Source organism: Arthrobacter castelli DSM 16402, assembly GCF_000430705.1.
Classification (GTDB): Bacteria; Actinomycetota; Actinomycetes; order Actinomycetales; family Micrococcaceae; genus Arthrobacter_C; species Arthrobacter_C castelli.
Map to the genome: position 1 here is coordinate 3922 of NZ_KE387201.1, position 103817 is coordinate 107738.

A 103817-nucleotide genomic window follows, 5' to 3' on the forward strand; every position below is an offset into this window, starting at 1 on the left:
GTCATAAAAATAGTCAACCATCGAGCACCGACAGTTTTAGAAGAATCAGGCCCGAAAAAATAGCAAGCAGATAACGAAACAATAACGAAGGTGGGATTGAGGCCAAGGCGACCAGGGCGGCCAGGGCATCCAAGGCGGCCGTGGCAGCCCAGGCGGCCGTAGCGCCCAGGCGGCCGTAGCGCCCAGGCGGCCACCAATCGCGCGTCGGCAGGAACGCCACAGACAATGCAGCCGTGGCCGAGCCGTTTCGTCAGCCGACCGGATTTCGTCGCTCTCTGGTCTGGCCGGGGTCTCGCGGACACTTCCGCCTCATGGAGACCGTGGCGGGCCGCCGCGCGGCGGGCCCCGTGCCGGCTCGCTGTCCTCGGCCACGTTCTTGAGCCCGTCCAGCATCCACTGCCAGTTCTGCGAGAACTGCTCCGCCTGCTCCCGATTCTCACACCCGTCCTGAGTGAGCGAGACGACTGTGCCGGCGCCGGCAGGAGACAGCTCGTAGTGAAGGGTGTGGTAGTTCTCGGGTACGTCCTCAGCGCCGGTCAGGGGACTGTAGTGGGTGACCTCCAGGAGGCGCCCCGGCTCGGCAGTGAGCACGTGGCCCTTGTCCTGATAGGGCTTACCGTCCCACTCCCCCGACCAGGTGATTGAGCTGCCTGGCTGCCAATCGCTTTCAACACGCGAGCCCATCATGTAGCGGGCGACTTGATCAGGGTCGGTCATCGCTGCCCATACCCGCTCCGGCGGTGCGTTCACCTCTGCACGGGCGGTGGCTTCGAAACCCGCCATTGCGCCTCCTCGAGCGCGGGATAGCCCCGTAACTGTGAGACAGACCCTAGCACCGCCTCTGTCCCCGCGTGAACCCGCTGCTCCGGTGGGGAGTGGTGGGCAGGGGCGGTGCGTGTCCGACCGACTGGTTGGATGGCGTAGCCAGCGCAGCGCGTTTCAGCCCGACCTCGACTGGACCACACTCGGTGGTAACGCCGAGACTCGAAGGGCGAACAAGATGGAGGTACACCGTGAAAGGACGGACGTTGCAGGACGTGGCCCGCGAGGTGGCCGAGCAATTGCCAGCATCGACGAGGGGGCATCCCTTCGGGCCTGAGTACGAGGTCTTCAAGGTCAAGGGCAAAGTCTTCATGCTGCTGACCGAGGTCCCCGGCGATCCCATCGTGGTCCTCAAGGCCGACCCGGAGGAATCCGAAGCGTTACGCCAGTCGCACGACGACATCACGCCCGGCTACCACATGAACAAGAAGCACTGGATCACGCTCGAACCCGGGGAGACCGTCGACAGGAGCATGGTCCGGGAGCTGGTGAGCGAGTCGTACCGGCTCGTTGTCACCGGGCTGCCCCAGGCAGAGCAACCCGTTGACCCCGACAGCTTCGGAAAGGCGAATGGGGTGGCCGGGTGACGCTCTCCGGCGAACCGCTGGAGCCGATTATCCCGCGGCCCGGCGCAGCGTCTGTTCGGCGTGCCGCAGGAGGGGGCCGTCGACCATCCGGCCCCGGAATTCGAAGACGCCGCCTTCGGTCTTGGCCGCTTCCAACACCTCGCGCGCATACGCCACCTCATCCTCGGTGGGCAGGAACGCTTCCCGGATGACCGGCACCTGCGAGGGGTGAATGCAGGCGGTTGCGGCAAAGCCGGAGGCCACGGCGTCCTGTGCCTCGGCGGCGAGCCCGTCCAGGTCACCGATGTTGATGTAGACCGCGTCGATTGCGGCCTTGCCGTACGCACCGGCGGCCAGCAGGACCGAGGACCGGGCGTGCGAGGCGACGGACCGGTAGCGGCCGTCGTCGTGCCGGCTGCCGGTTCCGCCCAGCGAGGCGACCAGGTCCTCGGCGCCCCACATCAGGGCCACTGCATTAGGCTCAGCGGCTATGTCGGCGGCATGGACGACGCCGGCGGCCGTCTCGCACAGCGCCAGCACGTCGTAGGCAGGCAGTTGGCGCATGTGCTGGACGGATTCGGTCTTGGCCAGCATCACGGTGCCATAATCCGTCCGGGTCAGGGCCTTCAGGTCACGGTCGAAGTCGTTGGTGTCGACCGGGTTGACCCGCACAACGGTGCGTTCCGGGTCGAGCGGCGTGTCGATCATCGCCTCGCGCGCGGTCACCTTGTCGGCCGGGGCCACCGCATCTTCCAAGTCGATAATGACGGCGTCGGCCCGCTCGGCGGCCTTGGCATAGCGCTCGGGCCGGTCGGCCGGGCAGAACAGCAGGGACGGGCCCATCAGGAAGGTCACGAGCTCTCCTGGTCTCCACGCGTTCGCTGGCGCTCACTTGGTCGACCACCGGCGTGGGCATCCTTGGTCCACATCAGCACGGACCGGGTAGCCACTGCGACTACGTCGCCGTGCTGATTGTGGGCGGTATGTTCCATTGTCACGATCCCATGCCCCGGGCGAGACGACGAGAGCCGCTTGTCGGTAACGACAGTCTGGGAGTACATCGTGTCACCGTGGTACAGCGGGTTCGGGAACTTCACATCCTTGAACCCGAGATTCGCCACGATGGTGCCCTGGGTCAACTGGGCGACACCGGCACCCACCAGCGTGGCAAGGGTGAACATGGAATTCATCAGTCGCTCGCCGAAGGGCTGTTGTTCGGCCCAGGCCGCGTCCAGATGCAGCGACTGGGTGTTCATGGTCGCCGTCGTGAACAGCACGTTGTCTGTTTCTGTCACGGTCCGCCCCGGGCGGTGTTCATACACCGCGTCCAAGTCGAATTCCTCGTAGTACAGCCCACGCTGGGTAATGCGGCGCCGTTCGGTCACTGTGCCGCAACCGCCGAGACATCCAGCTTGGCACCGGTGGCCGAGACCACCTCGTCCACGCTCACCCCGGGTGCAGTCTCGGCCAGCACCAGGCCGTCTTCGGTGATGTCAATAACGGCCAGGTCGGTGATGATCCGGTTGACGCACCCCTTGCCGGTCAGCGGCAGCGTGCATTCCTCCAGGATCTTCGGGCCGCCGTCGCGGTTCACGTGTTCCATCATGATGAGCACGCGTTCGGCGCCGTGCACCAAGTCCATGGCGCCGCCCATGCCCTTGACCATCTTGCCCGGAATCATCCAGTTGGCCAGGTCGCCATTGGCGGCGACCTCCATCGCGCCGAGCACCGCGACATTGACGTGCCGGCCGCGGATCATTCCGAACGAGGCGGCGGAGTCGAAGAGCGCCGCGCCGGGGTTGAGCGTGACGGTCTCCTTGCCCGCGTTGATCAGGTCCGGATCCAGCTCGTCTTCGGTGGGATAGGGGCCGACGCCGAGGATTCCGTTTTCCGAATGCAGCACCACTTCGATGCCGGACGGGATGAAATTGGGAATCAGCGTCGGCATCCCGATGCCCAGATTGACGTATTGTCCGTTCTCCAGCTCCCGGGCCACCCGGGCTGCCAGTTCGTTGCGGGTCAGGCTCATGCCGTCGCTCCTGTCTGTACGCTCCGGGCCGCTTGCTCTTCCTTGCTCGCCGACACCGTCCGCTTCTCGATCCGCTTCTCCACGTCCGGCGTCACCACGATGCGCTGGACAAAGATGCCGGGAGTGTGGATCTCGGCCGGATCGAGTTCACCTGGTTCAACCAGCTCTTCGACCTCGGCGATGGTGATCTTCCCGGCCATCGCACACGGCGGATTAAAGTTCATTGCCGTGGCGTGATAGACGAGGTTGCCGTGACGATCGCCCTTGGCAGCGTGCACCAAGGCAAAGTCCGGGGTGACCGAGTGCTCCATGATGTAGTGCCGGCCGTCGAATTCCCGTCTTTCCTTGGGCTCGGAGGCCTTGGCCACTCCCCCGTCGCCGTCGTACCGCTGCGGCAGCCCGCCGTCGCCAATCTGCGTGCCGTAACCGGCGGGCGTGTAGAAGGCCGGAATGCCGGCACCGCCGGCGCGCAGCTTCTCGGACAGGGTCCCCTGCGGGGTCAGCTCCACTTCCAGCTCCCCATTGAGGAACTGCCGGGCGAATTCCTTGTTCTCGCCCACGTAGGAACTGATGGTCCGGCGGATGCGGCCGTCCTTGAGCAGCACGCCCAGGCCCCAGTCGTCCACGCCGCAGTTGTTGCTGATCGTTTCCAAATTGCCGGTTCCCTGATCGTGCAGGGCGTCAATCAACGCGACGGGGATGCCGCACAGTCCGAAGCCCCCGACGGCCAGCGACGCCCCGTCCGCGATGTCAGCCACCGCTTCTGCCGCATTCGCGACCACTTTGTCGATCAATGTTCCTCCTCGTCGAGTTGATGCTGCACCCGTGCGCTATATTACAGACCCATGTCCCGGGCAATCAGCATCAACTGGACTTCCGTGGTCCCTTCGCCGACTTCCAGGATCTTCGAATCGCGGTAGTGCCGCGCCACCCGGAACTCGTTGATGAAACCATAGCCACCGAAAATCTGGGTGGCGTCGCGGGAGTTGTCCATGGCTGCATCCGAACCAACCATTTTGGCGATCGAGGCCTCGGTCTTGAAGGGTTTACCGGCCAGCATCCTGGAGGCGGCGTCGTAGTAGGCCAGCCGGGCGGTGTGCGCGCGGGACTGCATCCGGGCAATCTTGAACGAAATCGACTGGAATTCGCCGATGGTCTGGCCGAAGGCCTTCCGCTCCTTGGCGTAGCGCAGTGCTTCGTCGACGCAGCCTTGGGCCGCCCCGACAGCCATGGCGGCCACCGCAATGCGCCCCTCGTCGAGGATCTGCACGAAGTTAGCGTAGCCGCGGCCGCGCTCCCCCAGCAGGTTCTCCTCAGGAACCCGTACGTCTTTCAGGGTCAGCGGGTGGGTGTCCGATGCGTTCCAGCCGACCTTGTTGTAGGGCTTCTCCGCCGTGAAACCGGGGGTGTCAGTGGGGACCAGGAAGGTGGAGATTTCCTTCTTCACCGTCCCGTCGTCGCGCGTGGTGGTGTCAGTGACGGCGGTGACCGTGACGAGTTTGGTGATGTCGGTGCCGGAGTTGGTGATGAACTCCTTGGTCCCGTTGATCACCCACTCGCCGTTCTCCAGCTTCGCGGTGGTCTTGGTGCCCGAGGCGTCCGAACCGGCTTCCGATTCGGTCAGGCCGAAGGAGGCCAAGGACTGTCCGCTGGCCAGCTCGGGAAGCCAGCGCTTCTTCTGCTCTTCGGTGCCGAACCGGTAGACCGGCATCGCGCCGAGCGAGACTCCCGCCTCCAGGGTGATGGCCAGCGACTGGTCCACCCGGGCGATCTGCTCGATGGCCAGGCACAGCGCGAAATAGTCGCCGCCCATGCCCCCATATTCTTCTTCGAAGGGCAGGCCGAACAGGCCCATTTCCGCCATCTGCGCCACGACGTCGTACGGGAAGCTGTGTTCCTCGTCGTGCTTGGCCGATACCGGTGCAATCACCTCGTCGGCGAATTCGCGGACGGTGTCGACGAGGTCCTGATAGTCCTCGCTGAGGGCAAAGTCGGGCATGGTTACGCTCCTTCGGTTTCGATACTGGCAACCACCTGGTCCGCCTTGACCAGGTCGCCGGTCTTGACGTTGATGGTGACGGTGCCGTCGACCATCGCCGTCAATTGGTGCTCCATTTTCATTGCTTCCACGGTCAGGAGCGTCTGGCCGGCGGCCACGGTGTCACCATTGGTCGCGCTCACCCCGATCACCGTTCCCGGCATCGGGGATCTGACTTCGGGGTGGGCAGGGCCGTCTTGGGCGCTGATTTTCGCCAGTTCTTCGGCCAACTGTTCTTCCCGGGTGCGCACGCCGATCTCGCAGCTGAAACCGGCCTCTGCGATGAAGAGCCGGTTGCCCTGCTGTGCCATGTGCAGCTGCGAGGTGATGCCGTTATAGGAAATCGCCACGGCACCCGGCACAGCATGGTTGGCATGCAGTGCGGCGTCAGCCGGTTCTGAACCGTCGACGACGACGGTGGCCGCCGTGGGTGGTCCGCTCACCTGCACTTCGACGGACTCCGTGGCCGAAACGGCGAGGCTGAAACGGGTCGGACGCCATTGTCCGATCCGCCAGCCGCTTGGTTGCGCCCACGGTGAGTGCGCTTCAGCTCCGCGGAACCGATGTGCACCCCCATACCGTTGCGCCTGGATGAAGAGCGCCGCTGCCGCCAGCAGCCGCTCGTCGATGCGCCGGAACTGCAGCTGGCCCAGTTTGCGCTCGATCATGGTGGTGTCGAGCCGGCCGGCCTGCACATCGTCGTCGTTGATCAGCAGCCGCAGGTACTCAATATTGGTCTGCAGTCCCATCACGGTGGTCTCGGCGAGCGCCGTATCGAGCCTGGCCAGTGCCTGCGCCCGGTCGTGCCCGGCGGCGATCACCTTGGACAGCATCGGGTCGTAGTCGGCGCCCACGTCCAGGCCCTCCAGCAGGGAGCTGTCGACCCGCACTCCTTCGCCTGCCGGTTCGTTCAGCGACAGCACCGAGCCTGTGGTCGGCAGAAACCCCCGTTCGGGGTTCTCGGCATAGACCCGGGCTTCGATGGCGTGGCCGGTCAGCTGCACATCTTCCTGCTTGACGGTCAGTTCCGCTCCGGCCGCAATCCGCACTTGCCATTCCACCAGGTCCATCCCGGTGACCATTTCGGTGACGGGGTGTTCGACCTGCAGCCGGGTGTTCATCTCCATGAAGAAGAACTCGTCCGGCGATGCGTCGGAGACCAGGAATTCGACGGTGCCGGCTCCGGAGTAGTCGACGCTGCGGGCCGCGTTGCAGGCGGCCTCGCCGATCCGGGCCCGGGTGGCGGCATCAAGCAGCGGGGATGGCGCTTCCTCGATGACCTTCTGGTGCCGACGCTGCAGCGAGCATTCGCGTTCGCCGAGATGGATGACGTTGCCGTGGTGATCGGCCAGCACCTGCACTTCGATGTGCCGCGGCTGGCGGACCAGCCGTTCCAGGAACAACGTGTCGTCGCCGAAGGCCGCGGCGGCCACCCGGCGGGCGGTGGTCAGGGTCTCCGGCAATCCGCCTGCCTCTTCCACGACGTGCATGCCCTTGCCCCCGCCGCCGGCGGAGGGCTTGATGAGCAGCGGGAAGCCGACGTTTTGTGCCGCCTCGACCAGCTGTTCGTCGGTCAGCGACGGCTCGGTGATGCCCGGAACCACAGGAACATCATTGGCGCTGACGTGGTTCTTGGAGCGGATCTTGTCGCCCATCACGTTCAGCGCGTGGACGCTGGGGCCGATGAAGACGATACCGGCGTCGGACAGTGCCCGGGCGAAGGCCTGGTTCTCGCTCAGGAAGCCGTACCCGGGGTGCACCGCTTCGGCTCCGCTGATCTTGACGGCGTTGAGGATGGCGTCGATATTCAGGTAGCTGTGCTGCGGTGCGGCCGGGCCGATCTCGACGGCGGTGTCGGCCAGTGACACGTGCTTGGCGCCGGCGTCGGCCGCGCTGTAGACGGCGACCGAGTGGATCCCCATGGACCGCAGGGTGCGAATAATGCGGCAGGCGATTTCGCCGCGGTTGGCGACCAGCACTGTCGAAAAAGTGCGCTGGTCGTGGGCTGACCGGGCGGTATGGCCGGCGGTCTCAGTTACTGTCATGGTTCCCATCACATCCGGAAGAGGCCGAAGGCCGTGTCGTTCATCGGGGCGTTGGCGCAGACGTCGAGAGCCAGTCCCAGCACCGTGCGGGTATCTGCCGGGTCGATGACGCCGTCGTCCCACAGTCTGGCGGTGGAGTAGTACGGGTTGCCCTGCGACTCGTACTGGTCGCGGATCGGCGCCTTGAAGGATTCCTCGTCCTCGGCCGACCACTCCTGTCCGCGGCCTTCGATCTGTTCACGGCGTACTGTGGCCAGCACCGAGGAGGCCTGTTGCCCTCCCATCACTGAGATCCGGCTGGCGGGCCAGGTGAAGAGGAAGCGCGGAGAGTAGGCACGCCCGCACATCGAATAGTTGCCGGCGCCGAAGGATCCGCCGATGATGACGGTCAGCTTGGGCACCCGGGTGCTGGCGACAGCGGTGACCATTTTGGCGCCGTTCTTGGCGATGCCGCCGGCTTCGTAGTCGCGGCCGACCATGAAGCCGGAGATGTTCTGCAGGAACACCAGCGGAATGCCGCGCTGGTCGCAGAGCTCGATGAAGTGGGCTCCCTTGAGCGCGGATTCGCTGAACAGCACCCCGTTGTTGGCCACGATACCCACCGGATGCCCATGGATTCGCCCGAACCCGGTCACCAGGGTTGTCCCGTACCCGGACTTGAATTCGTGGAATTCGCTGCCGTCGACCACGCGGGCAATGACCTCATGGACGTCGTACTGCCCCTGCACGTCGGTGGGCACGGCACCGTACATTTCGGCGACGTCGGCCTCGGGGGCGCGGCTGTCGAGCACGTCCCAGGGAGCATCGGGCGGTGCGGGAAGGGTTGCCACAATATCGCGGACGACCTGCAGCGCGTGCTGGTCGTTCTCGGCCAGATGATCGGTGACACCCGAGACGTGGGAGTGCACCTCGCCGCCGCCGAGGTCTTCGGCGCTGACCACCTCGCCGATGGCCGCCTTCACCAGCGGGGGCCCGCCGAGGAAGATGGTGCCCTGGTTGCGCACGATGACCGTTTCATCGCTCATCGCCGGCACGTACGCGCCGCCGGCGGTGCAGGAGCCCATCACCGAGGCGATCTGCGGAATTTTCGCCGCCGACAGGTTGGCCTGGTTGTAGAAGATCCGGCCGAAATGCTCCTTGTCCGGAAACACCTCGTCCTGTTTGGGCAGGAAGGCGCCACCGGAGTCCACCAGGTAGACGCAGGGCAGCTTGTTGTCGAAGGCGATCTCCTGGGCCCGCAGGTGCTTCTTCACCGTCATCGGGTAGTAGGTGCCGCCCTTGACCGTGGCGTCGTTGGAGATCACCAGCACGTGGCGGCCGTGGACCAGCCCGATGCCGGCGATCAGCCCTGCGCCGGGGCACTCGTCGTCGTACATCCCGTTGGCCGCCAGGGCGCCGATTTCCAGAAACGGGCTGCCGTCGTCGAGTAATTGGTCAATGCGCTCGCGGGGCAGCAGTTTGCCGCGGTCGATATGGCGCTGCCGGGACCGTTCCGGCCCGCCTTTCGCCGCCTCGGCCAGGCGTTGCCGCAGCTCGTCAGCCAGCGCCGTTTGTGCCTGGTGGTTCTGCGCATACGTGGTGCTGGAAGAATCCACCCGGCTGGTCAAAGTCTCCATCGACGCTTTCTCTCCATGACTGTCGTAGCCGGCAAAACTGCCTATGCTGTAAAAGTTAGATCCCGCTAACTGAATTTAGGTTAGTATCTATTAACCGGCTTGTCCACAGCACATTGTGGCAGGCTTCACAGGAGGTGCGGTATGAGCGTTGACCAGACAGCCGACGATTCGCTGCTGACAGTGCGCGGCCGGGCCAAGGCATCCCGGCGGCGCGCGCTGCTGGCGGCCGCCGCGGACCTCTTCGCCGCCCGGGGCTTCAACGGAGTTTCGATCGAGGATCTGGGTGCCGCGGCCGGCGTCAGTGGACCGGCCGTCTACCGCCACTTCACGGGCAAGCACGCTGTGCTGGCATCGCTGCTGGTCGGCGTGAGCCAGGACCTGTACGACGGCGGGCAGGCAGTCGTTGCCGCGGCAAAAGACGACCAGGCAGCCTTACGTGGGCTGATCGAATTCCAGGTCGATTTCGCGCTCACCCATGCCGACGTCATCCGGGTCCAGGACCGGGAGCTGGAGACACTCTCCGACGACGCGGGCCACCATGTCCGCACCCTGCAGCGGCAATACGTGGAAGCCTGGGTCGACGTACTCGCGAGGGTGCAGCCGGACACTGGCCGGGAACTGCTGCGCATGCGCGCCCACGCGGCCTTCGGCCTGATTAACTCCACCCCCCACTCCAACCATCGCGGGCGCACCACGAAGGATGTGGATGCACTGCGGGGCATCCTGGAGCAAATGGCCTGGGCGGCGCTGAACTGCTGACCCCGGGACCGTTTGATAGCTCCCTTATTGCCCGGGTTTCCAACTGTCGTTTAACCATAAAGGTGCTGCCGGCCCGGCCGGCAGCCAGTGCTTCGCGCAGACCAGGATGGTTCTTGTTCCTGCCGGTGGTTCCGCGACCCACATATATCCGCTTGGGGTTGATCCCCAACGCTTCCAGTGCATCTATTTGGGCGGTAATGTCCTGCTCATCGGTGGAGCAACGGCAATTAGCCAATTGGTAATTCGGACATGCCAAGCATGTGTCTCATATAAGGCCCGCGGGATTCTATACGGGACACCTCTTACGGGACGATCTCCGGGCTGCAACTACCGTTGTAGCCCGGAGATGAGGTTGTTGAGTCCTGCTTTGATTCGGTCGCGGCTCATCTGATCGTGGTGGCGTTGGTGAGTGTAGAGGCCGGCGGCGAGTGGAGCCAAGAGCGCGTCGGCGAGGTAGGTGGCGTCTGCCTCGGGTCGGGCCTGTGCGATCAAATCTCTGAGGTGTCGGTGGTGTACGGCGTAGGGGCCGCTGCGATATCGGCGCGGAGAGGGCATCATCGCCTCGGCGGGGGCCATGAGGGAGCCGTACTCTTCGAGGACGTCGGCATAGGAATGCAGGAAAGCACGGATGCGTTCGACCGGGTCAGCCCCCGGACCAAGTGGCGGAGGGCCAGCGGTGATGGCTCGCTGCAACTGGTGCTCGCGTTGGTTCATCATCGCCTCAACGAGACCGCCGTGGTCACCGAAGCGCCGGTAGACAGTGCCCACACCCACACCTGCAACCCGAGCAACTTCATTCATCGTCAGCGAATCGACCCCACGCGACGAGACCAGGTCCTGTGCGGCGGACAGGATCCTGGCTCTGTTCCGCGCGGCGTCTGCACGCTCATGCGCCTTCTCGGACCGCGCTTCGAGTGATGAGTCCGCCTGCAGCTGGTCCATGACATCTCCCTTTCATCGCCGGCCCCTTGCAGCATCTTATCCGATCAACCTTGACAACCGGATAGCGATCCGATTCCATATTATAAACGGATAGTTATCCGGTAGTTCCGATTTTGGGAGGTAGGCATGTTCGATGTTGGTTTAGTGTTGGTGCGCGCTCCGGTCGGGGCGTTGTTGGTCGGTCATGGTGTGCAGAAGCTGTCGCGGCGCCTCGGAGGCCCTGTCCGAACCGGGGAGGCGTTCGAGGCGATGGGGTATCGGCGGGGGCCGGCGATGGCGGTGCTGGCCGGTGTCACTGAGATCGCCGCCGGTGTGGGGTTGGCGGCCGGTGCGGCCACGCCCTTGGCCGCGGCCGGTGCCGTTGGTGTCATGACGAATGCGGCCGCCACCGCACACCGACACCGCGGGCTGTGGGCCGATAACGGAGGGTTCGAATACCCGCTTGTAGTAGCGACCGTGGCATCCGGCATCGCCATCCATGGACCCGGTGCCGTTTCGGTCGATGCCGCTTCCGGGTTGGAGCGCTCTGGCCTTGGCTGGGGAGGCGCATCAATGAGCATGGGCTTGGGCGGTGCCTTGGCGCTATTGGCTGCCGCGTACCGGCCATCGGATACCCGAGATCCGGATGCAGATCAAACGGTCGGCAATGGTGTGGCCCATGGCTAAGAGCACGGTCCGGTCGTATCCTCGGCGACAGGGTCGGTCATGGCTGGTGCTGGGGCTGTTGTGCCTGGCCCAGTTCATGGTGATCCTGGATACCACCATCGTGAACGTGGCACTGCCATCGATCCGCTCCGACCTCGGCTTCGAGTCCGGGGCCGGGTTGCAGTACGTGATCTCGCTGTATGCGCTAACTTTTGGCGGCTGCCTGATCTTGGCCGGGCGGGCCGCCGACTTGTTCGGGCGCCGCCGCATCTTCGTAACTGGGCTGGTCGTCTTCGCATTATCTTCCATAGTCTGCGGACTCGCGCCGACGCCATCGGCGTTGCTGATTGCCCGGATGGTGCAGGGGCTGGGTAGCGCTATGACGTCCGCGGCTGCCTTGGCGCTATTGCTTGCCACGTTCCAAGAGGGACCGGATCGAAACCGTGCTCTCGGGGCGTGGGGCGCGGTCGGCGGCGCGGCCGGTGCGTGCGGACTTGTCCTCGGCGGCTTGCTGACGGCAGTGGCCTGGCCGTGGGTGTTCTTCATCAACGTCCCGGTCGCAATCATCGCCGCGATCGGATCGGTCCGGCTGCTGCCGGGTCCGGTTAGTCATACGCAGGCCCGTCGACTGGATCTGCCCGGGGCCGGCGCGGTCACGGCCGGACTTGGCCTGTTGATCCTCGGCCTTACCCGGATCGACCGCAACGGGTTCACCGCCGTCACCGTCACGTCACTGGCCGGCTCGCTTGTGCTGCTGGCCGTCTTTGTGTGGATCGAACGACAGGCCTCAGATCCATTGGTCCGATTCAGTCTGTTCCGCACCCCCGGAGTGGCTGGAGCGAACCTCGTGCTCGTTATCGTGACCGCGATCGTCGCCTCAAACCTGTTCTTCACAACACTGTACGTCCAACGGATCATAGGCTACGATCCGGTGTTGACGGGGCTGGCCTTCCTGCCGAACAGTCTGCTCGTGGTACTCGGCTCCACCGGCGCATCGCATCTTCTGGGGCGCGCCAGTGCACGCGCCATACTCACCACCGGCCTGACTATCCTGGCCGCAGGTTCATTACTGCTGTCGCTGATTCCCACCAAGCACCCCAGCTACATGACCGATGTACTGCCCGGATTCGCCCTGACCGGGCTGGGACTCGGACTCGCCATCGTAGCCACCACCACCGCCGCGACTCGCGGCATCAACCACCACGATCAAGGACTGGCCTCCGGGCTGGTCAACACCGCCCAACAAGTCGGATTCGCCGTCGGCATCGCAGCCATCGTCGCAGTCGCCACCGCCGTCACCAACACCGCCAGCGGCCAAACCACCGAACGGCTCATCACCGGCTACACTGCCGGATACCTCACCGGCGCCGCCCTCGCCGCCCTCGCAGCGCTAATCACACTAGTGACCCTACCCGGCCGCGAACCACACAAAGTTCCCAACAACCACTCCTGACAGTCCACCTCGATAGACCATCCCGCTGCGGGCCGGTGTCCATGCATTGTTCAGCGGCAGGTCTCTCGACGGATTCCTTGACATAGACCATCGTGGTGTTACCGTTTATATGAGATAACCAGTAACCCGTAGGGAGAGATGATGGTTGAGTGGACGTTGCCTGAGCGGTGGGATGCAGGAGACGGAGAAGTCCATTGGGGCGCATTCGGGGAAGGTCCCGCGATGGTCCTCCTCCATGGCACGCCGTTCTCGTCGTTCATCTGGAGGGACATCGTCCCCGTGCTCGCTCGCGATCACACGGTATATGTTTGGGACATGCTCGGCTTCGGCGCATCCGGCAAGGACTCTCTGGATGTGAGTCTTCGACGGCAGGCGACGATCTTTGTCGATCTTCTCCAGCACTGGGGCATCGAAACCCCTCGCGTGGTCGCCCATGATGTGGGAGGAGTGGTCGCATTGCGTACCACGCTGCTGCACGAGATGACATTCCGTTCGCTCACGCTCATCGATGCGGCCAGCGTGACAGGGTGGGGTTCGGGCGGATTCTTCCAGGCCGTGCACGCGCATCCGGGTGCTTTCAGCGAGCTGCCCGATTGGGCGAGCGACGCCCTAGTCGACGCCAAGATCCGGTCGGGAAGCCACATGGGGCTGCGGGCGGACGCACGGCAGGCCTATGTTGATCAATGGGCGACACCAGAGGCCAGGCTAGCGTTCTACCGGCAGTATGCGCAGGGCGGCGAAGAGCACACCGGGGAGTTGCAGGACCTGTTGGGGTCGCTGACCGTTCCACTGCATGTTATCTGGGGTGCTCAGGACCGGTGGCTCGACCTGGACTACGCGCGTCGTCTCGTGGAGGCGCTTCCCCGGCAGACAAGGTTCTCGGTGATCGAAGGTGCCGGACATATGGTGCCGGAGGATCAACCCGGGGCGCTACTCCAACTGCTGAGCGAATGACCGCGTTCTCCTCCGGTGCTCCCGAGGAACTGCGAGTCATCGAGGACTTCTGCAACACCGCGATCCTGCTTCATGACATCGATGAGCTGCGGACCGTGCCCGACGCTCGCGACTGGCTCAACCGGGCCGGATGGGATCCGATTGCGAGCGACCGAGAGCTGTCCCGCCTGCGTGACGAGCGGGAGACGATCCGCACCTTCCTCGTCGACCGGTCCGATCCGAGCGCCCGCCATAGTCTGAATGAGCTGGGGCAACGGCATTGGGCCGGTGCACGCGTGGATGACGATGGCTGGCTGGCCCTCGTTCCTGCCGCTGGCTCGATCTCACCAGCCGGCTCAGCCGTCGAAGCCCTCTTGCTCAACGGCCTGACCGCATCGGGGCGGCGGCTCAAAGCCTGCGCATCGGACACGTGCCGGTACGTGTTCTACGACGCTTCGCGACCTCGCACGCGAGTCTGGTGCGATATGAAAGTCTGCGGGGCCAGAAGCAAGATGCGCGACTACCGGATCCGGCTCGATTCATAATGGACTAACCGCCGACCTTAGCCAAGATTCCCGTCGCCGGAACGGGTCTCCAGTGAAGGATCGGTTTACGGGCCGGCACCCCGTTACCGATCGGAGCTCGACTCAAAGTGCGCGAGCAGCATCCGCAGGGAAAGATCCACGTGCTGACCTTGCCATGCTGCGATATATCCCTCCCGTGGTGTGCCGGCGTCCCCAGACCCCGGTCCATTTGAAGGCTGAGGAATTGTGTCAGCATCCTTCCATCGGTAGTGAACAAATCTAAAGGGAAGCCTTACGGGTAAGACAGCCCCAGGGCGCTCTGTCGTCGTCTGCACGAGGTCGTGAGTGGTTCGATTCCGCGCATAGCGCAGACCCTCGAGAAGTTGGGCTTTGCTCTCAAGGACTCCTTCTCGTGGTCGACCTGCAATATCATCGAGGCAGGCCGCCCAGAACAGAGCCTCACCGACGGCCCCAAATCGCAATGCTTCCTCTGAGACCTGGAGTTCCCCTGACAGGGCTGTTGCTCGTTCCCATCGATCTACAGCCATCCTTAGCGCTTCAAAACACAGATGCCGTTCTGAGGTTGGGTTAGCAGTATTCACGTTCTCAGACTAGAACGCGACGACGTAGAGACAATGCCTGGCCGTTCCTGAGCGGGCAGCGTGGCGGCGCGCCCCGTATGCCGATGGCGAAGTGGGACACCTCGTAGGATGGCACGGTGAAACCAAACGACACCGAACGCTTGCGCTTTCGCGCTATGGCCGCGGACGACCTCGACAAGATAGCTGCTCTGCTTGGTGATCCCGTCGTGATGACCTACTATCCTGAACCCAAGACGAGGGATCACGCTCGTGCATGGATCGACTGGAATCAGCAAAACTATGCACAACACGGGCATGGCCTCTGGATGGTGGAAACACACAATGGTGGTTTCCTCGGGGATTGTGGGCTGACTTGGCAGGAGGTAAACGGCCGGCCGATGCCGGAAGTTGGCTATCACATGCGAGCCGATGTGCAGGGGCATGGCTACGCGACGGAGGCGGCAGCGGCGTGCCGGGACTTCGCGCGAGAATCGCTGGGAGTAACCGAACTTGTTGCGATCACTCATCCGGAAAACGTCGCGTCCCAAAGGGTAGCGGAGAAGATCGGCATGCGATTCATCGAAGATGACCATGGAGGCGCATTCCCTGTTCGAACCGTCCTCGGAATGACCTTCCCGACGACTCATTAGCCGATCCGCAACCGGGGTGCTGTCTCCGGGTAGTCTCCCCTATATGGCGTACAAGATCGTTGATCCGGCGACGGTGGCCACGGGGCCGGGCCTCCATCCCGCCGCGAGCCCGTTCGACAAGCGTGTAAGCGAAGCCCTCGGCATCAGCGCTTTCGAGGTCTACAAGGTCGAGTTGCCGCCGGAAGCCGAAACCGTGCGTCACGATCACCTCGACGACGGAGTCGAGGATCTTTACTTCATCGTCTCCGGCGATGGCTGGGCGTTCGTTGACGACGAACCCGTCCCGCTTCAGCCAGGGCTCTTCGTAGGAGTAACCGTCGAGTCAGCGCGGCAACTTCGAGCGGGCAGCGGCGGGCTAAGCTTCGTCGCGATTTGCGGCAAACCGCACTGAGCGGATGGTGCAGCTTCAATCACGCGAGCTACGGAGTCGACTCCGCTTCCGGTCGCCATCGGTGGCTGACACACGTCAAGGCACTGTTCGGTGCGTACGGTTGTCATTCGGTTGCGTCGACGTGGCTGGAGTTCCTTCGAAGGCTGGTCCGGGTCGGCTGCATGGGTGTGAGACGCTGCAAGGGTGGATCAACGTACCGCGATCGTGGTCGGAGGAGGAATTGCCGGTCTAGCCGCCGCTGCCGGCCTGGTGCGGGCCGGTTGGCGGGTCACCGTCCTAGAGCAACGCCAGGATCATGTGGAAGTGGGCGCCGGCCTGGCAATCACCCGCAATGGCATGGCGGCACTGGAGGGCATCTGCGCCGGTACGACGGTGCATGCGGCGGGGTACCAGGCCTTTGTTGCCGGCACCCGGAACTATCGCGGCCGCTGGCTGCTGAGGATCCCCGATACCCGCGGCGACCCTGACTCGATGAACTGGGTCTGCGGGGTGCACCGCCGACGGCTGCACCAAGCGTTGGCAACCGCGGCGGGAGAAGCCGAACTGCTGACGGGGGCGCAAGTTCGCGCCGTCGAGGCCGGCGACCCCGCGGGCGCGGCGGCGCGAGTCACCTGGCGTAAGGACGGGAGCGAGCACGCCGCCTGGGCCGATCTCGTGGTGGCCGCAGACGGCATCGGCAGCACCGTCCGCACCCAGCTGTTTCCGGACTGCCGGCTTGCCTACAGCGGCAAGACCAGCTGGCGCGCAGTTATCAGCGCCACCAATGACGTGGACGAACGCTTCACCATCACCTGGGGACCGGGCACCGAGTTCGGCGCCGTGCGGATCAGTCACCGGGAGGTCTACTGGTACGGCTACTTCCACTATCCTGCCGACACCGCGATCCACGACGAGCTCGCAGCCGCGCGCCGGCACTTCGCCCGCTGGCCCCTCGACGTCCAGCGCGTCGTCGGTGCAACGGAACCCGAACAGCTCATACGGCAAGACGTGTACCACCTGACTGTCCCGCTCCCTACCTACACACACGGACGGGTCGTGGTCATTGGCGACGCGGCGCACGCCATGCTACCCACGATGGGCCAAGGCGCCAACACCGCGCTAGAGGACGCCGTCTGCGTTGGTCGCATGATCGCCGCACCTGTCCACGTCGGCGCTGACCTGAGCGACGCCATGGCCCGCTTCGACCAGGCCCGCCGGCCACGTACACAGGCAATCGCCCAGCGCTCACGACTAACCGAGCGGGTCGGCGCCGACCTCCGAACGCGCTGGTCACAAGCCTTACGCGATGCCGCCATGCGGATAATGCCGCCAGCGGCGACCGCCAAAGCCGGCAGCCAGGTGCTGCGATGGCGCCCACCCCCAAACCCACACTGACACCGACCGAACTACTGCCGGATCTGCCCAGCGGAGTGTCCGCTGAGCCATCCCTCAGCGGGCACCATCTATGACTACCTGGGTGGGCTAACGTCCTGGACTCCGAGGTAGTGGGCCAGCGCGAACTCGACCTCTGCAAGTTGATCCCGGATGAGGTAGTCGACGGGGTCACCGACGACGTAATCCACGTCGATCGAGCGGATCTGGTCGACCAGCATGCGCGTCAATCGACCAGCGACTTCGAGCTCGGGACGATGGACGGATGAGCCGGCCGAGGTGGACGTAGGAACCACGGTGACAACAGACAGTGGCGAGTCCGACGGGGATAGGACCAGACCTAATCGCTTGCCGCCCTGCTTGTGGCTCCGCGGGCGACCAAGGTCGACCCGGTACACGGCCCCGCGGATCACCAGGCCTCTGGCTCCGTGTTAACGTCCTCGCCCTTTAGTGCATCAGCGTCTGCGCGGAACTCAGCCAGCCAGCGTTCGTGATCCAGCAGCCGTAGCGCGCGGCGGAGCGTGTCCGAGGTACTCTCGCCGGGCTGCCCGGCCTCGCGCAGGATGCGCTCGTCGTCCGGCGTCGGACGGAAACCGATCGATGTAGACATGGCACCCATCTTAGCCACGTTTGACAAATGTTGAACACCGGTAGCCCACATGAGCCCGTCAGCGAATCGGCACCTGAGACGTATCGGCCCCTGGGAAGGGCTGCTTGGAGGTCATGCTGACATTGGCCAACTTCGCTGTCATAGGTTCTTCGCGAGCTCAGCTGCCGCGGCGATCTCGTCGGATACCGCATCTTTCTCCGATTCGGTTAGGTCAAGGCTTTGGAGTTCTGAGAGGACTTCGTTGGCGCGGCGGGTCTGGCCGTTCCGAATCAGCAGTTCCGCGAGGTATGAAAGGACGGGTGCACACTCGACCGGTCGGGCGTCAGCATGTCGGTGAAGACCAGTTTCAAGGACAGAGATGGCGGTAGCAGTATCCCCACGAGCATCGCCTTGACGCGCCGCATTCAACATGACCCGCTTGAAGACACCTGTCGCTTCGTCCTGCTCGTCATTACTTGAACTGATGCGAATCCAGTTCCCACCCGGGTCGATAACGCTGAACCCACCCGCAGTTCCTTGCTTCCGACGCGGGCGAGTGATCCGGGGGATCCCAGCCACCGGCAGCTTCCCGAAACGCTCCTTCAAGCCTGCAGCGAATTCGTCGAAAAGGCGTCCGGTATCGGACGTCAAGAGGATAATGCTCCCGAGCGAGTCCTCCGGCTCGAAGGCAGCGACAGACGCGAAATGAATGTCGATATCGCCCCGCTGTAAACACAGGTAGGGGTTCGGCCGTTCTTGCCGGAACGTCACCACAAAACCAAGCGCCTCGTAGAACGGGAGGACGTCGTCAAGGTTGCGGCACGTCAAAATCGGGATCGTTCGTTCACTCATTGAGACAACGTACCAACCCGGACACTCGCCCCCGGAAGCGGATCCCTGAACGAGGCATTGGCCGCGCTCCTATCCTCGGTTTCCCACCTCGCGCTAAAGTTCCGGTATGGATCGCTGTGGGGAATGCGGCTTCGAGTATGACTTGCCCAACGCGCCGAATGCCCCTGCGTTGATCACGAAGGGCGCCGCCGAGTTCGACGCCATTCTCCAGGACAGTGGCACCGATATGCGGAGCAGGCGAGAGCCCACTCAATGGTCCCCGCTGGAATACGGCTGCCATGTCCGCGACATGCTACTGGTGCAACGCGAGAGAGTGCTTGCCGCCCGCCGCCGACACCGACCGTCCTTCGACCCGATGGGCCGCGACGAACGCGTGGACCACGATGGCTATGCAGAGCAGCAACCGGTTGACGTAGCCGGCCAGCTCACGATGGCAGCGCAGCTGTTCGTTAACGTCCTCACGCGGCTCAGTCCTGAGGACTGGGACCGACGGGTCGTGTACAACTACCCACGGCAAGCTCAACGGTCACTGCGCTGGGTCGCCATACACACCGTGCACGAGGTCAACCACCATCTGCTCGACGTCCGACGTCAGTTGGCCTGACGATGAGCCCCGCTGCGGCCGCGCCGAAAAATTGAACGTCTCTGCGCTGACACAAGCAGCCGTTGCTGCTGAGCTGGAACGCCATGCAACCGACGCCTGGCTCTCCAGTCTGCCCCGTCGTCAACGCACCGTTTCGCATGAGAGCGCCCTTGATGCCCTCGATGCCGCGCGGGCCGAGATGGAGGCGCGTGCCTGAGCCCGTCGAGAACGTCGTCGTCGACGCTTCCGTTCTCGTGAACCTGCTGGCAGCAGCTTGGGATCTTCGGGACAAAGTACGCCTTGTCGACGCCCTCTATGTCACTCTGGCCACACGTCTGGACGCACCGCTGCTGACCACAGACCTCCGGCTCGCCCGTGTGTGCACAGTTGCAGAGCCGATCACCACTGCCCGGTAAGCTGTCCGGCCTCGCCCGGGCCGGCGCTGTCCCCGGCTTGGCAACGATGGCGCCAGCATCGTCGGGGCTGGCGGACTTGGCGCTCAGGGACGAATGGAGTGCATGGGTGAAACACCGGCACGATGGACCCGGGCCACTGTCTATCCCGACATGTGGGCGGATCCGGCGGACGATCCACGCAACAGCGAAGGGGTCAGCCCGGACGGCGAACTTGAGACGCTGCAGGACTACCTGACGAGCTATCGCTTCACCCTTCGGATGAAATGTGAAGGGCTCGATGCCGAACAGCTGGCCCGTCGGTCGGTTCCGCCGTCGACGATGTCGCTGCTCGGCCTGATCAGGCACCTCGCCGAGGTGGAACGGGACTGGCGTAACTGGATCAGTGGTGCCGACTCGGTGCCGAAGCTGTACGGCCCCGGAGACGCGGACTTCGACGGAGCCGTCGCGGGGCAGGACGAAGTGGACGCGGCGTACGCTGATCTGGCACGCGAGCAGGCCTCGACCGACGACGCATTGGCCGGGCACGACCTGGGTGAGCGCCTCGGACAGGCCGGGATCGCTGTCCGGGAACTGAACGTGCACAGGGCCGAGGAGTATGCCCGCCACTGCGGGCACGCCGACCTGTTGCGCGAGTGTATTGACGGCCGGGTGGGCCAGTAGCGAAGCAGCCGAGGGACAGAAACTCCCGGGATCCTCCAGAAGCCGCTACACCATGGTCAGCACCATGCCCGGCTCGGCGAGGATGGCGCCGACGTCGGCCAGGAACTTCGAGCCCTGCTCGCCGTCGACCAGCCGGTGGTCGAACGACAGGCTCAGCGTCATCATCTGCCGCAACGCGATTTCGCCCTGGTACTCCCAGGGCTGCTTCCGGACCGCCCCCATGGCCAGGATCGCAGCCTCGCCCGGATTGAGGATGGGCGTACCGGCGTCGATACCGAAGACGCCGATATTGGTAATGGAGATGGTGCCGCCCGAGAGGTTCTCCGGGCTCGTCTTCCCGGCCCGGGCGGTTTCCGTCAGGTCGGTCAGGGCGGTGGACAGCCCGGTCAGGCTCAGCTGTTCGGCGTCCTTGATGTTCGGAACCACCAGTCCCCGCGGGGTGGCCGCCGCGATGCCCAGGTTGACGTAGTTCATCTGAACGATCTCGCCGTTTTCTTCATCCCATCGTGAATTCAGCGACGGGTTGCGGGCCAGGGCGACCATCAGTGCCTTCGACACAATGGTCAGCGGGGTCAACCGGTATCCGGCGAAGGCGGAAGAATCCTTCAGCTTTGCCAGCAGTTCCATAGTCGGGGTGACGTCGACGGTGAGGAACTCGGAGACATGCGGAGCGGTGAATGCGCTCCTCACCATGGCAGCGGCGGTGTGCTTGCGGACGCCCTTAATCGGGATCCGCACCTCGCGCTCGGCAGTTCCGGAGCGCGGGGCCTGCGCGCCGGGCGTTTCCGGCGCAGCTGCGGTGTCAGCGAAGGCCTGCACATCGGCCCGGGTAATCAGCCTGTCCCGGCCGGTTCCGGTGACCCGAGTCAGGTCCACGCCCAGGTCCTTGGCCATTTTGCGCACCGGCGGGGTGGAGCGGGGACGTTCCGCGGGCTTGGATGCGGCTGAGTTCGACGACGCTGCGGCCGGCGCAGCCTGGGCCGGCGACGCAGCGGCCGGTGTTGCCTCCGCCGGGTCTTCGGGGGCGGACTCAGGTGTGGGCTTGGTGGCGGACTCAGGCGTCGGCTCAGCCGTGGCCTGAGGTGCGACTCCGGCGGACCCGGCGCCACCGCCGTTCCCGGAACGACGACGCCGCTTGGGACGGCCATCGCTCTCCGCGGCGGGGCCGTACCCGACCAGCACGGACTGGCGCTCGGGCTTGGCTTCGGGCGTCCCGCCTTCGCTATCCGCACCGCTGCCGGCAGCTGTGCCGTCGCCGGAGTCATCGGCGCCTGCCTCGGCCGGGACGTCGAAGCTGACAATGGGGGCACCCACCTGCACGGTTGCCCCCGCGGCCTCGTGCAGGGCCGTGACTTTGCCGGCGAATGGCGAGGGCAGGTCGACCACTGCCTTGGCGGTCTCCACTTCAGCAATCACCTGGTTCAGTTCGACGGTGTCCCCCACCGCAATCTGCCACTTGACGATTTCCGACTCGGTCAGCCCTTCGCCCAGGTCCGGAAGCTTGAAGTCCTTAATCATGGGGTTCAGCCCTCCCGGCCGCTCAACGAATTGTGCCTGTCCATCACGCGGTCGACGGCGTCGAGCATTCGGTCGAGATCCGGAAGGTGGTGATCTTCGAGCTCGGCGGCCGGATACGGCACGTCAAAGCCGGTCACGCGCTCCGGGGCAGCTTCCAGGTAGTAGAAGCAGCGCCGGGTGATGCTGGCGGCTATCTCGGCGCCGATGCCGCCAAACTGCGATGCCTCGTGGGTGACGACCAGCCGGCCGGTCTTGCGGACGGAGGCCTCCACGGTGGCGAAGTCGATCGGCGACAGCGACCGCAGGTCGATCACTTCCACCGAGACGCCCTCGTCCGAGGCGGCGATGGCGGCGTCCCGGGCGGTGGCCACCAGCGGGCCATAGGTGACAAGGGTGACGTCGTCGCCGGCGGCCACGATGGCGGCACTGTCTATCGAGGGGGTCTGGCCGGTGATTTCCTCATCGACCTCGCCCTTGGTCCAGTAGCGACGCTTGGGCTCGAAGAACATCACCGGGTCGTCGCAGGCAACGGCCTGGCGGATCATGGTGTGGGCATCCTGCGGATTGGAACAGCTGACCACCCGCAGGCCGGCGGTGTGCGCAAAGTAAGCCTCGGGCGATTCGGAGTGGTGTTCGACCGCGCCGATGCCGCCGCCGAAGGGAACCCGGATGGTCAGCGGCATCTTCACCGCGCCGCCGGTGCGGTAGTGCAGCTTCGCCACTTGGGTGATGATCTGGTCGAAGCCGGGGTAGATGAATCCGTCGAACTGGATTTCGCACACCGGCCGGTAGCCACGGTAGGCCAGTCCGACGGCGGTGCCGATAATGCCGGCCTCGGCCAGCGGAGTGTCCATCACCCGGTGCGCGCCAAAGTCTTTCTGCAGCCCATCGGTCACCCGGAAGACACCGCCGAGCGTGCCGATGTCCTCGCCCATCAGCAGCACCTTGGGATCGTCCTCCAGGGCCCTGCGGAGCCCACTGTTGATGGCCCGCGACAATGTCATCGACGACATTATTGCCCTCCTTCGAATGTCTGCAGGTACTGCACGTACTCGTCCTTCTGCCGCTCAAGCCACGACGTCGGCTCGGAGTAGACATGGTCGAAGACGCTGAGTGGCTCCGGGGGTTCAAGTCCCAGGCAGCCTTCGCGGACCTTGGCGGCCACGTCATCGGCCGTGGCGTTGACCCGACCGGTGAACTCATCGGTGAGGAGGCCCCGGCTCTGCAAGTATGCCTCCAACCGGCTGATTGGATCCTTCGCCTGCCAGCCTTCGCGCTCCAGCACGTCGACGTACCGGGACGGATCGTCGGACGTGGTATGCGGCCCCATCCGGTAGGTGACCGCTTCGATATAGGTGGGTCCGTTGCCGCTGCGGGCCCGGTCCAGGGCAATGCGAGTGGCAGCCATCACGGCCAGGACATCGTTGCCATCGACCCGCATGCTTGGGATGCCGAAGCCCGGCGCGCGCGAGGCGATCGGAGCCCGCGCCTGCAGCCCCACCGGTTCGGAGATGGCCCATTGGTTGTTCTGGCAGAAGAAAATCACCGGGGCCTGGAAGCTGGCGGCGAACACCATTGCCTCGTTGGGGTCGCCCTGGCTGGTCGCGCCGTCCCCAAAGTATGAGATGGCGACGGTGTCGACGCCGTCCTGCTGGCAACCAAGCGCGTAGCCGGTGGCGTGCAGCGTCTGCGAGCCGATAATCACTTGGGACGGCGCCATATTGATGTCGTAGGGATTCCAGCCGGAATGGGTATGCCCGCGCCAAACCCTCAGCAGGTCCGTGTACTCCACCCCCCGGCAGTAGGCCACCCCGTTCTCGCGGTAGCTGGCAAAAACGAAATCGTCCTGGCGCAGGGTCCTTCCCGAACCGATCTGGGCTGCCTCCTGGCCGATTAATGGCGGCCACAGTCCCAGTTCACCCTGGCGCTGCAGGGCGGTGGCCTCGGTATCGATCCTGCGGACCACGACCATGTCCTCGTACAGGGATTTCAACTGGTCGTCGTCGACGTCGGCAACCCACTTGTCGTAGCCGGCATCGGCAATGCGTTCGCCGTCCGGCAATAACAACTGGACAAGCCCGCCGTCGTCGGCAGAACTGCTGTCATGTGTGGACACAGTGCACGCAACCTTCATCCGTCGTCTTGGGCGCTGCAGTCACTTCCGCAGCCATGCTGACTCCATCGTCAAAGTACGTGTGACGATACTCACGGGACTCAATGAGTACAACGTGCCGACGAAAAACTGAGCATATTGCCCAGTTTTATCACGCCTTGGCGTGCTACCGTTGCGCACTATGCATGCCATAGATGGTACCGACACCCGTCTGTTGACCGCCCTCGCCAAGGACCCGCGCCGCACCGTCGTGGCACTGGCCCAGAAGCTCGGCCTCTCCCGCAACACTGTACAGGCACGGATGGCCCAGCTTGAAAGAATGTCGGTGTTCCTGTCCTTCGAACGGCGGATCAATCCGGCCGCGCTCGGATACCCGCTGATGGCGTTTATATCCGTCCACGTGCAGCAGCAAAAACTGCAGCAGGTGGCCGATGAATTGTCCGGGATTCCGGAGGTGATCGAAGCCTACGGGCTGGCCGGGCAGGCCGATTTGCTGATGCGGGTGGTCGCCGTCGACGCCGAAGACCTGTTCCGCATTAATGGCAAGATCCTCGGCATCGACGGGGTGGAACGGACAGACACCTCTCTAGCGATGGGCGAACTCGTCCCGTTCCGCGTCGAGCCGCTGCTGGCCAGGGGACCACGCACACCATAGCGGCTGTTCCGCAACGGCGGCCCTGCCGGGTTATGCTCGACGGACTAGGTAAATGCTTGCCCGCAATGACGCCCAAGCGCCCGCCATATGCGTATGGTGACGCCTGCTGCGTACTGCGGGTCGTTAGAAAGAGTGTGCGATGCGTATTGGTGTTCCACGCGAGGTCAAGAACAATGAGTTCCGGGTGGCCATCACCCCGGCCGGCGTCAAGGATCTGGTCACCGAAGGCCACGAGGTGTATGTCGAAACCGATGCCGGGGCCGGCTCGTCCATCAGTAATGAGGACTATGAGGGCGCCGGGGCGACCATTCTGCCGACTGCCGACGAAACATGGGAGCGGGCCGGGATCGTGTTGAAGGTCAAGGAACCGGTCGCCGAGGAATTCCACCGGTTCCGCGAGGACCTGACGTTGTTCACCTACCTGCATTTGGCCGCCAACCGGGACCTGACCGAGGAATTGTGCAAGCGCAATGTCACCTCGATCGCCTACGAAACCGTACAACTGCCGAATGGTTCGCTGCCCCTGCTGGCTCCGATGAGTGAAGTCGCCGGACGGCTGGCACCGTTGGCCGGCGCTTCAACGCTGCTCAAGCCCAATGGCGGCCGCGGTGTACTGATGGGCGGTGTCCCCGGCACCCACGCGGCCGACGTCGTCGTCATTGGCGGCGGGGTGGCAGGTGCCAACGCCATCGCCATGGCGGTGGGTATGCACGCCAACGTCACGGTGCTGGACACCAACCTGAACCGGCTGCGGGAGATTGACGAGCTCTACGCCGGCAGGGTGCGCACCGTGGCCAGCAATGTGCTCGAGGTGGAGCAGGCCGTCACCAATGCGGACCTGGTCATCGGCGCGGTGCTGGTACCCGGCGCGAAGGCGCCGACTCTGGTGTCCAACGATCTGGTCTCGAAAATGCGTCCCGGCGCGGTGCTGGTCGATATTTCCGTCGACCAGGGCGGCTGCTTCGAGGATTCACGCCCGACCACCCATGCCGACCCGACGTTCCTGGTCCATGACGCGGTGTTCTACTGTGTCTCCAACATGCCGGGTGCCGTGCCGCGCACCTCCACGTTCGCGCTGACCAACGCCACCCTGCCCTACATTAAGGCGGTGGCTGCGGCCGGTTTCGACGCCGCGGTCGAGCGGCTGCCCCAGCTCTCGTCCGGTTTGAACACCCGGGACGGCAAGGTCACCTACGAACCGGTGCGCACCGCCCACGGCCTGTAGCAGGGCAGCAAACACGCCGGACGGCCCTGCCGGTGGCTTCGAGTGAAGCTGCCGACAGGGCCGTCATTGCGTCCGGCGCGGTCTTGTCCGGCGCGGTCCGATGCGTCAGTGGTCGGTGGCTTTTTCGGCCCCGACGCCGGTCAGCGAGCGCACCTCCATTTCGGCCTGCTTGACCACGTCCTCCTTGTTGGGATCGGTAATGGTTCCCAGCCAGCCCAGCACGAACGCCAGCGGGATGGACACCAGGCCGGGATTGCTCAGCGGGAACCAGGCGAAGTCCACCGCAGAGATCATCGACGTCTCGGTTCCTGAGACCACCGGCGAGAAGGCGATCAGGATGATCGCCGCGGACAGTCCGCCATACATGGACCACACCGCTCCCCTGGTGGTGAACCGGCGCCAGAACAGCGAGTACAGGATAGTGGGCAGGTTCGCGCTGGCGGCGACCGCGAAAGCAAGCGCCACCAGGAAGGCCACGTTCTGCCCCTGGGCCCCGATGCCGCCGAGGATGGACAGGATGCCGATGACGACGACGGTGCGCCGCGCGACCTTCACCTCGCCATCGGGCGAGACCTTGCCCTTGCGGACCACATTGGCGTAGATGTCATGGGCGAAGGACGCCGCCGCGGTAATGGTCAGCCCGGCAACCACCGCCAGGATGGTTGCGAAGGCCACCGCTGAAATAAAGCCAAGCAGCAACGGGCCGCCGAGTTCGAAGGCGAGCAGCGGCGCCGCCGAGTTCACCCCGCCGGGCGCGTTGGCGATCCGCTCCGGGCCGATCATGGCACCGGCGCCGTACCCGAGCACCAGGGTGAAGAGGTAGAACAGTCCGATCAGCCAGATGGCCCAGACCACCGAGCGGCGGGCTTCCTTCGCCGTCGGCACCGTGTAGAAGCGCATCAGCACGTGGGGCAGCGCCGCTGTGCCGAGCACCAAGGCCAACGCCAGCGAGATGAAGTCCAGCTTGGTGGTCGCGTTCTCGCCGTAGGCACCGCCGGGGTTGAGGATCTCCGACGTTCCGGCCGTCTCGACGGCGTGGGCGAGCAGCTCGGACAGGTTGAAACCATGGATGGCCAGCACCCAGACGGTCATCGCGGCCGCACCGGCGATCAGCAGGCAGGCCTTGATGATCTGCACCCAGGTGGTGCCTTTCATGCCTCCCACCAGTACGTAGAGGATCATCAGCGCGCCGACGACGGTGATCACCAGCGACTGGCCGATCTCCTCGGTGATGCCCAGCAGCAGCGAGACCAGCGCACCGGCGCCTGCCATTTGGGCCAGCAGGTAGAAGAAGCACACCGCCAGCGTGGTGATGGCGGCGGCGATCCGCAGCGGACGCTGCTTGAGCCGGAAGGAGAGCACATCGGCCATGGTGAACTTGCCGGTGTTGCGCATCATCTCGGCGACCAGCAGCAGTGCCACCAGCCAAGCCACCAGGAAGCCGATCGAGTACAGGAAGCCGTCATAGCCATTGATGGCAATGGCGCCGCAGATCCCCAGGAACGAGGCTGCCGACAGGTAGTCGCCGGCGATGGCAGTGCCGTTCTGCGGGCCGGTGAAGGAACGTCCGGCAGCGTAGTAGTCGGCCGCTGTCTTATTGTTCTTGCTGGCCCGCAGCACCACCACCAGGGTGATACCCACGAAGACAGCGAAAATGGTGATGTTCACCCACGGGGAGCCGACAGTTTCGGACTGCGCCGTCTGTGTGGCGATATTGATCATTTGTTTTCCTCCGTGATCTGCTCCAGGTCGCGGCGAATGTCGGCTGCCACCGGATCAAGGCGCTTGTTGGCGTAGCTGACATACCACATGGTGATCCCGAAGGTGGTAGCGATCTGCAGCAGCCCAAGGATCAGCCCGATGTTGATGTTGCCAATCACCGGGGTCGACATGAAGTCGTGGGCGTAGTCGGCGAGCAGCACATACAGGAAGTACCAGAGCAGGAACGCAACCGCCATCGGAATCACAAAACTCCGGTGCCGCTTGCGCAAGGTCTGGAACTGTTCGCTGCGTTGTACTTCACGAAAGTCGACCGCGGCTTCCATCTCTTCTTCTGTGGGCGGGGTGTCTTGCCCCATGGGTTCCTCCTTCGAAGGTGGGCACGTGCGCCACGGGGAACGCGGCATCTGCCGCCGTGGACGCTGCTGTGACTGCCATCACTCTCCTTGATCGAATACCCGGGTGCCACCACCTGCGTCGACTGCATCGGTGGACGGACGGACCATTGCGCCGAACGGTCGGCTGACACGATGAACGGCAGCCGCAGGCGCGGCACCCGGCCGTGCCGTTATGGTGGCTGTCATGCCCATATCCGCGCTCGAGCTGGTGGCCATCGCCGTCATCGTTCTGGCCGCCGCGTTGCTGGTGGCCGTCGTCGGCTTCCGGTTATCCCGTTCCAGGGACCTGGGCAGCGACGCGGACCGGGCCACCTACGCCACGTTGCACACCGCGGCGCTGGCCTCGAAGTACCTGCGCCGCGGCCTGGATCCGGAAGGGGCGCAAAAGGCCAGCAGGCACCTGCGGTCGCTGCTCGAATGCGGCGCGCTCACCTTGACCGACGAATCGACGCAATTGGCCTGGGACGGGCCCGGCGACGCCGATCAGGCATTCGTCATGCGCCCGGCCAACAAGGTGCTGGCCAGCGGCCGCACCCAGGTCTTCCGTTGCCGGGATCTTGGCACCGGGGACGGCGACCCTTCCCTGCCCGCGCTGCGCGAGGCGGTATTCGCGCCGGTGTGCGTGGGAGCCCGCGTGGTGGGAACGGTTGGCGTGTTTGCCCCGCATGTGAGGGCGGGACTGGTCCGTGCCACCAACGAAGTGGCCGCCTGGGTGTCGACCCAGGTCGAGTTGGCAGACCTGGACTCGTCGAAGAACCAGTTGATGGAGGCCGAGGTCCGTGCGCTGCGGGCCCAGATCAGCCCGCACTTCATTTACAATTCGCTGAACGCCATCGCGTCCTTCATCCACACGGATCCGGCCAGAGCGCGTGAACTGGTGGTCGAGTTCGCCGATTTCACCCGGTATTCCTTCCGCCGGCACGGTGATTTCACCACCCTGTCCGAGGAGCTCCAAGCCATCGACCGGTATCTGCTGCTCGAACGAGCCCGGTTTGGCGAGCGCTTGCAGGTCAGCCTGCAGATCGGTCCGGAAGTGCTCGGCACGGTGGTCCCCTACCTGTCCCTGCAACCGCTGGTGGAGAACGCCGTCAGGCACGGTCTGCAGCAAAAGGACGGCACCGGGCATATCGAGATCAAGGCCCAGGATGCCGGCCCGTACGCGCAGGTGACCATCGAGGACGACGGCGTGGGGATCGATCCGGCGCATCTGCGGTCGGTGCTGGGCGGCCACGCGACCGGCGATAATGTGGGGCTGCGGAATGTCGACGCCCGGCTGCGGCAGGTGTACGGAGACGACAACGGCCTGGTGATCGACACCGCGCCCGGAGCCGGAACTCTCATCACCCTGAGGGTGCCGAAATTCCAACCGGAGAACCAGCCGTGAGAGAAGTAAGATATAAGCCATGCTGAACGTCGTTGTCGCGGACGATGAAGTCCCCGCCGTGGAGGAACTTGCCTACCTGCTCTGTCAGGACGAGCGGATCGGCACTATCCACCGCGCCACCAGCGGAGCCGAAGCGCTGCGCGCCCTGGAGGAAAACGACGTCGACGCACTGTTCCTCGATATCCATATGCCCACCTTGTCGGGGCTCGACATTGCCCGGGTGATATCGCGCTTCACCCATCCGCCCGCCGTCGTCTTCGTCACCGCTGACGAAGACCTGGCGCTGGAAGCGTTCGACCTGGCCGCAGTCGATTACCTGCTCAAGCCGTTGCGTCCGGCACGGCTGACCGAGACCGTGCGCCGGGTGACGCAGCTGAGCGAGGACGACGACGAAGCGGGCCGCAACTCGATGATCACCGTCGACCAGGGCGGAACGAGCCGGATGATCCGGCTCGACGACGTGCGCTACGTGCAGGCCCAGGGGGACTACGCACGGCTGCACACCGCCGACGCGAGCTATCTGGTCCGGGTTCCGTTGACCGACCTGCAGCAGCAGTGGGCAGAGCTGGACTTCGTCCGCATCCACCGTTCCTACCTGGTGTCGATGAACTACGTGACCGCGGTGAAGCTCACCGCGCCCCAGGGCAGCGTCACGGTCGACGGCACCCAGCTGCCCGTCAGCCGACGCCACCTGCCACAGCTGCGCGCCATGCTCGAAACCACCCGGGTCAGGCCGCACACGTGAGCGATGCCGACAAGCCGGCCCGGGTGCGCGTCACCGCCCCTCGGTCCAAGGCAACAGTTGCCCCGGCCCGGTTCCCGGTGGCCCGGGAAGTCGCCGAGCACAGCGCCGTCGGCGACGTTTTCGTCCGTTCGCTGATGCGGGCGCAGTTGCGCCTGGCCCTGGTGGTCGCCGGCGGATTCGTGCTGGTGCTGCTGTCCGTGCCGCTGCTGCTGGCGGTCTTCCCCGTGCTGGCGGACCTGTCGGTGCTGACCATCCCGGTGTCCTGGCTGATTCTTGGCGCATTGATCTACCCGTTCATGTGCCTGTGCGCGTGGTTGTTCATCCGCAACGCCGGCCGGAACGAGTCGCGGTACCGGGACCTGGTGGACGGACGGTAGCAATGAACCCATGGGTGGGATTTGCCGCCGTCGCCGCGGTCTCGGTGATGACAGTGGTGATCAGTGTCTTCGGGCTGCGCATCTCACGGACCACCGGCGACTTCTACGTCGCGTCCCGGACGGTGCGGCCGTGGTGGAATGCCTCGGCCATCGGCGGGGAGTACCTGTCGGCGGCCAGCTTCCTCGGGGTGGCAGGGCTGGTGCTGGTGTCCGGGGTGGACGGGCTCTGGTTTCCCATCGGCTATACCGCCGGATACCTGATGCTGCTGCTCTTTGTCGCCGCCCCGATGCGCCGGTCCGGCGCCTACACGGTCCCCGACTTTGCCGAAGCCAGGCTCGCCTCCCGCCCCGCGCGTGGTGCCACAAGCGTGCTGGTGATAGTTGTCAGCTGGCTCTACATTGTGCCGCAACTGCATGGAGCCTCGTTGACCCTGCGGATCGCCACCGGCCTGCCGTCCTGGGTGGGCGCCGCCGTCGTCACGCTCGTCGTCTGCATCTCCGTGGTGGCCGGCGGGATGCGGTCAATTACATTCGCCCAGGCCTTCCAGTTCTGGCTGAAGCTGACCGCCATCGCCGTGCCGGTCGTCTTCGCGCTGCTGGTCCTGGGCAATACGGGCCAGCCGATCACCGCCGGCGGCAGTGTCTTCGAGCAGGCCATGAATACTGCCGAAGACCCGTCCACCTACCGCAATGTGTCGCTGACCTTCTCGCTGCTGCTGGGCACCCTCGGGCTGCCGCATGTGCTGGTCCGCTTCTACACCAACCCCGACGGCGGCTCGGCCCGCCGGACCACCTTGATCGTGCTGGCACTGCTGGGCCTGTTCTACCTCTTCCCCACCATCTATGGCGTATTGGGCCGGCTCTATGTGCCCCAATTGGCTGCCTCCGGCGCCTCGGATGCGACAGTGCTGCTGCTGCCGGGTGCCCTGGTGGACGGGGCAGCCGGAACGCTGCTGTCCGCGTTGGTCATCGCCGGCGCCTTCGCCGCCTTCCTGTCGACGACGTCGGGCTTGCTGGTCTCTTCGGCCGGTGTGATCAGCCAGGATGTGTTCGACGGCGGTGTGCTGGGCTTCCGCACCGGCGCCCTGGTCTCGGCCGTCATCCCGTTTGCGCTGGCGCTGATGACCGAGTCGCTGGGCCTGGCCGGCAGCGTGGGCCTGGTCTTTGCCTTCACCGCGTCCACGATCGCGCCGCTGCTGTTGCTGGGCATTTGGTGGCGGGGCTTGACGGACGCCGGCGCTGTGGCGGGCATGGCCGCCGGCGGAACGCTGTGCGGCGCCGCTGTGCTCTCCGCTGCGGTGCTGGACCTGCCGGCCGGGCCGGCAGCTGAACTGTTGGCCCAGCCGGCGGCGTGGACTGTTCCAGTGGCGTTCTCGGTGATGATTATCGTGTCCCGGCTGACACCGCGGCGCAAACCGGCCGCGGTCTCAGCGATACTCGTCCGGCTTCACATGCCGGAGCGTTCCGGGCGCTCCGGGCGCTCCGGGCGCTCCGACCGCTCGACCTCGTCCAGGCGGAACGGCGGGTAGCTGTCGGTCATCAAGGCCGCATAGGCCACGACGCGCAGCACCCAGCGGTTCATCCCGATCACCAGGTCGAACAAACTCCCGCCCCAGTGCAGCTAGCGGCCGGTGAAGAGCAACGCCACCGCCGCGAACAGCACGCTCACTGCGATGAGTCCCCACCACCCCGTCGACATGCAGGCTGAACGGTGGGTAGCGATCGGTTCCCAAGGCCCCGTATCCGTAGTAGGAGACCCGCCAGGTCCAGCGCAACACGCCTTGGTTGAATTCGAACAATGGCCGGGGGTAGCGGCCAGTGCAGAGGATGGCGACGAACGCGGCAACTGTGACCGCGGCGAACGCCACCCACAGGAACACCAGGACTATGTAGTGCGGGATCAACAGCAGCCACTTCACCAGCGGCAGCCAGCGGCGCAGCTCAGGGTCGAAATCAGCACGGACAACCAGCGGATACGTCATGATGCGCTCCCTGCGCCGTTGATGATGCTGCTGGTTTGGCGTGGCTCAGACATGGATTGCCACCTTCCCCCGGGCCTTTCCGTCCGCCAGGTAGCCGATCGCCTGGGGCACCTCGGCCAGGGAGTACACCCGGTCAATGGCGGGCATCATCTTTCCCTCGCTCATGAGGGAGGCAAGTCCGGCCATGTCCGTGTGGTTCTCCCGCGGGACGCGGATCCTCAGTTTCTGGCTCACGAACGGAGACATCAGCGGTGCCACCAGCGATCTGCCGGTCGTCCCGAACCAGCGGCCGCCGCCCTCTCCCCCGACGAGGACAAGCGTCCCGGCCCGGGTGAGGGCCCGCCGCAGCCAGCCCAACGGCGAGCTTCCACCGATATCGACCACGACGTCGTACTGCCGTCTCCCGTCGGCGAAGTCCTGCTGACAATAGTCGATCACGCGGTCGGCGCCGAGGGACCGCACGAAATCCAGCTTCGGCGTGCTGCACACACCTGTGACGTCGGCCCCATACGCCTTGGCGATCTGCACCGCGTAGCTGCCCACTCCACCGGAGGCGCCGACGACCAGCACGGTCTGCCCCGCCGTCACATGCGCGCAGTCCCGCAGACTATGCAGGGCGGTCAGCCCGGAGATCGGAACCACTGCCATTTGCTCGAATGACATGGCGTCCGGCTTGTGCGCAAGCTTATCCTCGCGGGCAGGCGCGTATTCCGCGCAGGTCCCCGTGCCGATGCCGAATACCGCGTCGCCGGGCCGGAACCGCGTCACCTTGCCGCCCACTTCGGCCACGACTCCCGCCAGGTCGCCTCCCGGTACGGGGTTCCTGGGGGCACGCACCCCGAAGCCCGCGAAGCGCAGCAGGTAGGGCAAGCCGGTCATCAAATGCCATACCGAGGGGTCGACGCCGGCAGCATGCACCCGGACCAATACTTGACCGGCGGCCGGCACCGGCGCCTCAATCTGGCGCTCCTTGAGGACTTCGGCCGTGCCGTATACGTCCTGCACGATGGCTTTCATGGTTTCTCTCCTGCCGCAGTGAAGATAGTGAAGATTACGCTGCTGCTGTTCAGTGGACAACGGACACCTCCGGCGTCTCCGCGGCGGTATCCGCCGCTGGTGCGGGCCGGCCAATGGGGAATCCCCTGATGACCAGCAACAGTCCCAGGCTGACCTCGAACAGGCCGCCGGGAGCATAGTGGAACATGCCGACGTCGTACCCCAGCAGTGCGAGCGTCTCTCCCGCCGCGAGGGTGGCGTATCCGACCAGGCCCCAGACGGCCATGAACCCGGGCACCAACCCCGTACGGAGCAGCGCACGGCAGAACAGCAGGCTGCCCAGGCCGAGCCCGATCATGCCGATATGGAGCGCGTACTGGTTTCCTTGCTGTGCAACATCAGCCAGCGAGGTGAGTACCTCAGCTTCGGCGCCCGAAGCAGAGCTGTAGGCGTGAGCCAGCGGTATCAGCAGCAGCAGGCACAGCACCCCCACTGCCAGCAGCACTGCCTCGAACATCCGGGTCGCCAGATAGGCGCAGGCGGTGATCTCATGGCGCTGCCTCAGGACCGGAAACATCAGCACTCCGATGGCGGCGACGATGGCCGAATTGGCCAGCATCAGCACCGCCCCGGTGGCGATCAGGGTTGTGCTGCTGCCGGCCTGCTCCAGTTCTGGCGGTCTGCCCGCAGCGCCATCGACCAGCGCACCACCTGCCATGTAGACGACGAAGGCAAGCAGGAAGAGTGCTCCCACGATTCGTCCGAGGGTTCTTGTAGACATTGCTTTCTTTCCTTTTCTTTAGGCGGAGATCTTTAGTGAGACACACGGCGGCTGCGGAATACCAGCCACAGGGCCAGCAGCAACTCGCCAAGGAACGTCACGTAGGTCAAGGTGATCGAGGGGCTTGCCGAGACCACGGCGATGACGCTGTCGAACGCATACCCGGCGCCGGCGATGACGAGCAGGATGCCAATCACCGTGGGGACCGACCCGGACCGGCAGGCGAGATAACCGATGACGAGCAGGTGCAGGCCAAACAGGATGAGGCCGGCATCCCGGATATCGGTGAAGGTCTCGACCCTCAACAGCGCCTGCTCCTGCCGCTGCGCTGCACCCCTTCCGACAAGGTTGCCGTTACCCACAAGCGGCGGCACTGCCATCAAGTGGCTGATGGCAACCATGAAGACCCCGGAGTACAGCAGCCTGAACCAGGCCGCGAGCAGCGACAGGGCCTCGCTGACGGGACGGAACACGTAATAGAGGGACCATGCGACGACCACATCAAGCGCTACGACCACCAGCAGGCTGAGCACCCCGAGGCGGAACAGCTGAGCGGGAGCGGCGATATCTGCGGCCGTTTGTGCCGCATCGCCCGGTGTCACGAGGGATTCGAACACGATGAGCTCGGGGAACACCGACAACGGAATCATCAACAGCATTCCGGCCCCTGCGGTGAGCCATGCGTTGCGCATCCACCGGTCCCCGGCGGTGCGGATCGTGATGGTGGAATTCATAATTGCTCCTTGGGCTGCAGCCGCGGCTGGCAGCCGCGCTGTTACCTACAGTGCGCGCCGGCAGTGGAGTTCCGGTGGGGCTTCGGTGGAGCCCTGGTGGAACAGCGCCGGAACAGAGCTGGAACCAGTGCTGGAACTGTGCTGGATCTGTGCAGGACCCACGCTGTTCTGCGAAACTGACTGTGGGGTAAGGAGCAGCCATGGTGCAGATCCGTCTTTTGGCGGGTGTCACGGCTGCCAGCGACGATGGAACGCCGGTGGACGTGGGGCCGCAAAAATGCCGCGCCGTGCTGGCTGCGCTGGCCCTGTCAGCCGGAGAGGTTGTGCCGGTGTCCCGGCTGATTGGTGCGGTGTGGGGCACCGATCCACCGCGCACGGCGGAGAAGACCCTGCAGGGCTACGTGGCCGCGCTGCGCAGGAACCTTGGCCCGGAATGTATCCGGCGAATCGGCGCAGCCTACCGCCTCGAACTTGGCCCCGAATCGGTCGACGTGAACCGGTTCCGTGAATTCATCGCCGCGGGCGAGGCCGACAAGGCTCTGGCAGAGTGGACTGGAACGCCGCTGGCCGGGGTTGATGCGCCAGGCCTGCAGTCAACGGTGGACGGGCTGACCGAGCAGTGGCTCGGCACGATAGAGCTGGATTTGGAGCGCCGCATCGATACCGATCCGGCAACCACAGTCCCCACGTTGACGCAATTGACGGCAGACCACCCGTTCCGCGAAGGTCTCTGGGCGCAGCTGATGACCGCCTTGTACCGGGCCGGACGTCAGGCGGATGCCTTGACCACATACCAGCGTGCGCGTCACTACCTGGTCGAAGAACTCGGGGTCGAACCGGGACGGCGGCTGCGGGAACTGGAACGGCTGATCCTGGACCACGACGAACGTTTACAGACGGCCACTGACCGGCCGGGACAGGATTCGGGCCCGCCCGCGACGGCGACCCCCGGCGGGAATCTGCCCCAACGCTCCCCACGGCTCTTCGGCCGGAAAATCGAATGTGACACGGTCCTTGAGATGCTGGAGGCACAGCCTGTGGTGACACTGGTTGGCCCGGGTGGAATCGGCAAGACCGCCCTCGGCCTGACGGCGTCACGCCGGTGGCAGGACGACGGCGACCGTCCGGTCTGGTACGTGGAACTGGCCGAGATCTCATCGGCGGCCGACGTGCCCCGGGCGGTATCGACGGCACTCGGCGTCATCGAACGTTCGGAAACGACGCTGACGGAGTCGGTCATAGCGGTACTGCGCTCCCGCCCGGCCCTGCTGATCCTCGACAATTGCGAGCACGTGCTTGACGGGGCAGCGTCACTGGCCAGGGCGGTCGCCGGTCACGCGCCGGACAGCCGGGTGCTGGCTACGTCCCGGGAGGGGTTGTCGATCACTGACGAACAGCAAGTCATCCTCGGCCCGCTGGATCCTGCCGGAGCGGCGGCGGAACTGTTTGCGGAACGGGCGCGGGCCGTGTCGGGCGAATCTGTGGCGGAACACCGGCCCGATGTCATTCAGATATGCCGGCGCCTCGATGGTATGCCGCTGGCTATCGAACTGGCGGCAGCGCGCTGCCGCAGCATGACTCCGCACCAGTTGCTGGCCCGGCTCGACGACCGCTTCCGCCTGCTGACCAGCGGAAACCGATCCGGCACCGACCGGCACCGGACCTTGCGCGCCACCGTCCAGTGGTCGTACGACCTGCTCTCGACCGGACAACGAAGCCTGTTCGAACGGCTGGCAGTCTTCGTCGGTCCCTTCGACCTCGAAGCTGCCGAGTCGGTGGCCGCCAGCGCGGACGTGGACGCCGTCGACGTCGACCGCTTGCTCGGTGACCTGGTGGAAAGATCAATGGTGATGCGTGAGCCTGGACCTTTCGGCCCGCGGTTCCGGCTGCTGGAGACGTTGCGCCACTTTGCCGGCGGTCTTTTGGCCGCGCGTGCCGACACCGACGTCGTCAAGCGGCGGCACGGGCGGTGGTGCCGCAACCAGACCGCCGCCATTCACTCAATGCTGATGGGACAAGCAGAGGTGGAGGGCGTCGCCCGGCTCGCCGCGCTGTGGCCAAACCTCCGTGCGGCCGTCGAATGGGCCTGCACGAAGGGGAACCTGGAACTGGCCGATGCGCTGGTGCGGCCTATTGTTCCCGAGGTGAACCTGCGGCGGCAGGCGGAAATCGGAGACTGGGCGGAGCGGATCCTGGCGCTGACACCTTCGGCCGACGACACCAGAGTCGTGTTCTGGCTGACCTGGGCGGCCGAGCGGCACACCCAGGCCGGCGACCGTGCCGGCTACGAGCAGGTGGTGCACCGACACGGCAGGAATCCGGCCCACCCCTTGGCCCGGTACGCGCATGCGTCCCAGTACGAGGACCAGGATGAACTGGACGCGGCCTCTCCGGCAGCGGTGGCCTGGTTGCATCAGCAGGGCGAAGACCATGCTGCCCGCCTCATCGAACTGACGGGGGTCGCTTCGAGCTTGATGGGACTCGGACGATTCGCGGAACTCGACGACGTGGCATTGGCCATGAAGGAGCGCTATCGGCAAGGCCCGCCGACCCTGCTGTATTTCTCCTGGGGCCTGCTCGGCTACTCAGCACAATTCCAAGGCAGGCGTGACGAGGCCAACCGCTTCTTTGCCGAGGCGTCCGTCATCGACGTTCCACCCGGGACGTATCTGGTGAACCGTACAGTTGAAGCGCGGGCTGTATTCGACCAGGGTGACCGGCAACGCGCGTTCCGGATGCTGCGTGACCACGTCGATACGGTGCTCGCCACCGACTACGTCGATGTCGCCCGGATGATCGCCGTCGAGTTTGTCAACATGACAGCTGCCGCGGACCGGCTCGCCGAGGCTGCCCGGGTGGTGGCGTATCTGGACACAACCGGGGGCTTTGGACAGCAGGTCCGCGAAACCCTGATCTCCGAGGCAGTGCGCCGGATCGCCGCTGATCCCGCGCCGCAGGACGACGGCGAGCCGCTGGACGGCCGTCAAGCGCTGGCCTATATGCACCGGGTCCTGGACGACCTCGCCGCTGACACATAATCGCAGGCACCGCGCGTGGACCGGATTCGTGCGGTCGCATTGAGAGCCGCAGTCAGTCGATGGCCGCCATCAGTTCGACCACCCGGTCCATGAAGGCGTCCACCTGCGTCTCCTCGTAGCCGTCCCGGCCGTCAGCCGAGCGGAAGACGGCCCGGCGGACGACGTCGACGCTCAGCGCTTCGTCCTCCTCGAAGTAGCCCAGCAGCTGGCCGCAGAGCTCATCGACGTCGCCGACGTCGTAGCTGCGCGCGCCCCTTTTCTTCGGTCGTCGGAAGCGTTCCCCATCCGGCCGGTGCAGCCGTTGGCGCAGCACGGCAGAGACACTGCCAATCTGAGCCAGCCAGGCTTCTTCGCCCTCCTCGTCAATCAGCTGATCGCGCTCCCGCTGGGCGAAGGCATCCTCCAGCCGGTCCAGTGCTGCATCCACTGCCTGGGCCTCATACCCGCCGCGGGCCGGGTCGAATGCCACTGCCCGTACGTCCCGGCTGGTGACGGGCCGGGCCTCGCTGTCTTCATAGAAGTGCCGTGCACTGGCCAGGAACCGGTCCACTTGTTTGACCTTGTAGCCGTACTCCCCCGGTGCCACACGCTCGAAGGGTGTGGCTGTACTGCGTGTCTCCTCCACTGTCACCGTGTTCCTTCGTGGTTTTTCGACATTGCGCCGCTGGTTTGATTCAAGAATGAGTCGGAACCATCATACTGAGTGCACCGCTCGTTGCCCGGCAGGCACAGCAGGCGCGGCCGGCGCAGGCCTATACCTGCCCGGGCAGCAGCAGCGACATGAGCACGAAGGCCGCCGGAGCGGCGAACACTATCGAATCCAGCCGGTCCATCACTCCACCGTGTCCGGGCAGTATATTGCTCATGTCCTTGATGCCCAGTTCCCGTTTGACCATTGATTCGGCCAGGTCGCCCATGGTGGCCGCCGATACCAGGCTCACGGCCAGCACAGCGCCGATCCACCACGGCTCCTCCAGCAGCAGGATAGTGCCGGCTATGCCCACCACGGCAGCTCCCGCGACGGATCCGGCGAAGCCTTCCCAGGATTTCTTGGGGCTGATCTTCGGTGCCATAGGGTGGCGGCCGAAGAACACGCCCACCAGATAACCGAACGTGTCGTTGGCCACCACCAGCAACAACACGGTGGCGATCTTCAATGAACCATCCTGCTCGTGCAGCAGCAATACCGCAAAGCTGCTCAGGAAGGGCACCCAGGTCAGGGTGAAAACCCCGCCGAGGATGCTCCCGGCAGCGCCTTCGCTGTCATCGAGTGCCCGCCAAATGAGAACGGCTGCGGCGCTTGCCACCACGGCGAATCCGAGGCTTTCGGGACCTCCATAAAAGGCGGCGAAGGGCATGGCAATGGTGCCGGCCATAACGGGCACCAATGGCAGGTGGATGTTGCGGAAGGCCAGCGCCCGCGACACTTCCCACACCCCGACGACCGTGACCAGCGCGACCAGGATGACGAATGCTTCGGGCCGGATCAGCAGCCCCACCAGCACCAGGACGATCAGCGCCAGCCCGACGGCGATGGCGGCGGGCAAGTTCCGTCCGGCCTTCGGCGGCGAGACCTTGGCCCGCAGCGCCCGCCGTCCGGTCGCCTGTGACCTGCGGTCCGCCCGCACCGCAGCACCGTCGTCGTCTGATCCGTCCTCGCCAGGGCCGTTGACCGGGGATGAGCCAGGCGGCTCGGGCCCCTGCTGTGCCATTAGACCTCGAGCAGTTCGGATTCTTTGCGCTTGAGCAGGTCGTCCACGTTGTCGGTATGCGAACGGGTCAGCGATTCCAATTCCTTCTCGGCCCGATTCCCCTCGTCCTCGCCGGCGTCGCCGTCCTTGACGATTTTGTCGAGGGTTTCCTTGGCCTTGCGCCGCACGCTGCGGATGGAGACCTTGGCGTCCTCGGCCTTCGAGCGGACCACCTTGACGTATTCCCTGCGCCGTTCCTCGGTCAGTTCGGGCATCACCACCCTGATGATGTTTCCGTCGTTTGAGGGGTTCGCCCCCAGATTCGAGTCCCGCAGGGCCTTCTCAATGGCGCCCAGCGAGCTCTTGTCGTACGGGCTGACCAGCAGGGTGCGGGCCTCGGGATTCTGGAACGAGGCCAACTGCTGCAACGGAGTCGGGGCGCCGTAGTAATCAACGACAACTTTGGCGAAGAGAGCCGGATTCGCCCGGCCGGTCCGCACCGATCCGAAGTCATCCTTGGCGACCTCTACGGCCTTATCCATTTTTTCGGCGGCCTCAAGCAAGGTCTCTTCGATCATCGCTTCTCCTCGGTAGTTCTTACGCCACGTGGGCGCCACTGGGTCTTCGACCATCCTATGTCACACAGCCGACGCTGTTCCGAAGACGCTACGCAGTCACCATGGTGCCGATAGCGTCCCCCCGAATGGCACGGGTGACGTTGCCGTCACCCTGCATCCCGAAGACCAGCATGGGCAGTTTATTATCCCGGCAGAGGCTGAATGCCGTCTGGTCCAGTACCCGGATATTGCGGAGCATCGCGTCGTCGTAGGTCAGCGTTTCAAGCTTCTCGGCCGACGGGTCCTGGTGGGGATCGGCCGTATACACGCCGTCGACCCCGTTCTTGGCCATCAGCACCAGGTCGGCGTGGATCTCCAGTGCCCGTTGGGCCGCGACGGTGTCGGTGGAAAAATAGGGCAGCCCGGCACCGGCGCCGAAGATCACCACGCGGCTCTTCTCCATGTGCCGGATGGCGCGCCGGGGAATGTAGGCCTCGGCCACCTGCCCCATGGTGATGGCACTCTGCACCCGGGTGTCGACTCCGGCCTGCTCCAGGAAGTCCTGCAGGGCCAGGCAGTTCATCATTGTGCCCAGCATGCCCATGTAATCGGCCCGGGAGCGGTCCATCCCATGGTTGGACAGTTCGGTGCCGCGGAAAAAGTTGCCACCGCCGACGACGACGGCCACCTCCACGGTGTCCACTGCGGCGGCGATTTGTCCGGCGATGCCGCGGACCGTGGCCGGGTCCACGCCCAGCCCGCCTCCGCCGAACACCTCGCCGGACAGCTTGAGCAATACCCTGCGGCGGGTGGGCTTACCCGGTGCGTTACGATTCAGGTTCTCCATGGGGCCTCCCGGTTGATTTGAGGGACGAGTTCACTGACGGCATGGAAAGGGGGCGGCCACCTGATGGCAACCACCCCCTCTCGTCATGAGCGATCCTGTAATCGCTGCTTGGCTAGGAGCCTACGCGGAAACGGGCCAGCCCGGTCGCTGACACACCCGCTTCGGACAGCACCTGGGCCACGCTCATTTTCGGATCCTTGGCGAAGGCCTGGTCCAGCAGCACGCCTTCCTTGAAGAAGCCGGTCAGCCGGCCTTCCACGATCTTGGGCAGTGCCTGCTCCGGCTTGCCCTCGGCACGCGCGGTCTCGTCCGCGATCCGCCGCTCGTTTTCCACCAGCTCCTCCGGGACCTCGTCACGGGTGATGTAGGTGGGGTTGTACGCTGCGGCGTGCACCGCGACGTCGTGCGCTGCCTCGGAGGCCTCGGCTCCTTCGCCGTCCACGGCGAACAGCACACCGACCTGTGCAGGCAGGTCCTTGGCCGTCTTGTGCAGGTAGGCGTCAACTGTCTTGCCCTCGACACGGGCGATCCGGCGCACGGCGACCTTCTCGCCCAGCAACGCGCCGGTCTCGATGACGTGCTCGGAGAGCGGCTTGCCGTCCACTTCGTGGGCCAGCAGCGCGTCGACGTCGCTGATGCCGGAATCGATCGCGGCCGCGAGCACCTTGTCACCGAATTCGACGAACGGAGCAGCCTTGGCCACGAAATCCGTTTCGCTGTTGATTTCGACCATCACGCCGACGCCGCCGTCCACCTTGGCGGCCACCAGGCCCTCGGCCGTGGAACGTCCTTCGCGCTTGGTGGCGCCCTTCAGCCCCTTGATCCGGATGGCTTCCATGGCCTTCTCGGCATCGCCGTCGGTCTCGTCGAGAGCCTTCTTGACATCCATCATGCCGGCGCCCGTGCGTTCCCGCAGAGCCTTGATATCAGCGGCGGTGTAGTTCGCCATATGAAACTCCTTAGTTGTATATGTCAGCGGCGTGCGGGGGCCATGTTCCAAGCCCCCGCACGCCGGCCACCGGCATCCGTGAGCCGGGCCGGTGATGAGTCTTACTTGTCGGCGTCGGGACCTTGCACAGCGTCGGCGACAGTCTCGTTGTCTGCGGGGGCAGTGCCGGAGGCCTCCACGGGGGTGGCCTCCTCCGGGGCGGCGCCTTCGGCCTCGTCCTGGGCCGCACCTTCGACCATTTCAGCGGTCTGGTGATCCGGCGCAGCGGGAGTCCCCTCGACGGCATCCTGCGCCGGCGTCTCGGACTTATTCTCGAGCAGCTCCCGCTCCCATTCGGCCATCGGCTCTTCGGCGGACTCTTCGCCTCCGCCGGCACGCTGGTTCCGCGCCAGCAGCCCCTCGGCCACGGCGTCGGCCACGACGCGGGTCAGCAGATTTACGGACCGGATAGCGTCGTCGTTGCCCGGAATCGGGAAGTCGACTTCGTCCGGGTCGCAGTTGGTATCGAGAATCGCGACGATCGGGATGTTGAGCTTCTTGGCTTCGTCGACGGCGAGGTGTTCCTTCTTGGTGTCCACAACCCACAGCACCGAAGGAGCCTTGGTCAGATTGCGGATGCCGCCGAGGTTGCCCTGCAGCTTGGTCAGCTCGCGCTGCATCAGCAGCAGTTCCTTCTTGGTGTGTCCGGAACCGGCGACGTCGTCGTAGTCGATCTCTTCCAGTTCCTTCATCCGCTGGATCCGGCGGGACACGGTCTGGAAGTTGGTGAGCATGCCGCCCAGCCAGCGGTGGTTGACGTACGGCTGCCCCACGCGGGTGGCCTGCTCGGCGATGGCTTCCTGCCCCTGCTTCTTCGTTCCGACAAAGAGCACGGTGCCGCCGTGGGCGACCGTGGCCTTGACGAACTCGAAGGCGCGGTCGATGTAGGACAGCGACTGCTGCAGGTCGATGATGTAAATGCCGTTGCGCTCGGTGAAGATGAAGCGCTTCATCTTCGGGTTCCAACGGCGGGTCTGGTGACCAAAATGCACGCCGCTGTCGAGCAGCTGACGCATGGTAACGACTGGCATGTCGTCACTCCTTCCGGCAGAAATTCCATGGCACCGGCCTGCGACCAGTTATGGTTCTACCAATTGACGGTTCTTAGCTTGTACACCCGGCGGGTGTTGCTCCTGGTGCCCGTCAGCCCGGCCGTGTCGACCGGACGTGTTCCCCACCGGACAGTGTCCGGACCGAAGGGGCGCACTCCACTACCATTAGAGGTGTGGAATTAGGGCACGCGTAGTCAGCGGCCATCAGGCCCGCCGGCGAATACCGGCGCACGGAAGACAGCACACTGCTGCACCCAGTGTACTACAGCGCCGCCAATCCCCCATCTCCTCCCTGCTGCTTCGCCCGCGTGATGTCCTCCACAGGAGCCGGACCCCAGTGAAGGCTTCCACAACCGCCCCCGACACCCTTGAGCCGATGAGGCGGTGGTGGTGACGTTGAGGCATGCCTACCCAGCCCAGAGGACGAATCCTGTCGCGCACCCCGGCCAGTACCCGCGCCCCGGCGGGCACGCGGATGCCGGCCGGTTCGCGGATGCCGGCCATCTCCGCGATGCCGGGGTGGGTGCGTCAGTGCCTGAGTGTGCTGGCCGCAGCCCTGGCGGTGACCGCCATTTCAATTCACCTTGGGCCGCTTCCGGCTGCAGGTACGGGCACCTCTGAACGATGGCAATGGCCGGTGGGGAACAACCCCGAGGTGCTGCGGGAGTTCGATAAACCACCTGAACCATGGCTCAGCGGACACCGGGGTGTGGATCTGGCCGCCACAGGCGCCGGGCCCATCCGCGCCCCGGCAGACGGGCAGGTGTCTTACGCCGGCTGGGTAGTGGACAGACCAGTGCTGACGATTGAGCACCGCTCCGGTCTGCGGAGCAGTTTCGAATCAGTGGAGACCGACCTGTCCGAAGGCGATACCGTCTCGGCAGGCGAGGTGATCGGCCACATCAGCAAACCATGGCATTGCGGCAGCCGCGCGTGCCTGCACTGGGGAGTGCGCCGGGGAGAGGAATACGTCAATCCGCTGCAGTTCGTCACCGACCTGCGTCCCTCGGTGCTGCTCCCCCTGCCGCCGCACTGACGGCCGGCCACGGTGACTTAGTGGAACGCAGCGACTCCGGTGACCGCACGTCCGGTGACCAAGGTATTGATTTCTGCCGTCCCCTCATAGGAGTAGACAGCTTCGGCGTCGGCGAAGATCCGGGCCATCCCGTAGTCCGTGACAATTCCGTTGCCGCCCAGGATGCTGCGGCCCTTGGCTACGCTTTCACGCATCCGCTCCGTGGTGAAGGCCTTGGCCAATGCCGAATGCTCGTCCCTGGCCTCTCCGGCGTCCTCGAGCTGGGCCAGGCGCACCATCATGGACATGGAGCTCATGGCGTTACCCAGGATGGTCACCAGCTGCTCCTGCACCAACTGGAACGCGGCAATCGGCTTGCCGAACTGATGCCGCTGAACCGCATAGCGCCTGGCCACGTCGAAGGCGGCCAGCTGCTGGCCTACAGCCTGCCAGGCCACTCCGGAACGGGTGGTCTTCAACACCTTGTTTGTATCGGCGAAGCTATTGGCCCCGGCCAGTCGGAAGTCATCGGAAATACGGACATTCTTCAACGTGATGTCTGCATTTTCGACACTGCGCAGGGAAATCTTGTTTTCGATCTTGCTCGCGGAGTAGCCCTCTGTTGCGGTCTCGACCAGGAAGCCCTTGACCTGGTTGTCGGCCACGTCTTTGGCCCAGATAAGAACATAGTCCGAAAAGGTGGCGTTACCAATCCACCGTTTGGCGCCGTTGATAACCCAGTGGTCGCCGTCGCGTTCGGCGATCGTTCGCGTTCCACCGGCGACGTCGGACCCGCCCAACGGTTCGGTCAGGCCGAAGGCCCCGATCTTCTTGAGCGAGTAGATGTCGGGCAGCCATCGCGCCTTCTGCTCCTCGGAGGCCAGTACTTCGATGCTGCCCGTGAAAAGCCCGTCGTGCACGCCCAGGAACGTGGCGAACGAGGTATCAGCCCGCGTCAATTCGGCGTGCATCATGCCGGCAAAAAGATGCGAGTGCCCTTGCCGCCGCACCGGGCTGATGATGTCGAGTCCGGCCAGCTTTTCAATGATCTGCCGGGGAAATTCTCCGCGGTTCCAGTACTCGCCGGCAATCGGGGTTACTTCTTTGCTGAGCCAGTCCCGGATCTCCTGCAACCGCTCGCGCTCCGCGGCCGTCAGCAGCTGTTCAAAGGCGAAGAAGTCCCCGTCGGGGTACGGAAGGTTGTTGATATCGGGAAGTGAGGCCATGGAAGTGTCCTTTGCTGAAGCTCCCGTTACACCTGGGGACCGAGGCGCCGGGACCACTAAGTTACCGATCAGTAACTTACCAAACAACGCAGCCATAGCAAAAAGCCCCGGCGCACCGTGGCGCGCCGGGGCGTTGTAGGGCAGGTGGGGCTTGAACCCACGACGTACGGATTATGAGTCCGGTGTTCTAACCAGCTGAACTACTGCCCCGTGTCGGCCAATATGGCCAGTGGCCCGCCATCATTAATTTGCCGACCATGACATCCTAATGTGTCGGGACACGCTGCGGCACATCAGACCGGCTGCTGCTCGGTCCCTTCCGCCGCCCGATCGCCGCGGTACAACAATTCGAACGTCGACAACGTCCCCTCCATGCTGTGTTTATTCACCATTTCGCGGCTGGCCTTGCCCATCGTCTGGCGCTGGTCACCGGACAATGTCAGGATAGTCGTCAATTTTTCGGCCAGTGCATCGGAGTCGCCGGGCTCGAAGAGATAACCGTTGATCCCGTCATCAACCAGATGCGGCAGCGCCATCGCGTCAGCCAATACAACGGGTTTGGAAGCCGACATGGCTTCCAACGTCACCAGCGACTGCAGTTCCGCCGTTCCCGGCATGCAGAAGATGGTGCTGCGGATATAGGCCAGGCGCAGCTCTTCATCGCTGATGGCGCCATGGAAGGTCACCCGGTCGGTCATACCCAATTGTGCTGCCCGCTCTTCAAGCGCTTCGCGCACCTCGCCACTGCCGACCACTTCGACCTGCAGGTTGATCTCAGGCGGAGTTTTGGCCGCTGCCTCAATCAGTATGTCGACATGTTTCTCCTCGGCCAGCCGGCCGACGAACAACACCATCGGGTTTTCAGGCATCTGAACATCTTCGCCCGGGCGCAGTTCGTAGGCAGCGGCATCGATGCCGTTGGAAACGGGCAGCACTTCGGCCAAAAATGCGTGGTTGCGCATCGCCTTGGCGGCCAGTGGGGTTGGCGTCGTGACGGCGGCCGCACTCCGGAAGACCCTGCCCATGTCACGCCACGAATTCTTCGCGACAATCCGCTTGAACCATTTTGGAAACGGCAGGAACGGGTCGAGGTTTTCGGGCATGAAGTGGTTAGTGGCCACGGCGCGGATACCCCGCCGGTCCGCCTCTTCGATGACGGCCTTGCCCACCATGTAGTGGCATTGGACGTGAACCACATCCGGGCGGACCTCGTCGAATATCCGGCCAATGTCCTTCTTGATCTCCCAGGGAAGGCAGATCCTCCAGTACTCGTGGGTCGGGACGGAATGTGAGCGCAGCCGATGGACCATCGTGCCGTCCTCCGGCCCCGAAGCACTGGGGCCCGCCGAGTCGCGGAACGTCACCACGTGGACGTCGTGCCCACGATTGAGCATCCCCTGCGACAGCCGGTAACCGAATTGGGCGGCCCCATTGATGTGTGGCGCGAAGGTGTCCGCGGCGATCATGATGGTCATCGGCTTGGCGCCGGTCGGATCCGTCACTGGTGTGCCACTCCTGGGTGCTTGAGGTCAGCGTTCGGGATTCTTGATAACTGCGACCCTCTTCCGCTGCCGCGATCCGCTGGTGCTTTTCACAACATCGGGGTGGTGCCTTGCGAGGGCGGTGACTCCCACAATAGCAAGCACGGCGGCCGCACCCATGGCAATTATCATCACCGCGGGCACGTCGTCGCGTGCTTCGCCCAGAATTGCGATTCCGATAGTTATGCCAACGATCGGATCAATCACCGTCAGTCCGGCAATGACCAGGTCTGGAGGTCCGCTGGAATAAGCGTTCTGCACAAACCAGGCACCCAGACCGCCCGCCGCTGCAATCCCCAAAACCGTGTACCACTGCACGTTGCCAAGGGCCAACCCGTCCCCAGCCAGCAATTGGCTGGCTATAACCCGGGTGAGCACGGCCACGAATCCGAAGAGGATCCCTGCGCCGAGGATATAGGCGAACGCACGCATGCGGTGGCCGAATGCCACCGCGAGGAATCCGAACACAGCGACCACGACCGCAAGCAGCAATACCGTGGTCAGTTCGTCGCTGGCACTGACGGTGTGGGACTCACGGGTGACCTGTACGGCCATCACGACAAACAGCGCGCTGCCCGCAACACACAGGGCAATGGCCACTACCGTCATCCGGTTCAGCCGGATGCCCTGATCGCGTGAATTAACGATCGTCGTGATCACCAGCGCGATCGCTCCGATGGGCTGGACGACCATCAGCGGCGCCATGGCCAGCGCCGTGACATTCATCGCCATTCCGGAGCCGAGCAACAGCAGCCCGAACATCCACCGCCTATTACCCAGCAACCGCATGAAGCCGGAGGAATTCAGCGACAAGCCGCCGGTGTCGGCGCGCACGGCGCTGCCCTGCCGTTGCGCACCATAGGCAAGGCACACCGCTGACAGTAGTGCCAGCAGTATTGCCAGCCACTCCATCAGCGGTTGCCTTTCAGCGCCCGAGCAAGGGGGCTCATATTGAGATGGCGGTCTGCAGTGGGGGTTCCGTTGCGCCGGCGCGCAATATCCTCACTCGCCACCCCTTTCGTCGCCCGGGCACGGTCGTAGTCTGCTGTGCAGGGCAGCGGTCAGCGGCGAATGAGCTTGCGCGCGAAGACTGCCAGAGCCACACCGGAGACGGCGAGCACCGCCAACGGCTGCCAGCGGCTCTTGAGCGCGTTCACTGTGTCCTGCGGGGAGCGGTTCGCGTAGCTGCTTGCCTTGATCTTCGCTTCGTCGCTGGCCTCCCGCATCCGGGCTTTGAGGTCCAGCTTCTCCTCGAGCGAATCCCGTATTGCCGCCAGCCGGTCCCGGCGCAGCTGCGAGCGGTGCTTCAGTTCGCCAATACTCGGCGGCGGCGGCTGCTTAGCCTTGGCCTTGGCCTCCGCCTCCTTCTTAGCCGCCTTCTCCTGCTTCGCACGCGCCTTCTTTTCCTCAATCGACTTCGGGTCGAACGAGGAACCTTCTTTGAGCACGCCGATGTCGTATTGGACACCGCGGATAGCGCTTTCGGGTGCGGGCGGCATGACCTTCTTGAACCGGCTGAGCCCAATCAGCGCCGCGATGGCCGCAATGACCAGGAACGCTGCGGCAACGATCAGTGCCGCCAGCCACGCGGGCATCACGGTGGCCAGTCCGAGAATCGCGGCAGCAATGAGGGCAATGACCAGGAATGCGCCAAATATCAGTGCGACCACAAAAAACGCCGAGGCGAACGCAGCCTGCTTTCCCTTACGTTTGAGCTCGTCCATGGCGATGGCAAGCTCGTCTTTAAACTGTTGGGGTGTCAGCCGTCCGGCGAGCTTAGCCAGGGCTGTCACCGATGAATTCCGGTTCACACCGCTGCTGTGAGAGCCATTGGATTCAACCATGAACTCCGCCTCCATCCATTCTCGCTGCTCCTACGGTCCATCGCTGAGCCGGCACCTGCCAGGCAGCTGGTTGACAGGGCGCTTACCGTCCAAAATTACCATTTAGTAGCCAGAACTGAACCCGGCGCCTCTACGCGCTAATTTCTCATTGTTTATTGGCCGTCCACAAATTCCTATTTTCCCGGCTCGGGCCCCACCCCAATTGTTGACATATCAGGACAAACGCACCGAAGAATGAGAGTCGCGTGAACGTCATAACCACCCTGTCATTTGAAACGCGCATTGATGGGGCAGGTCAAAGGGAAAACAAAGGTAGAGTGATACCGACGCGACGGCTTTGCGAGGGAATTCTTGACCACCATGACCCATCCCGGGGACGCGCTGACCCGTCGGCAAAAGCTCGTTTACGTTGTCATTCTCGGCGCACTCACCGCGCTCGGCCCCTTCACCATCGACCTGTACCTGCCTGCTCTCCCGGCCATCGAGGGGGACCTGAAGGTCAGCGAGGCGGCGGTGCAACTGACGCTGGCCGGCACTACTGTCGGTTTTGGCCTTGGGCAACTACTGGTCGGACCATTCAGTGACAAGGTCGGCCGCCGCACACCCCTGATCATGGCCACCAGCGTGCATGTCCTCGCTTCGATGGGCGCCGCCTTGTCCACCGATATCACCGTGCTGATGATCTTCCGCGTCTTGCAGGGAGTCGGTGCGGCAGGCGGCGGTGTGGTGGCGATGGCCACGATTCGTGACTTGTTTGGCGGCTATCCCCTCGTCCGCATGCTGTCCAGAATGGCCTTGGTCAACGGGCTGGCACCAATTTTCGCACCAGTGATCGGTTCGCAATTGCTGCTGGTGCTGGACTGGCCCGGCATCTTCTGGTTCCTGGCGGTATACGGAATGCTGGTCCTCACCGCGGCTGCCTTGTTCATCGTAGAGACTCTTCCCCGGCAACAACGGCGTGCCTCGACCACCACCACACGACAGCGCTATCAGGCTGTGCTCAGCGACAGGATCTTCATCGGCATGCTGCTGATGGGCGGGCTGAACTTCGCTGGACTGTTTACCTATTTGTCAGCCTCCCCGTTCCTCTTCCAGGACCTGTACGGGCTGTCGGCTCAGGGGTACGGATTGCTATTCGGCATTAACTCACTGGGCGTCGTCTCCGGTGTGCAGGCCAGCGCGAGGATCATGCGCAGAATCGGGCCGCAATGGGTTATGGCCTGTTCGACGGCGTCAATGTTCACCATGGGATGGCTGATCGCCATCTTCGATTGGGCCGGCTTCGGCTTTTGGGGCACGGCAGTACCGCTGTGGTTCTACATTATGTCCTTCGGCTTCACCATTCCCTGTATTCAGGCGTTGGCCCTGGGCCGCCACGGCAGCCAGCCAGGTACGGCGGCTTCGCTGCTGGGCGCGGCCACCTTCGGCTTCGCCGGGGCGATGACGCCGGTGGTCGGACTGTTCGACGGTGCCGCCGCCCCAATGGGACTGTTGATGTCGGCGTGCATCGGACTCGCCATCATCGTGCTGTGGACGATAGTGCGCCCACGTACCGTACCGCCACTGTAAGACCGAGAACCATCCGCCCTTGGATTCACCAGCACAGCGTGCACCGGGGCTGGAACGCTAAGCTGGGACTATGCCCAAACAACCGTCGAACCGCAATGGCAGAGGGCTCTTTGTCGGCCTGATTCTCGGCGCCATACTCGGATTGTTCATCGGACGCTTTACCGGCAGCCTGCTCTTTTCCGCCATCCTCTGTGCCGTCGTCGTCGGGCTGTTGATGTACCGGGTTAACCCTGGCCACAAGCGACGGTAACCGGCCGTGTGAAAGCGCGGCCTATAGCCCGGCCAGGTCCGCCAGTTCCGCATCCGTCCATTGTGACGCCAAGTGCGGAAAGCATGTCCTAAGTGTCCTGGTCACGATGGTGGCCGGCGGAGCGTCGCCGCCCAGAGCCTTGAAGGTGCCGACGAGGTACGCGGAGGTGGCCCCGTGCAACGCCGCCCAGGCCGCGAATGAGACCTCCATGACGTCGCCGGCCGGCATTGCCCCTGAACGCATGGCGTCCTCGACCGCGGCGACGAAAGGCCCGAAGGACTTCAGCCCGACGTCATTCGGACCGGCCGGCAGATGTTCCTGGAACATGGTGCCGTACAGGGCCGGGTTGGCCGCGGCGAACCCGAGATAGCGAACACACAGCAGCAGCAGCCGGTCCGCGGGGCCGGCCCCCTCCGGGAAAGGCAGCGCAGCAGCCTCGCCCAGCAACAGATATCCGCGCCTCGCGACTGCCGCCAGCAGTGCGTCTTTGTTGGCGAAGTGCCGGTAGGGCGCCGCCGAACTGACTCCGGCGCGGCGGGCCACTTCATTGAGGCTGAATGCGGCCGTGCGGTCCGCGAGCAGCGCCGCCGCACCGTCAATGAGCGCCTCACGCAGCGCACCGTGATGATACCGGCGCGTCGACGATTTGCTCCCACCTCTAGCGGACCCGGCTGTCATAGATTTAGACTACACAATGTAAGAACCATTCACATTGAACGGCGGGGGCGCAGTATGCCGATCATCCAACCACGTGTCCGGGTTCTGTACGGGCTCGTCCTGATTCCCAGCCTCACGGTCGCTGTACTGATGGCGACCCTGTACTTCGTCGTGCTGCCGCTCGCCCCGTGGGTGCAGCAGTACTACTTCACCCAGCAGGCGCAGACCTTCGCGACCTACCAGGTCCCGTTGCTCGGGCACATCGGGTTCGGCGCGATCGCCCTCGCACTGGGGTCCATCAACCTGATTCACGCGTTGCGGCAGCGGGCGGTGCGCGCGCATCCCGTCGTCGGACGATGCTACGCCGTGGCGGTGGCCATCTCCGCGCCATGTGCGGTGTTCATGGCCTTCCACGCCTATCCGGGCACGGTTCCCGGCGGGCAAATAATCGTGACAAGTGGCCTGTGCACCCTCGCGTTGCTCTGGCTGGCCACGCTGGCCATGGCCATCCGCGCCATCGCACTCAACCACGACGTCGCCGGGCACCGGTTCTGGATCATCGTCAATTTTTCACTCACCTTCGCCGCCGTGGTGTTCCGGGTGGAGAATTCCCTGATCCTTGCCACAGGCACCTTCGATACGCTCTATCCGTTTCTCGGATGGGCATCCTGGGTGCCGAACATCATGGTCGGGGTATGGCTCGCACGGCGGCTCAACCGCGCACGGGTGCCGAAGGCGCTTTCCGGGCCCAGACCCGCGACTGTCCAGTAGATACGAAAAAGCCCCGCACTCACGTGGAGCACGGGACCGGATCGCTCCCCCAGCTGGATTCGAACCAGCAACCCTTCGATTAACATGCGCTTTCTACATGAATGCAGTGTGATTCCTGCATTTTCGCAGGTCAGAGGGCATAAAATCAGTATCCGGTTTTGACTTGGCTGTGCTGGAATTGACCAGATAATGCTGATCTAGCCCGGTGCTTAGGCCGGTGCATAAACGGGCAACTGCAATCGGTGCTTACGACGGGTGTGTCTTCCTGAAGGCCTTCAAGAGATCACCCATGTCGATCCCTTCGGTGTAGTGCTGCTTGTTAGTCGAGGGGTCATGTCCCCACAACGGGGCATAGACCTCACGCGGGATCCCCGCCTCTTCGCAACGACTGCTCATCGTGGTTCGCCACAGATGCGTGCGCAGGTACTGTAGCTTCGGAATATCGAGTTCCTCGGCCATTTGCCGGTAGAGCTGGGCGGCGTAGATTCCTGCTCCGGTCGACCCTGTGGCCAGCCATTGCTTCATGGGGTCGGCCGGCGAGCCGAAGAGGTACTGCTCATCGCTGGCAGCGGCGTCGACCAGATTTTGTATGTAGTCCTGGATTTGCCCGATCAACACTGGAGTGAGCCGGGCCGTTCTGGTCTTCGATGCCCCCTCGGTCACGTTGACCTGCATGAGACCGTCTGCGTCGACGACGATGTCCCTCGGGGTGACTTGTAGAGCTTCGGAGATGCGCAACGCTGTACCGGCCTGGAACAGCGTGAGGTTAATGATGTTCTTGTTTCGGTTAATGCGGTGCTCGATGGTCCACTGGCCACGCTTGGGCGGGGTCACGCCCTCGGCCGGATCGAGGTTTAGAAGGTACTTAATGACCCGTTCCTGCTCTTCGGCCGTCAGTCCTTGCCCACCACGCTTGGGCCTGTCGGTCTTGGCAGGGTACTTATGCAGTTCGAGCTTGTGGTTTTCCAGAGGATTGAAGCTGACGAGCCGGTGGCGCATCATCGGTTGAGTGATATATCTGCCGAGCACTGTTTTAGCCGTGCGGGCGGCCCCCCGGCCGTGATCGTAACCAATGGCGTCAAGAGCATCGATGAGGATGTCGTAGTGCATCGTGGCGGAGATCGAGCGGCCGGCCAGCTGCTCACGCAGCAGTGCGACAAGGTCCCGGTAGCGGCGAACTGAGGCAGGCCGAAGATCAGCAGACTCGACTTCGGCGGTCGCGATCTTATCGATGTACTTCTCAACCTTGTCGGTGGGTTTCCAGCGTGAAATCCGGCCACCGGCGGTCAGCAGCATTTCGGCTTGCTGACGGGCTCTGTTGCGCACTTCGGTCTTGCTTGTACCCTCGGTGCGCTTGTTGGGTATTAGAAGACCGTCATGCAAGCGTACAGACCAATCGAGAACGACGCGCTTCTTGCCTTTGCGGATACGTTCGGTCGGAGTATTCCGGTCAACACTGTGTTGACCAGGCTGGAGACGGCTACTGGCTGCTTTACGGTTCTGGGCTGTCATACATGACACAGTAACAACTCGGATAATCATTCGATAGATATTCGAGTTATCATTGGTTATTCAGTGAGTACGCTGGTAATGTTACTTCCAGATCAATCCATGAAGAGACAGGGAAGGTATTCCGATGTCGATGATGACCTCCGACTGGCAGGGCGCGGTTTCGCCGAAACGAGCCGCTGAGTACATTGATACCACCGAGGGCACACTGGCCAAGTGGCGACATCAGAGGGTTGGCCCGCCGTACCTGAAGATCGGTGGCAAGGTCCTCTATCGGACCGAAAGCGTTGAAAATTATCTCCGGGGGCTCGAAGAGCAACAGATGAATGCAGTCTGATTCAGGATTCGTCTAACTCATTGCGAGGACGAGTGAAACCGCCATCAATGGCGTACGGGGACGAAGCACGCCGGGAGCTCCTGGCCGCGGGCATAAGAGAAACGAGCATGGGATCTGACGGTCCGTGATGCGAATATCGACGTCAAGAGGGAAGCTCCGGCGGTTAGCGCGGGGGCTTCTTCATGTTCGATGCCGAACACCTCGTGTGCTGGCGTCGATGATGCTCAAGCACGCGATCAGCTCTGTTCGAAGGGTAAGACGACCGGGTTATCATTGCATTCGACGAGCGCACCCGAAGATGTAGCTCTCGGGCGGTCCCGTTGAGGGGCAGAACGACCGTCCAAGCGTGGCGATCAAAGGGTTGAAGCGATGACAGTTCAGTCCCTCAGGCGATGCGACCAGTAGCCGGGGCGGCGCGCCTCATGAGCGTAGGCGAGGACAAAAGTCTCTTCTTCATGGACAACGTAGACGAGCTGGTAGGGGAACTTGCCGAGATGCCTTGTACGGATTATTGGTTCACGCTGTCGGCCGCGGTACGGGGGCGGTGCGTCCGGCCATTGGAGGATCAGTTCCGCTGCGGATTCGGCCGCGTCGGCAAACTCATCACCAAGCCTGCCGTCCTCGATCCCCAGATAGCGTTCGTGGGCGTCCAAGAACTCCTCACGAGCCTCAGGGTGTTCGTTCCAGTCGAGGGTCACTTGCGTCGGGCGGCCGACCGCGCCCGTGCGATGGCGATGGTCTCACGGCCGCTGACCGGCGTGACTGTGCCACTCTTCAGCTCGTCGAGCCGACGATCAATTGTCTCGGCCCAAGCGGCATCGATCTCCGCCTGCTCCGTCTCGTCGACCTGTTGGAGCGCGAGCGCGGCGATCTCGCGCTCGTCGGCGTCGAGGGCCTTGCCTGCCTCGATGTAGTCAGCCAGCTTCGATGTCATGCATCCAGTATACGGCCAGCGCACGGACGTCGGCCATGGGATCGGCAGTGAATTACGGTGCAGGGCGGTTGCGTTTGCGCGTTCGCCACCGGGAATCCGTGCCGGTGAGAGGTGCAGCGCTTGTAGGGTGACGCGGCGGCGTTACTTGGGTGTTCAGATCCCATCGAAGGGGAGGCTACCTTTGTCGTCGCCCGGATCGACCGGTGTCCCGGGCGGCACGGATCGCGGGTGGCCTGATAGAGAGCATCGGAGGCTTGTTCGTCGTAGGAGTCTGCGAGGTCGACGCCACCGGTCCCGATGACCTGTTCCCAATTGAATCCCATGGTTACGACCCTGTCCGCACTCTCCGCGTAAGCTTGAGTTGTGGACTATGAGCGTATCGACGGACCGGACGGCCTCGAGATACGTGTGCCCCGGAACGAGGACTACCGGACCTGCTCCGTCTGCAGGGGCGACTGCGAACCCGAGTCAGAAGCCGTCGACGGCATCGGCGTCCGGATCATGTTCGTCTGCCCCGAGCACGGCGCGCAGTCGATCGTGGACCCCTTCAGCGACCTGCGGTGAACTGTCGCCCGAGTATTGCCGGGTTACCGACAGGAAGGATAGTTCAATGGAGCTCCCCGAGATCGAGGATGTGATCTGGCAAAAGGAAGAGGACCTCAAGCGGTGGTGCGCATCGAGTGGCGAGGACGTCGGTCGAATGATCGAGATCCCCGGCTCCGGCGACTGGAAGGTCGAGTGCCCGAAGTGCGGCAGGTGGTGGCATGGCGGCAGCACCGTGCTCGACGATCACGACCGGCCGGGGTCATGACCGAGGCCGACTGGCCCGACACGGCTCGGCAGCCGCGGTGCCCCGGCCGCAAGGAGCTGATGCGGGCGGTCGACGGCTCCGACGGGTGACAGGAGACCATGGGTGGTGAATTGGACCTGTCCGCGGCGACGGGTAAACAGGGCCTGAGCCAGAGCATCGATAACCAACGATGATTCCTTGGACATGGAGGCCTTCCAGCCCAGAATCATCCGGGAAGCCACATCGGTGATGAAGGAGACGTAGCAAAATCCTGCATAGGTCCATACGTAGGTGAAGTCCGCCACCCACACAGTGTTCGGGGCAATGATGTCCCAGCCACGGTTGGCCCGGTCCGGGTGCCGGGATGCTTCTCTGTCCTGCCTGGTCGTAATCGTGCGGTGCCGGCCCCTCATCGCGCCGGCCAGACCGGCCTGGCGCATCAATCTGCCCACCCGGTCCCGGCCAATCCGGTAGCCCTGCCGCTTCAACTCGTGCCACATTTTCAGCACCCCGTAGCAGCTGAAGTTCTTCTCATGCACTCCCTTAATGACCTCGATCAGCAACAGATCAGAGGCTGCCCGGGCAGAAAGCGGGCGGGTTTTATGCGCGTAATAGGTGCATGGGGCGATCTTGATTCCGGCTTCATCGGTCAGAATGCGGCAGATCGGCTCGACCCCGAAACGGTGCCTGAAGGCATCGATATAATCAACAATTACGGCCGTGGGCGGTCGAGCTCTGCTGCGAGGACTGTGTCTCCGGGTGCCACGCGCAGGGTCGGTCCGGGCAGGGAGCCGTTGAAGGCCAGGACGGATGCCTGCCGCCCGCCGACCTGAATACGTGCCGGGGCGGCGGCCAGGTCCAGTTCCAGCACGCCGTTGCGGCTGGCCAGCACCTGCGGTTCGACGAGTTCCTGACCACCTGTGTATCCGCGGCCGCCGGTGGCGGTCCACCACAGCCCGGTCCCGCCAACGACGGTGGCGCCGGCCCCTGCCGCCCCGAGCGCCAGCAGCTGCCGGCGGGTCAGCGGGCTCACTGGCCGTCACCTTCGAGGGTCCGCAGCCGTTCCCGGTACTCCTCGGTGCTCAGCTCGCCGCGGGCGTAGCGTTCTTCGAGGATGTCCCGCGCCCGATCAGAACCTACGCCGCGTCCAGTACTGTGACCGGATGCGCCGGTGTTCGAGGTCGTGCCGGTGAAGGTCTTCACCAGCACGACCACCAGCGCGATCACCCCCACGAGCGCCAACAGCCCGAAGATCCACATCAATCCCATACCGCCCATACCGCCGCCGTTCATCATGATCGTGCTCCTTCTCCCTCGTTACATGGTCGAATCTTCAGTCGTACGTCTCTCTCACGGATGCGTTGTTAGCCCGGTCTTGACCTCTCATGGTCGTGGACTAGAGCGTGTCTCTTAAATTGGTTTGGCGTGCAGAATTGTGGCGGCGATTATGACGCCTCCGCGGTAGGTGAGGGCGTATTTGTCGTATCTGGTGGCGATGCCACGCCATTGTTTGAATCGGCCGAAGCCTCGTTCGACGGTGTTGCGCTTTTTGTAGAGTTCGGTGTCGAACGCCGGCGACCGGCCACCCTTGCGGCCCTTGTTCTTGCGGTTTTGCCGCTGATCACGGCGTTCGGGGATCGCGTGTTTGATCCGTCTGGCACGCAATTTCTTCCGGGTCGAGGGGTGGGAGTAGGCCTTATCGGCCAGCAGCGTGAACTTCGGCCGTGAGTGCTTCTGGTCCCGATAGGTATCCAGCAACGGCTCGAGTTGCGGATTGTCGCCGCCCTGACCGGGCCCGAGCAGTAATGAGACCGGCCTTACCAGCCCATCGGTGAAGGCGTGTATTTTTGTCGTCAGTCCTCCGCGGGAACGGCCGATCGCATGATCGGTCGGCTCGCCGGCCAAGAATTTCATGTAATTCGACTCAGCCCCCTGTGTCCCCGCTGCGCACCGCGCCGGCCGCATGCTGATTGGCCCTCACACTGGTCGAGTCGACAGCGAGCAACTGTGCCAATTCGGCGTCCACATCAGCATCGGCGCCCCGTACCGCCTCAAACATCCGGTCATAGGTGCCATCGGTCGACCACCGGAAATGCCGCTTCCACGCGGTCTGCCACGGCCCGAATTCGGCCGGAAGATCCCGCCAGGGCGCGCCCACCCTGAACCGCCAACAGATCGCTTCCAAAATGCTGCGGTGATTGCGCCACGGACGGCCACGGCGCCCCTCCTCCGGCAACACCGGTTCAATCGAGGACCACAATTCATCGGAAATCACATTCGAACGAGCCATAAAATCAGCTTCTCAAGACGAACCCCACAAATTTAAGAGACACGCTCTAAGCGCATCTCCTACTCACCACCATCGGCACAAAGCACGCGGGCTGCGGGCATCCCGCCGATGGATGCGGCGGCGATCCCGACTTTGGAGGCTTCTTCAATCTCGGTTACCAACCGCGCTGTGGCCACCGGATCCGTCTCCGAAGGCGGGAAACCTGTGGTTGACAAACAATACGGACGTTGGTGGTGGAGGGCTCGGCCAGCACGCCGGCAATGCCGGGATCCGCAACCCCGGGGGCCTCCGGAACGGGCTGGCCCGAAACGCAGCGGCTGCTCAGCCAACGCGAATGCTGTCACCGCAAGGAGCCGGTTACGATTCGGCCATGGGCAGTCCGACCGCTTCCGCGTCGTCGTATCTGGCGTCGATGTGGACGACGTCCTTGCCGGCGCGTTGGAGCAGGCTGGCCGCGATACCGGAGCGGTAGCCGGAGGCACAGTGGACCCATAGTCTGCCGGAGGGGACGGCTTCCATACGGGACAACAGATCATGGACCGGGATGTTCACGGCTCCTCGAATGTGGGACGCTTCGAACTCGTCGGTGCCCCGCACGTCCAGGATGACCTCTTCACCGGTGGTGTCGCGGGGAACCTCATCCCAGCCGACCCGTGGATACTTCGCGACCGGTGCTCCGGCGGCCCACTCGTCCGGGCCGCTGCCGGTGGCTGCATCAGGTGATTCGATACCGATCCGGGACAGGTCGCGGATCGCGTTCTCCACCTCTTCGTGCGTTCCGGCCAGGGTCAGTTTGTCATTCCAGGGCAGCACCCAGCCCAAGTATCCGGTGAAGCTGGAGCCGCCGCCGTATTCGAAACTGACCGAGCCTTCGAGGTGGTTGCTGGCGAAAGCGACCCTGTTCCGCAGATCGACGACCCACTCGCCCTCGCGGAGCCGGCGGCCGATTTCACCGGCGTCGACCGACTCTGGCACCGTCAGGTCCACCGGGCCGGGGCCTTCCCTGTTCAAGGGGCTCATGTGCGCGTAGTAAGCAGGGTAGGCGCTGAGATTTGCGATTAGTTCCGAAACGAAGTGGTCCTCATCCGGATCCGTTAAGGCATGATTGTTCCGCGCCTGCTCACCAATTGTCGACGCGTCCACCCGCGCGGCGGGTCCACTGGAGCAGAAAGAACCAAAACCATGGGTTGGATACAACGGGGCGTTCTGGGCGGCTTCTTCAACGAGCCGCCGGGCCGATGCATACTGATCCCGGGTGAGGGCTTCAGTGTCGTCGTCACTGACCAGGTCTGTGCGTCCAACTGATCCGTACAGCAGGCTTCCGCCGGAGAAAACCGCTTGTTGTTGGTCGTCGCTGACGATGTAGGACAGATGCGTGTGTGTATGCCCGGGTGTGGCAACGGCTCTGACCGACAGCCCGCCAACCTGGAAGACGTCGCCGTCGGAAACCGGGGTCCGTTCATAGTCGACGGGATCGGCGGCGTTGACCAGATACTTCGCCCCATGCGCCTGGGCCAGTATCAGCCCGCCGGTGAGGTAGTCGTTGTGGATGTGGGTTTCGGCAACGTGGGTGATCTTCACCCCCGCGTCGCGCACGACGGCTTCGAGCCGGTCCGTATCGCGCTGCGGATCGATCACCAGCGCATGGGTGCCATCGTGGACCACGTAACTGCGGTCCCCCAGTTGCGGGGTATCAATCGTGACGACATCCATGGAATGCTCCTTCGCTGCGCGGTGTTGTTCAGCGGTGCGGATTATGCCGGTTCCTACGCTTCGGCGGCGGTCGGCAACTGGGCCAATGCGGCGCGCAGTCGGGTGTCGGCGTCGTTGGCCACTTCACGGACAGCGTCGGTGCCGCTGAGTTCGACCATGGTTTGCGGGTCTATGGCTTGGACCACGGTGGTGCCGGAGGAAGGGTCGTGGCGTACGACGACGTTGCAGGGCAGCAGTGCCCCCAGGTCAGGTTCGGCGGTGAGGCCGCGCTGGGCCAGCCCGGGGTTGCAGGCACCCAGGATGACGTAGTCGCCGAGCTCGTCTCCGGCCTCGGCACCCAGCTTCTTTTCAAAGGTGGAGCGGACGTCGATTTCAGAGAGAATGCCGAACCCCTGTTCAGACAGAGCCTGCTTCGTCTGTTCCACGGCGTCGGTGTAGGACAGGTCGACGGTGTTCGTGTGGGTGTAGCTCATCTTTTACTCCTTGCTGGTTGTTCCTGCGGTGCTGTCTGGCGATTCTTCCAGCGGGCGGTGGGTGCTGTTAGGCGAGGGAAAGAAAGAGTTTTTCCAGGTCCTTCTTATCGAGACTGGGGTCCTCCTGGCTCATGCACTGCTCCAGCCCGCTGGCGATGATGGCAAAACCGGCCTTATCCAACGCACGCGAGACAGCGGCAAGCTGAGTTACCACATCCTTGCAGTCGCTGCCTTCTTCGAGCATGCGTGTGACGGCGCCGAGTTGGCCTTGGGCGCGCTTGAGCCGGTTCACCACCGGCCCCAGGTCTGTTGTATCGAGTTGCATAATTCCTCCATAGTCCTTCGACTTGCGCATTCAGTATATACCCCCTGGGGTGTCTTGCATACCCCCAGGGGTATCTGTAATACTGGCTTCGTTCCCACCGGGGAACGACTTTTGGAGGATAAAAATGATCTTGAAGCAGTACTACCTCGGATGCCTGTCCCACGGCTCATACCTCATCGGTGACGAGAAAAGCGGCCAGGCCGTCGTCGTCGACCCCCGCCGTGACATCGCCGAATACCTCGCCGATGCGGAGGCGAACAACCTGGGCATCATCGGCGTGATCAACACCCACTTCCACGCCGACTTCGTTGCCGGCCACCTCGAACTGGCCGAGGCCACCGGCGCCTGGATCGGCTACGGCCGGCGGGCGGAAACCGAATACGGGATCCGCACCTTCGCCCACGGCGACAAGATCTCCCTCGGCGAGGTAGAGCTCGAAATCCTGGAGACTCCCGGACACACGTGGGAGTCGATCAGCGTGGTGGTTCGCGAACAGCCCGGCGGGAGCCCGAACGCTGTACTCACCGGTGATGCGCTGTTTATTGGCGACGTCGGACGCCCCGACCTGGCTGCCGCCGTCGGCACCGATCCAGACGAGTTGGCGCGTGCTCTCTACGCATCGATCCACGATGTGCTGATGAAGCTGCCCGACGACGTCCGCCTCCTGCCGGCCCACGGTGCCGGTTCTGCCTGCGGCAAAAACCTCTCGAACGAACTCGAGTCCACCATCGGCGCCCAACAAATGATGAACCTTTCCGTCCAGCCAATGGGCGAAGGCGAATTCGTTGCCATGATCCGCGGCGGGCAGCCGGCCATTCCGGAATACTTTGCGGTCGATGCAGTGCTGAATCGCAAGAACCGCCCGTTGATTGGTTCCGCCGGAGACCTCCGGGGGTTGTCTGTGCGCAACTTGCAGGATGCCGCCGCCCGCGGCGCACGCATCCTCGACACCCGCTCACCTGAGGACTTCGCCGAAGGCCACCTCGCCGGTTCCCTCAATGTTGGCATCGACGGGCGTTTTGCCGAGACGGCCGGAATGGTCATCCGGGCCAACGACGAGATCGTCATCATCGCGGACCCGGGGCGTGAAGAAGAAGCCGCAATGCGGCTGGGACGGATTGGCTTCGACCGGGTGATCGGCTATCTCGACACACCGGCCCGTGCCTTTGCTGAATTGGGCGACATCGTCCAGCAAGGAGAACGTGTCGACGTTGAAACCTTCGATAAGGAACGCCGCGAAAAGAAAGCCACGGTTCTCGACGTCCGCAACCCCGGTGAAATCGAAGACGGCGCCATCCCAGATTCCGTGCGCATCCCGCTGGCGGAACTCGCCCAGCGCCACAACGAAGTCTCCACAGAAGAGCCCGTGCTGGTGCACTGCGCCGGAGGGTGGCGCTCCAGCGTCGGCGCCAGCACCCTGCGCGCCCTCGGCCACACCAACGTCCGGGACCTGACAGGCGGCTACAACGCTTGGGCAGCGGCCAACGAACCATCCAACGCCTAGAACACCGGCTAACGCTTGAGAAGAGCACTGTCATGTCTGAAATCACCACCGCCGAAGCCGACCAGCGCCGCGGCTCCGTAGTGCGGCCAGTCCACCGCGGGGCCGGTCACCGCCCGCCGCTGCAGGCGAAGCCGCGGCTGCCTTGTTGGCAGCTGAGGCGGAGGGCCGTTCCATCAGGGCGGGCTGCTTTAGAGGTGCATCAGTTCGTGCGCGGCGATCTCCAGTGCTCCGGGCACCAGCGAGTAGTACGCCCAGGTGCCGCGGCGCTGGCGGCTGAGCAGGCCGGCGTCGACCAGGATCTTCAGGTGATGCGAGACAGTGGGCTGGCCCAAACCCAGGGGCTCGGTCATATCGCACACACACGTCTCGCCACCGTCGCCGGCCTTGATGATCGAAAGCAGTTGCAGACGCTTCGGATCGGCGAACGCCTTGAGAATCCGCGCCTTACGCTGCGCCTCCTGTTCATCAATAACCGCGACCGGAGCCGAAGTGCAACAGGCCGGGGTGTCCGTGTGTGATTGTGCAGTTTGGAGAGTGTCCATCCCTCCATTATGCACTCAATTGACAACCGTCGATATAGGCATCAGTATGGTCGCTGTATCGACATCCATCAATCTTGAAGGCTGGCAAGGGAGATTTGTGAGTACCCATACCGGTGAGAGTCCCACCGACACTGCTGACGCCGCCGTCGCCGGCAAGCTTTCCACCCTGGACCGTTTCCTGCCGGTGTGGATTGTCGCGGCGATGGCGGTGGGGCTGTTGCTTGGACGGTTCGTTCCAGGCATCGGCCCGGCGTTGGAATCGGTCGAGGTGGCGAATGTGTCACTGCCGATTGCCATTGGCCTGCTGGTGATGATGTATCCGGTGCTGGCCAAGGTCCGCTATAACGAGACCGGCCATGTTATCCGCGACAAGAGGTTGATGGTCACCTCGCTGGTGCTGAACTGGCTGGCGGCGCCGGCGTTCATGTTTGCCTTGGCGTGGATTTTCCTGCCGGACCTGCCCGAGTACCGGACGGGGCTGATCATTGTGGGTTTGGCGCGGTGTATTGCCATGGTGTTGATCTGGAATGACCTGGCCTGTGGTGACCGGGAAGCGGGCGCGGTGCTGGTGGCGATTAACTCGGTCTTCCAGGTCATTGCCTTTGGTGCGTTGGGCTGGTTCTATCTGCAGGTGCTTCCCGGCTGGCTGGGCCTGCCGACCACCAGCGCCGAATTCTCGTTCTGGGCGATCACGGCCAGCGTGCTGGTGTTCCTGGGCATCCCGCTGGTCGCCGGGTTCCTCACCCGCACCTTCGGCGAACGTGCCAAGGGCCGGGCCTGGTACGAGGAGAAGTTCCTGCCGAAGATTGGGCCGCTGGCGTTGTATGGGTTGTTGTTCACGATCGTGCTGCTGTTCGCGCTGCAGGGTGATGAAATCACGTCCAATCCGCTCGACGTGGCCCGCATCGCGGTCCCGCTGCTGATCTATTTCACCGTTGTCTTCTTCGCCGGAATGCTCATCGGCAAGCTCCTCAACATGGGATACGAGCGGACCACCACTCTGGCCTTCACCGCTGCCGGCAACAACTTCGAGTTGGCGATTGCAGTGGCAATCGGCACCTATGGGGTGACTTCGGGCCAGGCGTTGGCCGGCGTCGTCGGTCCGCTCATCGAAGTCCCCGTACTGGTCGCCCTGGTTTACGTGGCGCTGTGGGCGCGTAAGCGTTTCTTTGATGCCCCGTCCGCCGGCCTAAGCCCTGCACCCCAGGTTTCCACTTCAACTTTCAGGAAGTGATCATGTCCGCTCAGCCCTCTGTCCTCTTTGTTTGTGTCCACAATGCCGGCCGTTCCCAGATGGCCGCCGCCTATCTGACCCACCTTTCCGCCGGTGCTATCGAGGTGCGCTCGGCTGGTTCCCAGCCGGCGGAGCAGATCAACCCGGCCGCGGTGGAAGCGATGGCCGAGGAGGGCATCGACATTTCGTCCGAGCTGCCCAAGGTGCTGACCACCGAGGCGGTGGCCGACTCCGACGTCGTGGTGACCATGGGGTGCGGCGACGAGTGCCCGTTCTTCCCGGGTAAACGGTACGAGGACTGGGTGCTGGAGGATCCGGCGGGCAAGGGCGTCGAAGCGGTCCGCCCGATCCGCGACGGGATCAAGTCGCGCATCGAAGCACTGATCACCGACCTGCTGCCCGCCCAGTCCGGCACCAGCTAATCCCGATGAAGGCGGCAAGCATGAGTGAAGAGAAGATCATTATCGTCGGCTCCGGCCCGGCCGGTTACACGGCTGCGTTGTATGCGGCCAGGGCCGGGCTGGCCCCGCGCGTGATCGCCGGGTCAGTGACCGCCGGCGGGGCGTTGATGAACACTACCGACGTCGAAAATTTCCCCGGCTTTGTCGAAGGCGTCCAGGGCCCGGAGCTGATGGAACAGATGCGGGCCCAGGCCGAACGGTTCGGCGCCATCATTGAGAATGACGACGTCGCCTCGGTCGAGCTGGGAGGCCATCTCAAACAGGTGGTGACCCTGGGCGGGGTCACCTACACCGCCCCGGTGGTGATCTTCGCGACCGGGTCGGCCTACAAGGAACTGGGATTGGCCGAAGAGAAGAAACTGTCGGGTCATGGGGTCTCATGGTGTGCCACCTGTGACGGGTTCTTCTTCCGGGACCAGGACATTATCGTCGTCGGTGGCGGCGACTCGGCCATGGAAGAAGCGCTCTTTCTGGCCAGGTTCGGCAAAACGGTGACCGTCGTGGTCCGCCGCGACACGCTGCGGGCCTCGGCCATTATGGCCCAACGCGCCCGGGACAACGCGAAGATCCGGTTCGAGTACAACAGCGCGGTGACCGCGATCCATGGAGAATCCAAGGTCATCGGGGTGACCTTGACCGATACCGTGACCGGCGGCACCCGCGAACTTGCCGCTACCGGGCTGTTTGTCGCGATCGGCCACCTGCCCCGGACTGAACTGGTCAAAGACCAGATCAGCCTCGACAGCGAGGGCTACATCAAGGTCGATGCGCCAACGACCGTGACCAACATCGATGGTGTCTTCGCCTGCGGCGACGCCGTCGACCACCGCTACCGGCAGGCCATCACCGCAGCCGGCACCGGCTGCGCGGCCGCCCTGGACGCCGAACGCTACCTTGCCGCACTCGACGACGCCGACAGCATCGCCACCGCACTCGTAGAGGAGAGCACCCATGCCTGAGAACACCGAAACCACTGAACTGCCGGTGGCGGTTATCGGGGCCGGACCCATTGGGCTGGCCGCAGCCGCGCACCTGATCGAGCAGGGCCTTCGGCCGGTCATTTTCGAAGCCGGAGACACCGCCGGCGCCGCCGTCGGCAAGTGGGGCCACATCCGGCTCTTCTCACCCTGGCGCTACAACATCGACTCCGCCAGCCGCCGGTTGCTGGAGGCCGAGGGCTGGGAAGAACCCCGCCTGACCTCGCTGCCGTACGGATCGGAGCTGGTCGAACGCTACATCGAGCCGTTGGCCGCCGTGCCGGCCATCCGCCACGTGCTGCACACTGGCACACGGGTGATCTCGGTCAGCCGGGCAGGGATGGATAAAACCCGCTCCCATAACCGGGAACAGGCACCGTTTTTGGTCCGCGTCCAGAATGCCGCCGGGGCCACCGCCGACCATCAGGTCCGGGCCGTCATTGATACCTCCGGCACCTGGGATAAGCCCAACCCGCTGGGCCAATCCGGCCTGCCGGCACCGGGGGAATACGAGGCCGTCGAAGCCGGTTTCATCACCGCACCGCTGCCCGACGTCGTTGGCCGGGCACGGGCCCGGTTCGCCGGCAAACACGTGCTGGTGGTTGGCGCCGGCCATTCGGCGGCGAACACGCTGATCAGCCTGGGCCAGCTGGCCAAGAACGAACCCGGCACGAGGATCAGCTGGGCTGTCCGCAGCGCGGATGTCACCCGGCTCTACGGCGGTGGCGACCTGGACGGGCTGCCCGCCCGTGGTCAGCTCGGCACCCGGTTGCGGCAACTGGTCGAAGACGGCCACATCGACCTGCATACCTCCTTCACCATCACCGGCTTCAAGACAGCCGACACCCTCGCCGTCCACGCCACCACCGGCGATAGTGAGGCGCAATTGGAGGTCGATCTGCTGATCCCCGCCACCGGATTCCGCCCGGACCTGGACATACTCAATGAAATCCGCCTCGAGTTCGACCCCGCCGTCGACGCTCCCCGCGACCTGGGCCCCTTGATCGATCCGGAATTCCACAGTTGCGGCACCGTCCCCGCCCATGGGGCGAAACTGCTGGCACACCCCGACCGGGACTTCTACATCGCCGGGATGAAAAGCTACGGCCGGGCCCCGACCTTCCTGCTCGCCACCGGCTACGAACAGGTCCGCTCCATCGCAGCAGCCCTGGCCGGCGACCAGCAGGGGGCCGACAACCTGGAACTGTCCCTGCCCGAGACAGGCGTCTGCTCCACCGATCTCGGTGGCAGCTGCGATGCTCCCGCCACCGACGAGGCACCGGCGGAAGCCGCGTGCTGCGGCCCCGTACCGGCCGAGCCGACGCTGCTCGGCATCCCCACCGGCCTCGCGCACGGCCGCCAGACAGAGAACGCATAAAAGGGGACCGGCATAAACGAAAAGCCACAAGTATCAGTCGGGCTCTCCGATGACACCAAGGTGCTGCACCGCATCAGTGAAGAACCGGCCACGCTCGGGATATTGCTTCCTCCGGTGGTTGCCGGAACCTCCACAGCGCTCTCAAGCATCAGTGTGGTGCTCAACTGCACCCGCCTGAACACTTTCAAGGCTCCGGCCGGGTCATCCGATACCACTTCAGAAGAGCATGACGGGGTGCGCCGGACCGGGGATCCATAGGGTCAAATGAGAATGCGTCAGCCGGCCAGGCACTATTGATCATTGAGATTTGATAGCCGGCAAGGTCGTCCCCATTACGCGTCTCTCCGAGTCTGCCCTATGCGTCTCCATAGAAAGTCTGGCTCGCCGCGATCCCGGGCAGCAGCACGACAACCGGCCCACCCTGCCCAAAAACCCTTACACCAACACGTCCGCTGCATTCGACGACACCGGCGCCCGGCCCCCTTTGCATCCGTTTCGACGTATGGTGCCGCCAAGGCCACGCTGAGGCGACGAACAGGAAAATGCCACCGGCTCCACGGCGCCACCAAACGGGACCGATCCACATCGCAGCTCCTGCTTCCATTGATCAGGAAACCAAGCCTATTGCCCACAGCAGCCTCTGGATATGATCACTGGGCCGGGCACGACAGATGCAGTTTCGCCTGCCTTAACCCACACCTTTGCGACGCAGAAGCAACAGTGACTACTATGGTCCATAGTAGATAGAGGAGGAGGCGTTCATGCGCTCTCGCAAGTGGACCTTGATAACAGCCGCCGCCGGATTGATCGTTGCCGGTGTTGCCGCCCCGGCGATCGCTGCGGGGGACGCAAATGCTGATGTCGACACCGTCGCTTCAGTATCTGAGCACCATGAAACGAACGGGCCGGAACGTATGCCTGGGATGGCGGGTATGCATCAGCAGATGATGCGGCAGATGCCACAGATGGCCGATATGCACAAGAAAATGATGCAGCAGGTCCCGCAGATGGCTCAGATGCATGAGCACATGATGGCAAACCAGACAGCCGGTCCTGCAGCACCGTCCCGGACAACCGGCCAGGGAGAACAACCGTGATCGACGTGCTCTATATTCTTGCCCTGCTGGCCTGCCCTGTTGGTATGGGCCTGATGATGTGGTTCATGATGCGGGGCAACAAGAACAATCCCGCTTCGTCTCCATCGCCCGCCACTGAGACGGAGCTGATCCGGTTACGTGCCGAAGTGGAGCAATTGAAGACCGGCGAACGGGACACCGGCAACCTCCCGGCGGCACCGCCTGCCGTGGATGTGCGGCACCATGAGTGAATGGATGTCGGCGGCGCTGATTCTTGTGCTCTCGGTGGTCTTGACATACTTTTTCTGTCTGCGTCCAATGAAACAGGGCTGGTGTGCTGCGGTGAAGACAGACCCGGTGATCACGGCCCAGTCCGGGCCGGACGCGGATGCCGAAATCAGACGGCTGCGTGATGAGATCTCAGCCCTGCGGGCGGCAGAATCAGGATCCGCCAACCTTCCCGGTGCCCGGCAAACGTATCCGGGCGGCCATTAAAGGCCCACCAGGCACCAAAACGGTATTCATATTGGAAACCCTCTCCTGATGCTATGAGTTCCAAAATCGCTGAACGGATGATGTACAACCACATGCATTTGCAGCTCTCTCCGTGATCGGTCATTTCCCGGCGGTCGCCGGCCCGGCAGTGACCGTATTAGTGCCCCTGCACGGTGGCTCTGAAACACTCACAGATACGAACCAGTTTGTGGTCTGGGCGCTGCCGGCGGCAAAGTTCGTATTCAATATCTCGGCCGCAGCCGTCATTGGCTCCTTGATACTGGCCTGCGCGGCAATGAACCCGCGCAGCCGTGCATATCTCAGGGCGCTGAACTTCGCCGGGGCATCAGCCGTGGTGTGGACGATCGCTTCCATAGTCACTGCTGTTCTGGCTTATCTGGATGCAGCGGATGAGATGTTTGCATTCGATAGGTTCTTCGGCCAGAAGCTCGCCCTGTTTTTTAGCAGTATCGGCCTCGGGCAGACCTGGCTGGTCACCACGGTGCTCGCCGCTGTTGTCACGATGCTCTGTTTCGCCGTCCGCGGCGTTGGAGCCGTGGCACTCGTCGCAGCGGTCGCCGTCATGGGATTAGTGCCACTGACCTTGAACGTGCACCCGAATTACGGCGAGGGGCACGAAGCCGGCATGGCCGCTCTGGGTTTCCATACAATTTCAGCCGCTGTCTGGCTCGGCGGCCTCATGACCCTTGTCGTACTGCGCCCGGTACTGGACACTAAGCAACTGAGCGTTATTGTCAGGCGCTACTCGACCCTGGCGCTGATCGCCTTCGTCCTGCTGGCCGGTTCCGGCTTCCTCCGGGCACAGGCCACCGTTGGCACACTGGAAAACCTGTTGTCACCCTTCGGAATCCTGATACTGGTCAAGGTCTTCGCGGCAATTGCACTGGGCATCATGGGGCTGCTCCAGCGGCGCTGGTTCATCGCACGGATGGAGCGCAGCACACCAAGCGGGTCCCGCTATTTTTGGGCACTGGTGGCCGCCGAACTCCTCCTTATGGGTCTGGCCTCCGCCGTAGCCGTCACACTGGTCCAGGTTGACACACCGGTGCCCGATACCCCGGTCAACTTCGGCACCCTCGCTGAAGGCATGGCGGGGCAACAACTGCCTGCCGAGCCCGGCATTTCCGGGTTCCTCTCGGAATTTGGATTTGATCCTGTTTGGGCCGTCCTGTGTGCTGCCGGGATGTTCTTCTACCTGGCAGCCCTGAGGCGCCTGCGCGGGCCGGTTGTGAACTGGCCGGCGCAGCGCACAGTCTGCTGGACCGCAGGGTTGTTATTGCTGTTCTACGTCACCAACGGCGGCTTGAACGTTTACCAGAATTTTCTCTTCAGCGCAGAAGTGCTCCTCCAGATGAGCCTTACGGCGATCATTCCGCTGCTGCTGATTGCAGGACGGCCTGTATCCCTGGCATTACGGGCAGCCAACCGGCGAAGCGACGGCAGCCGGGGCGTACGGGAATGGATTGATGCTGTGGCTGGCTCGCCGCTTTCCACGGTGGCCACAAACCCTCATCTGGCCGCCGGCATCCTGGGCTTCTCGTCCCTCATCTTCTACTACTCGCCACTGCACCAATGGGCCGCCGCCGACCCCATTGGCCACCAGTGGATGCTTGCGTACTTCCTCTTCATCGGCTGTGCTTTTGCGAACTCGATTATGCGCACGGTATGGAGCCGTGTGGAACGGCCGTGGCGACCTTGGTATGCCGTCCCGGCAGTGATGATGATCCACGTCTTTCTCGGCCTGGCGATGGTCGGCGGCTCCCGCCTTTTTTCACCTGGCTGGTACGCGGCGATGGATGAACCATGGGGTATCGAACCAATGGCAGATCAGCAGCTTGGGGGGTGGTATCTGCTCATTCTGGGAACCGTTCAGGCATCCGTGCTCGCTCTTCTGCTGGTTAAACGGAGCCGTCCGGTGAACGCACCCGGGTTTGACCCTGGTCTGCCGGCGTCGTCAAAGACACGACCGTGAGCCGACCGGCAACGGAAAACACAGCCTGATGTCCTCCTTGGCCGGAAGAGCCGGTCCGCTCTTCCGTCTTTAGAAGCAGGGACCGGTTGGGCAGGGAAGCCCGGCGCCCATCGCGGGAACAGCGAGGACCGCAACAGGCACGGCAATCAGGGCGAACAAGGCCGCGGTGGCGGCAGTGGCACGCGCCGGACCCAGCGGGTCGGCGGGAGCCGAAAGCCGTTGCACCCGCATCAATACTGTTTCACCACCGGCGGCCAGAGTGGCGGCAGGGGCAGCACTCCGTTCAGCCAGGCGGACCAGAGCGGCAGCAACGGTCAGCCGGGGGCTGTTCCGGACCGCCTGATCATCGGCCAGCATCTCAACAAGACGGAAAATTTCCGCCCGCGCGGTACGGAAAACACTTACCCGGGGAGAAGCGTGCTGCAGGGCTTCTGCTCCTGCCAGGATCAGGTGGTGTCGCCCCCGCAGGTGCGCGCGTTCATGGGCCAGCACTGCGGCGAACTGGGCATCATCGAGCGCATCTAGGGCGGCGGTGGTGAAGACGATCCTCTGGTGACGCCCCGGCAGGCAATATGCGGCCGCCGCGGAGTGCTCCACGACCAGAGCCTCGCCACTTTGATGACGGCGGGCCACCATGCCCAGTGCATCCAACTGCTGGCCACGGGTCTTGCGGGCGGCAAGCAGCCTGCGGATAAGACAATACCCAATCCGCATGATCACCGTAATGGCCAATACCGCCCCCGTGGCGCTTACCGCAGCGCCGCCCGGAGTCGCATACCGGGCCTGCAGGGCCATGGCACAGGCTTCAAGCAGCGAGGCTACATCCGTAGTCCAGGGAATCGTCGGAACCGCGAGTGAGAAACCCGCCAAGACTGCTGCGAGCACCAGCGAAGCTGTCAAAGACTGCCACGCCAGAATACCCAGAAGCGGAGAGCGGTCCAACCAGCCACAGCGGCGCAGCAGCGTCGGACCCAACACTGCCATGGCGAGGATGAAGGCAAGGAGCGCGACAGATGCTGTCATGACCGGTCCGTCTCATCGCCGGGAACCTGCTCACCCAACGCCTGCCTCAATAATGCAACGTTCTCTGAGGGAATCGTCTCCAAAAAGTGCAGGAGTGCCGCCGAGGGATCATCGCTGGAGGCCAGCACCTGCCCCATCATGGCGGCCGTGTACTGGTCCCGGGGCTGCGCCGCCCGGTAGCGGTATGCCCTGCCGTCCTTTTCCCTGACAAGCAGCCCCTTTCGGCGCAAATTGTCCATCACTGTCATCACAGTGGTGTAAGCCAGCGGACGCCCCTCATGGAGGTCTTCAAGAACCTCGCGAACAGCCACTGCACGATCCAGCGACCATATGTGTTCCATCACCACCGCCTCCAGCTCTCCAAGCTGAACCAATTCCCCCACCTCTCTAAACCACCGGTCACGGCCTCACAACCGTCTTCTTCCATCTTCCATAGTAGCCGCCGGAACCGGGGAACAGCCCAGGATGGATTCCCATCCATAGACGTTACCCGGCTTATCTACTATTGGCGATAGTAGTAATTCCTGGAAAGAATTTGATGCTGGCATGTGAGGAGTGATGGACATGGGAGGCATGATGGGCGGCGCCATGATTTGGGCGGTCCTGGTGTTGCTGTTGCTGGCCGCAGGCGCGGTGGCCGTGATCGTCCTGGCCATTCGGGCCGGCCGGCAGGGAACGCCCCGGCCTGGTGGAACTTCCGGCTCTGATGAGGCGCATAACGACCTGCGGCGCCGTTATGCCGCCGGAGAGATTGATGACGAAGAGTACCAACACCGTCGGGAAGCGCTGGGCAGCGACTGATGAAGGGCGCCGCTGCCCTCGCAGATCCGGTTAGCCGTCCACGCCGCCCGAGCATGCCGCTCCGGGTTCGGGGGTTTGTGGGCCCTGCGCATAGGCGGCAATAAATGGTTCCAAACGTTGGTCGCCGGCACCGTCCAGGGAGACCTGAGTGCCCCAGGCCGTGGCCTTCAACGGAGCCTGCTGTCCCGGATACGGGCTCAGGAGGACGTAACTTCTGGACTCCGTCAGGTCGGCGAGCTGCTCCACCTGCGCCTCGGGCAGGTCTTGACTGTAGGTGAGCCAGACGGCTCCATGTTCGAGGGAGTGTATGGCCCGTTTTTCATCAACCGGTGAGGTATAGGTGCCGCAATTGGTCCACACGGGTGCATGATCGCCGCCGGCACCGGGGGTCTGCTCGTAGTTGACGGACTCCCGGACATGGGTGCGCGACAAGTCATCGAAGGTTCGGACACCTTCGATCGGTTTACCCGCCGCTTCCTCAACAGCGGCCTGCCGCTGCGCCTCTCCGACGAGGACGAAGGCCACCGCGCCGATCAGCGCCGCAACGACCAGCGACGAGATGCCGTAGACGAGGAATTTTTGGCGCCGTTCGGCAGCCTGCTGACGGGCCCGGATTGCAGCTGATTTGGCCCGTCGTCCCTCGCTGGTTTGTCGCTTTGTGTTTGCCACTTGACCTATTCCTACTCTCTTGTCGATAAAAGCGCTGTCCGGCTATGGGAGGCCGGCCGGAGAATTGTCGGCATGCTTTTCGGGGGTTCGCTCCGGATGTGCACGGGACCGTTCGCGGGATCTGCGATGGAAGAACACCGCCAGCGCGGCCACAAAGACCAGGCCGGATACCCAGGTGTTGACGCGCGCTCCGAGGATGAGGTTCGCCGGATCCGTTCGCATCAGTTCGATGAAGAACCGTCCGGCGGTGTACAGGACGGCATAGAGCGCCAACACCGCACCGGCTCCAATATGCCGCTTCCGGTCGATCAGCAGCAGGATAAGGCCGGCAGCCAAGGTCCACAGCGATTCGTAGAGGAAGGCTGGGTGGAAGTAGCCCAGCACGACGGGATTGCCGGCAGCATCCAGGACGGCGCGGCCGGCGGCCATCTCGTGGATCTCCAGCTTCCAGGGAAGGTCGGTTGGTTCACCGTAGAGTTCGTTGTTGAACCAGTTTCCCCACCGGCCCAGCGACTGGGCAAACAGTAAACCGGGCGCGGCTGAGTCGGCGAAGGCAAGAAACGATACGTTGTTCCGCCGGCAGCCGATCCACGCGCCCAGTGCCCCCAAGGCAACTGCGCCCCAGATGCCGAGGCCGCCTTCCCAGATTTTCAGCGCATCCCAAGGGTTTCGGCCGGGTGCGAAGTACAGCTGCGGGTCCGTCATGACGTGGTAGATCCGTCCGCCCACAATTCCGAAGGGTACAGCCCAGACGATGATGTCGAATGTCGTGCCGGCAGCGGCTCCGCGGGCCACAAACCTGCGCTCGGTCAGGTAGGCGCCCAGCACAATCCCTGCAAGAATGCACAGTGCATAGAAATGGATCATCACCGGGCCCAGGTTGAAAGCACTCAGAGTTGGCGAAGGTATATAGGTTTCTGTTCCGGAGAGAACAGCAGCAGTTATCACAGGTATGCTCCGCTAATCATCGGTATCTATTGCGGCGAAGGTATTCCCGTCGCCGGAGACCTGCACTTTCTCGGGCGTGGCTATCCACACCTTTAAGCCGCCGGTGTCGTTCTTCCTTGCCGCGATCGCGGCCGGCTGCGCCCGGATCGAACCGGTGCTGGTCCAGCTAAGACCTGCATCGCGGCTGAGGTGCACCTGCCCGTCGGGGGTGACGCCGACGACTGTTTCGGCGTTGGCGAACGCGGTGAACATCAAAAGAGGTGCCTCCGGCACGGCGGACCAGCTCTCCCAGGCGTCGGTGGAGCGCTGCAGACCCTGCTCTGTCGTTGCCAGGATCACCTCCGACCGTGGAGTTCCTGCCAGGTGGAAAGGTCGGACGTCTGTCGCCGACGGCTGCCAGTTTTCGCCCGCCTGGCTGGTCCGCAAGGTCCCGTCGAAGGCGACAATGCTGCCATTGGAGGTGGTGAGAGCATGGAAGTCGGAGTCGCCCTCCCGCGAGAGGACCGTCCAGGTTTGGCCGCCGTCGGTCGATTCGATCAACCCGACCGGGTTGGGCATATCGGTGCCCGGTCCCGGATGTCCGGAGGCGTAGTACTTTCCGGAGGCCGTGGCGGTGAAACCCATCAGGTCGATAGTGGGACCGATCTTATTCACCGGCCGGGCCGATACGTTAAACAGGCCGTCATGCGTGGCCAGCAGCACGTCCTCTGTTTCGGGATTTACGGTCATACCGTGGATATGGCCGCCGGGATAACCGTCCGCGTCAGCGGTGGAATGGGAATTTTCGGAGCCGGAACGGCTGTATCCGGAGGGGTCACGCCCCCGCTGGATGAGCCTGCGCACCCGGTCAGGAGTACCGCCGCGCCGAGCACGAGAGACAGGGACTTTGCTGCACGCCGCTGCCGCGATGGAGATGAAGGCATTTCTCACTTTCGGAACTACTGATAAACGAAGACGAGAACACCCGCCCTCAACTACTATAATGCATAGTAGATGAAGCGGGAACCGCCCGCTGCGCCCCACAGCCCATGACGCGCGGCCGGGGATATGCCGCTTTAAGCGACGGAATTTCGCATTACTCTATCTACTAACATGCATAGTAGTATGGCCGGAGCCTTTCCTCCTTCGCCCAACGAGACGTTGGCAGCCCTGATTTTGCCGCGAAGCGGAAGGGGTGTAAAAGTTGTACTACACGCTGTAGAAATGTTGCGTGCCGATGGTTGGAGAGTATGTGAAAGCCCCTGTTGTGATCAGGCCCGCCGGAGGCAGACTAAAGGGTTTGCTGGTTACTGTCGTGATGGTTCTGGCGTTGACGCTGACGGCGTGCACTGCCAGTGATCCACTGGCCAAGCAGGCAGCAGCCGGGGGGAACAAAAACTACATTGCCGGCGATGGCTCGGTGTCGGAGTATGCGGAGGAGAACCGGGGCGAGCCGGTGGAGTTTTCCTCGAAGCTCTATGACGGGACGGTGGTGGATTCGTCTGATTGGGCCGGGCAGGTGACGGTGCTGAATTTCTGGTATGCGGCGTGTCCGCCGTGCCGTGCCGAAGCGCCGGAGCTGCAGGCGCTGTATGAGAAGTACAAAGACGAGGGAGTCATGTTCTATGGCGTCAATGTCCGGGACCCGGAACCCACCGCCGCGGCGTTCGAGCGTAATTTTGGGGTCACGTATCCCAGTTTTGATGACCGGGACGGTGAGGTGTTGTTTGCCATGACGCAGTATGTGCCGCCGCAGGCGGTGCCGACCACCATTGTGCTGGACAAGCAGGGCCGTGTAGCTGCACGCATTATTGGGTTGGCGGAAAAGAGCACTCTGGATGCATTAATTTCCGACGCCGTGGCCGGGTAACCCATGGGAGTCTTCGTTGGTGCATCGGCGTCCGCTATGATGCCGGCCGTCGCTGGCAATCCTTTTGCCGAAACGGTGCTCACCGGATCACTGGTGCTGGCTGTTCCGGTGGCTGTGCTGGCCGGGCTGGTCTCGTTCGCTTCACCGTGCGTGCTGCCGCTGGTGCCGGGATACCTGGGGTACGTCAGTGGGCTGAGCGGGGTGGATCTGCAGCAGCGCAAACGCGGGCGGATGCTGGCTGGCGTTGGCCTGTTCGTGCTCGGGTTTTCGGTGGTTTTCATGCTCATTGGTGCTGTCTTCGGCCGCCTCGGCGCCTGGTTGCAGCAGGAGGAGCAGGCGTGGGTCACCCAGGTTTCAGGCGCAGTGGTTCTCCTGATGGGTATCGTCTTTTTGGGTGGGTTCTCCTGGTTCCAACGCGAGGCGAAGATCCATGCGAAGCCGCCGGCCGGGCTGTGGGGAGCGCCGGTGCTCGGGGTAACGTTCGGGCTGGGGTGGGCCCCGTGTATTGGCCCGACATTATCGGCGATACAGTTGCTGGCATTCTCAAGTGGTGCGGGAGCGGCCAAGGGAGCAGCGTTAACACTCTTTTATAGTCTGGGCCTGGGTGTGCCGTTCCTGCTGATCGCCCTCGGTGCCCGCCGCGGCATGGGAGCCCTGGACTTCTTCCGCCGGCACCGGCTGGCGCTGCAGCGTTTCGGCGGTGCAGTGCTGATCCTGCTGGGCCTGCTGATGGTCTCCGGCCTGTGGGGATTCTGGGTCGGGCAACTGCAGGACTGGTTCGCCAACGAGATAAGGATGCCAATCTGATGGGCAACACCGTCAAAGACCGCACCGGTCAGGAACAGGACAGTAGCAAGCCAAGCGACGATGTCACTTTGCCCTCCCTCGGGTTCGTCGGAACGCTGCGCTTTGTCTGGCGGCAGCTGACGAGCATGCGCACGGCGCTGTTCCTGCTGCTGCTGTTGGCCGTGGCCTCAGTTCCGGGATCGCTCTTTCCGCAGCGTCCGAAGAATCCGGCCACCGTGGACCAGTACATCGAAGACCATCCGGTCGCCGGTCCCTGGCTGGACCGGCTCCAGTTTTTCGACGTCTACTCGTCGGTCTGGTTCTCGGCCATCTACCTGCTGTTGTTCATCTCCCTGGTGGGTTGTGTCATTCCCCGCGCCGCCCAGCATGCCAAGGCGATGCGGTCGAAACCGCCGCGCACCCCGCGCCGGCTCTCCCGCCTGCCCGAATACGGGGCCATGGCCATCCCGGCAACTGCCGGGATGACGCCGTCGTCGGCCATTGAAGATGCCGCCGCCTTGTTGAAGAAGCGCGGCTACCGCGTGCAGGTGCGGGACCGGGACACAGCGCGGCCCTCGGTGGGGGCCGAGCGTGGATTCCTCAAGGAAGTGGGCAACCTGCTCTTCCACTTCGCGCTGATCGGAGTATTGATCTCGTTCGCGGTCAGCGGGATGTTCGGCTACCGGGGCCAGAAAATCCTGGTCGAAGGCGGCACGTTCGTCAACAACCTGGTTAGCTACGATTCCTTCACCCCCGGCACCAACTTCGTCACTGAATGGATGGACCCGTTTTCGATCCGGCTCGATGACTTCAGCGTCACCTTCGAGCGGCAATCCAAGTCCAACTACGGTCAGCCGTTGGATTTCACCGCCGAGGTGACCACTAAAACCGCACCCGATGCACAGCCACGGCAGCAGGTGCTGGAAGTCAATGATCCGCTCTCCTTCAATGCCACGAATGTCTATTTGGTCGGCAACGGGTACGCACCGGTGGTCACCGTCCGCGACGGCCAGGGTAACGTCGCCTTGAGCGAACCCGTCGTCGCCCAGGTCCAGGACGCCTCCTACACCTCCACCATCGTGATCAAGGCCCCCGACGCGCAGCCATCCCAGCTAAGCTTCGTGGGCCTGTTCATCCCCACCGCCGTCACAGGCCCGGACGGCCAAACAGTGGCCAGCGACCCCGATCCGCTGAACCCGCAACTGCTGCTGGACTCCTACTACGGCGACCTCGGACTCGATAAAGGGGTGCCGACCAATGTCTATACCCTTGACACCACCGGCCTGACACAGCTGAACGGGCGGAAACTCGATACCGGCGGGATCGTGCTGCAGGCCAACGAAACCTACCAGTTGCCCGAGGGTAAGGGGTCCATCACCTTTGAGGGCCTTAAACGCTATATCGGCGTCGACATCACCCATGATCCGGGAAAATACGGTGCACTCGTCTTTTCATCGTTGGCGGTGTTGGGGCTGCTGATGTCCCTGTTCATCGGGCGGCGCCGGGTCTGGATCCGCGCCGGAGCCCATGAAGACGGACGCACCATGGTCGAATACGGGCTGCTCGCCCGCGGCGAGGACTACCGGCTCAAGGGCGAAGGCAAAGCTCTCCGCTCCCTGTTCGACAAGAAATGGCTGACCACAAACCCTCATAAGGAACAGTAATGGGAATCAACGAAGCCCTGGGCGAATACAGTGAGCTGTTCATGCTGCTGGCGGCCCTGACCTATCTGATCGCCTTTGGCGCCTTCGGCTGGGACATGGCCGCCAGCAACAGAAAACTGGCAGCTGTCAACCGCCGTGCCGGACAGCAGAACGGCACCACACATCCTGGACCCCGCTCCGGTTCCGCCGGCACCGTTACCGCGGACATGGCCGATCCGGTGAGGGCAAAAGCTCCGGCGATGGCCGCCCGGACCAGCCACGAAGGGCTCACCGGTCCCGGAGACCGGGTCGCCCGCGTCTCCGGAGGTGGCGGCAACGCCTCGGATTCTGTAGCCGACGAGTCCCTGCTCTATACCGCGGAGCGGCGTACCGCCGCCCGGATCGGTGTCAGCGTCACCGCGTTGGCCTTTACCGTGCACCTGGCCGCCGTACTGTCCCGCGGCATCGCCGCGGGCCGGGTCCCCTGGGGCAACATGTATGAATTCGCCACCACCGGTGCGCTGGTTGTGGCCGGAGTTTTCCTGCTGGTGTTGACCCGCCGGGACCTGCGCTTCCTCGGCACCTTCGTCATAGGCCTGGTCTTAATCATGCTCATGGCGGCCACCATCGGCATGCCAACCCCGGTGGGCAACCTGGTTCCGGCCCTGCAGAGCTATTGGCTGATCATCCATGTCTCGGTCGCCGTGATCGCCTCGGCGCTGTTCACCCTGACCTTCGCGATGTCCGTGCTCCAACTCATCCAGACACGGCGCGAAGCGGCCCTGGCGGCGGGACAGGCACCGGGCATGGCTTTCATGCGGCGCGTCCCGGCCGCCCTGAGCCTGGAAAACCTGGCCTACCGCATCAACGCCGTCGCCTTCGTACTATGGACCTTCACCCTGATGGCCGGAGCCATCTGGGCCGAAGAAGCCTGGGGACGGTACTGGGGCTGGGACACCAAAGAAGTCTGGACCTTCGTCATCTGGGTCGTCTTCGCCGGCTACCTGCACGCCCGCGCCACCCGCGGCTGGACCGGAACCCGGGCAGCCTGGCTGTGCATCACCGGCTACCTGTGCATCATCTTCAACTTCGCCGTCGTCAACACTTTATTCACCGGGCTGCACTCCTACTCCGGACTATGAAGGCCAAGAATCCGGCAGAAAGCCGCCGCAACGTGAACCAGCCATTCAGATGCCCGGTCCCGGGTCTCACGGCGCCTGTTTCCGGTCAGGGACCAGGCATATTCTGAGGAAAGGGGTAGAATGGTCACCCGTATCCGGCCATGGCAGATCGCGATCGCCGCCATAATGCTGATAACACTGCTGCTGGGGGCTTTTGCGCTGGGCCGCACCACAACACAATCACCAGCACCGGCTGGAAACAGTATCGACGCCGGTTTCGCCAGGGACATGCAACGCCACCATGCACAAGCGGTGGAAATGTCCATGATCATCAGAGAGCAGTCCACCGACCCCCAAGTCCGCACCATGGCATACGACATCGCGCTGACCCAGCAACACCAGATCGGACAAATGTTCACCTGGCTGCGTGACTGGAACCTGCCCCAGACCGCCGCATTGGAACCGATGTCCTGGATGTCCGGCAGTCACACCGGCATGGCAAATAACGGGCGCATGCCCGGTATGGCCTCCCCTGAAGACCTGGAACAGCTGCGAAATCTCACCGGAGACGAAGCCGACCGGCTCTATCTGAACCTCATGATCGAACACCATCAAGCGGGAAAGGAAATGGCACAAGCGGCCCTGGACGCCTCAACAGCGACAGTACGCTCATTCGCACAGAAAAGCGCTGCACCGCAGGAAGCCGAGATAAAAGTGATGCAGCAGATGCTCACTGAACAGTAGCGAGGGGGAACAATAGCCCGCCCCATCCGCCAAACGACAACCAGCCGGGCCGAGGAGGCCGGCACGGATATAACCGGCCGAAAATCCAGTTCCCCAGATACTCTGTAAGCTGGCGGCTTTACGAATCTAAGTAGACGGAGATGAGGGCGAACAGCGCGAAGCCGGTGGTGAGGAAGATGGGTCCGAGGCGGCTGGTTTTTCCTTCGTGGGCTTCGCCGATCATTTCTTCGACAACGACGCTGGTCAATGCGCCGCCGGTGAGCGCCAGCACCGACAGGGTAAGCACTTCCGGGGCATGGCGCAGGGCGAAGAAGCCGATTGTTGCCCCCAGGAGGATGGGAATGGTGAAGCTCAGCGCCATGAGGATCCGGGTGCGTCGGCGGATATCCGCTTGGCGCAGGGTGGCGACGGCGGCGAAGCCTTCAGGAATGTCGGCGGGAACCTGCCCCCAGAGCCAGCAGGAATCCGAGCCCGGGGTTAAGGACGGCGGCGGTGCCGATCATGACCCCGTCACTGAACAGGTCCAAAGACACGCCGGAGAAGATCGCCAACGGGCCGGAAGTGTCCTTGTTCGACGGGAGCCTGCCCTGTACAAAGCCGATGACCTTTTCAATGCCAATGAAAGACGCCCCGCCGGCGATGAAGGCGAGAATAGGGATCCACGGTGGTACCGCCTTCAACGCTTCGGGCATGAGCTCCAAGCCGACCACGGCCAGGACAATGCCCGCGGCCAGATGCAGGGCCAGACTCAATACCCGCTCGGAGACCTTGAACATTTCCGAGGCCAGCCCGCCGAGGAAGTTCCCGGCCGCCGGCAACGCGGCCAGAGCCAGCACAAGCGTAAACCCCTGCATTCAATTACTTCCTTACTGCCCTGTCAGGAAGCTGCGGGCTATGGTCTTCGCGGCCAGCGGCGAGGGTACCGATGGCGAAAATAACGGCCCCGGTGGTGATGAAGACATCTGCGAGGTTGAACGTCGGAAACCAGCCCGTGTGCAGGTAGTCCACCACACCCCGTCCTTCAATGCGGTCGATGAGGTTTCCCAATGCTCCTGCCATGACCATTACCCCGCCGACACGTGCAATCCACGGCAGCCGCGGGGCTGCCGCCAGGATGTGGGAGCCAACGAGTACTGTGATCAGACCGGTCACCACCACGATGACCCAGTCAGGCAGGGAGGCGCCCATGCTGAATGCAACTCCGGTGTTGCAGTGGAGGCTGACGCTTATAAAACCCATGTCGATGGCTTCTCCGCCGGCCAGCTGCGCTACCGCCGCAGCTTTGACGAGCAGATCCAGTACGGCAAGGACGGCGGCGGAAGCCAATAACAGGATCCTCAACTTCCAGCGGGATCTGGTTTCAGTCCTCATCAGCGCCGCTGTTTTCGACCAGTTCGCCTTCCCAGGCCTCTTTTCCTTCATGGATAGCGAAGAGAGCAATGATGAATCCGGCGACCGGGTCGAGCCAGGCCGCTCCGGTCAACATATAGAGCCCTACTCCCAGCAGCGTGGAAATGCTCAGCAGCACGCAGATTCTGGTCTCGGCGGCGTCGGCCAGAATCAGATTGTCTGCAAGCCGTGTCCCGACCCGTTTCTTCATGGCCGCAAGAACCGGCATCACGATCAGTGAGAGCACCAACAGGATAATCGCCACCGGTGAGGACTCCGGCGCTGCACCTTCAATCAGGCTCCGGACACCTTCAAAGGTCACATATGCGGCCAGGATGAAGAAGGTCACGGCGACCAGCTTCAGAACCAGCCGCTCTTTATGTTCATCCGCACGCCCATGACGGAGGCGCCCGGCGAGCCGGAGACCGACGAGCACGGCGGCGATGGATTCAATACCGGAATCAATCCCAAAGCCGATGACCGAAACGAGTCCGGCCATGATGCCGACCGTGATCGCGACCGCACCCTCGATCACGTTGTAGGCGACGGTGAACTGGGCAAGCCGCAGCCCCTGACGCGTCAGTCGTTCGACTTCCTCGGTTTTCAGCGGCGTGGAGGTCATGAACCGGCATCCTTCGCCGTTCCGTAGTGTGGACAGAGCGCCACTTTGTACCCGGTGGCAGCCAGCAGTCCTTCAGCGGCAGCCAACGTCTCCATCAGCTCTGGGCGGCTCAACGAATAAAACGTCTGCCGCCCCACGGCCCGGCCTTCAATCAATTTGCAATCACGCAGGCAAGCGACATGTGCTGAAACCGTCGACTGCGCCAGGGACAGCTGCTCGACAAGATCCCGCACCCTGGCCCCTCCCGAAGCCAGCACCTGCACAATCGCCAAGCGGGTCGGATCAGCCAGAGAATGGAATAATGCCACGGCGGGGCTGGTATCCACCTGAGTATTATTGATCGTCATAACCCGATATTATCGCGGCGAGACGGTCATGCCAATCCCCGAGAACTTGCCCATCCGTTTCAAACATCCGCTTGTGTCGCAAAGGTCCTCTCATAAGGGAGGCCGGGGGCCCCGGGGCCGGTTCCGGGCCCCAAGTATGGCTTCCCTGCAGGTGTCAGATCATGGATCCTAAATCTGAGCCGGTTGATGGGTAGGTGGCGGTTGTTGATTTGATTTGTCGGGTGGTCAGGCCGTGTTTTATGGCCATGCTGATGGTGTTTGCGAGTTCGGCGTATTCGGCTCCGAACAGGTGTGCGCCGACTATGCGGTCGTTTGATTTATCCACCAGGATTTTGGTCGCCCCGGCGGTTTCGCCGATCCGGTAGTTCGAGTACCAGCCGCTGGTATTGGTGTAACGGACATCCACATTCAGGCCACTGTCCCGTGCCTCGTGTTCAAGCATGCCGATCCGGACGAGTTCAGGGATCGTGAAGACTGCCGTCGGAATGGCCGCGTAGTCCGGAACCGTGGAGCCGGATTTGAGCATGTTGGAAGCGGCGACTTTCGCTTCGATCACGGCCACCGGGGTCAGCGGCATGCCAGCGGTGTCCGTGGAGTCACCCGCTGCGTAGACGTTAGGGTTCGTCTTGCTTTGAAGATGGCCGGCGACCTCGACACCGTGTTTGCCGTAGGCCACCTGGCCGGCTTCAAGGTTCAAGCGGGACAGGTCCGGTACCCGCCCTGCACCGTGGACGACGAGATCCGCATCAATGGTTGCCGGGGTGCCGGACCTATCGATGTGGACCCGGTACCCGTCGTTGGTCTGTTCGACGCCGGTGATGTTCGTGCTGGGCTGCACTTCGACTCCGGCCTCGGAACCTCGGTCAATCAGCAGTTCGACAAGGTCCGCGTCAAAAGCCTTCAGTGGCCGCGCACCACGGTCGACGATGACCGGGGAACTTCCCGCGCGGGCGGCGATGTGGGCGAACTCGAAGGAGACGAAGCCACCACCAACGAATACGATCCGGGGCGGAAGTGCATCAAGGTTCAAGAACTCGGTGCTGTCGATCAGGTGTTCCTGGCCTGGGAAGTCCAGGGGCCGAGGCGTGGCGCCGGTTGCGATAAGGACCTTCGAGACGTCATAGGTATCCCCGGAGACGTCGATGCTTGTGGGTCCGGTGAAAGTTGCCGTCCCGTGGAGTGTGTGCACGCCGTGCGCCCGCAGGTCCTCTTCCATACTCTGCGGTACGGGATCGGTGAACCCGTGTTTGTGGTTCATCAGCTCACCCCAGTTGATGGACAGGTCCCCGTTATCGATACCTTTACCGCGCATGAGGCGGGCGCTCTCCATCACCTCGGCGGCGCGCCGGAGGATCTTCTTCGGGTCGCATCCGCGCAGAGCGCACGTGCCACCGTAGGGAAGTTCGTCAACGATCGCGACACGCCACCCCTGGGAGGAGCATTTCGTTGCCGCAGCGATGCCGGCCATCCCGGCCCCGATCACCAGCAGGTCATAATCATCACTCATCTGGATTTCGCTCTCCTCATCAAAACCATTGGGTTGCTCGTGGCGTGAATTCAATATCGACGTAACCGTCCGCGGTTCGCGCTTGGGTGCTCAACGGACGGGCAGCGCTGCCCTGACCTGCTCGAGGGTGGGCGCGCCGGCAGGCCCTTTATCAGTCATGTATCGGCGGCACGCCAACCCGACCGGGGTGGAGGCATCAGCGAACACATCAACCCCATCGATCAGAATGCTCGGGGAGCCGTGGAAGCCAACCTGTTCGGCCTCTTCCACCGTGTCGACCGTCTGCCGCTTCACAACAATCTCTGGCCGTTCCGCGGCGAGCAGCATCAGCCGCTCGTCTGCGATTTTCCAGTTTGGGCAGTCGTCGAAGTACTGCAACGTGATCTCCATGCTTTGACCCTAAACCTTGCAGCACCGTAGAAGGTCAAGGGATAGGATGAGACCGTGCTCATTGGGGAAGTCGCCGCTATCACCGGCGTAGACAGTCAAACCATCCGGTTCTACGAACGTCAGGGTCTGCTGCCCGCGCCTCGTCGCGAACCCAATGGCTACCGCAGCTACGACGACGCCGCGATCGGCCGGCTGCAATTCATCCGGGCCGCCCAGGCCGCCGGCCTCACTTTGACCGAAATCGCCAGCATCGTCCACCTTCGCGATGCCGGTCAGACCCCATGCACCCATGTCTCGCTGCTCCTGGACCGGAAACTCGATGACGTTCGCACCCGTCAGAGGGAACTCTCCATCCTGGCTACGGAACTGGAGCAACTAATCGAGGCCAGTCACGACCTCGACCCACGCAACTGCGCCGACGCAGACATCTGCCACATCATCGGCCGCGCCGGGAAGGGCCGAACAAATTCCGTGACTGGATTGTCTTCCTGATTCTGATTCGGGCTGAAATCAACCTGACTGTCGAAAGCATGATCATCCGGTGACATCTTCATCGCGTTCGTCCTTTTATGGAAGTTTCTCAGTTGGCAACCGAACCACTCGCGGCAATAGGACCGCTCGGAAAGATGCTTCCGCTGGGCACAGCACAGCGATGTTGGAAGTGTCGATTGTTATTCCGCGATCGGTCTCTGATCGGTATACAGAATCAGATTATTGTCACTGACAGCGGCTGGGAAAACCTTGCACACCACAATGTCCAAACCGGCCGACGCTGCCAATGCCGCTGCCACTCTGCGCCCGTCCGCGTGAGAGCATCTAGGTATGCCAAGCGCCGGCGCCATTGCGCTCTCTCACCGCCTGACTGGGATCGACGCTGCCCGTGGATTGGCGCTGCTTGGGATGATGGCGACCCATATCATTCCGTTGTACGACGGCGGAAATCCCACCCTCGTGGGAACGACCTTCTCAGGTAAATCCTCCGCGCTCTTCGCCGTCCTGGCAGGTGTCTCGATAGCTCTCTACACCGGCCGTGGCCGTCCGCACCGCGGTGAGCCATTGACGGCGGACCGACGTGGGCTAGCCGTCCGGGCGTTGGTGGTCGCGGTATTCGGCTTTGGCGCCGGGATCGTCCAAACGTCGATCGCGATCATCCTGGTCCACTATGCGTTCCTGTTCCTAATGGCGTTGCCTTTCGCCGGGCTGCGCGTGCGGCCGTTAATCGTGTGGGCTGCGGGGTGGTTGTTGTTTTCACCTGTCGTCGCCTACCGTGTCCGCCCGTTGCTGCGTGATTCGCTGGCTGAGGCCGAGCTGGGACATAACCCGGTCTGGTCGGACCTGCTGAATCCGGCGACGTTCGCAACCGATATCTTTTTCACCGGCTATTATCCGGTGGCGCAATGGCTTGGTTACCTTCTGGTCGGCATGGTGATCGGAAGGTTGGATCTGGACAGTGTCCCCACCCAGACATGGCTGATCGTTGGGGGGATTGGTGTCGCCGCATCCGCCAAGCGGCTGGCCGGCTTCTTCATGTATGACCTTGGCGGGCTGCCTGCGCTGCTGTCGACAGAGCAAGGCCGGCAAGTTCCACTGGAAGCCGCCATGCAGGTGAGCCTGTCTCCAGTCGAGCAGTCCGGATCCTGGTGGTGGCTGGCCAGCGCGGCACCTCATTCCGGAACCACGCTCGATTTACTGCACACCAGTGCCACCACCGCCGCCGTGATCGGTCTGTGCCTGCTCGCAACGCATTGGAACCGGAACCTGCTGCTGCCGCTGTCCGAGGCAGGCGCCATAACGCTGACCCTGTACACAGCCCACATCATCGCGCTCTCGATAGGACCGGCGGATGATTCCCCACCGGGGCAGGTCGTCCTGTTCTGGATTTACGCTGCGTCCGCCCTCGTGCTCGGAGCAGTGTTCGCGCTGCTCAAATGGCGCGGACCACTGGAATCGATGACATCCACGATGACCGCCACTGCGCGGGGAAATTTTTCGCAGCGGGTTTAAACGCTCAACCGGCTGCTGTGCTGAATCCCAATCCCATAGCCCATGGGGTTGCGCATGCAGCTGCATTCCCACCCCATTCCCGGCTCGCCTTGGTCCTGATGGGAGTTTTTGGCGGGCATCCACCGACCAGCTGAGGACCTTGCCCAGCCCGGCATTGAAGCCCACCTGCTCACATACTACTATGTCGCATAGTAGATAATAAGGCGGCGTTCACGTGCACACGTCCATGGATCTTCTCCCTTGCCGACACCCGGCCCCTTGCCTGGGATCGGTCGTGCCCGCTGACGCCAACGCTGGACATGCCGGCGATAGTGCGTTTTTCCCTCCGAGCAGCTCCGAATGGACAGCCACCGAGGAAGGCCTTGACCCTGAATCTTCCCGTCGCTTTATCCCTTGCCGAGCGGATGGTTGACGCCCCGCTGCCCCCAGTCCATGGGCTTTGGAGTTATTCCACCGGGATGGGGGTCAATCCAATATGGTTTCTGCTCTCCAGTTCGGGGGTTTTCTTTTACCTGGCCGGTATCTGGCGGCTGCATCGATGGGGCGGCCGATGGCCTCTCCGGCGCACTGCTTTCTGGCTGGCGGGCTTGGCGACGCTGCTCTACACCACCAGTGGCGGCATCAACGCCTACCGGGAATTTCTCCTCAGTACACACGTATTAATGCAGATGCTCCTTATCACAGTGGTTCCAATGCTGCTTGCGGCCGGGCGCCCCGTTGCCCTGGTACTGCAAACCATAGAAACCCGCACTGACGGCAGGTGGCAACCGCAGGAATGGATGAGAGCAGTCACTGCGTCATTGATGCTGCGTACTCTCTTGAATCCTTACGCGGCAATGGTCCTTCTGAACGCCTCGCTTCTCATCTTCTATAACTCACCGCTGCTTGAATGGGCCGTTCAGGATCCCCTCGGACACCAATGGATGACCGTGTCCTTTCTGGCCGTCGGTGCCCTGTTTGTTAACTCGCTTAGAAGATCAGCCCCCGGGCCGGGTAACCGGCCGCCGGACTCGGTCTATGCAGTGCTGATGGCAACACTGTCCTACATCGCGATGGGCCTCTTTATGCTCAGTAGCCCGAATCTCCTACTACCCGACTGGTACGGAGCCTTGGAGAGCCCCTGGGCGATCGACCCGGTAAATGACCAACGTCTGGCCAGCGTCTACGTGCTGGTTCTCGGGATAGTACAAGGTGGATTATTGAGTTTCGCGCTACTCAAACGTCCATTCGATGATGGTCCGGGCACCTGCACTTCAGTAACTGAAGCGACTGTCGCCGCATCGAGACCGCTTACTGCAGCAAAACGATACAACTAATCCGGCCTAATCCGTGCCCGGGCTGATTTCCTGGTATGTCTCAGGCGGACAGAGAAGATGCTGCGTCGTTGTGGCTGCCGGTGCCGCCAGAATAAACAGGGGGAGCACGAGGGCCGCTGCGGCGGCCATCCCGGCAACTGCAGTCCGGGCCGGCCCCAGGGGATTGGCTGGAGCGACAAGGCGGCGGACCCGCGTCACTGCGGTGCCACCGCCGGCCGCCAGTGCCGTGAGTGGAGTGTTGGACTGTTCTGCCAGACGCACCAGGGCGGTGGCGACGGTAAGCCGGGGACTGCTGCGGACCGCGTCGTCGTCGGCGGCCATTTCAACGAGAGCGCTCATTTCAGTGTAAGCGATCCGGAAAGCGCTCAATCGAGGGACGGCACGTTGGAGGGCATCTGCTGCTGCCAGAATCAGGTGATGGCGCCCTCGCAAGTGGGCACGCTCGTGTGCGAGGACGGCGGCAAACTGTTCCTCATCCAGAGCCTGAAGGGCGGCAGTGGTGAACACAACGGTACCCCGGCGGCCGGGAAGGCAATAAGCGGCAGCGGAAGGGTGATCGACGACCAGAGCTTCTGTATCCCGGTGGCGTCGCGCCACGGCGATCAAGGCATGCAGCTGTGCCTTCTTCATCCGATGGCTGATGTGAAGCCCGCGCAGCAAACAGTATCCGATGCGGCCGAGCACCGAGAGGGCAAGCACCGCCCCCGAAGCGCTCACCGCCGCTCCCCCGGGAGTTGAATATTGTGCCCGTAGAGCCATAGTGCACGATTCAATCAGCGCCGCTACGTCTGTGGTCCACGGAATAGCAGGAAGAGCCAGGGAAAGGCCAGCAAGCACAACCGTGAGCACCACTAAGGCACTTAGTGCCTGCCACACGAGGATCCCCAGCCGTGGTGCGCGGCGCAGCCATCCCAGACGCCGCAACAGACATGGACCCAGTGCAGCTGTAGAGACGCCAAAAATGAGCAGAACGATTGGCGCTGTCATGAGTGGCTGTCTTCGTCACTGGTGTTGCGCCCGCCCAGTGCTTCGCGCAGCAGCACGATGTTGTCGGAAGGGATAGTCTCCAGAAAGTGCAGCAAAGCCGCCGAGGGATTACTGCTGGAGGCTAAGGCCTGTCCCATAATGTCCGCCGTGTACTCGTCGCGCGGCCGTGCAGCGCGGTATCGGTAAGCCCGGCCATCTTTCTCGCGGACCAGCATGCCTTTGCGCCGCAAGTTATCCATCACAGTCATTACTGTGGTGTAGGCAAGGGTACGTTCACTCTGCAGGTCTTCGAGCACATCCCTGACGGCAACCGGATGCTCCAACACCCACAGCCGCTCCATCACAACCGCTTCCAATTCACCGAGTCTCTGCACTATCTATCCCACCTCTTCCACCACTTGCCGTCAGCCCTGCTCCCGACTTTTCTAATGGTCATAGTCGACCATCGGCGGGAGTGCCAACTCACTGCTCCCATACCGGCTGCGGTTCACACCTTTCCCTCAGGCTTGTTGTTGATGACGTGAGAGCCGGCTTCGACGACTGCCTCATTCACCTTATCCGGATCCAGTTCCCGGGACGCCGTAATGGTCGCCGCGGAAACTCCACCTTTGTTGAGGACAACATCAATGTTACCGACGCCCTCGAGCGTGGACAGTTCTTCTGTGACCGAGGCAATGCAGTGGCCGCAGGCCATCCCTGAAATGTCGACTTTTCTTGTGCTCATGCTTCCTCCCACTGATTTTGGCCTTCGACCCATCCGGCCACCGCACCTACGCGTGTTTTATCTGTCAAGCCGCAATTGGCAGTCTCCCAACCCCGATCATTTCCTCACTCATTTTCCCAATTTCAGGCTCCGCACAGGTCGGGAATGTTGGTGGAGAACGCAGCAAAACATCATGCAATCCCCCATCTTGATCCGGGCCGGCGCCAAGCCGTCAATTACCACTGTCATATACTATGCAATATAGTAGATAGCCAAGACTCCTACATATTCGGAAGTAAGCCTTGCCCTCGATTCGAATCGCCCTGCCCGCGTGCACCAGTTTCGGGCCTCCGCTTCACGTTCGGTCCGGGTGTGCCCTTGAGCTGAGCCTGAGGCGCCGGACGAGTGACCGTGCGAATATCCGGCGCTTCGTGGAAGCTGCACTCCTACTCCGGGTCAACTAGAAATTTTCGACTGAACCGACAGGTCCACCAGACAATACGAAAGATGAAGCGTGCGCCACATCCTGATGCATCCGGGTCGAACCCGACCTGCATGGGCGGCAGTCCTGGTCGGGCTGTTGTTCCTCATTGTCGGCGTTCTGGCCATGCACATCCTGCCGGGCGCGCACAATACACCCGCCCGTGCCGGGAGTCCGGTCCCTGTCATGGCCGCCCAGGCGGCCCAACCGTTCCCGGCCTCCTCACCGGCGACCGACAGAGATTCTGCGATGAGCCAGGAAGTTGCGCCGGGACCATCTGCCGCTCAGCCGGCCGATGGAGGAGCTGCTGGTGCCATGATGACGGTGTGCCAGCCCGCGGTCGCTGATCCCGACTGGCTTATCCCGCCCGATGTGCTTGCCACCACTGCGCCCCCGATTGGCGGCGCTTTATCCCATGCGAACAGCCTCACCACGCAACTGATACGCTCCCCATCATTCATACAGCTCTCCATCATCCGCACGTAGACAATACCGGCCCCCATATCTGCATCCCGGTATCCAGGAGGAACCGCGCGTTCCTCCCTGAAAAGAGAGTTTTGTTCATGAACCATCCCACAACACGCCGCACTTTCCTCGGGGCATCGGCCGCGACAGCGGCCATGGCCGCTCTGGCATCCTGCACCAACCCAACTACAAGCACGCAGCCGGGCTCGGCAACAACACGCATCATGCCCACTGATCCCATCATCGCCGAATTCGAAAAACGCCGCCCCACCAGCGGTGCACCCGTGGCACAACGGCTGACGCCGGCACCATTCGACACGGAAATCACCGGAAAGTCCCTCACCACCTGGGGCTACAACGACTCCCTGAACGCCCCGCTGATCCGGGCCAGCACCGGGGATACGCTCGACGCCACGGTCGCCAACCGGCTGGGCCAAGGCACCAGCGTGCACTGGCACGGCCTGGCCCTGCGCAACAACGCCGACGGCGTCCAGGGTCTGACCCAGAAAGCAATAGCCCCCGACACGAACTATGGCTACAACTTCCGCCTGGCCCACCCGGGGACCTACTGGTACCACTCCCATTTTGATATGCAGCGCGAACGCGCGCTTTACGGGCCGCTGATTATCGAGGACCCCCGGGAGCCACTGGCCTACGACCAGGAATGGGTGGTCCTCCTCGATGACTGGTTGGACGGCATCACCGGCACACCTGAAGAAGTCGCCAAAGAACTGTCCAGGGGCATGAACATGTCCGGGTCAAGCATGCAGGACATGAACCAAGGGAACATGAGCGGTATGGATGGCATGGACGTGGGGATGAAGCACATGCTCATGGGCGCCAAAAGCGAATACCTGGGCGGGGACGCAGGGGATGTGAAAATCCCGGTACACCTTTTCAACGGCAAGGCACCCATGAACCCCGAAACCCTGGAGAGCAAACCGGGCAACCGTATCCGGTTACGGATCATCAACGCCTCCGGCGACACCGCATACCGTGTCGGTGTCCCCGGCCAGAAACTCACGCTCACACATACCGACGGTTTCCCGGTACAACACGAGGATGCAGACGCCGTCGTGCTCGGCATGGGTGAACGCATCGACGCCATCCTGACCGTCCGGGATGGCTACACGCCCGTACTGGCACTTCCTGAAGGCAAGAAGGGAAACGCCTACGGCTTGATCCGCACCGGCATCGGCACGGCGCCCGGGGCTGATGCACTGCCGACGTCCCTGACCGGAAAGGTCGTCGACGGCAGCAGGCTGAAGGCAGACGAGTCCGTGTTGCTCGGGTCCAAGGCGCCGGACCGGGTTCACGAAATGCGGTTGACCGGTTCCATGGAAAAATACGACTGGGGCATCAACGGTCAACGCTTCGACATGTCCAACCCATTCCAGGGGGCCTTCGACCTCCGGCTGGACGAGCGGGTGCAGGTCAGGGTCATCAACGACACCCACATGTGGCACCCCATCCATCTGCACGGCCACACCTTCCAACTGGCCGGCAACGGCGCCCGCAAGGACACCGTCATCGTCAAGCCCGAACAAACAGTCGTGTTCAACTTCGACGCGGACAACCCCGGCCAGTGGCTGACACACTGCCACAATGCCTACCACGCCGAAGCCGGCATGATGGGCGTCTTCTCCTACATCAAATAGCCTTCCATGCCCGACCCCAAGGAAACGCAATGAACTCCAGTAACCAAGACAATGACGCTATGAAAAGCTATCGCCGTTCCCGGCGGCTGGTCCGGATCGGCCAAGCCCTGATGGCCGCAGGCTGCCTCGTAATCCTCTCCCACTGGATAGCACACATCGTCATCGAGGGCGGGCCGCCTGGAATCCAGGATCTACTGATCGGCTACCCCACCGGCTTCGCCGTGATCGTCATCGGAGCAATCATGGCCGGACAATCCCAAACCAAAAAGCGATAGCCACCGGCGGTTGGCAGCGGCCCCGGGGCACTGCCAACCGCCGGTCCGGCCGCAATTAGTAGTGCACTGGCGGCGGCACCTATGCGAGGACGGCGAGCCTATCTACCTGGCCGCGTATGCCGTCACGAATCTGGGGCCTTTACTCAATGCGGGCACGGCGTAAACGCTGTGCCCGGCGACGACCATGAACATGTAGCCGACCTGGCTGACTGTGGAGTAGGCCAGCAACCGCAGCACTTCGGTTTGTTGGAAGGCGGCCAAGTTACCCAGGGTCATGCTGGCGGCAGCGATGACGACCACCAGCAGCGGAACATCAAGAGAGACCCGGGTGAAAGGTTCGGCCACCAGCCGGAACGCGGCGGCCACGGCCCCAAGTTTGGGGATGGTGCTGATGAACGCCGCCATGACGGGGTTGGTTCCGGCTGTGACGTCGGGGACCCAGAAATGTCCCGGCACGGCTCCGGCTTTGAAGGCCATGCCTGCCAGCAGGCCGATAATTCCCAGAGCCACGAGCGGTGTTGGCGCTTGTGGCAGTGTCGAGGCGAGTTCACGGTAGTTGCCGGTGCCGGCTGCCAGCAACAGTGTTGCGATGCCTACCAGCATGAGTACTCCGACCAGGGCGCCCATGAGGTAATGCTTCAGGCTCGCCTCCACTGCCCTGCTGTCCTTGGCAAAACCGGCAAGGGCATAGAGCGGGATGCTGGCCAGCAAGTAGGACGCTGCCAGCATCAGCAGGTCATTGCTGGCGGCCAGGGCGATGGCGCCCAGCGCTGCGAGCATCATCAGCACGTAGGTTTCTGTTTCACGCGGGTGGCCGGCAAGCCGGGATGAGGCCAGCAGCGCGGCCGCGGCGGTGGAGAGGGCGATGGTGATGCGGACGACGCCGGTGGTGGTGTCGATCATCCAGCTGTCGCCGAAGACAGCTTTGTCCGGCTCAGTCAGGTCAATAGCGGCGGCGACGGCGCTGGCCAGGGCCGCCACCACGATCACGGCACGGACCTTGGCCTGCCGATGCTGTGCCCATAGGCCCAGCAACAGTCCTGCAACGGCGCCGAAGAGAAGCAGGATTTCCGGCAGCAGGTCCAAGGGGTTGGCCGACATTGCCTCCATACCTGTCATCGGTCCTCTGCCGGGTTGGGCACTTGGGTCTTTCCGGTGAGCAGCCGTTGCAGCGCCAGAAGGAACAAGCCGACGGTGACGACGATACCGGTGACCGCGATGACGGTGGGCACCGGCGCAGCCTGCAGCGAACCGGTGAAGATCTGGAACTCTGCAATGAAGGCTGACAGGCCGGGCAGGCCGAGCGAACCGAACGCGGCAACACCGAGGGCGGCAGCGAAGATTGGTGCAGGGCGGGCCAACCCGCCCCATCGGTTGAAGGCGTGCGTGCCGCCGCGGGAGAAAGGCACACCGGTGAATAGAAACAAGCTTCCGGTGAGCAGGGCGTGGCTGACAATTTGCACCATGGCACCGGTGACGGCGATCGTCCTGGCTTGTTCGTCGGCCTGGGCCACGAGGCCGGCCGCGCCGAGGCCGAGCAGAATTTATCCCATGTGGTTGACCGAGGTATAGGCGGATCATCCGTTTGAGTTCTGTTTGGGCCAGGGTGGTGAAGGCGCTCCAGAGCACGCTGATCACTCCGACGACCATGATGGTCATGGTCCGCCGTTGCCAGGCATCGGGCAGCATTGACATCGCGATACGGATAAAATCGTAGGTGCCCAGTTTCGGCAGCCCCCGGCGGGGACGGCTGGCCCGGCGGCCGGCGCGTCGGTGTGGGCAGGGCAGCCAGTGTGGAACGGGAACAGTGGCGTCTTCACCGCCAAGCCAATGCTGATGGCCAGCATGACCAGTCCCGCGGCTATCTAGCGGTGAATGGGTCAGCGGCGGGTTGGCCGCGAGGGTCGCCATGTCGAAAGTGGGGTTCTCGATGCCCAGGAAGAGTCCGATGAATCCCACCAGCAGGGCCAAGGAGCCGACGAACGTATAGATGCAGAATTTGAGTGCACTGCGGCGCCGGTTCCCGTGTCCACACCCGGCGATGACAAAGTACATGCCCACGATCGACAGATCGAAGAAGACGAAGAACAGGATCAAGTCCAATGCAGCGAAAGTACCGATCGAGGCCGTCTGCAGGAAGGTCCGGCCGGCCGGTTGGAGGCGAATCCGGCGCACATGCCCACCGTATGGTCCAGCAGTTATAGCACCTACCTACATGGCACCAAGCTCACCATCGTAGGAACGGTCTCGGGCAGTGCGAGGGAGCAACTCTTTCTGGGAAAGGTGGGCGCTCCACGCTTCGCGGTGTCTTTCTTCGATGCCGAAGACCGGATCACCGACGCAGTTGGGGTAGGTGGGGCCCGTGCCGTCAACCAGCAGCGTCCCTTCATTGCACGCAGCGCCACCTCCTCGCAGATTTGGCGCGCCGACGATACGGCAACGGCCGCGCAGTCACGTGAACGCCACGTTGAAAGCAGTGATACAACCGGCAGATCGGACGATGGTTCGTGGTGCTGGCGACTATCACCGGACTCCGCTTGTACGCCCAGCTCTGGCAGAGACAACGTTTGCCTTTTGAAGTCGGCGGCCGGGGCGTGGCTCCACCCAGGCAGCCATTACCGGCGACGATATCGAGTAATACTGTTATGCAGGAACTGTCCCGGGCAGCTGCCTGGAGATGTGGCAGAACCCGGTGTGGACCATCGATACAATGGAATTGCAGTCCCCCTTGCGGCAGGGGGTGCTGGCTTTGATCGGTATCGTCCTGTCTCCGCGCTGCCGGCGATCCCGATATCGGCATCAAACGTCGTCCTGGCGCTGAACGTCCAGTTGCTGCGGCGTCCGAATCTCAATCCTGGAAGGGTGCCAATGCGTAACAGGCGCTTCCCGCGCGTTGATGGTCAGCGGTTGCCTCCGGCGCCGCTGATCATCCTGTTGCCTGCACTGATTATCGGGATTCTGGCCATGCACATTTGGATCGGTGGCCACGGAACCATTGCCACCCATAGCGCTGCCGGACACTCCGCCGCGGTAGAGTCGATCGGTCAAGGGACGGCAGATGGCCATCCCGGCCATCCCGGCCATTCCGAACCCGAACAGTATTTTTCCCCGGACGCGGCTGGACCGGTGCCCGGCCAGGGCATGGATTCCGGGTGCGGCCACGGGTGCGGCTCAATGGATATGGCTATGGCCACTTGCGTGCTCGCCCTCGTGCTGCTCACCCTGACGCTGCTGCTTCCACCTGCTGCCGTGTCGCTGCACCGTCACCTCCTCGGATGGAGGCCACAACCCGTCCTGCCCAGGACCAGCGCCACCGCCAGGACTCCTTCCCTGGTGCAACTGTCGATCAGCCGAACCTAAAGACGGCTGAATGTCCTGCCCAGGGCTCAACCGCACCAGGCAGGACGAGAAGACAGGGCTGTCGGAAATTAATCTGCGGCCTTTGACGCCGTCACGCGTCATCGACAATGGACCACTATTTTGATGAAGGACGTCTTTATCATGAAGAAAATCTTCCCCTTAAGCGCCGCAGCGCTGGCTACGGCCATCGTCCTGGCTGGTTGCGGAGCTGATGAATCAGGACAAATGCCGAGTATGGATCACAGCACCATGGGCACCGAACAATCCACAGGAGCAAGCAACAGCGCATCCACCGAAGGTGGAAGCACGGATGTATCGGCCGAGCACAACAAGGCCGATGTGATGTTCGCGAAGATGATGTCGGTGCATCACAACCAGGCTGTGACGATGAGCAACATCATCCTGGACAAAGAGAACATTGATCCACAGGTCACCAAACTGGCCCGGCAGATCAAGGAAGCCCAGGGCCCCGAAATCCAAACCATGCACAGCTGGCTGAAAGCCTGGGGCGAGCCGGTGCCCGTCGGCGATCATCGGATGGGCGGCATGGATTCCATGAAGGGAATGTCCACCGGCGAGATGGAGGGCATGATGTCCGGGGAGCAGATGCAACAGCTCAAGACTGCTGATGGCGAAAAAACAGCGACGTTGTTCCTGTCCCACATGATCGAACATCACAAGGGCGCAGTCACGATGGCGCAGCAAGAGGTCAAGAACGGAACCAGTCCCGAGGCCATCGCCCTGGCCAAACAGATGCTCAAGGCGCAAAAGGCCGAAATCGAAACGATGAACGAACTGCTCGGAACCCTCTAACCCAGCTCCGACGCCCACGCCGACGACGGGGCTGCCACGATGGCTTTTTCGCGGCAGCCTCTCAAAACTGACCGGAGACAGATTCTTGACCGAGCACCGACACGCCTTCATTACACGCCGCAAAATTGCCACCGCCGCTGCCGCCGCCACGCTGCTGCTGGCAACAGGATGCAGCACCGGATCATCGACCCCCTCATACCCGCAGGCCCACATCCACGGTATGGCCGTCCAGGACGGTGGAGACACCGTCCTGTTGGCCACCCATGCCGGCCTGTACGACATGAGCACGGACCCCATCGAAGTCATTAGCCCGGCCATCGACCTGATGGGCTTCACGACCACCGGCGAACCGGGCCACTTCTACGCTTCGGGACACCCCGGCGAAGGTGCGCAGCTGCCCAACCCGGTGGGGCTGATCGAATCCACCGATGGCGGCCAAAACTGGCAACCCATCTCCCGGCAGGGCCAGTCCGACTTCCACTCACTGACCTACACCGAAGCCGGCGTCATCGGCTTCGACGGCGCAATCCGCACCAGCAACAACGGACAAAGCTGGTCCACACCCGACACCAGCATTGAACCAGCCGACCTGTCCGGCACAGCCGAGGGCCGGATGGTCCTTGCCGCCACGGAAGAAGGACTCAAACGGTCCCCCGACGGCGGAACCACCTGGAGCAAAGTTCCCGATGCACCCTTGCTGTATGTCACTGACTTCGCCTCCGCACAAGAGGTGGCCGGCATCAGCACCGATGGCTCTGTTTACACCAGCGAGGACGCCGGACTGACCTGGCGCCGGAGCGGCACCATCGACACCGAAGCCCACGCCATGGCAACCACCACGGGCAACGATGGGCAACTGCAGATCTGGATCGCCACAGAGCAAGACATCCTCGTTTCCAAGGATGGCGGCAGCACCTTTTCACCCTGGATGAGTCAGTAAAACCAGCACATAGCCCGGGAACATTGTTCCCGGGCTACTGACTCCTGCCTCCGGCGGGCTTATGTTCAGTACACCGGAACAGGCGGAAGGGGTCCTCTCATTCGCATCCGGTTTTCCGGTTCTACTCACTGTGCCGGTTCGTTGTGCCCCGCAGCATGTTCAACACGGCGTGTTGGCCGCTCATCTCACTACACAGTAATGCCCAGAATGATAATGCGTCAGTTCACTCCGGCAGCGGTGACGACTCATGGCTAAAGTCCTCGAGTTTGTCGCGGTACGGTTGCGGGCAGCGTCCCTCTTACTGACCATGCTGGCACTCATTGCCGGCATCCTGGCTTTGCATATTCTGGCCGGTGGCCACGGCACCGGAGACCATGGTTCGTCTTCCGGTCATTCAGCGGCGGCCCTGCCTACCGCCGGTGACGCTTCTGCTCTGCCACAGGGGGCCGCTTCCAACCACCAAACCCACCACGGTGTTGACCCGGCAGGCAGTAATGCACTGATGACGGCGAACCTGCCAGAGCATGAAACCGGGCCGGCCGCGGCGCAGGGTACCCTGCCATCACATACCGAATGCCATGAGAGCTGCCCCGAAGTGTTCGTGCTCAGTTGCGTGCTGGCACTGACGCTCCTTGGACTGGCAGTCCTGCCGCGCCGCACTTTTGCCTTCGACTACCGGTGCCGCGCATTTCCATGGATTCGTTGTTGTTCCTGCACAAGAGCATCACCCCCAGCAGCCTCTCGCCTGTTCAACTCTCCATCAGCCGCACCTGAACGGGTCAGTTCCACCTGCCACCATTCGGAGCAGGTTAATGGCTCTGACCGAGGAGCATGTGCTCCTCGTCGCTCCGGACCAACGGTCCTCTGCTGGCAGGCCAGTTCCAACGCCTGGCCTATGCCATGAAACTTCTGACCCCTTTTCATCACTAGCAGCCGAACATTCCCGGCGAACCGTTCCCTGACCGTCGCTACATGACGGATCAGGGTCATGTCCGGGACGGTGAGCGCCTGTTTGGCGCCTCGGCTCCGGCATCCCATGGAGATAGCTATGGAACCCCCGGATCACAGTCGTCATGCCCATCTATAACGGCCGCGAATTCGTCGCCCGGGCTCTCAGGTCGGTATTGGACCAAGACTACAAAAACTTTGAACTGCTGGTGATCGACGACGGGTCGACCGACGACTCCGTGAATACCATTATCGATACCCTCGCAGCTTCACCGCGACCCGGATCAGTCTCCGCCCGGCTTATCCAGCACTCGGAGAATCTTGGCTATGGCGCCGCCACCAACACCGGTTTACGCGAAGCCCGTGGAGATTGGATCCCGTTCGTGGAGGGACTGTAAGTTTAACGGTGTAACTCCAGAGGTTGAGAAGGAACCTGTGACAGACCCTCCTTACTCCTTACTGGCCGGACGTTCGTCGTTGTCTCCAAAGACGTAGTCAGCATCGTGATAGAGAGCAGGGCCGGCATCCTGGATCTGGCCATAGCAGATATTTCCGTCCTTGCGCAGCCGCACCCATCTGTTTTTCATCAGACTGAACATCGGATCATCCAGGCGTTGGTTGTACGGCGGCTCATCCGCCCACGGGATCACCTCTCCGCGTTGCTGGAAGGCGACCGGTCATTGACGTCGTCGAAAGGTAAATCCAGATAGAAGGGGTTCTGTTTCGGCGTCATTTCAGTCGGCATATATCCATTGTCTGTGGTTCGCGGTTCGGCCCGGCATTCCCCGTCCCGGACGATGCCATCACAACCGCCATAGTTTTCCAGCCAATTCACGTCGTAGGCTGACCTGACCCGGGAGCCGTCTGGGGCGTTCGGATCGTGAATCTCTCCGACCCAGAATGTTGTGGCGACAATGTTGGTACGCCACGGGTATTTCTCAGTACTCTGCTCTTCACTCCGTGTTGCACTTTGCCCCGGTGGCGAAGTACAAGCCGTACACGTCAGGGCAGCTGTCATGGTCCCTGCAATCGACGTCCATCGGTTCGGCGGCCGGAGTCCCGGTCTGCGGCGCGGGCTCATGATGTCCCGCGTTGCGCCACAGCGGGAGCGCCGCGCTTGTCATACATCGCGTAGTCATCGGTAATCAGTTCACCCGGCTCGCCTAAGCCTCGATCCACCGATGAGGTTTGGGGTGAGCTCTTGATTTGATTTCGGCTGTGTTGGGGACTTCCGGGCAGCGGTGATCGCCGGGCCTCGCTGCCCGGTATGTTCCACTGTTGAGTCCTCGTCTCGGGCCGGTCTCGGCTGATCGGTCAGGCTGATGCGTGCCGTGGTGGCGCGTTGATGCTGGTGAACAGGTTCGTCCAGGGCCTCTCCCATGGCCAATCCTGGGGTAGATGCAGGATGACTTGGCGGGCTGAGGTCGCGGCCCTGACCGGGACGCTGATCAGTTTGCGCCGGATCGTGCCCGTTGTCGCGTTGGCCAGGCCAGCACCGGCGATCGTTGCCGCTGCCCGGGTGAGGTTGAACGCGATGACGGCCAGCACCAGCCAGGCAGCGTTGGCATTGAATTTCCCGGAGGGCAGATGTGCCAGGGCGCTGTCCTTCAGATCGGCGTTGACCTGCTCGATCACCGCATGAGCCCGATGGGTCTTGTCGGCGGTGACGGTGTCGAGATTACTGGTGGTGAAGAACGCGTGGAAGCGGTGGGTGTCGAACAGTGTCGGCTGATCAACGTCCTTGGGAATCAGCTCGGGAATGCGGCGCCTGGCGCCATCACAGAGGCAGCCGGTGTCAGCGCTTGCATCGAAGCCGCGACGTTGAGGATGATGTCGTCCAAAGAGGTCACGGGCTTGAACCCAACCAATGAGTAGGCGCGGCTGTTATCCGGAACGCGCCGGCGCATATCCTCGAATCCTGCTGCGTACGCCGCTTCATACGGCACCAATACAATTTCGTTTTGGCTGTCCAGCAGCTGCTTGATCCGCTTGGCAAGATTCAGGATGGAAACTTCTTGTGCACTGCCCAGATTGATAGCCTGACCGTAGGCATCCGGATGTTCTGCAATGGCAATGATGGCCGGCACCACATCTGTGACATAGGAGAAACAGCGGGTTTGTGCACCATCGCCGAAGACGGTCATTGGCGCTCCGCGCAGTGCCTGCCCGATCAAGTTTGGCACCACCATGCCATAACGTCCGGTCTGCCTCGGACCCACGGTGTTGAACAGCCGCACAATGGTCACTTCCAGACCGAATTGCTGCCAGTAGGCATGGGCGAACGCCTTATCGATGCCTTTGGCCGCCGCATATGTCCAGCGGGATTTGAGCGGCGAACCCAGAATCCGGTCAGAGTCTTCCGCCAACGCATCAGCGGTGTTCTTGCCGTATACCTCGCTGGTGGAGGTCAACAGCAGCTTCGCCCCGCCACCCGTGCAGCCTCCATAACGGTTTAGTTCCATGGATATTGGTGCGCATGCTGTCGAGAGGATGGTCCACAATGACATTCACTCCGACGGCGGCGGCCAAGTGGAAGATTTGGTCAGCACCATCACAGGCGTCCGCTACAGCTGCGGCATCGAGTATGTCACCCCGGCGAAGTGTAAGACGCGGATGGTCTACGATAGGTTCGAGATTCCGGCTGGCACCGGTGGAAAGATTATCAAGGACGACGCCGCCATCCCCAGCATCGAGCAAACGCTCCGTCAAGTGGCTGCCGATAAATCCGGCGCCCCCGGTCACTACAGATTTCATGGCATTCCCCCGCCTCGTTCAATTCCCCTTGAATGAGTACGAGCTTAGGAACCATTCATAGGCCGGGGCACGAGTACTGGCTACTCCGTCTTCGGCTTCCCCCGTTACCTAATGGGAGTGGAGGGAGTCAGCAAGGCCTTCCCGTTACCCGGACCCGGAGTCCTCAAAAAAGATGGATCTTTGGCTCCCTCCCCGCTTGGCCCCTACCGTGACCAACAGGAACCATGTCGCCGGATCAGATCCCGCCCGACACCGCGAACCGGAGAGTTCTTTGGCAAGACCAGATCCCGGCAGCATCAACGGGCAAAGAACTGCTTATCAGATGCCGAGCCGATGAGCTCTTCCATTAGGTCGCTGCTTTGCACGTACGCGTTCCCGGAGAGGGGTACCACCGTCGATGGAAAGGAAAGGCGCGAATGAACGCATATTGCGGCATTGATTGGGCCGAGAGCCACCACGACATCGCTGTTGTTGACGACGCTGGGAATCTGTTGGCCTCCCGACGGATTGGCGACGATCTGACCGGGTTGCATAAGCTCCTGGATGTCCTTGCCGAACACGGTGATACCGTCACGGACCCAATTCCGATAGCCATCGAGACTCCCCGTGGGCTACTCGTGGCGAGCCTGCTGGGTACCGGCCATGAGGTGTATGCCATCAACCCCATGGCCGCGGCCCGCTACCGCGACCGGCATACCGTATCCCGCAAGAAATCCGATGCCCAGGATGCGTCCGTTCTCGCGAATATCCTGCGCACCGACAGACACGAACACCGGCCCCTACCCAATGACTCGGAGCTGGCCCGGGCCATCGCCGTGCTCGCCCGCGCCCAGCAGGACGCGGTCTGGAACCAGCTGGATCAGACCAACAAGGTTCGCGCCGTGCTGCGCGAGTATTATCCTGCAGCCCTGCTGGCCTTTCCCGAAACCAAGGCTCTGAACTCCGCGACCGCACGGATCCTGCTGCGGGCGGCGCCCACACCGGCGAAAGCGGCCAGCCTGACCCCGCGCCGGATCGAGCAGTTGCTGCGCAAAGCCGGCAGGACCCGGAATCTGGACGCCGAGGTCCGGCGCCTGCACCGGCGGCTACACAGCAACGAAATGCGCATGCCCCGGGCCGTTGAAGGCGCCTACGGCACCCAGCTGACAGCTATGCTCTCACAGCTCGATGCCGCCAGCTCGGCCGTGGATCAGCTCACCCAAGAATCCGAGGATCTCTTTGCCACTCATCCCGACGCGGCCATTATCACCAGCATGCCCGGTCTGGCGAAGACCACCGGGGCCCGGGTGTTGGCCCGAGATCGGCGACGACCGCTCGCGTTTCGCCACCGCCGGATCCTTGAAGGCCTATGCCGGTGCCGCGCCCGTCACCCGGGCCAGCGGCCGAAGCCACACCGTCATTGCCCGACGCGTCAAGAACAACCGGCTGGCCGCCGCAGGCTATGTATGGGCCTTTTCCGCCTTGACCGGATCGCCCGGGGCCCGGGCCACTATGACCGACGCAAAGCCGCCGGCGACCGGCACAGCGCCGCCCAACGCAACCTCTTCAACCGCCTGTTGAGTTGTCTGCACCACTGCCTGCAACATCGGGTCACCTATGACGAGACGACGGCCTTCGGCCAACACGAATTAGCCTCCGCCGCTTGACTTGTTAGGACCATCAGATGTCTTTTTAGTAGCCCCGAATTGAGGAAGAGTTGGGGTTGCTGGCCTGTCGGTCTCGGCATGACTCTGTCCCCCCAGTCGCACGTATGATCCGGGCGGTGTCGTCACCGGGATTCGATAGGCACCAGGGGATCGCTAATGGGAACCAGACCAGCCGCAGACACCACCGGGGCAAGGTCGGACCGTAACGTGGATGTCGAACTCTGGAGCCGCAGGACAGGGCCAGCCGTGTCTCACTGGGTCTACATTCTGGAGGTAGCGTGATCGACGATCACCAACACGTTGACGTGTTCATCGGCGTCGATGTCGGCAAAACAGAGCACCACGCCGTCGCTCTGAACCGGGACGGCAAGAAACTACTCGATAAGGCACTGCCGCAGGACGAGACGAAGCTGCGGGCCATCATCGACAAACTCACCACACACGGCACCGTGCTGCTGGTGGTTGATCAGCCCGCGACGATCGGTGCCCTGCCGGTCGCGGTCGCCGAAGCCGCCGGCATCGTGGTCGGCTACCTGCCCGGGCTGGCGATGCGCCGGATCGCGGACCTGCATCCCGGTGAGTCCAAAACGGACGCCCGAGATGCCTACATCATCGCTGAAGCCGCCCGCACCATGCCGCACACGCTGCGCTCCATCAAGGTCGCCGACGAGCAGTCCGCGGAGCTGTCGATGCTGTGTGGTTTCGACGATGATCTGGCCAAGCAGGCCACCGCCGCCTCGAACCGGATCCGTGGGCTGCTGACCCAGGTCCATCCGGCGCTGGAGCGGGTCATCGGCCCGCATCTGGACCACCCCGCCATGGCCGCCCTGCTACAGAAGTATCCGAGCCCGGCCGCCATGCGCCGGGCGGGCCAAGCCCGCGTGGCGGCTCACCTGCGCAAGACCGCGCCGCGGGCCGGCAAGCGCTGGGCCGCCGAGGTCTTCGCCGCCCTGTCCGAACAGACCGTGGTTGTTGCCGGCACCGACGCGGCGGCCATCGTGCTGGACCAACTGGCAGCGCAGCTGTCCCAGTTCCGCGACTCCCGCACGGAGGTCCTGGGCCGGGTCGAGGCCATCGTGGAGGCCCACCCTCTTCACGAGCTCCTGACGTCCCTACCGGCGGTCGGCGTCAGGACCGAAGCCCGCATCCTCACCGAGGTCGCCGTCTTGGACTTCAAGACCGCCGGGCACCTCGCCTCCTACGCCGGACTCGCCCCGGTCACCTGGCGATCAGGAACCTCGATCCGCGGCGACCACCCCTCACGCAAGGGCAATAAAGTCCTCAAACGAGCCCTGTTCCTCTCCGCCTTCGCCGCCCTCAAACACGACCAGTCCCGAGCCTATTACGACCGCAAACGCGCCGAAGGTAAACGCCACAACCAAGCCCTCATCGCCCTGGCCCGCCGCCGCTGCGACGTCCTCTTCGCCATGCTCCGCGACGGCGCCCTCTACGACACACC

115 protein-coding genes, 1 tRNA gene and 4 pseudogenes are annotated in these 103817 nt (G+C 63.2%); 52 read left to right on the plus strand and 68 right to left on the minus strand.

Translation table 11 applies throughout. The features are described from left to right. Window positions 1-13 precede the first annotated feature (13 nt). Window positions 14-220 carry a hypothetical protein gene (locus H535_RS29745; protein ID WP_211236667.1) on the minus strand — a complete coding sequence of 69 codons (207 nt, stop codon included), beginning with the start codon at window positions 218-220 and terminating at the stop codon, window positions 14-16. Window positions 221-309: 89 nt separating this feature from the next. Then, window positions 310-783 carry an SRPBCC family protein gene (locus H535_RS27265; RefSeq protein WP_051299652.1) on the minus strand — a complete coding sequence of 158 codons (474 nt, stop codon included), beginning with the start codon at window positions 781-783 and terminating at the stop codon, window positions 310-312. Between the two features lie 230 nt (window positions 784-1013). Between H535_RS27265 and H535_RS0121675 the strand changes: the two genes are divergently transcribed. Then, on the plus strand, window positions 1014-1409 hold the full coding sequence (locus H535_RS0121675) for an MmcQ/YjbR family DNA-binding protein (protein WP_026821184.1): 396 nt from the start codon (window positions 1014-1016) through the stop codon (window positions 1407-1409). A 27-nt stretch (window positions 1410-1436) separates the two neighbouring features. Here the strand turns inward: H535_RS0121675 and H535_RS0121680 are convergent, their stop codons facing one another. Genes H535_RS0121680 through H535_RS0121710 form a run of 7 tightly spaced genes read right to left on the minus strand, consistent with a single transcriptional unit; the run spans window position 1437 to window position 9116 of the window. Then, window positions 1437-2243 carry an HpcH/HpaI aldolase/citrate lyase family protein gene (locus tag H535_RS0121680; protein ID WP_026821185.1) on the minus strand — a complete coding sequence of 269 codons (807 nt, stop codon included), beginning with the start codon at window positions 2241-2243 and terminating at the stop codon, window positions 1437-1439. Then, complete coding sequence (locus tag H535_RS27270; protein ID WP_051299653.1) at window positions 2240-2773, minus strand: MaoC family dehydratase; 534 nt, start codon at window positions 2771-2773, stop codon at window positions 2240-2242. The genes H535_RS0121680 and H535_RS27270 overlap by 4 nt, the downstream gene beginning before the upstream one ends. Next, window positions 2770-3417 carry a CoA transferase subunit B gene (locus H535_RS0121690; protein ID WP_026821186.1) on the minus strand — a complete coding sequence of 216 codons (648 nt, stop codon included), beginning with the start codon at window positions 3415-3417 and terminating at the stop codon, window positions 2770-2772. Before H535_RS0121690 ends, H535_RS27270 begins: the two co-directional genes overlap by 4 nt. Beyond that, entirely contained in the window at window positions 3414-4211 is a 798-nt protein-coding gene (locus H535_RS0121695) for a CoA transferase subunit A (protein ID WP_026821187.1), read from the minus strand. The genes H535_RS0121690 and H535_RS0121695 overlap by 4 nt, the downstream gene beginning before the upstream one ends. Before the next feature lie 41 nt (window positions 4212-4252). Beyond that, window positions 4253-5416 (minus strand): acyl-CoA dehydrogenase family protein, encoded by a 1164-nt coding sequence (locus H535_RS0121700; protein WP_026821188.1) that lies wholly within the window; start codon window positions 5414-5416, stop codon window positions 4253-4255. A gap of 2 nt (window positions 5417-5418) precedes the next feature. Then, complete coding sequence (locus tag H535_RS27275) at window positions 5419-7500, minus strand: acetyl/propionyl/methylcrotonyl-CoA carboxylase subunit alpha (protein WP_051299668.1); 2082 nt, start codon at window positions 7498-7500, stop codon at window positions 5419-5421. Window positions 7501-7508: 8 nt separating this feature from the next. Next, on the minus strand, window positions 7509-9116 hold the full coding sequence (locus tag H535_RS0121710; protein ID WP_026821189.1) for a carboxyl transferase domain-containing protein: 1608 nt from the start codon (window positions 9114-9116) through the stop codon (window positions 7509-7511). Window positions 9117-9257: 141 nt separating this feature from the next. On the opposite strand from H535_RS0121710, the gene H535_RS0121715 reads away from it, so the two are divergent. Further along, on the plus strand, window positions 9258-9875 hold the full coding sequence (locus H535_RS0121715) for an SACE_7040 family transcriptional regulator (protein WP_026821190.1): 618 nt from the start codon (window positions 9258-9260) through the stop codon (window positions 9873-9875). On the opposite strand, the gene H535_RS30305 is transcribed toward H535_RS0121715, so the two are convergent. After that, window positions 9772-10131, minus strand: a complete 360-nt coding sequence (locus tag H535_RS30305; protein WP_081416882.1) for a recombinase family protein — start codon at window positions 10129-10131, stop codon at window positions 9772-9774. The genes H535_RS0121715 and H535_RS30305 overlap by 104 nt on opposite strands. 71 nt (window positions 10132-10202) lie before the next feature. Further along, window positions 10203-10817 (minus strand): TetR/AcrR family transcriptional regulator, encoded by a 615-nt coding sequence (locus H535_RS27280; RefSeq protein ID WP_035770570.1) that lies wholly within the window; start codon window positions 10815-10817, stop codon window positions 10203-10205. Window positions 10818-10943: 126 nt separating this feature from the next. Between H535_RS27280 and H535_RS27285 the strand changes: the two genes are divergently transcribed. The 7 genes from H535_RS27285 to H535_RS0121755 all read left to right on the plus strand — a co-directional run bounded on the left by H535_RS27285 (window position 10944) and on the right by H535_RS0121755 (window position 17368). Continuing rightward, the gene (locus H535_RS27285) at window positions 10944-11483 is read left to right on the plus strand and encodes a DoxX family protein (protein WP_051299654.1); all 540 of its coding nucleotides are present in this window, start codon (window positions 10944-10946) and stop codon (window positions 11481-11483) included. Further along, window positions 11476-12915 carry an MFS transporter gene (locus tag H535_RS0121730; RefSeq protein WP_026821191.1) on the plus strand — a complete coding sequence of 480 codons (1440 nt, stop codon included), beginning with the start codon at window positions 11476-11478 and terminating at the stop codon, window positions 12913-12915. Before H535_RS27285 ends, H535_RS0121730 begins: the two co-directional genes overlap by 8 nt. A gap of 141 nt (window positions 12916-13056) precedes the next feature. Next, on the plus strand, window positions 13057-13869 hold the full coding sequence (locus H535_RS0121735) for an alpha/beta fold hydrolase (protein WP_051299669.1): 813 nt from the start codon (window positions 13057-13059) through the stop codon (window positions 13867-13869). Next, on the plus strand, window positions 13866-14393 hold the full coding sequence (locus H535_RS0121740; RefSeq protein WP_026821193.1) for a CGNR zinc finger domain-containing protein: 528 nt from the start codon (window positions 13866-13868) through the stop codon (window positions 14391-14393). Before H535_RS0121735 ends, H535_RS0121740 begins: the two co-directional genes overlap by 4 nt. 697 nt (window positions 14394-15090) lie before the next feature. Continuing rightward, window positions 15091-15603, plus strand: a complete 513-nt coding sequence (locus tag H535_RS0121745) for a GNAT family N-acetyltransferase (protein WP_026821194.1) — start codon at window positions 15091-15093, stop codon at window positions 15601-15603. Window positions 15604-15646: 43 nt separating this feature from the next. Further along, window positions 15647-15994 (plus strand): cupin domain-containing protein, encoded by a 348-nt coding sequence (locus H535_RS0121750; protein WP_026821195.1) that lies wholly within the window; start codon window positions 15647-15649, stop codon window positions 15992-15994. A gap of 183 nt (window positions 15995-16177) precedes the next feature. Beyond that, window positions 16178-17368 carry an FAD-dependent monooxygenase gene (locus H535_RS0121755; protein WP_026821196.1) on the plus strand — a complete coding sequence of 397 codons (1191 nt, stop codon included), beginning with the start codon at window positions 16178-16180 and terminating at the stop codon, window positions 17366-17368. A gap of 74 nt (window positions 17369-17442) precedes the next feature. On the opposite strand, the gene H535_RS0121760 is transcribed toward H535_RS0121755, so the two are convergent. The 3 genes from H535_RS0121760 to H535_RS0121770 all read right to left on the minus strand — a co-directional run bounded on the left by H535_RS0121760 (window position 17443) and on the right by H535_RS0121770 (window position 18806). Continuing rightward, entirely contained in the window at window positions 17443-17778 is a 336-nt protein-coding gene (locus tag H535_RS0121760; RefSeq protein ID WP_155838830.1) for a type II toxin-antitoxin system PemK/MazF family toxin, read from the minus strand. Then, entirely contained in the window at window positions 17775-17975 is a 201-nt protein-coding gene (locus H535_RS0121765; protein ID WP_026821198.1) for a hypothetical protein, read from the minus strand. Before H535_RS0121765 ends, H535_RS0121760 begins: the two co-directional genes overlap by 4 nt. Before the next feature lie 138 nt (window positions 17976-18113). After that, the gene (locus H535_RS0121770; protein WP_035770571.1) at window positions 18114-18806 is read right to left on the minus strand and encodes a VOC family protein; all 693 of its coding nucleotides are present in this window, start codon (window positions 18804-18806) and stop codon (window positions 18114-18116) included. Between the two features lie 106 nt (window positions 18807-18912). Here H535_RS0121770 and H535_RS0121775 point away from each other — a divergent pair, with 106 nt between their 5' ends. From H535_RS0121775 to H535_RS0121785, 3 genes are all read left to right on the plus strand, one after another. Continuing rightward, a complete protein-coding gene (locus tag H535_RS0121775) occupies window positions 18913-19410 on the plus strand; it encodes a DinB family protein (protein WP_026821200.1) in 498 nt (165 codons plus the stop codon). Between the two features lie 188 nt (window positions 19411-19598). Continuing rightward, window positions 19599-19805, plus strand: a complete 207-nt coding sequence (locus H535_RS27290; protein ID WP_035770573.1) for a hypothetical protein — start codon at window positions 19599-19601, stop codon at window positions 19803-19805. Between the two features lie 102 nt (window positions 19806-19907). After that, window positions 19908-20465 carry a DinB family protein gene (locus tag H535_RS0121785; protein WP_026821201.1) on the plus strand — a complete coding sequence of 186 codons (558 nt, stop codon included), beginning with the start codon at window positions 19908-19910 and terminating at the stop codon, window positions 20463-20465. 45 nt (window positions 20466-20510) lie between these two features. Here the strand turns inward: H535_RS0121785 and H535_RS0121790 are convergent, their stop codons facing one another. From H535_RS0121790 to pdhA, 3 genes are read right to left on the minus strand one after another with little or no spacing between them, the layout of a single operon-like run. Next, window positions 20511-21983: a dihydrolipoamide acetyltransferase family protein gene (locus tag H535_RS0121790; protein WP_026821202.1), complete on the minus strand. Its 1473-nt coding sequence runs from the start codon at window positions 21981-21983 to the stop codon at window positions 20511-20513. Between the two features lie 5 nt (window positions 21984-21988). After that, window positions 21989-22996: an alpha-ketoacid dehydrogenase subunit beta gene (locus H535_RS0121795; RefSeq protein WP_026821203.1), complete on the minus strand. Its 1008-nt coding sequence runs from the start codon at window positions 22994-22996 to the stop codon at window positions 21989-21991. Then, entirely contained in the window at window positions 22996-24117 is a 1122-nt protein-coding gene (gene pdhA / locus H535_RS27295) for a pyruvate dehydrogenase (acetyl-transferring) E1 component subunit alpha (protein WP_035770575.1), read from the minus strand. The genes H535_RS0121795 and pdhA overlap by 1 nt, the downstream gene beginning before the upstream one ends. Window positions 24118-24277: 160 nt before the next feature. Here pdhA and H535_RS0121805 point away from each other — a divergent pair, with 160 nt between their 5' ends. Next, window positions 24278-24751, plus strand: a complete 474-nt coding sequence (locus H535_RS0121805; protein ID WP_026821204.1) for an Lrp/AsnC family transcriptional regulator — start codon at window positions 24278-24280, stop codon at window positions 24749-24751. A gap of 139 nt (window positions 24752-24890) precedes the next feature. After that, entirely contained in the window at window positions 24891-25976 is a 1086-nt protein-coding gene (gene ald / locus H535_RS0121810; RefSeq protein ID WP_026821205.1) for an alanine dehydrogenase, read from the plus strand. Window positions 25977-26081: 105 nt separating this feature from the next. Here ald and H535_RS0121815 read toward each other — a convergent pair whose 3' ends face one another. Next, entirely contained in the window at window positions 26082-27698 is a 1617-nt protein-coding gene (locus tag H535_RS0121815; protein WP_026821206.1) for a solute symporter family protein, read from the minus strand. Then, window positions 27695-28054: a DUF485 domain-containing protein gene (locus H535_RS0121820; protein ID WP_026821207.1), complete on the minus strand. Its 360-nt coding sequence runs from the start codon at window positions 28052-28054 to the stop codon at window positions 27695-27697. The genes H535_RS0121815 and H535_RS0121820 overlap by 4 nt, the downstream gene beginning before the upstream one ends. Window positions 28055-28277: 223 nt before the next feature. Between H535_RS0121820 and H535_RS0121825 the strand changes: the two genes are divergently transcribed. From H535_RS0121825 to H535_RS0121840, 4 genes are read left to right on the plus strand one after another with little or no spacing between them, the layout of a single operon-like run. After that, window positions 28278-29477, plus strand: coding sequence for a sensor histidine kinase (locus H535_RS0121825; RefSeq protein WP_026821208.1), 1200 nt, complete (start codon window positions 28278-28280; stop codon window positions 29475-29477). A 19-nt stretch (window positions 29478-29496) separates the two neighbouring features. After that, on the plus strand, window positions 29497-30222 hold the full coding sequence (locus tag H535_RS0121830; RefSeq protein WP_026821209.1) for a LytR/AlgR family response regulator transcription factor: 726 nt from the start codon (window positions 29497-29499) through the stop codon (window positions 30220-30222). Continuing rightward, window positions 30219-30599, plus strand: a complete 381-nt coding sequence (locus H535_RS0121835; protein ID WP_026821210.1) for a hypothetical protein — start codon at window positions 30219-30221, stop codon at window positions 30597-30599. The genes H535_RS0121830 and H535_RS0121835 overlap by 4 nt, the downstream gene beginning before the upstream one ends. Before the next feature lie 2 nt (window positions 30600-30601). Beyond that, complete coding sequence (locus H535_RS0121840; RefSeq protein WP_026821211.1) at window positions 30602-32128, plus strand: sodium/solute symporter; 1527 nt, start codon at window positions 30602-30604, stop codon at window positions 32126-32128. Here H535_RS0121840 and H535_RS28785 read toward each other — a convergent pair. The 4 genes from H535_RS28785 to H535_RS0121855 are packed head-to-tail and all read right to left on the minus strand — an operon-like array spanning window position 32027 to window position 35092. Next, the gene (locus tag H535_RS28785; protein WP_425387314.1) at window positions 32027-32581 is read right to left on the minus strand and encodes a DUF4389 domain-containing protein; all 555 of its coding nucleotides are present in this window, start codon (window positions 32579-32581) and stop codon (window positions 32027-32029) included. The genes H535_RS0121840 and H535_RS28785 overlap by 102 nt on opposite strands. Before the next feature lie 45 nt (window positions 32582-32626). Then, window positions 32627-33598 (minus strand): NAD(P)-dependent alcohol dehydrogenase, encoded by a 972-nt coding sequence (locus H535_RS0121845; protein WP_026821212.1) that lies wholly within the window; start codon window positions 33596-33598, stop codon window positions 32627-32629. Between the two features lie 49 nt (window positions 33599-33647). Then, complete coding sequence (locus H535_RS27300; RefSeq protein ID WP_081416885.1) at window positions 33648-34358, minus strand: DUF4386 domain-containing protein; 711 nt, start codon at window positions 34356-34358, stop codon at window positions 33648-33650. Between the two features lie 32 nt (window positions 34359-34390). Further along, complete coding sequence (locus H535_RS0121855; RefSeq protein ID WP_051299656.1) at window positions 34391-35092, minus strand: DUF4386 domain-containing protein; 702 nt, start codon at window positions 35090-35092, stop codon at window positions 34391-34393. Window positions 35093-35292: 200 nt separating this feature from the next. On the opposite strand from H535_RS0121855, the gene H535_RS27305 reads away from it, so the two are divergent. Continuing rightward, the gene (locus tag H535_RS27305; protein WP_035770576.1) at window positions 35293-38130 is read left to right on the plus strand and encodes an ATP-binding protein; all 2838 of its coding nucleotides are present in this window, start codon (window positions 35293-35295) and stop codon (window positions 38128-38130) included. 52 nt (window positions 38131-38182) lie between these two features. On the opposite strand, the gene H535_RS0121865 is transcribed toward H535_RS27305, so the two are convergent. From H535_RS0121865 to rpsB, 6 genes are all read right to left on the minus strand, one after another. Next, entirely contained in the window at window positions 38183-38761 is a 579-nt protein-coding gene (locus H535_RS0121865; RefSeq protein WP_425387315.1) for a DivIVA domain-containing protein, read from the minus strand. A 121-nt stretch (window positions 38762-38882) separates the two neighbouring features. Next, window positions 38883-39842, minus strand: a complete 960-nt coding sequence (locus H535_RS0121870; RefSeq protein WP_081416886.1) for a phosphatidate cytidylyltransferase — start codon at window positions 39840-39842, stop codon at window positions 38883-38885. Then, window positions 39842-40399: a ribosome recycling factor gene (gene frr / locus H535_RS0121875; RefSeq protein WP_026821216.1), complete on the minus strand. Its 558-nt coding sequence runs from the start codon at window positions 40397-40399 to the stop codon at window positions 39842-39844. Before frr ends, H535_RS0121870 begins: the two co-directional genes overlap by 1 nt. Window positions 40400-40487: 88 nt before the next feature. After that, window positions 40488-41225 (minus strand): UMP kinase, encoded by a 738-nt coding sequence (gene pyrH / locus H535_RS0121880; protein ID WP_026821217.1) that lies wholly within the window; start codon window positions 41223-41225, stop codon window positions 40488-40490. Between the two features lie 112 nt (window positions 41226-41337). Continuing rightward, window positions 41338-42174: a translation elongation factor Ts gene (gene tsf / locus H535_RS0121885; protein ID WP_026821218.1), complete on the minus strand. Its 837-nt coding sequence runs from the start codon at window positions 42172-42174 to the stop codon at window positions 41338-41340. 101 nt (window positions 42175-42275) lie between these two features. Next, window positions 42276-43244: a 30S ribosomal protein S2 gene (gene rpsB / locus H535_RS0121890; protein WP_026821219.1), complete on the minus strand. Its 969-nt coding sequence runs from the start codon at window positions 43242-43244 to the stop codon at window positions 42276-42278. A gap of 424 nt (window positions 43245-43668) precedes the next feature. Here rpsB and H535_RS0121895 point away from each other — a divergent pair, with 424 nt between their 5' ends. Further along, complete coding sequence (locus tag H535_RS0121895) at window positions 43669-44301, plus strand: M23 family metallopeptidase (RefSeq protein ID WP_245580417.1); 633 nt, start codon at window positions 43669-43671, stop codon at window positions 44299-44301. Between the two features lie 17 nt (window positions 44302-44318). On the opposite strand, the gene H535_RS0121900 is transcribed toward H535_RS0121895, so the two are convergent. The 5 genes from H535_RS0121900 to H535_RS0121920 form a co-directional block, all read right to left on the minus strand. Then, on the minus strand, window positions 44319-45506 hold the full coding sequence (locus H535_RS0121900) for an acyl-CoA dehydrogenase family protein (RefSeq protein ID WP_026821221.1): 1188 nt from the start codon (window positions 45504-45506) through the stop codon (window positions 44319-44321). A 136-nt stretch (window positions 45507-45642) separates the two neighbouring features. After that, window positions 45643-45716 (minus strand) — tRNA-Ile (locus H535_RS0121905). Between the two features lie 83 nt (window positions 45717-45799). Continuing rightward, window positions 45800-47008 carry a glycosyltransferase gene (locus H535_RS0121910; RefSeq protein WP_026821222.1) on the minus strand — a complete coding sequence of 403 codons (1209 nt, stop codon included), beginning with the start codon at window positions 47006-47008 and terminating at the stop codon, window positions 45800-45802. 27 nt (window positions 47009-47035) lie between these two features. Beyond that, window positions 47036-47959, minus strand: coding sequence for a DMT family transporter (locus H535_RS0121915; RefSeq protein WP_026821223.1), 924 nt, complete (start codon window positions 47957-47959; stop codon window positions 47036-47038). Window positions 47960-48108: 149 nt separating this feature from the next. Beyond that, window positions 48109-48891 carry a phage holin family protein gene (locus H535_RS0121920; protein ID WP_035770603.1) on the minus strand — a complete coding sequence of 261 codons (783 nt, stop codon included), beginning with the start codon at window positions 48889-48891 and terminating at the stop codon, window positions 48109-48111. Between the two features lie 360 nt (window positions 48892-49251). On the opposite strand from H535_RS0121920, the gene H535_RS0121925 reads away from it, so the two are divergent. Further along, window positions 49252-50460, plus strand: coding sequence for a multidrug effflux MFS transporter (locus H535_RS0121925; RefSeq protein ID WP_081416887.1), 1209 nt, complete (start codon window positions 49252-49254; stop codon window positions 50458-50460). Window positions 50461-50530: 70 nt separating this feature from the next. Next, entirely contained in the window at window positions 50531-50710 is a 180-nt protein-coding gene (locus H535_RS0121930) for a hypothetical protein (RefSeq protein ID WP_026821226.1), read from the plus strand. Between the two features lie 21 nt (window positions 50711-50731). Here H535_RS0121930 and H535_RS27310 read toward each other — a convergent pair whose 3' ends face one another. Beyond that, window positions 50732-51388 carry a TetR/AcrR family transcriptional regulator gene (locus tag H535_RS27310; protein WP_051299658.1) on the minus strand — a complete coding sequence of 219 codons (657 nt, stop codon included), beginning with the start codon at window positions 51386-51388 and terminating at the stop codon, window positions 50732-50734. A 54-nt stretch (window positions 51389-51442) separates the two neighbouring features. Between H535_RS27310 and H535_RS0121940 the strand changes: the two genes are divergently transcribed. Then, window positions 51443-52138 (plus strand): DUF2306 domain-containing protein, encoded by a 696-nt coding sequence (locus H535_RS0121940; RefSeq protein WP_026821227.1) that lies wholly within the window; start codon window positions 51443-51445, stop codon window positions 52136-52138. A gap of 246 nt (window positions 52139-52384) precedes the next feature. Here the strand turns inward: H535_RS0121940 and H535_RS0121945 are convergent, their stop codons facing one another. Further along, window positions 52385-53650, minus strand: a complete 1266-nt coding sequence (locus tag H535_RS0121945) for a site-specific integrase (RefSeq protein ID WP_162144926.1) — start codon at window positions 53648-53650, stop codon at window positions 52385-52387. A gap of 124 nt (window positions 53651-53774) precedes the next feature. Between H535_RS0121945 and H535_RS27315 the strand changes: the two genes are divergently transcribed. After that, window positions 53775-53984, plus strand: coding sequence for a helix-turn-helix domain-containing protein (locus tag H535_RS27315; protein WP_035770577.1), 210 nt, complete (start codon window positions 53775-53777; stop codon window positions 53982-53984). A gap of 377 nt (window positions 53985-54361) precedes the next feature. On the opposite strand, the gene H535_RS27320 is transcribed toward H535_RS27315, so the two are convergent. Further along, window positions 54362-54637, minus strand: a complete 276-nt coding sequence (locus H535_RS27320; RefSeq protein WP_155838832.1) for a hypothetical protein — start codon at window positions 54635-54637, stop codon at window positions 54362-54364. 41 nt (window positions 54638-54678) lie between these two features. Continuing rightward, window positions 54679-54918 carry an addiction module protein gene (locus H535_RS0121960; protein WP_035769921.1) on the minus strand — a complete coding sequence of 80 codons (240 nt, stop codon included), beginning with the start codon at window positions 54916-54918 and terminating at the stop codon, window positions 54679-54681. A gap of 363 nt (window positions 54919-55281) precedes the next feature. On the opposite strand from H535_RS0121960, the gene H535_RS0121965 reads away from it, so the two are divergent. Both H535_RS0121965 and H535_RS0121970 read left to right on the plus strand, forming a co-directional pair. Beyond that, complete coding sequence (locus H535_RS0121965) at window positions 55282-55482, plus strand: hypothetical protein (protein ID WP_026821229.1); 201 nt, start codon at window positions 55282-55284, stop codon at window positions 55480-55482. A gap of 46 nt (window positions 55483-55528) precedes the next feature. Beyond that, window positions 55529-55729, plus strand: a complete 201-nt coding sequence (locus H535_RS0121970; protein ID WP_026821230.1) for a hypothetical protein — start codon at window positions 55529-55531, stop codon at window positions 55727-55729. Here the strand turns inward: H535_RS0121970 and H535_RS29510 are convergent. The 7 genes and pseudogenes from H535_RS29510 to H535_RS0122010 form a co-directional block, all read right to left on the minus strand. Then, window positions 55708-56520 carry an IS3 family transposase gene (locus H535_RS29510; RefSeq protein ID WP_245580422.1) on the minus strand — a complete coding sequence of 271 codons (813 nt, stop codon included), beginning with the start codon at window positions 56518-56520 and terminating at the stop codon, window positions 55708-55710. The two genes, H535_RS0121970 and H535_RS29510, sit on opposite strands and share 22 nt — an antisense overlap. After that, window positions 56421-56741, minus strand: a complete 321-nt coding sequence (locus tag H535_RS28125) for a cupredoxin domain-containing protein (RefSeq protein WP_051299660.1) — start codon at window positions 56739-56741, stop codon at window positions 56421-56423. The genes H535_RS29510 and H535_RS28125 overlap by 100 nt, the downstream gene beginning before the upstream one ends. After that, window positions 56738-57004: an SHOCT domain-containing protein gene (locus H535_RS0121980; protein ID WP_026821231.1), complete on the minus strand. Its 267-nt coding sequence runs from the start codon at window positions 57002-57004 to the stop codon at window positions 56738-56740. Before H535_RS0121980 ends, H535_RS28125 begins: the two co-directional genes overlap by 4 nt. A 114-nt stretch (window positions 57005-57118) precedes the next feature. After that, window positions 57119-57998, minus strand: a pseudogene (locus H535_RS28795) (IS5 family transposase). A gap of 357 nt (window positions 57999-58355) precedes the next feature. Further along, window positions 58356-59711, minus strand: a complete 1356-nt coding sequence (locus H535_RS0122000) for an MBL fold metallo-hydrolase (protein ID WP_026821234.1) — start codon at window positions 59709-59711, stop codon at window positions 58356-58358. A gap of 53 nt (window positions 59712-59764) precedes the next feature. After that, entirely contained in the window at window positions 59765-60184 is a 420-nt protein-coding gene (locus H535_RS0122005; protein WP_026821235.1) for a DUF302 domain-containing protein, read from the minus strand. A gap of 67 nt (window positions 60185-60251) precedes the next feature. Continuing rightward, window positions 60252-60509: a metal-sensitive transcriptional regulator gene (locus H535_RS0122010; protein ID WP_026821236.1), complete on the minus strand. Its 258-nt coding sequence runs from the start codon at window positions 60507-60509 to the stop codon at window positions 60252-60254. Between the two features lie 124 nt (window positions 60510-60633). Here H535_RS0122010 and H535_RS0122015 point away from each other — a divergent pair, with 124 nt between their 5' ends. Next, window positions 60634-62013, plus strand: coding sequence for an MBL fold metallo-hydrolase (locus H535_RS0122015; protein WP_026821237.1), 1380 nt, complete (start codon window positions 60634-60636; stop codon window positions 62011-62013). A 188-nt stretch (window positions 62014-62201) separates the two neighbouring features. Here H535_RS0122015 and H535_RS27330 read toward each other — a convergent pair whose 3' ends face one another. Further along, window positions 62202-62555 carry an ArsR/SmtB family transcription factor gene (locus H535_RS27330; protein ID WP_035770581.1) on the minus strand — a complete coding sequence of 118 codons (354 nt, stop codon included), beginning with the start codon at window positions 62553-62555 and terminating at the stop codon, window positions 62202-62204. A gap of 97 nt (window positions 62556-62652) precedes the next feature. On the opposite strand from H535_RS27330, the gene arsB reads away from it, so the two are divergent. The 8 genes from arsB to H535_RS27350 all read left to right on the plus strand — a co-directional run bounded on the left by arsB (window position 62653) and on the right by H535_RS27350 (window position 70169). Further along, on the plus strand, window positions 62653-63789 hold the full coding sequence (gene arsB, locus H535_RS27335) for an ACR3 family arsenite efflux transporter (protein WP_035770607.1): 1137 nt from the start codon (window positions 62653-62655) through the stop codon (window positions 63787-63789). 2 nt (window positions 63790-63791) lie between these two features. Beyond that, window positions 63792-64211, plus strand: coding sequence for an arsenate reductase ArsC (locus tag H535_RS0122030; RefSeq protein ID WP_026821238.1), 420 nt, complete (start codon window positions 63792-63794; stop codon window positions 64209-64211). A 20-nt stretch (window positions 64212-64231) separates the two neighbouring features. Further along, window positions 64232-65209: a thioredoxin-disulfide reductase gene (trxB, locus tag H535_RS0122035; protein WP_026821239.1), complete on the plus strand. Its 978-nt coding sequence runs from the start codon at window positions 64232-64234 to the stop codon at window positions 65207-65209. Then, a complete protein-coding gene (locus H535_RS0122040) occupies window positions 65202-66605 on the plus strand; it encodes an FAD-dependent oxidoreductase (protein WP_026821240.1) in 1404 nt (467 codons plus the stop codon). Before trxB ends, H535_RS0122040 begins: the two co-directional genes overlap by 8 nt. A 761-nt stretch (window positions 66606-67366) precedes the next feature. Then, window positions 67367-67702, plus strand: a complete 336-nt coding sequence (locus H535_RS0122055; protein ID WP_026821242.1) for a hypothetical protein — start codon at window positions 67367-67369, stop codon at window positions 67700-67702. After that, entirely contained in the window at window positions 67699-67932 is a 234-nt protein-coding gene (locus H535_RS27345) for a hypothetical protein (RefSeq protein WP_035770584.1), read from the plus strand. Before H535_RS0122055 ends, H535_RS27345 begins: the two co-directional genes overlap by 4 nt. After that, on the plus strand, window positions 67925-68176 hold the full coding sequence (locus tag H535_RS0122065; protein WP_035770586.1) for a hypothetical protein: 252 nt from the start codon (window positions 67925-67927) through the stop codon (window positions 68174-68176). The genes H535_RS27345 and H535_RS0122065 overlap by 8 nt, the downstream gene beginning before the upstream one ends. A gap of 112 nt (window positions 68177-68288) precedes the next feature. Next, window positions 68289-70169 (plus strand): bifunctional copper resistance protein CopD/cytochrome c oxidase assembly protein, encoded by a 1881-nt coding sequence (locus H535_RS27350; protein ID WP_051299662.1) that lies wholly within the window; start codon window positions 68289-68291, stop codon window positions 70167-70169. Window positions 70170-70238: 69 nt separating this feature from the next. Here H535_RS27350 and H535_RS27355 read toward each other — a convergent pair whose 3' ends face one another. Next, window positions 70239-71192, minus strand: a complete 954-nt coding sequence (locus H535_RS27355) for a M56 family metallopeptidase (protein ID WP_051299663.1) — start codon at window positions 71190-71192, stop codon at window positions 70239-70241. Beyond that, window positions 71189-71566, minus strand: coding sequence for a BlaI/MecI/CopY family transcriptional regulator (locus tag H535_RS0122080; RefSeq protein ID WP_026821244.1), 378 nt, complete (start codon window positions 71564-71566; stop codon window positions 71189-71191). The genes H535_RS27355 and H535_RS0122080 overlap by 4 nt, the downstream gene beginning before the upstream one ends. A gap of 190 nt (window positions 71567-71756) precedes the next feature. On the opposite strand from H535_RS0122080, the gene H535_RS0122085 reads away from it, so the two are divergent. Continuing rightward, the gene (locus H535_RS0122085; protein WP_035770611.1) at window positions 71757-71993 is read left to right on the plus strand and encodes an SHOCT domain-containing protein; all 237 of its coding nucleotides are present in this window, start codon (window positions 71757-71759) and stop codon (window positions 71991-71993) included. Between the two features lie 30 nt (window positions 71994-72023). Here the strand turns inward: H535_RS0122085 and H535_RS0122090 are convergent, their stop codons facing one another. From H535_RS0122090 to H535_RS27360, 3 genes are read right to left on the minus strand one after another with little or no spacing between them, the layout of a single operon-like run. Then, window positions 72024-72662: a thioredoxin-like domain-containing protein gene (locus H535_RS0122090; RefSeq protein ID WP_026821246.1), complete on the minus strand. Its 639-nt coding sequence runs from the start codon at window positions 72660-72662 to the stop codon at window positions 72024-72026. 42 nt (window positions 72663-72704) lie between these two features. Continuing rightward, window positions 72705-73610 (minus strand): prolipoprotein diacylglyceryl transferase, encoded by a 906-nt coding sequence (gene lgt, locus H535_RS0122095; RefSeq protein ID WP_425387316.1) that lies wholly within the window; start codon window positions 73608-73610, stop codon window positions 72705-72707. 12 nt (window positions 73611-73622) lie between these two features. Continuing rightward, entirely contained in the window at window positions 73623-74540 is a 918-nt protein-coding gene (locus H535_RS27360) for a F510_1955 family glycosylhydrolase (RefSeq protein WP_245580418.1), read from the minus strand. A 367-nt stretch (window positions 74541-74907) separates the two neighbouring features. Between H535_RS27360 and H535_RS0122105 the strand changes: the two genes are divergently transcribed. From H535_RS0122105 to H535_RS0122125, 5 genes are all read left to right on the plus strand, one after another. Then, a complete protein-coding gene (locus tag H535_RS0122105; protein WP_155838838.1) occupies window positions 74908-75459 on the plus strand; it encodes a TlpA family protein disulfide reductase in 552 nt (183 codons plus the stop codon). Window positions 75460-75462: 3 nt separating this feature from the next. After that, a complete protein-coding gene (locus H535_RS0122110; protein WP_245580419.1) occupies window positions 75463-76266 on the plus strand; it encodes a cytochrome c biogenesis CcdA family protein in 804 nt (267 codons plus the stop codon). Next, window positions 76266-77909, plus strand: coding sequence for a cytochrome c biogenesis protein ResB (gene resB, locus H535_RS27365; protein ID WP_051299665.1), 1644 nt, complete (start codon window positions 76266-76268; stop codon window positions 77907-77909). The genes H535_RS0122110 and resB overlap by 1 nt, the downstream gene beginning before the upstream one ends. Then, window positions 77909-79030, plus strand: a complete 1122-nt coding sequence (gene ccsB / locus H535_RS0122120; RefSeq protein WP_026821250.1) for a c-type cytochrome biogenesis protein CcsB — start codon at window positions 77909-77911, stop codon at window positions 79028-79030. Before resB ends, ccsB begins: the two co-directional genes overlap by 1 nt. A gap of 120 nt (window positions 79031-79150) precedes the next feature. Beyond that, a complete protein-coding gene (locus H535_RS0122125) occupies window positions 79151-79753 on the plus strand; it encodes a DUF305 domain-containing protein (RefSeq protein ID WP_026821251.1) in 603 nt (200 codons plus the stop codon). Window positions 79754-79871: 118 nt separating this feature from the next. Here H535_RS0122125 and H535_RS29750 read toward each other — a convergent pair whose 3' ends face one another. The 7 genes from H535_RS29750 to H535_RS0122155 all read right to left on the minus strand — a co-directional run bounded on the left by H535_RS29750 (window position 79872) and on the right by H535_RS0122155 (window position 84008). After that, window positions 79872-80183 (minus strand): ZIP family metal transporter, encoded by a 312-nt coding sequence (locus H535_RS29750; protein ID WP_342667747.1) that lies wholly within the window; start codon window positions 80181-80183, stop codon window positions 79872-79874. Further along, a complete protein-coding gene (locus H535_RS29755) occupies window positions 80176-80607 on the minus strand; it encodes a ZIP family metal transporter (RefSeq protein WP_211236669.1) in 432 nt (143 codons plus the stop codon). The genes H535_RS29750 and H535_RS29755 overlap by 8 nt, the downstream gene beginning before the upstream one ends. A 4-nt stretch (window positions 80608-80611) precedes the next feature. Beyond that, complete coding sequence (lspA, locus tag H535_RS27375; protein ID WP_245580420.1) at window positions 80612-81079, minus strand: signal peptidase II; 468 nt, start codon at window positions 81077-81079, stop codon at window positions 80612-80614. A 34-nt stretch (window positions 81080-81113) separates the two neighbouring features. After that, on the minus strand, window positions 81114-81764 hold the full coding sequence (locus H535_RS0122140) for a cation diffusion facilitator family transporter (RefSeq protein ID WP_026821252.1): 651 nt from the start codon (window positions 81762-81764) through the stop codon (window positions 81114-81116). Next, window positions 81761-82111 (minus strand): ArsR/SmtB family transcription factor, encoded by a 351-nt coding sequence (locus H535_RS0122145; RefSeq protein WP_035770589.1) that lies wholly within the window; start codon window positions 82109-82111, stop codon window positions 81761-81763. The genes H535_RS0122140 and H535_RS0122145 overlap by 4 nt, the downstream gene beginning before the upstream one ends. Before the next feature lie 154 nt (window positions 82112-82265). Further along, complete coding sequence (locus tag H535_RS0122150) at window positions 82266-83618, minus strand: dihydrolipoyl dehydrogenase family protein (RefSeq protein ID WP_026821254.1); 1353 nt, start codon at window positions 83616-83618, stop codon at window positions 82266-82268. Between the two features lie 90 nt (window positions 83619-83708). Further along, the gene (locus tag H535_RS0122155) at window positions 83709-84008 is read right to left on the minus strand and encodes a hypothetical protein (RefSeq protein ID WP_026821255.1); all 300 of its coding nucleotides are present in this window, start codon (window positions 84006-84008) and stop codon (window positions 83709-83711) included. Window positions 84009-84062: 54 nt separating this feature from the next. Here H535_RS0122155 and H535_RS27380 point away from each other — a divergent pair, with 54 nt between their 5' ends. The 3 genes from H535_RS27380 (at window position 84063) to H535_RS27385 (ending at window position 87328) form a co-directional block, all read left to right on the plus strand. Further along, complete coding sequence (locus H535_RS27380) at window positions 84063-84500, plus strand: heavy metal-responsive transcriptional regulator (RefSeq protein ID WP_051299666.1); 438 nt, start codon at window positions 84063-84065, stop codon at window positions 84498-84500. 330 nt (window positions 84501-84830) lie between these two features. Further along, a complete protein-coding gene (locus H535_RS0122165; protein ID WP_026821256.1) occupies window positions 84831-86012 on the plus strand; it encodes a heparan-alpha-glucosaminide N-acetyltransferase domain-containing protein in 1182 nt (393 codons plus the stop codon). 362 nt (window positions 86013-86374) lie between these two features. After that, window positions 86375-87328: a cytochrome c oxidase assembly protein gene (locus H535_RS27385; protein ID WP_026821257.1), complete on the plus strand. Its 954-nt coding sequence runs from the start codon at window positions 86375-86377 to the stop codon at window positions 87326-87328. A gap of 6 nt (window positions 87329-87334) precedes the next feature. On the opposite strand, the gene H535_RS28800 is transcribed toward H535_RS27385, so the two are convergent. From H535_RS28800 to H535_RS0122190, 3 genes are all read right to left on the minus strand, one after another. Next, window positions 87335-88045 carry a M56 family metallopeptidase gene (locus H535_RS28800; protein ID WP_162144927.1) on the minus strand — a complete coding sequence of 237 codons (711 nt, stop codon included), beginning with the start codon at window positions 88043-88045 and terminating at the stop codon, window positions 87335-87337. A gap of 266 nt (window positions 88046-88311) precedes the next feature. After that, window positions 88312-88689, minus strand: coding sequence for a BlaI/MecI/CopY family transcriptional regulator (locus H535_RS0122185; protein ID WP_026821260.1), 378 nt, complete (start codon window positions 88687-88689; stop codon window positions 88312-88314). Window positions 88690-88802: 113 nt separating this feature from the next. Continuing rightward, window positions 88803-89039 carry a heavy-metal-associated domain-containing protein gene (locus H535_RS0122190; protein ID WP_026821261.1) on the minus strand — a complete coding sequence of 79 codons (237 nt, stop codon included), beginning with the start codon at window positions 89037-89039 and terminating at the stop codon, window positions 88803-88805. Between the two features lie 1023 nt (window positions 89040-90062). Here H535_RS0122190 and H535_RS0122200 point away from each other — a divergent pair. Further along, window positions 90063-91622: a multicopper oxidase family protein gene (locus H535_RS0122200; RefSeq protein WP_026821263.1), complete on the plus strand. Its 1560-nt coding sequence runs from the start codon at window positions 90063-90065 to the stop codon at window positions 91620-91622. A 29-nt stretch (window positions 91623-91651) separates the two neighbouring features. After that, window positions 91652-91897 (plus strand): hypothetical protein, encoded by a 246-nt coding sequence (locus H535_RS0122205; protein ID WP_026821264.1) that lies wholly within the window; start codon window positions 91652-91654, stop codon window positions 91895-91897. Between the two features lie 102 nt (window positions 91898-91999). On the opposite strand, the gene H535_RS27395 is transcribed toward H535_RS0122205, so the two are convergent. From H535_RS27395 to H535_RS30465, 3 genes and pseudogenes are all read right to left on the minus strand, one after another. Further along, window positions 92000-93007: an NADH-quinone oxidoreductase subunit N gene (locus tag H535_RS27395; RefSeq protein ID WP_245580421.1), complete on the minus strand. Its 1008-nt coding sequence runs from the start codon at window positions 93005-93007 to the stop codon at window positions 92000-92002. A gap of 5 nt (window positions 93008-93012) precedes the next feature. Further along, window positions 93013-93411: a proton-conducting transporter transmembrane domain-containing protein gene (locus H535_RS30235; RefSeq protein WP_026821265.1), complete on the minus strand. Its 399-nt coding sequence runs from the start codon at window positions 93409-93411 to the stop codon at window positions 93013-93015. Window positions 93412-93532: 121 nt separating this feature from the next. Beyond that, a pseudogene (locus H535_RS30465) lies at window positions 93533-93952 on the minus strand (NADH-quinone oxidoreductase subunit M); the annotation flags it as partial. An 813-nt stretch (window positions 93953-94765) separates the two neighbouring features. Here H535_RS30465 and H535_RS0122220 point away from each other — a divergent pair. The 4 genes from H535_RS0122220 (at window position 94766) to H535_RS0122235 (ending at window position 98356) form a co-directional block, all read left to right on the plus strand. Further along, complete coding sequence (locus H535_RS0122220) at window positions 94766-95257, plus strand: DUF6153 family protein (RefSeq protein WP_026821266.1); 492 nt, start codon at window positions 94766-94768, stop codon at window positions 95255-95257. Between the two features lie 141 nt (window positions 95258-95398). Then, window positions 95399-96070 carry a DUF305 domain-containing protein gene (locus tag H535_RS0122225; RefSeq protein ID WP_026821267.1) on the plus strand — a complete coding sequence of 224 codons (672 nt, stop codon included), beginning with the start codon at window positions 95399-95401 and terminating at the stop codon, window positions 96068-96070. 85 nt (window positions 96071-96155) lie between these two features. Then, on the plus strand, window positions 96156-97010 hold the full coding sequence (locus H535_RS0122230; protein WP_026821268.1) for a F510_1955 family glycosylhydrolase: 855 nt from the start codon (window positions 96156-96158) through the stop codon (window positions 97008-97010). Window positions 97011-98071: 1061 nt separating this feature from the next. Continuing rightward, window positions 98072-98356: a glycosyltransferase family 2 protein gene (locus H535_RS0122235; protein WP_281171287.1), complete on the plus strand. Its 285-nt coding sequence runs from the start codon at window positions 98072-98074 to the stop codon at window positions 98354-98356. A gap of 51 nt (window positions 98357-98407) precedes the next feature. On the opposite strand, the gene H535_RS28140 is transcribed toward H535_RS0122235, so the two are convergent. From H535_RS28140 to H535_RS30240, 4 genes and pseudogenes are all read right to left on the minus strand, one after another. Then, window positions 98408-98545, minus strand: a complete 138-nt coding sequence (locus H535_RS28140) for a hypothetical protein (RefSeq protein ID WP_155838834.1) — start codon at window positions 98543-98545, stop codon at window positions 98408-98410. A 727-nt stretch (window positions 98546-99272) separates the two neighbouring features. Further along, window positions 99273-99725: pseudogene (locus H535_RS27410) on the minus strand (transposase); the annotation flags it as partial. Continuing rightward, window positions 99707-100420, minus strand: a complete 714-nt coding sequence (locus H535_RS27415; RefSeq protein ID WP_281171284.1) for an NAD-dependent epimerase/dehydratase family protein — start codon at window positions 100418-100420, stop codon at window positions 99707-99709. The gene H535_RS27415 and the pseudogene H535_RS27410, both read right to left, overlap by 19 nt. Next, a complete protein-coding gene (locus H535_RS30240; RefSeq protein ID WP_281171285.1) occupies window positions 100329-100712 on the minus strand; it encodes an NAD-dependent epimerase/dehydratase family protein in 384 nt (127 codons plus the stop codon). The genes H535_RS27415 and H535_RS30240 overlap by 92 nt, the downstream gene beginning before the upstream one ends. Window positions 100713-101128: 416 nt before the next feature. Between H535_RS30240 and H535_RS27420 the strand changes: the two are divergent. Both H535_RS27420 and H535_RS0122270 read left to right on the plus strand, forming a co-directional pair. Then, window positions 101129-102358 (plus strand): annotated as a pseudogene (locus tag H535_RS27420) (IS110 family RNA-guided transposase). Between the two features lie 278 nt (window positions 102359-102636). Further along, window positions 102637-103817 (plus strand): IS110 family RNA-guided transposase (locus H535_RS0122270; RefSeq protein WP_026821272.1); only part of this gene is annotated, 1181 nt, incomplete at its 3' end.

What these genes read in the sequence shown, in the direction of transcription:
- H535_RS0121825 (WP_026821208.1), top strand. Translation starts at nt 28,278, where the DNA reads ATGCCCATATCCGCGCTCGAGCTGGTGGCCATCGCCGTCATCGTTCTG.
- H535_RS0122065 (WP_035770586.1), top strand. Translation starts at nt 67,925, where the DNA reads ATGAGTGAATGGATGTCGGCGGCGCTGATTCTTGTGCTCTCGGTGGTC.
- H535_RS27310 (WP_051299658.1), bottom strand. Translation starts at nt 51,388, where the DNA reads ATGACAGCCGGGTCCGCTAGAGGTGGGAGCAAATCGTCGACGCGCCGG.
- H535_RS0122190 (WP_026821261.1), bottom strand. Translation starts at nt 89,039, where the DNA reads ATGAGCACAAGAAAAGTCGACATTTCAGGGATGGCCTGCGGCCACTGC.
- H535_RS0122040 (WP_026821240.1), top strand. Translation starts at nt 65,202, where the DNA reads ATGCCTGAGAACACCGAAACCACTGAACTGCCGGTGGCGGTTATCGGG.
- H535_RS0121845 (WP_026821212.1), bottom strand. Translation starts at nt 33,598, where the DNA reads ATGAAAGCCATCGTGCAGGACGTATACGGCACGGCCGAAGTCCTCAAG.
- H535_RS27300 (WP_081416885.1), bottom strand. Translation starts at nt 34,358, where the DNA reads ATGTCTACAAGAACCCTCGGACGAATCGTGGGAGCACTCTTCCTGCTT.
- ald (WP_026821205.1), top strand. Translation starts at nt 24,891, where the DNA reads ATGCGTATTGGTGTTCCACGCGAGGTCAAGAACAATGAGTTCCGGGTG.
- H535_RS0121980 (WP_026821231.1), bottom strand. Translation starts at nt 57,004, where the DNA reads ATGATGAACGGCGGCGGTATGGGCGGTATGGGATTGATGTGGATCTTC.
- H535_RS0121735 (WP_051299669.1), top strand. Translation starts at nt 13,057, where the DNA reads ATGGTTGAGTGGACGTTGCCTGAGCGGTGGGATGCAGGAGACGGAGAA.
- H535_RS27415 (WP_281171284.1), bottom strand. Translation starts at nt 100,420, where the DNA reads ATGGAACTAAACCGTTATGGAGGCTGCACGGGTGGCGGGGCGAAGCTG.
- tsf (WP_026821218.1), bottom strand. Translation starts at nt 42,174, where the DNA reads ATGGCGAACTACACCGCCGCTGATATCAAGGCTCTGCGGGAACGCACG.
- H535_RS0121970 (WP_026821230.1), top strand. Translation starts at nt 55,529, where the DNA reads ATGGAGCTCCCCGAGATCGAGGATGTGATCTGGCAAAAGGAAGAGGAC.
- H535_RS0121915 (WP_026821223.1), bottom strand. Translation starts at nt 47,959, where the DNA reads ATGGAGTGGCTGGCAATACTGCTGGCACTACTGTCAGCGGTGTGCCTT.
- H535_RS27395 (WP_245580421.1), bottom strand. Translation starts at nt 93,007, where the DNA reads ATGGAGGCAATGTCGGCCAACCCCTTGGACCTGCTGCCGGAAATCCTG.
- H535_RS0121795 (WP_026821203.1), bottom strand. Translation starts at nt 22,996, where the DNA reads ATGTCGTCGATGACATTGTCGCGGGCCATCAACAGTGGGCTCCGCAGG.
- H535_RS0122085 (WP_035770611.1), top strand. Translation starts at nt 71,757, where the DNA reads ATGGGAGGCATGATGGGCGGCGCCATGATTTGGGCGGTCCTGGTGTTG.
- H535_RS0121960 (WP_035769921.1), bottom strand. Translation starts at nt 54,918, where the DNA reads ATGACATCGAAGCTGGCTGACTACATCGAGGCAGGCAAGGCCCTCGAC.
- H535_RS0121710 (WP_026821189.1), bottom strand. Translation starts at nt 9,116, where the DNA reads ATGGAGACTTTGACCAGCCGGGTGGATTCTTCCAGCACCACGTATGCG.
- H535_RS0121945 (WP_162144926.1), bottom strand. Translation starts at nt 53,650, where the DNA reads ATGACAGCCCAGAACCGTAAAGCAGCCAGTAGCCGTCTCCAGCCTGGT.
- H535_RS0122200 (WP_026821263.1), top strand. Translation starts at nt 90,063, where the DNA reads ATGAACCATCCCACAACACGCCGCACTTTCCTCGGGGCATCGGCCGCG.
- H535_RS0122140 (WP_026821252.1), bottom strand. Translation starts at nt 81,764, where the DNA reads ATGACCTCCACGCCGCTGAAAACCGAGGAAGTCGAACGACTGACGCGT.
- H535_RS0122165 (WP_026821256.1), top strand. Translation starts at nt 84,831, where the DNA reads ATGCCAAGCGCCGGCGCCATTGCGCTCTCTCACCGCCTGACTGGGATC.
- rpsB (WP_026821219.1), bottom strand. Translation starts at nt 43,244, where the DNA reads ATGCCAGTCGTTACCATGCGTCAGCTGCTCGACAGCGGCGTGCATTTT.
- H535_RS0121715 (WP_026821190.1), top strand. Translation starts at nt 9,258, where the DNA reads ATGAGCGTTGACCAGACAGCCGACGATTCGCTGCTGACAGTGCGCGGC.
- H535_RS0122145 (WP_035770589.1), bottom strand. Translation starts at nt 82,111, where the DNA reads ATGACGATCAATAATACTCAGGTGGATACCAGCCCCGCCGTGGCATTA.
- H535_RS0121870 (WP_081416886.1), bottom strand. Translation starts at nt 39,842, where the DNA reads ATGGCACAGCAGGGGCCCGAGCCGCCTGGCTCATCCCCGGTCAACGGC.
- H535_RS0122225 (WP_026821267.1), top strand. Translation starts at nt 95,399, where the DNA reads ATGAAGAAAATCTTCCCCTTAAGCGCCGCAGCGCTGGCTACGGCCATC.
- H535_RS0121730 (WP_026821191.1), top strand. Translation starts at nt 11,476, where the DNA reads ATGGCTAAGAGCACGGTCCGGTCGTATCCTCGGCGACAGGGTCGGTCA.
- H535_RS0121840 (WP_026821211.1), top strand. Translation starts at nt 30,602, where the DNA reads ATGAACCCATGGGTGGGATTTGCCGCCGTCGCCGCGGTCTCGGTGATG.
- H535_RS0121790 (WP_026821202.1), bottom strand. Translation starts at nt 21,983, where the DNA reads ATGATTAAGGACTTCAAGCTTCCGGACCTGGGCGAAGGGCTGACCGAG.
- H535_RS0122205 (WP_026821264.1), top strand. Translation starts at nt 91,652, where the DNA reads ATGAACTCCAGTAACCAAGACAATGACGCTATGAAAAGCTATCGCCGT.
- H535_RS0121785 (WP_026821201.1), top strand. Translation starts at nt 19,908, where the DNA reads ATGGGTGAAACACCGGCACGATGGACCCGGGCCACTGTCTATCCCGAC.
- H535_RS0121940 (WP_026821227.1), top strand. Translation starts at nt 51,443, where the DNA reads ATGCCGATCATCCAACCACGTGTCCGGGTTCTGTACGGGCTCGTCCTG.
- H535_RS27285 (WP_051299654.1), top strand. Translation starts at nt 10,944, where the DNA reads ATGTTCGATGTTGGTTTAGTGTTGGTGCGCGCTCCGGTCGGGGCGTTG.
- frr (WP_026821216.1), bottom strand. Translation starts at nt 40,399, where the DNA reads ATGATCGAAGAGACCTTGCTTGAGGCCGCCGAAAAAATGGATAAGGCC.
- H535_RS27355 (WP_051299663.1), bottom strand. Translation starts at nt 71,192, where the DNA reads ATGACAGCATCTGTCGCGCTCCTTGCCTTCATCCTCGCCATGGCAGTG.
- H535_RS27280 (WP_035770570.1), bottom strand. Translation starts at nt 10,817, where the DNA reads ATGGACCAGCTGCAGGCGGACTCATCACTCGAAGCGCGGTCCGAGAAG.
- H535_RS0122220 (WP_026821266.1), top strand. Translation starts at nt 94,766, where the DNA reads ATGCGTAACAGGCGCTTCCCGCGCGTTGATGGTCAGCGGTTGCCTCCG.
- H535_RS0121700 (WP_026821188.1), bottom strand. Translation starts at nt 5,416, where the DNA reads ATGCCCGACTTTGCCCTCAGCGAGGACTATCAGGACCTCGTCGACACC.
- H535_RS27275 (WP_051299668.1), bottom strand. Translation starts at nt 7,500, where the DNA reads ATGACAGTAACTGAGACCGCCGGCCATACCGCCCGGTCAGCCCACGAC.
- H535_RS0121820 (WP_026821207.1), bottom strand. Translation starts at nt 28,054, where the DNA reads ATGGGGCAAGACACCCCGCCCACAGAAGAAGAGATGGAAGCCGCGGTC.
- trxB (WP_026821239.1), top strand. Translation starts at nt 64,232, where the DNA reads ATGAGTGAAGAGAAGATCATTATCGTCGGCTCCGGCCCGGCCGGTTAC.
- H535_RS28140 (WP_155838834.1), bottom strand. Translation starts at nt 98,545, where the DNA reads ATGAAAAACAGATGGGTGCGGCTGCGCAAGGACGGAAATATCTGCTAT.
- H535_RS0121900 (WP_026821221.1), bottom strand. Translation starts at nt 45,506, where the DNA reads ATGGCCTCACTTCCCGATATCAACAACCTTCCGTACCCCGACGGGGAC.
- H535_RS0121765 (WP_026821198.1), bottom strand. Translation starts at nt 17,975, where the DNA reads ATGTCTACATCGATCGGTTTCCGTCCGACGCCGGACGACGAGCGCATC.
- H535_RS0121740 (WP_026821193.1), top strand. Translation starts at nt 13,866, where the DNA reads ATGACCGCGTTCTCCTCCGGTGCTCCCGAGGAACTGCGAGTCATCGAG.
- H535_RS0121895 (WP_245580417.1), top strand. Translation starts at nt 43,669, where the DNA reads ATGCCTACCCAGCCCAGAGGACGAATCCTGTCGCGCACCCCGGCCAGT.
- H535_RS0122105 (WP_155838838.1), top strand. Translation starts at nt 74,908, where the DNA reads ATGGTTCTGGCGTTGACGCTGACGGCGTGCACTGCCAGTGATCCACTG.
- H535_RS0122110 (WP_245580419.1), top strand. Translation starts at nt 75,463, where the DNA reads ATGGGAGTCTTCGTTGGTGCATCGGCGTCCGCTATGATGCCGGCCGTC.
- H535_RS0121830 (WP_026821209.1), top strand. Translation starts at nt 29,497, where the DNA reads ATGCTGAACGTCGTTGTCGCGGACGATGAAGTCCCCGCCGTGGAGGAA.
- pyrH (WP_026821217.1), bottom strand. Translation starts at nt 41,225, where the DNA reads ATGGAGAACCTGAATCGTAACGCACCGGGTAAGCCCACCCGCCGCAGG.
- pdhA (WP_035770575.1), bottom strand. Translation starts at nt 24,117, where the DNA reads ATGAAGGTTGCGTGCACTGTGTCCACACATGACAGCAGTTCTGCCGAC.
- H535_RS0121805 (WP_026821204.1), top strand. Translation starts at nt 24,278, where the DNA reads ATGCATGCCATAGATGGTACCGACACCCGTCTGTTGACCGCCCTCGCC.
- H535_RS27315 (WP_035770577.1), top strand. Translation starts at nt 53,775, where the DNA reads ATGTCGATGATGACCTCCGACTGGCAGGGCGCGGTTTCGCCGAAACGA.
- H535_RS30240 (WP_281171285.1), bottom strand. Translation starts at nt 100,712, where the DNA reads ATGAAATCTGTAGTGACCGGGGGCGCCGGATTTATCGGCAGCCACTTG.
- H535_RS0122015 (WP_026821237.1), top strand. Translation starts at nt 60,634, where the DNA reads ATGATCTTGAAGCAGTACTACCTCGGATGCCTGTCCCACGGCTCATAC.
- resB (WP_051299665.1), top strand. Translation starts at nt 76,266, where the DNA reads ATGGGCAACACCGTCAAAGACCGCACCGGTCAGGAACAGGACAGTAGC.
- H535_RS27330 (WP_035770581.1), bottom strand. Translation starts at nt 62,555, where the DNA reads ATGGACACTCTCCAAACTGCACAATCACACACGGACACCCCGGCCTGT.
- H535_RS27265 (WP_051299652.1), bottom strand. Translation starts at nt 783, where the DNA reads ATGGCGGGTTTCGAAGCCACCGCCCGTGCAGAGGTGAACGCACCGCCG.
- H535_RS0121775 (WP_026821200.1), top strand. Translation starts at nt 18,913, where the DNA reads ATGGATCGCTGTGGGGAATGCGGCTTCGAGTATGACTTGCCCAACGCG.
- H535_RS29755 (WP_211236669.1), bottom strand. Translation starts at nt 80,607, where the DNA reads ATGCAGGGGTTTACGCTTGTGCTGGCTCTGGCCGCGTTGCCGGCGGCC.
- H535_RS0121815 (WP_026821206.1), bottom strand. Translation starts at nt 27,698, where the DNA reads ATGATCAATATCGCCACACAGACGGCGCAGTCCGAAACTGTCGGCTCC.
- H535_RS0121770 (WP_035770571.1), bottom strand. Translation starts at nt 18,806, where the DNA reads ATGAGTGAACGAACGATCCCGATTTTGACGTGCCGCAACCTTGACGAC.
- ccsB (WP_026821250.1), top strand. Translation starts at nt 77,909, where the DNA reads ATGGGAATCAACGAAGCCCTGGGCGAATACAGTGAGCTGTTCATGCTG.
- H535_RS0122055 (WP_026821242.1), top strand. Translation starts at nt 67,367, where the DNA reads ATGCGCTCTCGCAAGTGGACCTTGATAACAGCCGCCGCCGGATTGATC.
- H535_RS0121920 (WP_035770603.1), bottom strand. Translation starts at nt 48,891, where the DNA reads ATGGTTGAATCCAATGGCTCTCACAGCAGCGGTGTGAACCGGAATTCA.
- H535_RS0122150 (WP_026821254.1), bottom strand. Translation starts at nt 83,618, where the DNA reads ATGAGTGATGATTATGACCTGCTGGTGATCGGGGCCGGGATGGCCGGC.
- H535_RS0121925 (WP_081416887.1), top strand. Translation starts at nt 49,252, where the DNA reads ATGACCCATCCCGGGGACGCGCTGACCCGTCGGCAAAAGCTCGTTTAC.
- H535_RS0121930 (WP_026821226.1), top strand. Translation starts at nt 50,531, where the DNA reads ATGCCCAAACAACCGTCGAACCGCAATGGCAGAGGGCTCTTTGTCGGC.
- H535_RS0122125 (WP_026821251.1), top strand. Translation starts at nt 79,151, where the DNA reads ATGGTCACCCGTATCCGGCCATGGCAGATCGCGATCGCCGCCATAATG.
- H535_RS0122010 (WP_026821236.1), bottom strand. Translation starts at nt 60,509, where the DNA reads ATGCAACTCGATACAACAGACCTGGGGCCGGTGGTGAACCGGCTCAAG.
- H535_RS0122000 (WP_026821234.1), bottom strand. Translation starts at nt 59,711, where the DNA reads ATGGATGTCGTCACGATTGATACCCCGCAACTGGGGGACCGCAGTTAC.
- H535_RS0121750 (WP_026821195.1), top strand. Translation starts at nt 15,647, where the DNA reads ATGGCGTACAAGATCGTTGATCCGGCGACGGTGGCCACGGGGCCGGGC.
- H535_RS0121855 (WP_051299656.1), bottom strand. Translation starts at nt 35,092, where the DNA reads ATGAATTCCACCATCACGATCCGCACCGCCGGGGACCGGTGGATGCGC.
- H535_RS0122005 (WP_026821235.1), bottom strand. Translation starts at nt 60,184, where the DNA reads ATGAGCTACACCCACACGAACACCGTCGACCTGTCCTACACCGACGCC.
- H535_RS0122155 (WP_026821255.1), bottom strand. Translation starts at nt 84,008, where the DNA reads ATGGAGATCACGTTGCAGTACTTCGACGACTGCCCAAACTGGAAAATC.
- H535_RS0121690 (WP_026821186.1), bottom strand. Translation starts at nt 3,417, where the DNA reads ATGAGCCTGACCCGCAACGAACTGGCAGCCCGGGTGGCCCGGGAGCTG.
- H535_RS28785 (WP_425387314.1), bottom strand. Translation starts at nt 32,581, where the DNA reads ATGACGTATCCGCTGGTTGTCCGTGCTGATTTCGACCCTGAGCTGCGC.
- H535_RS27305 (WP_035770576.1), top strand. Translation starts at nt 35,293, where the DNA reads ATGGTGCAGATCCGTCTTTTGGCGGGTGTCACGGCTGCCAGCGACGAT.
- H535_RS0122030 (WP_026821238.1), top strand. Translation starts at nt 63,792, where the DNA reads ATGTCCGCTCAGCCCTCTGTCCTCTTTGTTTGTGTCCACAATGCCGGC.